The sequence below is a fragment of the Stutzerimonas stutzeri genome (genome assembly GCF_000952685.1).
In the GTDB taxonomy this organism is placed as follows: Bacteria; Pseudomonadota; Gammaproteobacteria; order Pseudomonadales; family Pseudomonadaceae; genus Stutzerimonas; species Stutzerimonas stutzeri_E.
The window spans coordinates 1-111,393 of record NZ_JYHV01000020.1; the positions used below are offsets into that span (position 1 = coordinate 1).

Consider the following 111,393-nt stretch of genomic DNA (forward strand, 5'->3'; position numbering starts at 1 on the left):
TCGATCACCGACCGCAGCAAAGCCGAGGAATGGACCCAGAGCTTCATACTCAACATCCAGTCCGGCTATACCCCGGGCCCGGTCGGCTTTGGCGTTGACGTGCTCGCCGGTCTGGCGGTCAAACTCGATGGCGGTGGCGGTACCTACGGCACCGGCTTGCTGCCGCGTCATAGCGATGGTCGTCCGGCCGATGATTTCGGTCGTCTGGGCGTCGCGGCGAAAGCCAAGTTTTCCAATACCGAGCTGAAAATCGGCGAAATGATGCCGGTACTGCCGATCCTGCGCGCCGACGACGGCCGTTCGCTGCCGCAGACCTTCGAGGGCGGCATGGTCACCTCGCGCGAAATCGATGGCCTGACCCTCAGCGGCGGTCAGTTCCGTCAGAACAGCCCGCGCGACGACGCCAGCATGGAAGACATGAGCTACGGCGGTGGCGTCTCCGACCGCTTCAACTACCTGGGTGGCGAATACGCCTTCAATGAAAAGCGCACCACCGTAGGGTTGTGGACTGCCGAGCTGAAGGACGTCTACGAACAGCAGTACGTTCAGCTGCTGCACACTCAGCCGTTGGGCTCCGACCTGGCCCTGACCGCCAACCTGGGCTACTTCCAGGGGGACGAGGACGGCAGCGCGCTGGCAGGCGAGCTGGACAACAAGACCTACTCCGGTCTGTTCGGTCTGAAAACTGGTGGCAACACCTTCTACGTCGGCCTGCAGAAAGTCAGCGGCGATACCGGCTGGATGCGCGTCAACGGCACCAGCGGCGGCTCGCTGGCCAACGATAGCTTCAACAATTCCTACGACAACGCCGGCGAACGCTCCTGGCAGGTGCGTCACGACTATAACTTCGCCGCCATGGGTGTGCCGGGTCTGACCCTGATGAACCGCTACATCAGCGGCGACAACATCAAGACCGCCGCCGACGACGATGCCAAGGAATGGGGCCGCGAAACCGAACTGGCCTACACCGTCCAGAACGGCCCGGCGAAGAACCTCAACATCAAGTGGCGCAACTCGAGCTTCCGCTCCCAGGCCAACACCCGTGACCTGGACGAGAACCGCCTGATCTTCAACTACCCGATCTCCATCTTGTAAGCGGCATCCACCACGCTGGACGCAACGCTCCTCGCTCCTGTTGCGGAAACTTTCGCCCGTCCTCGTGACGGGCTTTTTTATAGGACCGTTACCGAGTCGCTTATGCAAATCACTTGACTGCAACACACGGCGGCAGCGACCTGAAGGATGAAGCCCCCTTTGGTTGAGTGCAGTCATATCAGCTCGACATCGGCCGTAGTCGGCTCAAGGGCCGTAACGAGCCTGTCCGATTACCGAACGCAGTTTATAAAAGTCCAAGTTAAAGCCGGGTATGGCCATTAACTTGGGCCCGTCGGTGCAGCAAGAATGTCCGTCATCTCGAATCAATAGGCGCAACACGCGCGAACAATAACGAGAGGCCATTCATGAGAACCAATGTTGCCATCATCGGCGCAGGCCCGTCCGGCCTATTACTCGGCCAGCTCTTACATAAGGCAGGCATTTCTAATGTGATCATCGAGCGCCAGAGCGCGACCTATGTGCTGGGTCGCATCCGTGCAGGAGTGCTTGAGCAGGGCTTGGTCGATCTGATGCACGAGGCCGGTGTTGCCGAACGCATGGACCGCGAAGGAATTGTCCACGAAGGTGTCGAGTTGGCCTTCGCTGGACGACGCGAACGGATCGATCTGAAAACTCTTACGGGTGGAGATACGGTCATGGTCTACGGCCAGACCGAAGTGACCCGAGACCTGATGGTCGCCCGTCGCGACAGCGGTGCCCCGGCGTTCTACGAAGCGAGCGACGTGCAGCTACACGATCTGAAATCCGATGCGCCCTATGTCACCTTCACGCACAACGGCGAACAGCTGCGTCTGGACTGCGACTACGTCGCCGGATGCGACGGGTTTCACGGCGTCTCGCGCAAGACCATCCCCAGCCATGCCTTGGAAATCTTCGAGCGGGTCTATCCGTTCGGCTGGCTAGGGCTGCTCAGCGATACGCCTCCGGTGCATGAAGAGCTGATCTACGCCAACCATGAGCGCGGCTTCGCCTTGTGCAGCATGCGCTCCACCACCCGTTCACGCTATTACCTGCAAATAGGTCTGGATGAACATGTGAAGGACTGGTCGGATGAGCGTTTCTGGAAAGAGCTCAAGTGCCGTCTACCTGAAGATATCGCCGCCCAGTTGGTGACCGGCCCCTCGCTGGAAAAGAGTATCGCCCCGCTGCGCAGTTTCGTGACCGAACCCATGCAATACGGCCGGCTGTTCCTCGTCGGCGATGCCGCGCATATTGTTCCACCCACCGGCGCGAAAGGATTGAACCTCGCGGCAAGCGATGTCAGCACGCTGTACCGGATCCTCTGCAAAGTATTCCAAGAAGGTCGACACGACCTCGTCAGCCGCTATTCACCTATCTGCCTGCGGCGCGTATGGAAAGCCGAACGCTTCTCCTGGTGGATGACCTCGTTGCTGCATCGCTTCCCGGATACCGACGGTTTTAGTCAGCGCATCCAGCAGAGCGAGCTGGAGTACTACACCAGTACCGTCGCCGGGCTGACCAGCATCGCGGAAAACTACGTAGGCCTGCCCTATGAACCGATCGAGTGACCCGGCAGGCTGGGCAGTGCCTGCTGGCGGTGCTAGCGTCAACGCTTTGCGCAGAGGCCACGTCATGGAAGCCCGTCCGGCGAGCGTTCCGGTGTTCAAGCTCTACGGTGACCGTCTTGAGTGGACCACACCGGATCTACTGCATTGCGAATCGATCCCAGAGCGCAGTCGCCTGCACGACTGGGAAATCAAGCCCCATCGGCATGGCGATCTGGTGCAATTGCTGTACGTTCGCAGCGGCTGGGCCGTGATCGAGATTGAAGGAGCGCAAATCCGGCTGGAACATCCGGCAATTCAAGTAGTGCCGCCGCTGTGCATTCACGGTTTCCAATTTTCCGACCAAATAGAGGGCTATGTCATCACATTGGCAGCTCCGTTGGCCAGGGTGCTCGAGGAACAGCTCGCCGCACCCCAGCCCATTCTCGCTACGGCCGCCCTCTACCGCATCGGCGATGATCTGCAATATCTCGATGGGCTCTTCGAAGCCATCAATCGCGAATACCTTTGCCCAGCCCCAGCACGGGAACTGCAGCTTCACTCGCTGATCGGCCTTGTCGTAACCTGGTTGCGGCGACAGGCACATGATCGACAGCGGGAGCGCCCATTGCCCGGACTGGACCATCTGCAGGCATTTTCTGCGTTGGTCGAGGCACACTTTCGCGAGCAGCTCTCTATTGAGCAGTATGCGCACCGCATCGGCATCACGCCTGCATACCTGAACAACCTGACACGTCGGTTCGCTGGTTGTACCGCACAGCAGGTAATCCATCAACGTTTGCTGCTCGAAGCAAAACGACAGCTGCTCTACACCGCACTCAGTGCCAAACAGATCGCCGAAGGACTCGGATTCTCTGAGGCGGCCTACTTTTCCCGGTTCTTCAAGCGCCTCATGGGGCTATCCCCCCAGGCGTTCCGTAAGCAGGATCGGTCTGAGCCGTCCCTATCATCGGATACAGGGCTCTGACAGGCCATCAAGCACAGGCCACGCTAGGGCTTCACGCCTCAACAGCAAGATCGACGCTGGCGATAACGAGGAAAGAGGCCGGATTAAAGTTCCGTAAAAACCGTCCAAAACGAAAAAGGCCAGCTCATCTCTGAACTGGCCTAAATCGTGAAGTTTTTTGGTCGGGACGGAGTGATTCGAACACTCGACCCCTTGCACCCCATGCAAGTGCGCTACCAGGCTGCGCTACGCCCCGACGATGCTTTCAGCTCGGCTGGAAGCGGATCGAACTATACATTAAGCAACTGAATATGTGAAAGTTTTTTATGCCAAGTAGTTAGTTCTTGAGCACCTGAAGCACATCTTCAAGCTCGGTGATCATTTGTCGGATCAGTTGCTTGTACTGCGTTGTGTCCTCACGAGCCTCGTCACCGGACATCCGCTGCCGAGCGCCGCCGATCGTGAAGCCTTGCTCATATAGCAATGACCGAATCTGCCGGATCATTAGCACGTCCTGCCGCTGGTAATAGCGCCGATTACCGCGACGCTTCACAGGATTGAGTTGCGGAAACTCCTGCTCCCAATAACGCAGCACATGCGGTTTGACCGCACACAGCTCACTGACCTCACCGATGGTGAAGTAGCGTTTGCCAGGTATCGTTGGCAATTCGTCGTTATGACTTGGTTCCAGCATAGGCTTCGACTCTGGCTTTTAGTTTTTGCCCTGGCCGGAATGTCACGACACGACGCGCCGTGATCGGGATTTCCTCACCGGTTTTCGGGTTGCGCCCAGGGCGCTGTCGCTTATCGCGCAGATCGAAGTTGCCGAAACCGGACAACTTCACCTGCTCGTTATGCTCGAGCGCCTGTCGAATTTCCTCGAAAAACAGTTCGACCAGTTCCTTGGCCTCGCGCTTATTCAAGCCTAGCTCTTCATATAGACGTTCCGCCATTTCAGCTTTCGTCAGAGCCCCCATACGCTATTTCCTTAACGTGGCGTTGAACCTTTCTTCCAGGGAGGAGAGGATTTGCTGCATCGCACCACTCACCTCATCGTCGTTTAGAGTGCGCGAAGGGTGTTGCCAGGTCAAGCCGACTGCCACACTTTTGCTAAGAGGATCAATACCTTTACCCTGATAGACATCAAATAGCTTGAGGTCTGTCAGGTTCTCGCCTGCGGCCCTACGAATGCATAGCAACACATCGTCAGCCGGAACTTCACGTGCCACCAGAATCGCCAGGTCGCGACGCACTTCAGGGAAGCGGGATAGCTCACTGAAACGCGGTAGCCGGCCCTCGCTGATTTCTGCGACCAGCAGCTCGAACAGATAGACGGGCTGATCGATACCCAGCGTGGCGGCCAGTTCAGGATGAAGACTTCCGATATAGCCGACCAGACGCCCTTCCCGCTCGATTCGAGCAGTCTGTCCAGGATGTAAAGCAGGATGCTCGGCGGCGGAAAAGCGATAGGAGACAGAGTCACCGGCATACCCGAGTAAGGCTTCTACGTCGGCTTTCATGTCATAGAAGTCAGCTGCGGCTCTATCGTTGCCCCAACCCTCCGGCAAACGGCTGCCGGTGATGACACCTGCCAACATCGGCTCCTGCTTCAACTCGCCAAGCTGACCGACAAAACGTAGGCCGCTCTCGAACAGACGCACCCGCGTCTGTTGCCGGTTCAGGTTGTATTGCAATGCCTTGATCAACCCTGGCCATAGCGTCGCGCGCATCGCCGCCATGTCCGATGAAATCGGGTTGGCCAATTGCAGCGGCTCGACACCAGGGCTAAACAGCTCGAACATTTTCGGATCGATGAAGCTGTAGGTGATCGCTTCCTGGTAGCCACGGGCAACCAGCAAGCGGCGCAGAGCGGGCAACTCGGCTCGGGATTCAGGGTTGGCTTCGGGGGCCAGACGTGCCTGGGGGTAACGCACCGGTAAGCGGTCGTAACCATACAGACGGCCCAATTCCTCGATCAGATCTACTTCGAGGCTGATATCGAATCGATGGCTGGGCACGCTGACTTCCCAAGACTCATCTCCCAGCTCAGCAACACCCAGACCCAGCGCTGACAATAGCGAGACGACCTGATCGCCCGCCATGCTTAACCCCAGCATCTGTTCTATTCGATCCTTGCGCAACAGAACCGGTGCAACGCGGGGGAGATCGGCTTCGCTAGCGACTTCGATTACGGGCCCGGCGCTGCCGCCGACTATCTCCAGCAGCAGCGCAGTAGCCCGCTCCATGGCCCTACGGGCCAGCTGGGAATCAACCCCTCGCTCGTAGCGATGCGAGGCGTCGGTATGTAGACCATAGGAGCGCGCCTTGCCGGCAAGGGCAATGGTGTCGAAGAAGGCACTCTCCAGGAACAGATCCTGTGTCGCGGCACTCACACCGCTGTGCTCACCCCCCATGACCCCAGCAATCGCGAGGGCACGCTGGTGGTCGGCGATGACCAAGGTATCGCTGCGCAGAGTCACTTCCTGCCCATCAAGCAGGACGAGTTTCTCCTGATCCTCAGCCATCCGAACCCTGATCCCTCCTTGAATCTCGGCTAGGTCGAATGCGTGCAGCGGCTGCCCAAGTTCGAGCATCACGTAGTTGGTGACATCTACCACCGCGTCAATACTGCGGATATCGGAACGACGCAACCGCTCGACCATCCACAGCGGAGTGGGTCGCGACAGGTCCACATTACGAATCACGCGTCCGAGGTAGCGCGGACAAGCTGTGGGCGCCAACACCTCTACGGGACGCACCTCATCGTGGCTCGCAGCCACCGGAACGATATCGACTGGAGCGACCTTCGCGCCGTAGATGGCGCCTACCTCACGCGCAAGCCCCGCGATAGAGAGGCAGTCGCCACGGTTTGGCGTCAAGCCTATCTCGATGCTCGCATCATCCAGGCCGAGATACACTCGAAGATCGCTACCAACGGGGGCATCACCAGCCAGCTCCATCAGTCCACTGTCGTCTGTACCAACCTGCAACTCGGTTTCCGAGCAGAGCATGCCGTTGGATTCGACGCCGCGAAGCTTCGCTTTCTTGATCTTGAAGTCGCCCGGCAGCTGCGCGCCGATCTGCGCAAAAGGAATCTTCAGCCCCTGGCGCACATTGGGCGCACCACAGACTACCTGAAAGGTTTCGCTGCCGTTGCTGACCTGGCAGACGCGCAGCTTGTCCGCATCCGGATGTTGCTCGGTGCTCAGCACCTCGCCCACGATAACGCCACTGAACTCACCGGCCACGGGGGTGACCGCATCCACTTCGAGGCCTACCATCGACAGCCGCGCTACCAGTTCCTCACGGGAAACTTGCGGATTGACCCACGTACGCAACCACTGCTCGCTGAATTTCATCCTGCTCTCCTAAACGTGTTGGCTATCTGCGGTTAGCGAAACTGCTCAAGAAAGCGCAGATCGTTATCGAAGAAGATGCGTAGGTCACTAACGCCATAACGCAGCATGGTCAGCCGTTCGGCGCCCATACCAAAGGCAAAGCCTTGGTAGCGCTCCGGATCGATTCCTGACATCCGCAACACATCGGGATGAACCATTCCGCAGCCCAACACCTCAAGCCAAGATTGAGATTCCTGATCACCTTTACGCACCACACGGCGGATATCTACCTCCGCTGACGGCTCGGTGAATGGAAAGAACGATGGTCGAAAACGCACCTCCAGATCAGCTTCGAAGAACGTACGCAAGAATTGCTCGATAGTGCCCTTCAGGTCGGCGAAACTAATACCCTCATCGATCAACAGCCCTTCCACTTGGTGAAACATCGGTGAATGGGTTTGATCGGAGTCGCAGCGATAAACACGCCCCGGACAGATGATGCGAATCGGCGGCTGACTGGATTCCATAGTGCGCACCTGAACCGGCGAGGTATGAGTACGCAGCAACACATTGGCGTTGAAATAGAACGTATCGTGCATCGCACGAGCCGGGTGATGGCCTGGGATATTAAGTGCTTCAAAGTTGTGATAGTCGTCTTCGACTTCAGGCCCTTCGGCAACTGTGTAACCGATATGAGAAAAAATCTGCTCGATGCGCTCCAGCGTTCGGGTCAGAGGATGCAGTCCACCGGAGGTCTCTCCCCGGCCTGGCAATGTCACATCGATCCGCTCGGCGGCGAGCTTGGCGCTCAGCGCAGCTTGCTCAAGATCCGCTTTCTTGGCATTCAACTCATCCTGAACGCGGCTCTTCGCCGCATTGATGAGCGCACCGGCCTTGGGGCGCTCATCCGCAGACAGTTTGCCCAGCGTCTGCATGACTTGGGTCAGCTCGCCTTTCTTGCCGAGATACTGAACCCGGATTTGCTCCAGGGCGTTGATGTCTTGACTATGTTGCACCGCCTCAAGCGCTTGCGAGACCAGTGCATCCAGGTTTTCCATGTACAACCTCCAGAGGTTCTTGCAGAACCGCACCAGACGATCAGCACTCAGGCTGTACGCGAGGTGCATTTTTGCAAATGCCCCTTCAGATACGAAATAGGGGAAGAGCACAAGGCTCTTCCCCTATCGGTGACGCTACGAATCCGAAGATTCGATTGTCGATGGGCTTAGGCCAGAGAAGCTTTGGCTTTTTCGACAATGGCAGCAAAAGCTGCTTTTTCGTTCACTGCCAACTCGGCCAGAACCTTACGGTCGATCTCGATAGCCGCTTTTTTCAGGCCAGCGATGAAACGGCTGTAGGACAGACCATTTACACGAGCGCCGGCGTTGATACGAGCGATCCAAAGAGCGCGGAACTGACGCTTCCGCTGACGGCGGTCACGGTAGGCATATTGGCCAGCCTTGATCACCGCCTGCTTGGCAACACGGAACACACGCGAACGAGCGCCGTAGTAGCCTTTGGCGAGTTTCAGAATTTTCTTGTGACGGCGACGAGCGACGACGCCACGCTTAACACGAGCCATGAGTTATTCCTCTGAGTCTTGACCGAATTAACGAACGCGCAGCATGCGCTCTACTTTTGCGTTGTCAGACGGGTGCATCAGAGATGTACCACGCAGCTGACGCTTACGCTTGGTAGACATTTTGGTCAGGATGTGGCTCTTGAAAGCGTGTTTGTGCTTGTAGCCATTCGCCGTCTTCTTGAAGCGCTTCGCAGCGCCACTTTTAGTCTTCATCTTTGGCATGTTCGGTACTCCACAGTGTGGGTGATTTCAAATAACCGCAAGGCCTGCCAGTGCCCTGGTGGTTACTTTTTCTTCTTGGGAGCGATGACCATGATCAGCTGGCGTCCTTCCATCTTTGGATGCTGTTCGACCGAACCGTATTCAGCCAGGTCACCTTCGACCCGCTTCAACAGTTCCATCCCCAGCTCCTGATGCGCCATCTCACGACCGCGGAATCTCAACGAAACCTTGGCCCTGTCCCCGTCACTCAGGAAACGTACCAGGTTGCGTAGCTTGACCTGGTAGTCCCCTTCTTCCGTCCCTGGACGAAACTTTACTTCTTTAACCTGGATCTGCTTCTGGTTCTTCTTCGCCGCAGCGACCTGCTTCTTCTTCTCGAACAGGTGCTTGCCGTAATCCATGATCCGGCAAACGGGAGGAACCGCATCGGCGGAAATTTCCACCAGATCCAATTTGGCTTCTTCAGCTATACGAAGCGCTTCATCAATCGAGACGATGCCAACCTGCTCGCCATCAGCACCAATCAAACGGACCTCACGAGCCGAGATATTCTCGTTGATCGGGGCCTTGGGTGCAGCTCGTTTATCCTGTCTCATTTCACGCTTAATAGTCATTACTCCAATTCTTGGCGACCACGCCGGGAAACCGCTTGTGTCAGCAGCTGCGCGAAGTCATCCAGGGGCATGGAGCCCAAATCGACGCCTTCACGGGTGCGCACAGCAACGGCTCGTGTCTCTACTTCCCTGTCTCCGATAACCAGAAGATAGGGAACCTTGAGCAAGGTATGCTCGCGGATTTTAAAGCCGATCTTTTCGTTTCTCAAGTCGGACTTGGCACGGAAGCCGCTTTGGTTAAGCGTTTTCTCCACTTCCAGTGCGAAATCAGCCTGCTTGTCGGTGATATTCATCACCACGGCCTGAGTTGGAGCCAGCCAGGCAGGGAAAGCGCCTTCGTAATGCTCGATGAGAATTCCGATGAATCGCTCGAACGAGCCAAGAATTGCCCGATGGAGCATGACTGGCGTCTTGCGGCTGTTATCTTCCGCGACATAGCTCGCATCCAGGCGCTGAGGCATGTTCGGATCGTACTGCAAGGTGCCGCACTGCCAGGAGCGCCCGAGGCAGTCAAGCAGCGTGAACTCAATCTTTGGACCGTAAAACGCACCCTCGCCCGGCAGGTACTCCCACGGCAAGCCCGCCTCGTTCAGTGCACCGGCAAGTGCCGCTTCGGCACGATCCCAAAATGCGTCGTCACCGACACGTTTTTCCGGGCGGGTAGACAGCTTCAGTTTGATCTCACTGAAACCGAAGTCGGCGTATACCTGCATGGTCAGCTTGATAAAATCTGCCGCCTCGGCACTGACCTGTTCTTCCGTGCAGAAGATGTGCGCATCGTCCTGGGTGAAGCCACGGACCCGCATGATTCCGTGCAATGCACCAGATGGCTCGTTGCGATGGCAGGAGCCGAACTCGGCAAGACGCATCGGCAATTCGCGATAGCTTTTGAGGCCCTGGTTGAACACCTGAACATGACAGGGGCAGTTCATCGGCTTGATCGCGTAGTCGCGACTTTCCGACTCGGTCGTAAACATGTTTTCGGCGTAGTTGCCCCAGTGCCCGGATTTCTCCCACAGACTGCGATCGACGACTTGAGGCGTCTTGATCTCCTGATACCCATTAGCCCGCTGCACGCCGCGCATGTACTGCTCGAGCACCTGATACAGAGTCCAGCCATTCGGGTGCCAGAAGACCATCCCCGGTGCTTCTTCTTGGGTATGGAACAGATCCAGGCGCTTGCCGATCTTGCGGTGGTCGCGCTTCTCGGCCTCTTCAATTCGCTGGATGTAGGCGGCAAGCTGCTTCTTGTCCGCCCACGCGGTACCGTAGATGCGTTGCAGCTGCTCGTTCTTCGCATCGCCACGCCAATATGCACCAGACAACTTGGTCAACTTGAAGGACTTGAGGAATCGGGTATTCGGCACGTGCGGGCCACGGCACATGTCAACATATTCTTCGTGGTAGTACAGCCCCATTGCCTGCTCGTCCGGCATATCCTCGACTAGGCGCAGCTTGTAATCCTCACCGCGCGACCGGAATACCTCGATCACGTCAGCACGCGGCGTGACCTTTTTGATCACGTCGTATTCAGTATCGATCAGTTCTTTCATTCGCTGCTCGATCGCAGCCATATCATCCGGCGTAAACGGCCGCTCGAAGGCGATATCGTAATAAAAGCCCTCTGCGATCACCGGCCCAATCACCATCTTGGCAGACGGATATAGCTGCTTGACCGCATGCCCAACCAGGTGCGCACAGGAGTGACGAATGATCTCCAGCCCCTCTTCATCCTTAGGCGTGATGATCTGCAGGCTCGCGTCGCGCTCGATCAGATCACAAGCATCAACCAATCGACCGTCTACTTTGCCCGCCAGAGTAGCCTTGGCGAGACCTGCGCCAATTGATTGAGCCACCTCAGCGACGGAAACGGGATTATCGAAAGAACGCTGACTGCCGTCAGGAAGAGTAATGATGGGCATGGCGCCTCCTCTCCTAGTGGTGACCCCTACCAAAGGCCACGTGGGTTGGGATGAGCCAGGAAAGCGATCCATCGAATAACCTGCCGCACGGTGGCAGGAGCACTAAAGCTGATCGATCCGGATCGAAGTCACTGGAAATATATGGAGCACGGATGCTTTCAGAAAGCCGCCGCACTGACAAGCAAGGCATAAAAAAAGGGTCGCTAGCGCGACCCTTTTCGGAATTGGTAGGCACAATTGGATTCGAACCAACGACCCCCACCATGTCAAGGTGGTGCTCTAACCAACTGAGCTATGTGCCTCCGATGGACGCGCATTTTAGAGATACGCCTGAGAGAGTCAAGCGCTTTTTTCGCTAAGCCACTGATATACGTAATTTTTGGATTCCAAAAAGTCTCTCGCACCGCTATGGCATAGGAAGTCCTGTAGCGATAGCATCAGCGTCAAATATTCAAAACAGGGCAAACAGAATGTCGCACACTCCCTACCCGTCATCCTATTACGCGGCTTCGGCGAACCCGGCGCCTGTTCGCACCGCCCTGGGATGCGATGTCGAGACTGACGTCTGCGTGATTGGCGCCGGCTACACCGGGCTATCGACCGCCCTGTTCCTGCTTGAGCAAGGTTTCCGTGTCATCGTCCTTGAAGCCGCGAAGGTCGGTTTCGGCGCGTCCGGGCGCAACGGTGGACAGATCGTTAACAGCTACAGCCGCGATATCGACACCGTCGAGCGCAGTGCTGGTCGTGACGAAGCACGATTGATCGGAGCGATGGCATTCGAGGGCGGGCAGATCATCCGAGAGCGAGTCGCGCGCTATAGCATCGACTGCGATTTGAAGAACGGAGGCGTATTCGCCGCGTTCAACACCAAACAGATGCACCATCTCGAGACTCAGAAGGCCCTTTGGGAGCGCTACGGCTACGATCGACTCGAACTGCTCGACCACGGCGGCATTCGAAACGTCGTCGCATGCGAGCGATACATTGGCGGGATGCTGGATCACGGCGGCGGCCATATCCACCCACTCAACCTCGCGCTGGGCGAAGCGGCAGCGGTCGAATCGCTCGGCGGCGTCATCTACGAACAAAGCCCAGCAATCCGTATCGATCGAGGAAACACGCCGCGAGTACACACCCAGCACGGCCAAGTGACCGCGAAATTCGTGGTCGTTGCCGGAAATGCCTATCTGGGCGGACTGGTCCCAGAGCTGGCAGCCAAATCCATGCCCTGCGGTACTCAAGTCATCGCCACGGAGCCCCTCGATCCAGAACTCGCGGCGACGTTGCTCCCGCAGGATTATTGCGTCGAGGACTGCAATTATCTGTTGGACTATTTCCGCCTTTCCGCCGACAAACGTCTGATTTATGGGGGTGGAGTGGTATATGGCGCACGCGATCCGGCCGATATCGACTCGATCATCCGGCCGAAGATGCTCAAGACGTTTCCGCAGTTGCAAGGCATCAAGACGGAGTTCGCCTGGACCGGCAATTTTCTAATGACGCTATCGCGCTTACCCCAGGTCGGTCGGCTCGATGGCAATCTTTACTACTCCCAAGGATGCAGCGGTCATGGCGTCACCTACACCCATGTCGCCGGGAAAGTCATTGCCGAGGCCTTGCGAGGGCAGGCTGAGCGCTTCGATGCTTTTGCCAGTTTGCCGCACTATCCGTTTCCCGGAGGACAAACATTCAGCGCGCCGCTGAGTGCTCTCGGCGCGCTCTATTACAGTCTGCGTGACAGAATCGGCTTCTGAGGTATCACCTAACGGGACATGGCGGAGCCGCATCGCAAGCGCCGGACTCTTCTTGCCCCCTAGGTAACCCCGCCTTGAATCGCTCGTCCTTCGGCGCCAGCTGCACCGCACATGAGCGTGCTGCTGATGCCTGAGTACGACACCCCCGCTCGGCCAACACTTGCGACAGGTTAAACCAACCAGGCGCGAAAGCGTTGTCACGCTGGACGCTGGCCCTCAGGGCGCGCTCCGCCGCAGGCTTGTCGCCTTGTGCGTACCGAGCGTTGGCCAGTACGAACCATGACAAGCCGCTCGACCAACGTTGTGCAGCCGTTTCGTAGGCTTTTAGCGCCGCATCATTGTGACCGGTTTGCTCAAGGTCATTCGCAGCCTTCAGCCAGACCGTTTCCTGAGCGGTACGCGGCAATTGATCGGGCGCAACCGTTACCACTGCCCACCGCTTACCCTTGGCCCAACTGCGCTCGAACTGACGAAAACTTCCGGTCCAGCGCCGAGTGGTCCCGGAGCGCAGCACGAGAGTCTGCGCAGCCAGGTCATACCCCACCACAACTGCAAAATGCCATTGAGGCCAGCGATCGAAAGCAAGGTTCTGCAGCACCAGGACGGGATTTCCTGCCGCCACCTCACTCAGCACCGCTTCTAGGCGTGGCTCCAACGGGTAGACCAGCAGATCGTGGGCCCTCGCAGCCGCGACCATTTCAACCTGTAGGCTACCTTTGCGCTGGGGAAGATAAACGCGTTTGACGAGCTGTTCCGGTTGAGTATCGACGCCACGCTGGGTAAGCATCGTGGCGAGCGCGGCGGGCCCGCACTGATAATCTTCCTGGGGAAAGAATGGGACCTCGTCCAGCTCAACCCGCTCGGGAAGCCCCGCGGACCCAACCGGTACGATTGGAGTCCGCGCGCACGCCCCGAGAAGGATTACGGCAAACAGCAGGACCAGTCGCTGCATCAACGGTTGATACAGTGGACGAAGTTGAAGATGTTAGTCGCGCAAAGCAGATCGGTGATGATAAAGATCACCAGGAACAGAACGATGATCCCGACGACTCCGGCACCGGCTGGCGCCTGATCCAGTTGCTGGTTGAACTGCGCGAGTTCCGCCGGCGTCAAGCTGTTGATTCGCTGCTCAACCTGATCGCGGTCGACACCCATGGAGATCAGCTTTTTCTGGACGTCTTTGTCCTCGAGCATCGTCAGCAGCTGCTGGCGGTCCACTTGCTGTTGCTGCTCGGCAATGATTTCCGGGGTGCCGATCATTGTCGCCTGGGCCAGCGGGATTTGCGCGAACAGCATGAAGTGCATCGCGGCCAGCAGGCTGGCTACACGCTTCATAACGGACGAATTGAACATGGCGGAACTCCTTAATCTTTTTATTCGTCAGCCCCGCGCGATTGTCAGGGGCCACCAAAGTTAAGACGGTGCCGCTGTTCCGCCAGTTCCCTCGTACGCTAAGGTTTCAGCAAAAGGAGGATTTCAACCACCCACCGCCCATTCCCCCCAAACGATCACGATACAAGGGAGAACGAACATGCAGGCCATTCGATCAATCACTCTGATGTTGTACGGCGCCATCCTCCTTGGCTGCCAGTCATCAACATCCGATTCGATGCAAACGCCACAGGACTCAACCGGGCGGTGCAACGCCGGGGCTGTTCAGGCGCTGGTCGGGAAACATGCAAGCCCAGCATTGCTTGAACAGGCACGCCAACAAAGTGGGGCAGCCATAGCCCGCATCCTCCGACCAGGAGACGTCGTCACGCTGGAATACAACGCGCAACGGCTAACACTCACGACTGACGAATCGTTGGAAATTCAGCGGATTGGCTGCGGCTAAGCCGCAGCATCGTCCTTCTAACCCTCCGCATGACCGGGCGCCGCATCGATAGCCTGCAGCGCCTGCTGCAACCAAGGCGCAACGCGCTGGGGTCAGTGCGCGACCACCCTGCGCGTCCGTAGGCTGGTCGCAGAGAATGATTTCGGCGGTACCAACAGCCAGTACAGGTCATAACGCGTAATGATGGCTTGAGCCAGCAACGGTGCAATTAGGCCGATCAGCGTCCCAAGCACGAGATGCACAGGGATGGAATCAACACCCAAGAAGCTGCTGAGGATTACCCTAATACCGCTTCCGGCGAGAATGTGCATCAGGTAAATGGTCATTGAGGAAGCGCCAATGAACAGTAGCCACTCCATCCGAACCTGCCCTAACCACATCGATAGCGCAATCACGAAAAAGATCGAAACAGTCGCCAGCACAAGTACCGGCAAGCCACCAACTTCCCAGTTCAAGCCAAACGTGATGTGGAACAGATACTGACCGATTACGAATAGCGTTCCGAACAGCAAGGTGAGCGGAACGAAGCGGGTCAAAAAATACGCCTTGATCTCGTTAAACCAGACGCCAAGCGCAAAAAATACGGCATTGCCAAAGATGAACCTGCCAACATTGCCCATCGCGAGGTCTTGCTTGAAGACATAGAAGGCGCTGAATGCCAGCAGTATCGGCAGGAAGTAGCGACGATCAGCCTTGGCATAGACAAAGGAGCAGACCACGAAAACCAGAAACAGCGCATAGAGAAACCAGAACTGCGCCCGCGGCGACCAGAGCAACGAGAACACCTGCCCTAAGGTGACCTCTCCATTCGTGTAGTTCGACAACACCACCTCAATCGAGCCTTGCAGTAACGACCAGACGATAAAGGGATAGACGACGGTATCAACCTTGTTGGTGATCAGCCCCGTCTTTCCGCGTTTCATCAGCGAATCGTAAAAGAACAAACCCGACAAAAAGAAAAACAACGGCATGTGAAAGCTGTAAATGATGCTATCGACGAGAAGATAGCGGTCTTCCTCTATTGGCAAGCCAGCATTGAACACCCCGCGTGCAACATGTCCGTAGACCACCAAGATGATTCCAATGGCTTTGGCATAATCGACCCAGGCATTTCTCTCCTGCATCACATTCTCCTTGTTTTGGGGTACCAGGCACATCGCAGCCACAGCTGGCGCGGACGGGAAAGGTAGACAGTGAGAAATGCGATCAGTTTGTTGCCGGTACCCAGCTACCCTATTTATCCGACGTAATGCGCCAGAGCCATTCGTACGTGGCTTCCATCCGGACAGCCTCAGGCAATTGGGTCTTAGCCCAGCAACTCAGCAAAAGAAATAAAGCGTACGGGATCCCCCTCCTTCAGTTGACCATGTTCACGCACCTCGACCAACCCATCCGCCCAGGCTGCGCTGCGCAGAATCGACGAGCTCTGGTTGGCATATAGCACCGCCCTGCCCGATTCGAGGCGCGCCCTAAGGTATTCGCGGCGCTTGCCAGGTTTGTTCCAGCTGAAGCCCGCAGGCACTGGAAAACTTAACGGTTCGACCTCCGTCACCCCCATCCTGCGCAACAAATAAGACCGCGCCAGCAAACCAAAGGTGACCAGCGTGGAGGCCGGATTGCCGGGCAAACCAATGACCGCTACGCCGCGATAACTACCGCAGGTCAACGGCTTGCCTGGCTTGATCGCCAACTTCCAGAGCGTTAGCTCGCCCTCTTCCTGCAGAACTCTTCCTAGAAAGTCGGCTTCGCCGACCGACACGCCACCCGTGGAAAGAATCAGATCTACCTCGTGCAGACCCGCAAGGCATTGATGAACCCGCGCGAGGTCGTCCGGCACGATGCCGGCATCGATGACATCGCACCCCAAACGCTGCAACCAGTGGCGCAATAGCACGCGATTGCTGTTGTAGATCTGTCCTGGCTGCAGCGTTTCGCCCGGCTCGACCAACTCATCTCCGGTAGAAAGCAGCGCGACCTTGAGTTTTCGACTCACGTTCAGCTGCGAGACACCCAGTGAAGCGGCAAGCCCCAACTCAATCGCCCCCAGCCGCACACCCGCTGCCAGGACCTCGTCACCCGACCGCGCCTCGCCACCCTGAGGACGGACGTGTTGCCCCTGCCGCACCGGCACGGCAAAACGCACTCGGCCATCATCGAGCACCTCGACGTTCTCCTGCATCTCCACGCTATCGGCACCTTCCGGCATCGGCGCGCCGGTGAAAATCCGAGCGCAGCTAACTGGTTCCAGAGGTGCGGGTTGAGTGCCGGCAAAAATCTTCTGGCTGACCCGTAGTGGCTGCCCACACAAATCGGCTTCTCGCAGGGCATAGCCATCCATGGCGCTGTTCGGCCATGGCGGCAAGTCCAGCTTCGCGATCAAGGGTTCAGCGAGTATCCGACCAACCGCATCATCGATCGGCACGCTTTCGACGCCATCAATCTGAGTGGCCTCCGCCAGATTGAGCAGTGCTTCAAGCGCCTGCTCTACCGGCATCAGCGCTGGCGGCTCACCCGCTTTCATGCGCGGCTCTCGCAGGGTTCGGCCTGCTTGAGATGCGGCACGAAATTGCACGGACGATGACGCGCATCGAGCTGCTCGGCAAGAATGCCATCCCAGGCGGTCCGGCAGGCATTGGTCGAGCCGGGTAGGCAGCAGACCAGCGTCGAGTTCGACAGTCCGGCCACCGCTCGCGACTGGATGGTGGAACTGCCGATATCGGAAACGGATATTTGGCGAAACAGCTCACCGAAGCCGTCGACCTGCTTGTCCAGCAAGCAGCTCACCGCTTCCGGGGTGCTGTCGCGCCCGGTAAAACCTGTACCTCCGGTAATCAGTACAACTTGTACTTCGTCCTCGGCGATCCAGTTCGCTACTTGCGCACGAATGCGGTACAGATCGTCTTTGAGCAGTACTCGAGAAGCCAGTCGATGTCCGGCAGCCAGGAGCCGGTCGACGAGAAGCTGCCCTGAGGTATCGGTTTCACGCGAACGGGTGTCGCTAACTGTCAGGACAGCAATATTCAACGGAACAAAGGATTGATCAGCAAGATGGCTCATACAGGCTTCCCGGTTGTTGGACTCAATTTTGGGTGTTATATCACAGGCTTTTGGCGGAGCATTTGATGCAACAGCGCAGGCTTGCTGATTGCTCGATTTTGCTGCTGGCTGGTGGCCGCGGACAACGAATGGGCGGGCAGGACAAGGGGTTGGTTGAGTGGCATGGCAAACCGCTCGTGGCGTGGCCGTATCGCATCGCGCGGCCACTGACGGATGACTTGCTCGTCTCCTGCAACCGCAACCAACAGCGTTACGCGGCCTTTTCCGATCGATTGGTTTGTGACGACGAGCCTGATTTTCCTGGGCCACTTGCCGGTATACGAGCAGGCCTCGCGGCGGCTCGCCACCACTGGCTCATGGTATTGCCGTGCGATGCTCCGCTGATAGACGAGGCGCTGCTTATACAGCTGTACAAGAGCGCTCGAGCGGAGCCGGGGAAGGCCGTAATGGCTAGGCGTGACACGCAATGGGAACCGCTGTTCTGCGTCATTCCGAGCGATCTGGCACCTGCCATCGAAATTGCCTGGCATGCGGGAGAACGCAGCAACCGCAAGATACTGTTGGAGCTGGGTGCACGAGCCCTTGACCTCGACGCAGACGATCCTCGGCTAGCCAATCTGAACTCGCCTGAGCTGCTTTCGGAGCGAGCACCTCCACAGGGAACTTAGCGTCGGCGATTGCCGTCACAGACGCAACTACTCAGAGGAGACTTATCATGCGTGCAGCAACCGGACCCGCCTTGGCATTGCTGGTTGGACTGGCCCTTCTTACGGGCTGTTCGAGCCCCAGCGTCATCACACTCAACGATGGTCGAGAAATCCAGACGCTGGACCGTCCGGAATATGACGAGGACGCCGGCTTCTACGAATTCGAAGGCATCGACGGTAAGCCAGGCAGGGTTAACAAGGATCAAGTTCGTACTGTCAAGGAGCTGTAACCACCCCGCTCTTCGGTGTCGAGCACACTGCCCGGCACCGTCAAAAAAGCATTCGCTAAACGCTTGTGAAGCAAAACTTTTTCTGTAAAATGCGCGCCATCTTCGGAGCGTAGCGCAGCTTGGTAGCGCGTCTCGTTCGGGACGAGAAGGTCGCTGGTTCGAATCCAGTCGCTCCGACCAAATCCCGGCATCAGACTGAATAGGTCTGATGCAAAAAAACCGGCCTCTGGCCGGTTTTTTTGTATTTGGGCCGAAACCTCCGCGTCTGGATTCGTTTAATCGGTCAGGCCCGCTGCTCCTTAGCGCACCTCACGAACACACCCTTGCACCCGCTCCGCGATACTCCTTCGACTAGCCTGCCTTGCTTCTATCGCTGCAAAAACCATACAACCTGCTCTGCTTCAAATGGCCAATCCAGCTCGGCGCCCGTATCCACTCGCCGCAACACAGGTATACGTAGGCCGTAATCATCGACCCACTCAGGGCGGTCGGCTATATCCAACAACTCTACCAGCAGCCCGTTTTCCACTAGCGACAGAAGCTCCGCCTCGGCCTGCTCACAGAGGTGGCAACCCAGCGTTCCAAACAACTGGCATTCAGGCAGATACATAAGTACGACTCACTAGAACAGGCCATGCAATTCTAGCAGGCCAGACATGATGCAGCTGGGAACTGCCAGCCTCGTCCTTTCGGATTACTCAGTTAGAAAAAGTGTGACCTTCACCCCACTCAAACGATGGTTTGATTTAGGGAATCGACGAGACGCTGGCAAACCGCTAGGATGCGGCAACCCAAGCGGCCGCAGAGCCACTGGGCCGGATGTGTCGACGCGTATCGGCAGCAGCAGTTGATGCCAGGCTTCAACGGAAGTAGACATAACTGCCGAACGGTTTAACCGACACTTTCATGCTTAAGCCTTAAAGACTAAGGTCTAAGGGCTCAATTACTTATGTAGTGCTTTATTGCATGGCGCCGTAAGAGCGACTTCAGAGCATCATCCAACGAGGAGAAATAAGAAATGCTCAAGACCCCAATCGCCCGGGGCGTGGCCCTAGCCACTCTGGGAGCAACACTGGCCATTCCTACTATGGCTCAAGCTGAGTTCTTGAAGGACAGCAAAGCCAGCCTGGAACTGCGCAACTTCTACTTCAACGGTGATAACCGTCATGACGGCGCCGGCCAGTCCAAAATCGAAGAATGGGCACAAGGCTTTATCTTCAAATACGAATCAGGCTTTACCGAAGGCACTGTTGGATTTGGTGTAGATGCGATTGGCCTGCTGGGCCTGAAGCTCGATTCCAGTCCCGACCGCACCGGTTCCGGCCTTCTGCCTACCAATGACGATGGCTACGCTCCGGACGATTACGGCCGCATCGGCGGCGCCGCGAAAGCTCGAATCTCCCAGACCACGCTAAAAATCGGCGAGATGATTCCGAAGCTGCCAACTATCCTGCCGAGCGACTCGCGCCTGCTGCCACAGACTTTTCGCGGTGGCATGCTGACCTCTCAGGAAATCGATGGCCTAACCGTCAACCTCGGCCGCATGACCGAAACCAGCTTGCGCAGCGAAGCCGGTTTTGCTGACATGACAATGTCCAATGGAGGGGCTGGTGGTGTAGCTTCTGATAAGTTCGATTTCGCCAGCTTGAAGTATCAGTGGAATAAGGAACTGACGACTTCGTACGACTACGGCAACCTGGACAAGAACTACAAGCAACATATCTTCAACCTGGTTCACGTAATGCCGCTGGGCGAGAAGCAATCGTTCAAGAGCGACATTCGCTACGCCCGCTCCACCGACGATGGCAACACCAACGTCGACAACAAGGCATTCGGCGCGATGTTCACCTATAGCCTGGGCGGCCACGCATTCGGTGCGGCCTATCAGGACATGAGCGGTAATACCGGTTATCCCTACCTAAATGGTGGCGACGCGTTCCTGGTGAACTACGTCATGATCGACCCCACCTTCGCCGATCCGGACGAAAAGTCGTGGCAGGTCCGCTATGACTACAACTTTGCCGCCATGGGCGTGCCGGGCCTGACCTTCATGACCCGTTACGTGAAAGGCACCGATGCCGGCGCCAACGGCAACGGCGAAGAGTGGGAGCGTGATACCGATATCGGCTATGTCATGCAAAGTGGCGCGCTGAAGAATCTTGGTGTCAAGCTGCGTAACGGCACCTACCGCGGCGACGGTCGTGAGATCGATCAGACCCGCTTTATCGTCAGCTACACCATCCCGCTGATGTAATAGCGGCTACCGCATGCAAGTGCAGTAGATAGAAAACCCGCTTCGGCGGGTTTTCTTTTTTGCGCATATATCAACCACGAACCATCACTGCGAGCGGGTTCAACGCCTGAACACAAACTGACGGTAAAACGAGTCAAACGGAGCGGGAACCTTGCGCTATCAGCGTGCTCGAAACTTGAGGCACTGGGACCTTTTGTTCCAGCGAGACTGAAGAGGAGCTGCAGATGTCTACCGAATCCACTTTCGGCACCAGTGACGAAACGCCAATCCCCGATGCATCCATGGGAACCTCCGCACCGTTGTTCGACAAGTCCGCACACCGCCGCAACCTCCAAGCCGCTCAGAACGCACTCATTGAAGAATTCCACACCTTGATCGGAGACACCGAGCGCCTGTTGAAGCACACGCAAGAGACCGCAGGTGCACAGACCGAAGAGTTGCGCGGCAAGATCAACGCCAACCTCAGCCGCGCCCGTCAAATGCTCAAGGAACAGGAAGGTACGTTGCGTGAGCAGAGTCAGGCAGCTATCCAGTGCACCGAGGAGTATGTCCATACCCATCCATGGCAATCGATCGGTATCGCGGCAGGGGTCGGTTTTCTCTTTGGCTTGATTACCCGCCGCTGATGTGGGGTATGGATTCAATGGAAACCAAGCACGCCGATGAAGCACCAGCGCCCTCCCTCAAGAAAATGGGCGGCGCGCTTGTTGATCTGTTGCAAGGGCATTTAGAGCTGGTCGGGATAGAAATCCAGGAAGAAAGAGTCCGAGTGTTCAAGCTTTTTCTTCTCGCCAGTATCGCCCTCATCCTCGGTTTGCTGATCTTGGTAGGGCTATCGGCCGCGATCGTCATCGCGTTCTGGGACAGCAACCCTATCGCAGCGATCCTGGTGCTCTGCGTGCTGTACGCAGTGTGCCTGGCAGCATGTATTAGCCGCGCAACTCGCCTCGCCAAAGAGAGCGCTTCGCCCTTCCAGGCAACGGTCGAGGAGCTGGCCCGCAATCGGGAGCGTCTATTGCCATGAGCTTTCCCCTTAGTAGTTCCAGCGACCTCGCCATGCGCAAGGATCTGGTTCGGTTGCGCATGGAAATGAACCGCCAACAACTCCTTTATCACTCGCAACCACTCGCCCATCCTTTTCAGCGAATCAAGCAGATGGTCGCGAACCGCGGCGCCGCGTCCGAACATACTGTACAGAGGGGCCCCGTGGTGGTAGCGACGACCATGGCGCTCGCTCTGTTTGGTCGTCGCCTTGGAAAGGTAGGCAAACTGGCTCGATTGGGCCTTCTGCTATATCCGATTATCCGTAAGATGCGGCATTAGCCGGCGCAAAATTCCGAGAAGGCCTGATGTTGGCAGGCAGTGCAGCTTGACTGCCCCGCCATGCGATGCGCGTATGGTTTAGCAGTCGGCAAGTGCTGTAGGCTGGCGCCATGTGATGAATGCACTCGACGGACACGCTGCGGCGCTAGCTGCCGGTCGTGTTATTGCGCCTGGCACATCGGCCCCACTGCGACATCAAGGAGGTTGCTCTTTGGATTGGCATACCCTGCTTAATCGTGAACGGCTCGGTAAATCCGTTCACAGCAACGAAGAGCTTGGTCGAAGCCCGTTTCACAAGGATCATGACAGGATTATCTTCTCTGGAGCGTTCCGTCGACTTGGGCGCAAGACCCAAGTGCACCCCGTCTCCAGCAACGACCACATACATACCCGCCTCACTCATTCGCTGGAAGTGAGCTGCGTCGGACGCTCTCTCGGCATGCGTGTGGGAGAAGTGTTGCGTGACGACATGCCGGAATGGTGCAGTCCGGCTGATCTAGGGATGATCATCCAGTCAGCCTGCCTCGCTCACGATATAGGCAATCCCCCGTTCGGCCACTCGGGGGAAGATGCGATTCGCCATTGGTTTCAACAGGCGGCCGGACGTGGCTGGCTGGATAGCATGAGCGATGCTGAACGAGCCGATTTCTTGAACTTCGAGGGCAACGCGCAAGGCTTCAGAGTGCTTACACAGCTCGAGTACCACCAGTTCGACGGTGGCACCCGGCTGACCTATGCAACGCTTGGCACCTACCTCAAGTATCCGTGGACATCGCGTCATGCCGAGGCGCTCGGCTACAAGAAGCACAAGTTTGGCTGCTACCAGAGCGAGCTGCCTCTGCTCGAGCAAATCGCCTCGAAGCTCGGCCTGCCGAAGCTGGATGAGCAGCGCTGGGCGCGTCATCCGCTGGTCTATCTGATGGAGGCGGCAGACGATATCTGTTACGGCCTCATCGATCTGGAAGATGGCCTCGAAATGGACCTGCTCGATTACGCCGAGGTCGAGGCCCTGCTGTTGAATCTGGTGGGCGACGACCTGCCAGAGACCTACCGGCAACTCGGTCCCAAGGATTCGCGCAGGCGCAAGCTGGCCATTCTCAGAGGAAAGGCCATCGAACATCTGACCAACGCCGCGGCACGTGCCTTCGTCGAGCAGCAGCAGGCGCTGCTGACTGGAAAACTCGCCGGAGATCTGGTCGAGCATATGCACGGCCCAGCCAAACAGTGCGTAGTGCAAGCCAAAGCCATGGCGCGGGAAAAGATCTTTCAAGACAAGCGCAAGACGCTTCACGAGATTGGCGCCTATACCACGCTCGAAATTCTCCTTAACGCCTTCTGTGGTGCCGCCTTGGAGCAGCATGGCGGACGTACACCGTCCTTCAAGAATCGTCGCATACTGGACCTGCTTGGTAGCAATGCGCCGAATCCTGACTGGCCGTTGTATCAGTCTTTCATACGGATGATCGACTTCATTGCCGGCATGACTGACAGCTATGCGACCGAGATGGCCGGCGAAATGACCGGACGCTCGAGCCCGACGTGAGTCAGATGAAAAAACCACTGTGGAGAATCGTCGGCTGGCAGCCTGGCCGCCCCGCCTGGGGCGCAGCAACCGTAGCCGGCCTCGGCTGTGCACTGCCGCTTCTGCTCGGGTTGTTCAGCGGTCATCCCGGCTTCCTATGGGCCACTGTCGGGGCTTTCCAGGCGGCCAAAGCGAACCCGCTGCACCGCCTCGGCATGTTACGAATGCTGCTATTGATCGGCCTCGGTGCCGGTAGCGCCGCGCTCGGATTCTGGTCGGCGACGCACCCTCTGGTCAGTCTTGGTCTGTTTGCCTTCTACGGCCTGTTATTGGCATGGCTGCAGCGCTATGGCAGTGAGGCCGGCAAGCTCGGGATCGGCCTGGCGATCTGCCTGTGCCTTGGCCAGGGGCAGCACGGAATCGGCGATTTCAACAATCCCCAGGCAATCGCCGTACTGTTCGCTTTGGGAGGTCTTTGGGTCACCCTGCTGGCATTCGGGCTACGCGGCATGCATGGCTTGCGCATGTGGCCGTACATGCCTCGGCTATTCAGCTTGATGAAAGTGCTACGGCGCCGTGCGCGGCGTACTCCGATTCACCAATGGCGGCTCCATGCCCTGACTTACATACTCGCAGCGGCCACCGGTGGCCTGATCGTGACCCTTGCCGAGCTTCCACGAGGTTATTGGTTGACGCTGGCAGTCTTCACAAGCTTGCAAATGGATTTGCAGCACAGCCTCGTTCGCGCTCTGCAAGCCGGCATCGGAATTTTCTGCGCGGCAGCGGTACTGATCTATATGGGCCACAGCCTGGCCGATCCGCCGATGATGGTGATGATCATGCTGCCACTGGTGATGCTGAGTCGGGCTTTCCAGGCACATCACTACGGGCTATTCGTCCTGCAGACGACACTGAGCTTCTTGCTGTTGGCAGAAACCCTGGCGCAAGACTGGGAATTGCCGCAGATACGCCTGACCAACGCGGCCATTGGGGTGGGTGTAGCGCTGGGCGTAACTACGCTGATGTACGTGCTACGCCGGTTGATTGCCCGGATTGCATTGCGCAACTCCCGGCAAACAACCGCGACCGATCAGGACAGGAACGACTCGATCACGCCTTAGCGTTGATCTCGTTTTCAGGATACCAGACATCCATCAACGGGCTTACGTTGAATTCGGCTAGTTCGTTGCGGCCCTTCAGCCACGCCTCGACTTGACCGCGCTGCTCTTCGTTAACCGAGCCACGACTGGCCAAGCATACAAAACCATAATCCTCACCACCGATATAGCCTAGACCGTTGGCTTCGATAGCTTCGTTCAGGAAAGCTTCGAGAAAGCCGTCGACTGCCGACGCGTCAAGACCGTCACGGTAGGTCAGATTGACTTCGAAACCCAGTTCCTGGAATTCATCGACACAGAGTTTCTTGCGCAAGCGGCGCGAGCGATTGGTAGCCATTGAATCGGTCCTTTTTCTAACGTGATGACGGCGCGCACTCTAACAGCAACGCCGCGCTTGTGCGATTACAGGCAGCAGTCTGTCACCCTATTCGTTCAAATCAATGGCAACTGCGGATTCTTTTTGCAGGGACCGCAGGTCGCCAGCTACGCTTGTCGGATGAGAAGCACGTCACTTCTTGGACGTGGGCATAATGAGCCCGCCTTTTTTCCCTGAACGCAGTAGGGAACTTCAATGTCGCTGATTTCCAGTCTCTCTGTTCCAGCTGCTCGGCACAGAGTCATCAACAAATTGCTCGGCCGTATCGCGGCCGCCACGCTGACGCTACCGTTGGCGTTTACAACCTTCGCCGAGACCGTCAATCAGACCCTGCCACCCCGAGTGGCACAGGCGCTTAAGGCGAACAAGATAGAAAGCAGCGCGCTGTCCGTCGTGATGTTGCCGCTCAACAGTAATGCGTCGCCGACCTTTGTGAATGCCGATGTGTCGGTCAACCCCGCCTCGACCATGAAGTTGGTCACGACCTACGCTGCGCTGGAACTGCTGGGCCCCAACCATCAGTGGAAGACGGAATTCTATGCTGACGGGCCTATTGAGAGCGGCACGCTCAACGGAAACCTTTACCTCAAGGGTGGCGGTGATCCCAAGCTCAACATGGAGAAGCTCTGGCTGTTGCTGCGCGATCTGCGCGCCAATGGCGTCCAGACCGTTACTGGCGATCTGATCCTCGACCGCAGCCACTTCGTGCAACCGACGTTGCCGATTTTCGATGACGACGGCAACGACAAGAACAAGCCCTTCCTGGTGGGGCCGGATTCTTTGCTGGTCAATCTCAAGGCGCTTCGCTTCATCGCCCGCAACGATGACGGCAGGGTAAACGTCATGGTGGAGCCGCCGATCGCCACGGTTCGCGTCGACAATCGCATACAGGCACTGCCCAAAGCCAAATGTCCCGGCTGGCCTGACATTCGCTACAACCCGATCGAGGAGGCTGACGGCGTGACGGTCGTGGTCACCGGCAAACTTCCAGCCGGATGCAGCGGCCAGACTTACCTGTCTCTGCTCGATCATCAGCGCTACGCCGCAGGTGCCGTCCGGGCAATTTGGAATGAATTGGGTGGCAGCATCCTGGGTAACGACCGAGTCGCCCAGGTACCCAAGAATGCTCGCATGATCGCTCGCGCCTATTCACCGGATCTGGCGGAAATCATTCGCGACATCAACAAATACAGCAACAACACCATGGCGCGGCAACTATTCCTGAGTCTGGGCGCCGAGTTCCGTAACGAAACGGATACCGATGACTCGAAAGCCGCGCAGCGCGTGATCCGCCAGTGGCTGGCGAAAAAGGGATTGATATCACCGCATCTGGTCATCGAGAACGGCTCCGGCCTGTCGCGTGCCGAGCGCGTCAGTGCACGGGAACTGGCCAGCCTGTTGCAGGCGGCCTGGCAGAGCCCGTACGCGGCGGAATTTATTTCCTCGATGCCGCTCGCGGCCATAGACGGCACCATGCGCAAGCGTCTGCACAACACCGGCGTGGCTGGCAAGGCACATATCAAGACCGGAACGCTGAATACGGTGCGGGCGATCGCCGGCTATAGCCGCGACAACGATGGCAATACCTGGGCTGTTGTGGCCATCCTCAATCACCCGCGTCCATGGGGTGCCTCCTCGATACTGGATCAGGTGCTGGTCAGTCTCTACAACCGCCCGAGCAACGAAAGCACCGCGCAACGCTAATCCATGCGTGCCGGCGGTCGAAGGCCGCCGGCCGTCGGTTCATGCATCAACGCCACTCCATCGCAGAGCGTCGGCCACCCAATACGTACTCGCATCGCTGTGCAGCCAAACGCTTACGAATCGCCGGTCAACGCGCCTGGAGTTTCCAGGCCCGATGTATCTTGCTGTTGCGCCGAAAATCCTCGTCTAACGTCGCGCCGGTGATTTCCTCCACGGCGTAACGCTCGGCGACGCCCGCATCGAGCGCGAACTTGCGGAAATTGTTGGAAAAATAAAGCGTACCGCCGGCAGCCAACCGCGCCATGGCGAGGTCGAGCAATGCAACATGATCACGTTGGACATCGAAGACGCCTTCCATGCGTTTGGAGTTGGAGAAGGTGGGCGGGTCGATAAAGATCAGATCGTACTCGCCACGATCCTCCTCGAGCCAAGTCATCACATCGGCCTGCTCCAGACGTTGCCGATCGGACAAGCCGTTCAAAGCCAGGTTGCGCCGCGCCCAGTCCAGGTAGGTCTTCGACAGATCGACGCTGGTAGTGCTGCGAGCGCCGCCCTTGGCCGCATGCACAGTTGCCGTTGCCGTGTAGCAATATAGGTTCAGAAAGCGCTTGCCAGCCGCTTCGCGAGCGAGGCGCAGGCGAAGCGGACGATGATCGAGGAATAGCCCTGTATCGAGATAGTCGGTCAGGTTCACCAGCAACTTGACGTCGCCCTCTCTCACTTCGAGGAACTCGCCCTGGCTGGCCTGCCGCTCGTACTGGCGTGTCCCGCTCTGCCGCTCTCGGCGTTTGACCACCACCCGATCGCGGGAAATACCCAACGCTTGAGGAATCGCTCCCAGCGCATCGTACAACCGCGCCTGGGCTTTCTCCGGGTCGATCGAGCGTGGGGGGGCGTACTCCTGCACATGCACCCAATCACCATACAGATCGATGGCCAACGCATATTCAGGCATGTCGGCGTCGTATAGCCGGTAGCATTGAATACCTTCCTTTCGTGCCCATTTGCCGAGCAGCTTCAGGTTTTTCTGCAGCCGGTTGGCGAACATCTGACCACCTTCACTGAGGCGCGCCAGTTCCGTGACGGACTGCTCCTCGATCTTGTTCTCAACCGAAGCCTTGCGCTGCCCGGTCACGAACTGATCCAGCTCGACCTTGATCAGCAACAGCTTGCAAGGCAGCGCGCCATTCCAGAAGGCGTATTGCTTGTGACTGCGGATACCCATGCGCTTGCCAAGGTCCGGCGCCGACGTCAGAACGGCAGCCTCCCAGCCGAGGCAGGCCTGTCGCAAGCGTTCACCGAGATTCTGATAGAGGTAGACCAGGCTCGCCTCGTCTCCCAGCCGCTCACCATAGGGCGGGTTGCAGATCACCAAGCCCTTCTGGTTCTGGTCGGGACGAGGTTCGAACGTTGCCACATCTCCTTGGTAGACCCGAATCCAGCCGGCCAGACCGGCGCGCTCGATATTGTTCTTGGCAGGCTGTATCAGACGCGGGTCCGCCTCGTAGCCCCGTATCCACAGCGGCTTTTGCGCCAGCCCCGCTTCAGCGCGAGCCTGCGCTTCGGCATGCAGGCGGTTCCAGATGGCCGGGACATGCCCCAGCCAGGCGCTGAACCCCCAACGCTCACGGCGCAAGTTGGGCGCGACATCAGCAGCCATCAGGGCGCCTTCGATAAGAAAGGTGCCGACGCCGCACATCGGGTCCGTCAGCGCGCCGCCCGCTGCGGCGATACGGGGCCAGCCCGCGCGGATCAATACAGCGGCCGCCAGGTTCTCCTTCAGTGGTGCAGCGCCCTGCTGCAGACGGTAGCCGCGCTGGTGCAGGCTGTGCCCGGAAAGATCCAATGAAAGAACCGCCTGCCCGCGGTCGAGACGCAGATGAACGCGAAGGTCCGGATTCAGCTTGTCGACGCTCGGGCGCTCGCCGGACGCCGTTCGCAGGCGATCTACGATCGCGTCCTTGACCTTCAGCGCACCGAAGTGAGTATTGTCGATTCCCGATCCGTGACCGCTGAATTCAACAGCCAGGCTGCCAGTCGCTTCCAGATGCTCCGCCCAGCCGATCCGGTGGACGCCTTCATAAAGCGTTTCGGCATTCACTGTTGCGAAACGGTCGATCACCAGCAGAACCCGGTTGGCCAGGCGCGACCAGAGGCACAACCGATACGCAACCTCCATGCCGGCGAAGCCGCGAATGGCAGCGGTCTGTTCGCGTGCCTCCTCAAGTCCTAGGCCAATGGCCTCTTCGAGCAACAAGCCTTCCAGCCCCTTGGGGCAGGTGAGGATAAGTTCGTGGCGATCAGTCATGACATGTCCAGAATTGTGCGACCCGGTCGGATAGCCATACCGGATCTCTCTTCGATAGTTGCGCGGTTCCGACTGCATTCGTCGCGAAGCAGCGGCAACAGTGCGGAGGCAGACATCGCGAGACGCGCGTCTCGCGTGCCTTATGGGCACCACTACGGTTTGGTTACTTGCTTATTACAAAACGATCATTCCCGCATCGGAACCATTTGGGTTAGAACTCGACTCAACCCGGCATCGCAACGATGTTCGGCAGAGGCTCGCCACGCCGGCAGCGGGCTTCGTTGGCAGTCTATCTGCCGACCTCTAGGAGGTCATACAGGAACACCAGTCAACCACTGAGGGCAATACCCAATGAGAAGACTCAAGCGTGATCCGATGGAACGAGCATTTCTACGCGGTTATCAGCATGGCATACACGGCAAATCTCGCGATCTCTGTCCTTTTTCTCATCCCGAAGTACGCCAAGCCTGGATTAACGGCTGGCGAGAGGGCCGCGGCGACAACTGGGACGGTCTGACCGGTGCGGCCGGTCTTCATCGATTGAACGAACTTCACGCAGTCGGCTGACACGATCACACCGACTTCAACTGGCACGCCCCACCCGGGCGGCGGGCTTGAAGCCCGGGGCTCCCTCAGGGAGCCCCACCGAGCAAATAGATCAGCGATTCACTTCCTTCCGAGATTGCAGCGCTGCGATGGCATCCACCGTCTCGCGTATCAGTGCTGGCCCCTTGTAGATAAAGCCCGTATACAGCTGCACCAAACTCGCGCCGGCCTCGATCTTCTCCGCCGCATGCCGCCCTTCGGTGATGCCACCGACAGCGATGATCGGCAAACGGCCCGCCAGCGTTTCAGCCAGAACTCTAACCGTGTGGGTACTTTTTTCGCGCACCGGCGCCCCTGACAGTCCGCCAGTTTCGTCAGCATGGGCAAGCCCGGCGACACCGTCACGACCGAGTGTCGTATTGGTCGCGATGATGGCGTCCATCCCGGCTTGAAATACAGCTTCGGCGACCAATGCGGTTTCCTCATCGGTCATGTCCGGCGCGATCTTGATGGCCAGCGGTACACGCTTGCCGTGCAGCACCTCGAGATCCTCACGGCGCTGCCCAAGCGCGTCGAGCAGCTGCTTGAGGGAGTCACCGAACTGCAGGCTGCGCAGCCCTGGTGTATTCGGCGAGCTGACGTTCACGGTGACGTAGCTTGCCTGGTGGTAGACCTTGTCCAGGCACAACAAATAATCATCCTGGGCGCGATCGACGGGCGTATCGAAGTTCTTACCGATATTGATGCCCAGAATGCCTTTGAAACGAGCCGCATCGACTCTTTCCAACAGCGCGTCGACCCCATGATTGTTGAAGCCCATGCGGTTGATGATGGCTTCGGCTTCGGGCAGGCGAAAGATGCGCGGCTTCGGATTGCCCGGCTGCGGCCTCGGCGTCACGGTGCCCACTTCGACAAAGCCGAACCCCAACTGGGACATGCCATGGATCGCCTCGCCATTCTTGTCCAGTCCGGCCGCCAGCCCCACAGGGTTGGGAAAGTCCAATCCCATCACTCGCACCGGCAAGCCGGCCGGCGCCTTGTTGAGCATGGCATTAAGCCCCAGACGGCCGCCCGCGCCGATAAGATCGAGCGAGAGCTCATGGGAAGTCTCGGGAGTGAATTTGAATAGCAGCTGGCGGGCCAGGTTATACATACGCAGCCTAGATCCTGGAAAGTGTGGCGCGGGAGTATAGCAGGCGGGGGGCATTTTCAGCGGGTTGAACGTAAAGCCCAACCATGTGGAACCACTCTCTGAGAGGTTGCCTAATCAAGGCGGCGCAAGCGAATCAGCTTGCCTTCCGGAGCAAATTCCATCTCGAATGAACCAAATATCCCAACAGATGTCAGAAAGGGTCGCAGGTGATATGCCGGCAAGCTGACGCTCGTCCCTTCCCGGCTCTTGATTAGGATACGATTAGCGCGCCCCTGATAGACAGCCAGCAGTTTTTCTGCAGGCAGCGCAATATCCAGCACGAGGCTTGGCATGGAGGCTCCTCAATGATCAGCACAGCGATTCTGCCACATTGGCACTTAACCAGTGGCAAACCAAGGCTATCCGAACCTCTCAATCCAGAACAAAAGCTCGGCAAACACGGTGCACGACTTCGTCGGCTCTGCCACACTCCCGCCGTTGTCCTACGTGTTCATCTGCAATGATGAACTTGCCCGAGCCGATGCCGCCCGTGACCTCCCGAATCGTCAAATTTGCTCAGCGCCTCGGACTGACCGGCAAGTCGCCGCGCCAGATCCTTGAGCGCGCCAGCCAAATCCAGTTGCCCTTCGCTCCGCTCTCCGAGCCGACGCCGAGCATCTTTTGGCACGACGGACCCTGCCTACAGCGATTCGTCGATCTTCCCAGAAGCGCGCTTTCCGGACCGATCCAGGAAGACAAGGCAAAAGCTCGCGCGGCCTTGACGCGGCTCGTGCGCCGAGAGCAGAGCGCCCATCCAGCACTCGACCTTCGGCAGATTGACGGCCTCGGCGGGCAGAGCATCGATGGCACTATCTATCCGACGTTCGAAGCCTTTGCCGCCACCCAGGCGTGCCGCCAGTTGCGCGTGATCAGTTACCGGGACTTCGTGCGGACCATTACCGCCGCCCTGCCCGACTTCCAGACCCAGGCTCCGATCGAGCTTCGTCAGGCGAGCTGGCTCGGCGAGCGAATTTACTGGTCGGGAGAACATCATGCCGAAGCCTTCGCCTGTGCCATTGCCTATGCGCGGCTACGAGGGCTTGAGGTGAACCTGCCCTGCGAGCTGACCGACTACCGGCTCGATGCAGCGGGACTGCAGGCGCTGGACAGCGAATACCACGCTGTGACCATGCCGGCGCAAGCCTGGGACGATCGCGAGTTTATGGGCCTGCTGCTTGATGCGAAAATCCCTTACGCGCGCTTGACGCTGCTACGCAACGCCAACAACTCCGAGCTGCTTCTGCTCGACAAGCAACAACCCGCCGCCAATGCCCTCGGCGAGGGGCTCAAGCTTGCCGGCGCGCCCGACTTGGTTCGCTATCTGCGCGGCTTGCCCCAGATCACCCGATTCCGCCTCGGCAACCGGACGGCGCAAGCGGACTGATCGTGACTGGCGACCCAACGCCAGGCCGCACACTGGCGCGTTGCGCGCCTCTGACACCCACAGCTGAACGCAAAACGCCGGTGCAATGCACCGGCGTTTTACTTGTCAACCGATCACCGCCCTAAACATCAGGCGGCTGATTGGTCATTAACGTCGTGCGCTGTCCAGCGCCAGATCCTGCAGCTCACGCCCAGCGACGGCGTACATGGCATAGTCGACGCTGCTTGCACCGCGCAGCTCGACCAACATCCGCCGCCAACGCTCGACCTGATATTCCCGCTGTTCCAGCCAGAGCTGAACCCGGGCATCCAGATCGTCAGGCGCGTCGCTCATCTGCAGCACCGACACGGTGATGGCGCGCTGCTGGCTGTCGAGATCATCGCGGAAACCTTCCCGTGCCAGCGCCTGCCAGTTGTTTTCGACCGGCAACCCGGTGATCTGCTGCAGATACCAAGGCAGCTCCAGCGCGCCGCCAACGGCAAAATAAGCCGCCGCCACGTCAGCCGGGGGCTGACCGGTTTCATCAGCGGCTTCCAGAATGGGCAGCAGCGTGTACAGATGGTTGGTACCGGCCACCATTCGCGCCAACAGTTCGGGGACGCCTGCTTCCGTATACCGCTCGTAACGGGCCTGCCAGAGCTCACGCGTTCCACCTTGCAACAATGAATCGAGCTTCAGCCCGAGCGCCGCCACACGTGGGCCGAAATGCCCGACGTCACGCGCCGCATCCAACTCGTTGCGACGGTTGCGCAGGAACCAGCGGGTCGCGCGGCGGCCCAGCCGCATGAGTTCCTCCATGAGGTTGAGCTGGAGTTCGGCCGGGACCTTGTAATCCAGCGCCTCGATCTGACGGAACCAGTGCGGCAGATGGAAAACGTCACGAACGATCACATAAGCGCCGGCAACGTTCGCAGCGCTCACGCCGGTCGCTTCTCGGAGCCGTTGAACGAAAGTGATGCCCATGTTGTTGATCAGGTCGTTGGCGATCTGAGTGCTGACGATTTCGCGCTTGAGGCGGTGCTGTAGCATCGCCGGGCGATACTGCTCAGCCAGCAGCTGCGGGAACGCACTTTCCATTTCTCGCGCCAGATAGGCGTCATCCGGTACGCGAGATTGCAGCAGCGCGTCCTTCAGATCGATCTTGCTATACGAGATGAGCACCGACAGCTCCGCGCGCGTCAGGCCCTTGCCTTGGTTTGCGCGCTCGGCGAGCGCGTCATCGTTGGGCAGGAACTCAAGCGCACGGTCCAGCAGCCCGTCGGCTTCGAGGGCGCTGATCAGCCGTTTGTATTCCCCCCCGCCCTCGCGAGCGCGGTGTTCCGCCTGTGAGAGCGCCTGGGTTTGCTTGTAGTTGTCATGCAGCACCAGCTCGGCTACCGCGTCGGTCATCTCGAACAGCAGCTGATTGCGCTGCTTTCCAGTCATATCGCCGGCGCTGACGATCTCGTTGAGCAGGATCTTGATGTTGACTTCATGGTCCGAACAGTTGACCCCACCGGCGTTGTCGATGAAGTCGGTATTCGCCGCGCCGCCGTGCAGGCAGTATTCGACGCGACCCAGCTGGGTGATCCCAAGGTTTCCGCCCTCGCCGATCACTTTCGCACGCAGCTCGTTGCCGTTGACGCGCAACACGTCGTTGGCCTTGTCGCCGACATCCGCATGGCTCTCCAAGCTGCTCTTGACGTAGGTGCCGATGCCGCCGTTCCAGAGCAGATCCACCGGCGCCTTGAGCAACGCGTGGATCAACTCGGCCGGGGTCAGCTGGTCAGCTTCGATCTCGAACCGTGCCTTCATCTGCGGCGTGATCGCAATGCGCTTGGCCGAACGCGGGAAAACGCCGCCGCCCACCGAGATCAGCGAAGCATCGTAATCTGTCCAGGAGGAACGCGGCAGATCGAATAGACGCTTGCGCTCGATGAAACTGCGCGCTGCATCCGGATCAGGATCGATGAAGATGTGCAGGTGGTTGAACGCGGCGACCAGTTGAAGCGTCTCGGACATCAACAGACCGTTGCCGAATACGTCGCCGGCCATGTCGCCGATACCGATCACGCTGACCGGGTCACGTTGAACGTCGATCCCGCGCTCACGGAAATGTCGCTGGACCGAGACCCAGGCGCCCTTGGCGGTGATACCCATCTTCTTGTGGTCGTAACCTGCCGAGCCGCCAGAGGCAAAGGCATCGCCCAGCCAGAAGTCGTACTCTGCGGCAATGCCGTTGGCGATATCGGAAAAGGTCGCGGTGCCCTTGTCGGCTGCCACCACGAGATAAGGGTCGTCTTCGTCGTAACGCAGCACATTGGCCGGCGGCACGACATTGCCGTCCTTGAGGTTGTCGGTGATATCCAGCAACCCGCTGATAAAGATGCGGTAGCAGGCGATGCCTTCGGCCAGCACTTCATCGCGCGAGCCGCTTGTCGGCAGCCGGCGCGGTACGAAACCACCTTTGGCCCCGCCCGGCACAATGATGGCGTTCTTCACCTGCTGCGCCTTGACCAGCCCCAGCACTTCGGTGCGGTAATCTTCTTCGCGATCCGACCAGCGCAGCCCGCCGCGCGCCACCTTGCCGCCACGCAGATGCACGCCTTCAACACGCGGCGAGTACACGAAGATTTCGAATTTCGGCGCAGGCCGCGGCATCTCCGGGATTGAGCGCGGATCGAGCTTGAAGCTGAAGTAGCTTTTCGGTTTGCCGCTGGCATCAGTCTGGTAGAAGTTGGTCCGCAGGGTCGCTTTGATCAGCGCCAGATAGCGGCGCAGGATGCGGTCCTCGTTGAGCACAGCGACGTCATCCAGAGCGGTGATGATTGCCTGCTCGAGCCGTGCCTGCTTGTCCGCCAGATCCTCTTCGCCGAGCTTGCGGGCAAGGTAGAAGCGCGTCTTGAACAAGCGCACCAGTTCACGGGCGATATCGGTGTGATTGACGAGCGCGCTGGCGATATAGCCCAGATCGAAGCCCATGCGAATCTGCTTGAGATAGCGCCCATAGGCCCGCAACAAAGCCACTTCGCGCCAGGTAAGGCCCGCAGTGAGCACCAGCCGGTTGAACGCATCGTTTTCCGCCTGGCCGTTATGGATATGAATGAACGCATCCTGCAGCGGTTCATTGATTTCCATCAGGTCGATTTCCAGACCTTCGGCATAGGTGAAGGCGAAATCGTGAATCCAGTATTCGCGCCCGTCCTTGCGCCGCAGATGGAATGGAAACTCACCCAGCACCCGCAGGCCGAGGTTCTCCAGAATGGGCAGCATGTCCGACAAAGGCAGCGGCGTGTTCAGGTGATAGAGCTTGCAGTGCAGGCGGTTTTCCACCGCCGTGATCGGCTGGTAAAAGCTCATCACCAGCGGCCGCTCTTCGTTCAGGCTGAGCACGTGCTGCATGTCGACGGCAGCCGAATGCGGAGCGAAGCGCTCACGGTAGCCGGCCGGGAAACCCTTGGGGAAATCGGCGAGGATGCCGGTTCCCTGCGCTTCGCCGAAACGCTCGACTACCACGCTGGAGTAATCGTCCTGCCAGGTGCGGCAGGCTTGCACTACTTCCCGCTCCAACTGCACCGGATCGAACTGGACCTGCTTGTTCGGATCCAGGCGTAGCAGGAACTGCACGCGGATCAATACCGATTCGGAGAAATAGGTGGAGAATTCGCAATCGCTGGCTTCCAGCCGATCGACCAGAACCTGCTGGATGCGCAATCGCGTTTCGGTCGAATAGCTGTCACGCGGCACGTACGCCAGGCAATAGCAGAAACGGCCATAGGGATCGATGCGCAGGAACAAACGCAGTTTGTTGCGCTCCTGGATCTGCACGATGGCGATCGCCGTGTCGAAGAGCTGCTCGATGGTCATCTGGAACAGTTCGTCGCGCGGCAGCACTTCGAGGACCTGAATCAGTTCCTTGGCCAGGTGTGCTGAATCGTCGAAATGGGAATGCTCGACGACCTCTGCGACCTTGCTACGGATATAGGGGATTCGGCGCACACTCTGGGTGTAGACCGAAGAGGTAAAGAGACCAAGGAAGCGGCACTCCTTGACCACACGGCCTTGCTCGTCGAACTCCCGAATGGAGACGAAATCCGGGTAGGCTGGCCGGTGAACCCGGCTGGGTGTGGCCGCCTTGGCGAATGACAGCAGTAACGGCTGACGCAAATAGGCCAAAGCCGGCGGCATGATCAGCTGATCATGTTCCTCCAGGCCTGTACGCAAAGTGCGTGACAATCCCAGCAGCGAAGACTCGTCATAGACGATGCGACCGCCTTCGCCCTGGTCTACTACGACGAACTCCTCATAGCCGAGGAACGTGAAGTGATCGTCAGCGAGCCAGCGCATGAAATCCATGATCTCGACCAGTTGCTCGTCACCGCCCTGTTGCTGTGACGCGCTCAGCCGGGCGTAGTGTTCCTCGGCCTTGGCCTTCATCGACGGGAAATCATTCACGGTGATCCGGACGTCGGCGAGCACGCCATGCAGCGACTGCTCCAATTCGCGCAAGGCAGCGGCGTTGGCGCAGCGATCGATCTCGACGAATATCAGCGACTCGGCTTCGCTGCCTTCGCCGGAACTGCCTTTGGGCAACAATTCAACCAAGCTGCCATCGGCATCCCGGCGGACCTGCAGCACGCTGTTCTGCAGGGTGTGGATCGCGTAGCCGCGGCGGGTCAGCTCCATCCGCACCGAGTCAACCAGGAACGGCATATCCGGATGCAGCACCTCGACCACGCTATGGGTCGATTGCCATCCATGTTTCTCATAGTCAGGGTTGAACACGTGAACTTCCGGGCTGCCCGGATCGAAACGCTCCAGCAGACGCCAACTGGCCAGCGTCGAACCGACCAGATCGGTCATGCGCCGCTCGGTGAGCTCGGGCAGCGCAACGATCCCGAAGAATTGCTCGGCGAAAAGTCCCACTTGTGGCAGAAGTTTCTCGTCGACATGCTGCGCCAACGCCACTTGCAGTTGTTGCTGAAAGTCGGCTTTGCTGGCAGCTGTAAAGAACGCCATTTTTTCGCTCCATTCTGGCTTTGAATTCGACTAAGGCAGTCGCGGCACCTGACTGGCAACGCAACGTGTAAGTTCAACGTTAGTTCAGAAGACACGGATTGCATTCACGCGTGCCTCCCTTGTCTGGCGTCGCCAGCGGCTGTGCCGTCACATTTAATTTGTCAATGTGACGATAGAGGCATACCCCCTCCCTGAGTTGCGGTCGGCCAACCCTGGTGTGACGAAGTTGCCGAGCCGCGCATAGCCTGTCGCTCGGCAAATGAATTAAAGTCGTGACCGTCGAGCGCCCGCCCAGACACGCCCCAGCAGAAGAGCCCCGCGATGGACCACCGTGAAGCAATAGTCGCGCTGCGACAGTTTCTTTCAACTCAGATTCTTGGCCAGGAACGGCTCATCGAGCGGCTGCTGATCGCATTGCTGGCCGACGGCCATTTACTCGTCGAAGGCGCCCCGGGCCTGGCCAAAACCCGCGCGATCAAAGAACTGGCAGGCGGCCTCGAAGCCGAGTTCCATCGCATCCAGTTCACCCCCGATCTGCTTCCAGCCGATATCACCGGAACGGAGATCTACCGTCCGGAAACCGGCAGCTTCGTTTTTCAGCAGGGCCCCATCTTTCACAACCTGGTGCTGGCCGACGAAATCAACCGCGCCCCGGCGAAAGTGCAGTCGGCGCTGCTCGAAGCCATGGCCGAGCGCCAGGTCAGTGTCGGCCGCAGCACCTACGACCTGTCGCCGCTGTTTCTGGTGATGGCCACGCAGAACCCCATCGAACAGGAAGGCACCTACCCCCTGCCCGAAGCGCAGCTCGATCGCTTCCTGCTACATGTGAAGCTCGGCTTCCCCGATGCCTCAGTGGAGCGACGTATTTTGCAGCAGGCCCGTGGCGAGGCCATTCACGGCGAGACACCGCCCGACCACCGTGTCTCGCAGCAGGCGATCTTCGCCGCGCGCAAGGAAATCCTCGGCCTGTACATGGCCGATGCGGTGGAGGAATACCTGGTGCAACTGGTGATGGCGACCCGCACCCCCGCCAAGTTCGACGCCGAGCTGGCCGGCTGGATCGCCTACGGTGCCAGCCCCCGTGGCTCGATTTCGCTGGATCGCTGTGCCCGCGCCCACGCTTGGCTCGCGGGCCGCGACTTCGTCAGCCCGGAAGACATTCAGGCCATGCTATTCGACGTGCTGCGCCATCGCCTGATTCTCTCGTTCGAAGCAGAAGCCGCCGGCATCGACCAGGATCGGGTGCTGCAGCGCATCCTCGACGTCGTGGCGGTGGCCTGATGCACCCCTTGCCGTCGGTCGCCCGCCACGCTCCGCCTTCGCCCGGCGAGGGAGTTCACGTGAGCCTGGCCGAGCTGATCGATATTCGTCATCGGGTTCGCGAAGTCCCGTTGTTCTCCAGTCCGCACCGTCGCAGTCCACTGGTCGGGTTGCATCATTCGAAGCTCCGCGGACGCGGGGTGGACTTCGATCAGGTGCGTATCTATCAGGCGGGCGATGATGTCCGCACCATCGACTGGCGGGTAACGGCGCGCACTCAGGAACCGCACACCAAACTGTTCCACGAGGAGCGCGAGCGGCCCATTTATATCCTTGTGGAACAGAGCTCGCGATTGTTCTTCGGTAGCGGCCTGGCCTTCAAATCCGTGCTCGCCGCGCAGGCGGCGAGTCTGGTCGGCTGGGCCGCACTGAGCCATAACGACCGTGTCGGTGGGCTGGTGTTCGGCCACGGCGAACACCATGAGATCAAACCTCGACGCAGCAAACAGAGTCTGCTTCAACTACTCGATCGTCTGGCCCGCGCCAACACCGGGTTGAGTACCGACCAGAGCAGCGATGCGGATGCCTTCGGGCTGGCATTGAGACGCGCTCGCGAAGTGCTGCGTCCCGGCAGCCTGGCGGTGATCATCTGTGACGAGCGCGCCCTGAGCGATGCCGCTGAACAGCAGCTGAGCCTGCTCGCCCGCCACGTCGACCTGTTACTGGTCCCGGTATTCGATCCGCTCGACCATGCCTTACCTGCCGCCGGCCTGTTGCGCTTTGCCCAGTTCGGCGCGCGGTTGGAACTGGACAGCCACGATGCGGCCATCCGCCAGGCCTACCGACTCCAGGGCGAAGCCCGCACCGCCCGCTGGCGGCGCCTGGCCGATCGTCTGCGGCTGCCACTGATGCCGCTGGATACCCAGCGTGATCTGGTCGACCAGCTACGCGAGCACCTCAGCGTGCAACATCCCGGAGCGCATCGATGAGTTCCCTTGATCAGCTCGAGCCGCTGATCGCACCCGCCCCGATCAGTGGGTGGCCTCCGGCGCCCGGCTGGTGGTTCGTCGCCGCGCTGATGCTCAGCGTACTTCTGCTACTGCGTTTGCGCCCATGGCAACGGCGACAACGAGCGAAAGTCGAAGCCGAAGTGACCGTCGACCCCCAGCGGCAGATCGCATTGGACGAGCTCGCTCAGTTGAACAAGCCCTACGGGGGCCAGCCGGCCAATCAGTGGCTGCAGCAGCTCAACGGGCTGCTCAAACGCCTCTGTCGCACCCGCTATCCGGACGATCACCCGCATACGCTCAGCGGCCGTGCCTGGCTGGCGTTTCTCGACAGTCGTTGCCCGGCAGCCGGCCTGACGCGCTGGATGGTGCTGGTCGAAGGGGTTTACCGCGCCGAATGCCAACTGGACGACAAGGCCATCCAGGGTTTGGAGCAGGCCGTGCAGATCTGGATTCGCAAGCATGTTTGAGCTGGCGTGGCCGTGGATTTTTCTCCTGCTGCCGCTACCCTGGGTGTTGCGCTGGCTGCTGCCGGCCGCCGACAGCGGCGATGCCGCGCTGAAGGTCAGTTTCATCGGAGAACTGGAACCGCTGGCCGGCCGTCGCGCCGGCGTCGCGCTTCCCGCGTGGCGTCAACAACTTCCCTATCTGGTGGTCTGGTTGCTGCTGTTATTGGCCGCCGCCCGGCCGCAATGGCTCGGCGAACCCCTGCCGCTGCCCACCAGTGGTCGTGATCTGCTGCTGGCTGTAGACGTCTCCGGCTCGATGGACTACCCGGACATGCAATGGGAGGGCGACGAGGTCAGTCGGCTGGAACTGGTCAAGCATCTGCTCGGCAATTTCATCATCGAGCGGCGTGGCGACCGCGTCGGACTGATTCTCTTCGGCAGCAAAGCCTACCTGCAGGCACCGCTGACCTTCGACCGACAGACCGTGCGCACCTGGCTCGACGAGGCCGCGATCGGTATCGCCGGCGGCAACACCGCCATCGGCGATGCCATCGGCCTGGCGATCAAGCGTCTGCGCGAGCGTCCGGCGCAAAGCCGAGTGCTGGTGTTGATCACGGACGGTGCCAACAACGGCGGAGAGCTCGACCCGCTGCTGGCCGCTCGCCTCGCTGCAGAAGAAGGCGTCAGGATACATACCATCGGCATTGGCTCTGATGCGGAGGCTGGCGGCGTACTTCAGCGCTTCGGCTTCGTGGGTGCCGAGCTGGACGAACCAACCCTGCGGGCAATTGCCGAGCGAACTGGCGGCGATTACTTCCGAGCACGCTCGAGCAGCGAGCTGAAGGCCATTGGCGACACGCTCGATCAGCTCGAACCGGCCGCACAACAGCCGGCCCAGGCACGCGTCGCCGATGCGCTCTACGTCTGGCCACTGTCAGCGGCATTGTTGATCAGCCTGCTGCTGGTGGCGAACAGCCTCTGGAGGCCGGCATTGCAACGCCTCATCTGGCGCGGGGAGCAGCTGTGATCGACGCGCTGCCCCACGTGCTCAGGCCCTTCTGGCTGTTGATCCTGCCGCTACTCGCCTGGCTGCTGTGGCGACTCTGGCATCGTCAACGGCAGATTGGCCGCTGGCAGCGCCTGTTGCCCGAAGCCTTTCATGCTGCGTTGCTGACACGTGGCAAATTGCGCAACAGCAGGCGTCCCTGGCTGCTGCTCGGTACGGCCTGGCTGCTTGCCTGCGTGGCGCTGCTGGGGCCGAGTTGGCAGCATGCCGAACAGCCCAACCTGTCACGTGTCGATCCGCTGGTGATACTGCTGGAAACCACGCCGGCCATGCTCGCGGCCGATGTCCGCCCCAATCGCCTGGAGCAGGCCAAGCGCAAGATTCTCGATCTGCTGCACACGCGTGACGATGCCCAAACCGCGGTAGTTGCATTCGCCGGAAGCGCCCATACCCTGGTGCCGCTGTCCAACGATATCGCCACGACGCAGAACCTACTGGATGCCCTCCAGCCTGACCTGATGCCGGAGCCCGGCCACCGCGCGGAGCTGGCCGTGGCGCATGGCATCGAACTCCTTGCACGAGGGGCGAATGGGCGCGGTCGGTTGCTGTTGATCGGCAGCAGCCTGAACGAACAGGAGCGCACCGCGATTCGTAGCGTGCTCGAGGACAGCGATCAGCAACTGCTTATTCTGGGCGTCGGTACCGCGCAAGGCGCCCCCATCGCCAACGAAGATGGCAGCTTCCTCAAGGACGAAACGGGCGCCATTCTGATCCCACGGTTGGATGACGGCGCGATGCGCCGCTTCGCGAACAGCATCGAAGGCCGCTATCAGCAGGCACGTATCGATGACAGCGACTTAGCAGGCCTCGGTTTGCTGGAGCGCAGCGGCGCGCTAGTGACTCAGGATGACTCGACCCGTCTCGATACCTGGCTCGATCAAGGCTACTGGCTGCTGTTGCCGCTGCTGTTGCTGGCCGCGTGTGGAGGGCGCCGCGGTTGGCTTTTCTGCCTGCCGCTGTTGATCGTCATACCGCAACCCGCCAGCGCACTGAGCATGCAGGACCTATGGCTACGGCCGGATCAGCAAGGCATGCGACTGCTGGAAGCCCAACGTCCAGCCGAGGCAGCGGAGCGCTTCGAAGACCCTCAATGGCAAGGCTACGCCCGCTACCAGGCGGGTGACTTTGCCGGTGCCGCCAAGCAGTTCGCCAAAGGCGATACCGCAGCGGACCATTACAACCGTGGTAATGCACTGGCGCGCAATGAGGAACTGGAAGCGGCCATAGAAGCCTATGATCAGGCATTGGAGCTCGACCCGGAGCTGGAACCGGCCCGTCGCAACAAGGCCACCGTTGAAGCCGCCCTGCGTCAACGTCAGGAGCAAGAGCAGACCTCGAATGATCAGCCCGCGCAGGATGAACCGCCAGAGGCTCGCCAAACCGAGCAGAAGTCATCGAGCAACAGCGCCACTGCTGCTCAGCCTGACGCGCCCGACGCATCCGGCCAGGACGATTCCAGCAAGGGCAACGATGCAGCAGACGGCGCGCCAACCGAATCCCCTGTACCAGACGAACAGGACGAAGCAGACGAAGCGCTTGCTCAGCCCCGGGAAGCGCCTTTCGATCCCGAGCAGGACCAAGCGATGAACCAGTGGCTGCGCAAGATTCCCGACAACCCCGGCGAGCTGCTGCGCCGCAAATTTCTTTACGAACAACGCAAGCGCCAGGAAATGAATCGATGAAGCGGCTGACGGCACTGGTGTTTTTGCTCCTGCTCGGTTTCCAGGCGAATGCCGCTGCGTTGATCGCCCGGGTCGACCGCACGCAATTGAGCCTGGACGAAATGGTCGAGCTGACACTCGAAACCGCGGACGCCACCGTATTCGGCAAACCCGACCTGCAGCCACTCGAGGGTCTCTTCAAGGTGCTCGGTACCCGTCAGGACAACCAGCTATCCGGGGCCAACGGCGAGGCGCGCGCAATCACCCGTTGGCTGATCACCTTGCAGCCCCGGCAAACCGGCTACGTGATCATTCCACCGCTGCAGCTGGGCGACTGGCGCAGCGAGCCGATCACCCTCAACGTCACCGAACCCAGCCCCGGGGGTGGCGACACGCTCGCCCCGATATTCATCGACTCCAGCCTCGATCACGACAGTGTCTATGTACAAGCGCAGGTGGTGCTGACCCTACGCATCTACCATTCCGTATCGCTCTATGACGACAGCACGCTCTCGCCCTTGAAGATGAGCGACGCGTTGGTCGAGCGGCTCGGCGAGCCGCGGACCTACGAAAAAGACATCAACGGCATTCGTCATGGCGTGATCGAAATCCGCTATGCGCTGTTTCCGCAGAAAAGCGGCACGCTGAGTATTCCTGCTCAGCTGTTCAGCGCAACTACGGTCGCCGGCAACGGCGACTACTATGGCTCTCGCTTCGGCAAATCCACTCAAGTGAAATCGCCGGAGATCCCACTGCAGGTCAAACCCAAGCCGGCCGAATACCCCGCCGATGCCCCCTGGCTCCCGGCGACCAATCTGACCCTGGTCGAAGCCTGGAGCCCGCAGCCGCAGGATGCACAACTCGGCGAGGCGCTGACACGCAGCCTGCTGGTGAAAGCAGAGGGTCTGTCCAGTGCGCAGCTGCCCCCGGTCGAATCGCCAACGGTTCCAGGACTGCGCCGCTATCCCGACCAACCGAGCCTGAACGATGCGGTCAGCGAAGATGGCGTCAACGGCAGCCGCGAACAGCGTGAGGCGCTGGTGGCGACGCGAGCCGGTGATCTTGTTCTGCCGCCCGTGGAGCTGGTCTGGTGGAACACGGTCGAAGACCGACTGGAGCGCAGCGCACTCCCCGAACGAGCGCTGCAGATTGCAGACAACCCCGAGCTTCAGCAGCCCTCGCAAGAAAACGCCGATACACCGCAACCGCAAGCCCAGGCGCACCGGCTGTGGCCATGGCAGCTGAGCAGCGCCGTGCTGGCCCTGACCACCCTGCTCGGTTTCGGCCTATGGCTGCGAGCCCGCAGTCAGCCGGCGGTGATTCGCACCGTTCAGAGCGGCCCCACGCCCCGCAGCCTGCTCGACGACCTCAAACGCGCATGCCTGGCCAACGATACCCAGGCGACTCGTCACGCGCTCGACGCCTGGGCGCGTCAGCAACCTGAAACCTTGGCCGACATGGCCGCACGCTTCGTCCCTTTATCAGACGCACTCGATGGCCTGAATGGTGCGCTCTACAGCGAGACCGGCCAGCGCTGGCAGGGTGAAGCGCTGTGGCAGGCCATCCAGAGCCTGCCGACTGCGCAGCCCGAAACCAGCGAGCAGGAAACCGGCGCCTTGCCACCGCTATATCCACGCTAACCCTCATCGCTGCGCCAGGCAGCCTGAGCACATCGGGCCGGTCGCTGAAGCACAAGCAGGCACCCGGAAGCACCGGTGGGCTTGCATCGATGCTCACTCCTTTGGCATGTGGCTTGCTTTGTCTCGCATATGATTTCCCTGCGCGCCGATCGCTGCTCCACGGCGATACGCGATACGCGATACGCGCGCCCAGCATTGCCAAAGGTCCTGCCAGCATGCCCCATCCCAACACACCCTCGCGACCTGATCCGCTGGCCTGGGTCGCAGGCAGCGATGCACCGGAAAAACGCGTCGTCAACCTAGGCTTCATGGCTCTGACCGATGCCGCCTCACTGATCGTCGCTGCCACCCAGGGCTTCGCGCAGCCTTACGGCCTGACGCTCAATCTGCAGCGCCAGGCGTCCTGGTCCAACGTGCGTGACAAGCTGATCGAGGGTGAACTGGATGCTGCCCACGGTCTGTACGGGCTGATCTATGCAGTCCATCTGGGCATTGGCGGTAGCGCACCGGTGGACATGGCGGTACTCATGGGCCTGGCCCAGAACGGCCAGAGCATTAGCCTGTCGAGCACGCTCAAGGCGGCGGGCGTGACCGATCCGGAGGCACTCAGTACGTGCGTGCGCCAGAGCGGTGCAAAACTCACCTTGGCCCAGACCTTTCCCACCGGTACCCATGCCCTCTGGCTCTATTATTGGCTGGCAGCCAATGGCATCCACCCATTGAAAGATGTGCGCACCCTCGTGGTGCCGCCCTCGCAAATGGTTGCGCACCTGCGTGCACGACGCATCGACGGCTTCTGCGCCGGGGAGCCGTGGGGCGCTCAAGCGATTCAGGAGGACATGGGGTTTACGCTGGCGACAAGCCAATCGATCTGGCCCGACCACCCGGAAAAGGTTCTGGGCTGCACCCGTGCCTTTGTCGAGGAGAATCCCAACACCGCCCGCGCGCTGGTCATGGCCGTCCTCGAGGCGAGCCGCTTCATCGACGAGAGCCAGGAGAATCGGCGCAGCACCGCGCACCTGATCGCCGGCAGCGAGTACGTCGATGCACCGGTAGCGGCCATCGAGCCGCGTTTTCTCGGCCAATATGAGGACGGCCTTGGCCACGCCTGGTTGGACAAACATCCACTTCGCTTCTTCGGTAACGGTGAAGTGAACATGCCCTACCATTCCGACGGTCTGTGGTTCATGACCCAGCTACGGCGCTGGGGCCTGCTGCGCGAAGACCCCGACTACCTTGCCGTAGCGCAGAGCGTGCAGCAGACCAGTCTCTATCGCGATGCGGCGACAGCGCTGAATATCCCCCTGCCCGATACCCTCATGCGCAGCGCCGTTTTGATGGACGGCAGCCGCTGGGATGGCAGCGACCCGGCCGCCTACGCCCGCAGTTTCGCCCTGCATGCTTTGGCGGATTCCGCCGTGCCTCCAGTACTCTGCTAAGGGAGACAGCCATGCTTCGCGTCCTCCTGATCGACGACACCCCACGCAAGGTCGGCCGCCTGCGAACCGCCCTTATAGAAGCCGGCTTCGAGGTTATCGAGGAATCCGGCCTGACCATCGACCTTCCCGAGCGGGTCGAGGCCATACGCCCCGATGTGGTACTGATCGACACCGATTCCCCCGGCCGCGACGTGATGGAGCAGGTGGTGATGGTCACCCGCGACCAGCCCCGCCCCATCGTCATGTTCACCGACGACAGCAACCCAGACGCCATGCGCCAGGCGATCCGCGCCGGCGTCAGCGCCTACATCGTCGAAGGCATCCAGGCCCAGCGCCTGAAACCCATCCTCGATGTCGCCATGGCCCGCTTCGAGAGCGACCAGGCGATCCGCGCACAGTTGCATGCACGCGATCAGCAACTGGTCGAACGCAAGCGCATTGAACTGGCCAAGGGCATGCTGATGAAGATGCGCAGCTGCAACGAGGAAGAGGCCTACACCCTCATGCGGCGCCAGGCCATGAGCCGCCAGCAGAAGCTTATCCAGGTGGCCGAACAGATCATCGCGATGAACGATCTGCTGGGCAGCAATTCAGGCTAGCAGCACCGGCTCCTGACACGACAACGAGCCCCGCCAACTTGGCGGGTTTTGTTTTTTTTGCAGAGTCGCAGACAAGTCCTCAGGGCGATTTGGCGCGCGTTCCGCCCTGAACCAAAACGGCGCTTCATCGGCTCGTCACTGCACGGCAATCGGGCCAGCCACGACCTCGCAGCCGGCTGAACGCTCTGACGACACCGTATCGAGCGTACCGCATCTTATACAAGCTACTGATTTTTATAGAAATAAAAATAATAAAAGGAAAATCAAGCGCTCTGGCAAGCCGCTTGCTACTTCCCCATTACCACGTCTTCGGGTCGCCAACGGCGGTGATCGGGACGAATTGACAAAGGCGTCAACGGTGCTCGCTCTGCTCATGCAGAGGCGGCGTCCGTTACGCCTTTTTTCGTTTCGCGATTGAGGGATAAATCATGCGCAAGACCCGCCGTACACTGCTGAAGACCCTTGTGGCCAGCGTGGGCTGCTCCGCCCTGCTGCAGTTGGTGCCGATGACCGCCTGGGCGGCCGAACCGGAAAAGGAAGAACTCAAGCTCGGCTTTATCAAGCTCACCGACATGGCACCCCTGGCGATCGCCTACGAGAAGGGCTTTTTCGAGGACGAAGGCCTCTACGTCACGCTTGAGGCCCAGGCGAACTGGAAGGTCTTGCTGGACCGCGTCATCGACGGCGAACTGGACGGCGCGCACATGCTCTCCGGCCAGCCAATCGGCGCCACCATCGGCTTCGGCACCAAGGCGGAGATCATCACGGCCTTCACCATGGACCTCAATGGCAACGCCATCACCTTGTCCAACGCGATCTGGGAGCAGATGAAGCCCAACGTGACCATGGTCGACGGCAAACCGCAGCATCCGATCAAGGCCGACGCGCTCAAGCCGGTGATCGAGCAGCTCAATGCCAGCGGGAAATCGTTCAACCTGGGCATGGTGTTCCCGGTTTCGACGCACAACTACGAGCTGCGCTACTGGCTCGCCGCCGGCGGTATCCATCCTGGCTACTACGCACCGAACAAGGGCGACATCAGCGGGCAGATCGACGCCCAGGCGTTGCTCTCGGTAACCCCGCCACCGCAGATGCCCTCGACCATGGAAGCCGGCACTATCCATGGATACAGCGTCGGCGAGCCTTGGAATCAGCAAGCGGTGTTCAAGGGCATCGGCGTGCCGGTGGTGGCCGACTACGCGATCCGCAAGAACATGTCGGAAAAGGTCTTCGGCGTCTCCAAGGCCTGGGCCGAAGCAAACCCCGAAACCCACAAGCGTCTGGTCAAGGCGCTGATCCGCGCCGGCAAATGGCTCGATGAAGACAACAACGCCAATCGTCAGGAAGCGGTGGAAATTCTCTCTCGCCCCGAATATGTCGGCGCCGATGCCAAAGTCATCGCCAACTCCATGACCGGCACCTTCGAGTTCGAAAAAGGCGACAAGCGCGACGTGCCGGACTTCAACGTGTTCTTCCGCTACCACGCGACCTACCCCTACTACTCCGACGCCATCTGGTACCTGACGCAGATGCGCCGCTGGGGACAGATCGCCGAGGCCAAGCCGGACAGCTGGTATCTGGACATGGCCAAGCGCGTCTACCACCCGCAAATCTATCGCGAGGCCGCGGCGGAGCTGATCGCCGACGGCCTGCTCAACGCGAGCGACATACCGCCGCCCGACGAGGACGGTATCCGCGAGCCGCTGGCCGACACCATCGACGGCATCACCTACGACGGGCACACGCCCAACGCTTACCTCGAACAGTTCGCGATCGGCCTGAAAGGCGATACCACGCTCTGATTCCGCCCATGGGAGCCGTTGCGGCTCCCGATACCCGGAGAGGACATGTCAATGAGCAATCCCGCCGTCGCAAAAAGCATTAAGGAAACGCTTGAGGCAGGTCGTCAGGCCCGGCTCAAACGCTGGCTGCCGCAGGTGATCATGCCGCTGGTAGGCATCTTCGCCTTCCTGCTGTTCTGGCAGTTGGTGGCATCGAACATCCAGACCAGTCTCGGTCAATTTCCCGGCCCGAGCCAGGTGGCCGAGCAGTTCAACGGGCTGGTCGATGCCCATATCGAGTCGCAGGAAAAAGCCGAAGCCTTCTACCAGCGCCAGGAAGAACGCAACGCCGCGAAACTGGCGAAGAACCCCGACGCCGACGTGAAGATCCGCCCATACACCGGCAAGCCGACCTTTTTTGGACAGATCATCACCAGCCTCTACACGGTGATGACCGGCTTTGTCATCGCCTCGCTGATCGCGGTCCCGCTGGGCATCGTCTGCGGTTTGAGCAAGACGGTGTACAGCGCGGTTAATCCGCTGATCCAGATCTTCAAACCGGTGTCGCCGCTGGCCTGGCTGCCGCTGGTGACCATGGTGGTCAGCGCCGTGTACATCAGCGAAGACCCGCTGATGGCGAAATCCTTCGTTACCTCAGCGCTTACAGTCGCGCTGTGTTGCCTGTGGCCGACGGTGATCAACACCACGGTCGGCGTGGCCAACCTCGACAAGGACCTGCAGAACGTCAGCCGGGTGCTGCGCTTGTCACCGCTGAGTCATGTACGCCGCATCGTCCTGCCCGCCGCCATTCCGATGATCTTCACCGGCCTGCGCCTGTCGCTGGCGACCGGCTGGATGGTGCTGATTGCCGCGGAAATGCTGGCGCAGAACCCCGGTCTCGGGAAATTCATCTGGGACGAGTTCCAGAACGGCAGTTCCAATTCGCTCGGCCGAATCATGGTCGCGGTGATCGTCATCGGCCTGATCGGCTTCGCCCTGGATCGCATCATGCTGATGCTCCAGCGCCGCGTGAGCTGGGACAAGAACGCAGACCTGCGCTGAGGAATCACCATGAACAATACCCATCTCGAACTCACCGCCGTCGGCATCAGCTTCCCCACCGACAAGGGCCTCTATCGCGCCCTGCAGAACGTCAACCTGCGCATCGCCAAGGGCGAATTCGTCTCGCTGATCGGCCACTCCGGCTGCGGCAAGTCGACGGTGCTGAACATCGTCGCCGGGTTGTATCAGTCCACCACCGGCGGCGTCATTCTCGACGGCCGTGAGGTCAACGAGCCCGGCCCGGAGCGCGCCGTGGTGTTCCAGAACCACAGCCTGCTGCCCTGGCTCTCCTGCTACGAGAACGTCGAGCTGGCGGTGCGGGAAGTCTTCAAGGGTCGCAAAAGCCGGCGCGAGATGCGCGACTGGATCGAGCACAACCTCGAGCTGGTGCACATGACCCACGCCCGCGATAAACGCCCGAGCGAGATCTCCGGCGGTATGAAACAGCGCATCGGCATCGCCCGCGCGCTGGCCATGCAGCCCAAGGTGCTGCTGATGGACGAACCCTTCGGCGCCCTCGATGCGCTGACCCGCGCGCATCTGCAGGACTCACTGATGGAGATCCACGCCGACCTCGGCAACACGGTGATCATGATCACCCACGACGTCGACGAAGCGGTGCTGCTCTCCGACCGCATCGTGATGATGACCAACGGGCCCTCCGCAACCATCGGCGAGACCCTGCGCGTCGACCTCAAGCATCCGCGCGACCGCATGAGCCTGGCCCACGACGCTCAGTACCACGCCTACCGGGCGCAGGTTCTGGAGTTCCTTTACCAGCGCCAGCAGCGGCCGGCGGCCTGACAACTCACCAGGAAGGTAATCGAGAAAGGATCACGATCATGGACAGAGCTTTGAACAGCACGCGCCCGGCGCACGCCGTGCCACACGCGACAAAGGCCGCCCTGCAGTCATACATGGATTGGCTACTGCTCGCCGCCTGGGCCATGGCCTGCATTGCGGGGCTGTGGCAGCAGCAGCTGCTGTCGCTGGCCCTCGCCTGCATCGCCGCAGGTCTGCAACTGACCCAACAGCGCAAACGCCGCGCACATCAGCGCCACAGTGAGCATTTGCTGGCAATGCTCGGCCAGCAGCAGGGGCTCAACGAGCCCCGTGAGGATCTGGTCGCCACCGTTGGCGCTCAATCGCTGCGCAGCGAACGTTTACGAAGTGAAGTGCAGTTCGCCAGCGATGCCCTGGAGCGCATGGCCGGAATCGCCGAGCACAGCAGTATCGGCCAAGGCGAGCGAGTGCTGGCGATGACCGAGGCCAGCAAGGCGCTGAGCCGCAACCTTGAGCAGGTCCGCACACTGGGCCAGCAAGCCATGCAAGCCTTTGCCGACACCCACCGGCAAAGCCAGGCCGGCCGCGACAACGCGATGTCGGTCAGCGTCCGCATGACCGAGGTGCGCCAGAGCATGCAGCGCACCTCGGATGCGGTCGGCCAGCTGTTGCAGGACACGGCCGCCGTCGGCAAAGCCGCACTGAGCATCCAGAACGTCGCGAAGCAGACCCAGCTGCTCGCCCTGAATGCGTCCATCGAAGCGGCGCGAGCCGGCGAGCACGGTCGCGGTTTCGCCGTGGTGGCCGACGAAGTTCGCCAACTGGCGCTGACCAGCGACTGCGCGGCCCAAGACATCACCCGCGTGGTGGCCACGACCGGCAACGCGGTTCGTCGCGTCGAGGCCGAGGTCGTCCAGCACCAACAATTACTCGAGCAAAGCAGCGAGCAAAGCAGTGCATTAGCCACCGAACTCGATCAGTTGGCGCGGCGCAGCCAGCTGAGCCTGGCCGAACTCGATCATCTGCAAACGGCCCTCGAAGAGCAGCGACACGGCAACCGCCTGTTGCGCGACCAGCTCGATCACGTCGAAGCCGGCGTCGAGCGCCAGCGTACCCAGGCCCAAGAGCTGCACAGCCTGACCCTCTACCTCACTCGTCTCAGCCGTACGGAAGCCTGACCATGGAAGTATCTATCGCCCTGACACTGGCCGCCTGCCTGGTGCTGCTCGGCAACCATCTCAGCCGCGTTGCAGCCGAGCGTCATCGCAAGCGCCTCAGCGCAACCGATGTCCAGGCGCTGCAGCATTCGCTGGAGATTCTTCAGTTCGTGCAGAAACACCGTGGCCTGGGCGGCCAATCTGATGCCGCAGCAGCCGCGCAGCGGTTGGAGGTTGCGAGCCATATCGACCGGCTCTGGCAGGAGTGGAAAGGCGAGGAAAACCGGCCCGCGATGCGCGGCCTGTGGCAACAGATCCGCCAGAACCCGGCGGAGTTCGAACCGCACTGCATCCTGATCGAGCAATTGCTCGAAAGCATTCATGTGCTTGAACTGCGCCTTGCCTTTCAAGGCAATCCTCAGGTGTCCGGTCTGTGCGAGGCCTGTCGCGCACTGGAAGACCTCGGACGCTTACGCGGCCTGGCAGTGCGTGCAGCCAACTTCGAAAAGTGCCCGTTGGATATGCAGATCCAGATGCGCTATCTCTGCCTGCGCCTCACCGACCCGATCAGCGGCGACAGCCTGCGCAACCTCATCGAGCACCTGGAGTGCAACCTGATTGACGCACCGCGGGTCAGCCTGGCGCCAGCCGAATGTTACGCGTTGATCACCCCGATCATCGATGAACGCCTGCAAGGCATTCGTCATAGCATCGCCTGACGCGCCCCACTTCGAAGCACGGCGCACCAACGGCGCGCGCTTGCACCCGGGCAACATTCCACTGAAGGTCCCGCAGACGGCTGAAACCGACAGCTTCGGCTGTTGGCACAGCTTCTGCTTACTTCGAGACAGGTAGCCAAAGGCGGTTACTCACAGACATGACAAAGGCGTCGCGTTGCCCCGTCGAGACTGACGGCGGTTTCGCGGCGCTTTTTTTTGCCCCAAGGACCGGGGCGCGAGCGGCAACGACTCAGCGGCTCGCAACAGTTTCACGCGGTCCCACACCGAATCCGGGTGGGGCCCATCGCATTCTCCGTCGCCCGTTTCAGCGCGTCGGTTGCCCTTGTCTAGTGAGGTGTTCGATGAATACGAGTTTCTGGAAATCCGGCCATACGCCGACGCTGCTCTGCGCCTTTCTCTACTTCGATTTGAGTTTCATGGTCTGGTACGTACTCGGTCCGCTGGGCGTGCAGATCGCGGCAGATCTCGGCCTGACCACCCAACAGCGTGCCTTCATGGTAGCTACGCCGATCCTCTCCGGTGCCGTTCTACGTCTCGTGCTAGGCATGCTGGCCGACCGCACCTCGCCGAAGGCGGCCGGGCTGTTCGGGCAGATCGTGGTGATCGTCGCGTTGTTCGTTGCCTGGCTCAATGGCATCCACAGCTATGAGCAGGCTTTGCTGCTGGGGCTCTTCCTCGGCATGGCCGGCGCCTCCTTCGCCGTCGCGCTGCCGCTGGCCTCGCAGTGGTATCCGCCGCAGCACCAGGGCAAGGCCATGGGCATCGCCGGTGCAGGCAACTCAGGTACCGTTTTCGCGGCACTGTTCGCACCGGTGCTGGCGACGATGGTTGGCTGGAGCAACGTATTCGGCCTGGCGCTGATTCCGCTGGTGCTGGTGCTGATCATCTTCGCCACTCAGGCCAAGAACGCACCGAACCGTCCTGCGCCGAAATCCTTCGCCGACTATATGAAAGCGCTCGGGGACCGCGACAGCTGGTGGTTCATGTTTTTCTACAGCGTGACATTCGGCGGCTTCCTTGGCCTGGCCAGCACCCTGCCCGGCTACTTCCACGACCAATACGCCTTCGATCCGGTCAAGGCCGGCTATTACACCGCCGCCTGCGTGTTCGCCGGCAGCATGCTGCGCCCGCTGGGTGGTGCACTGGCCGATCGCATCGGCGGCATCCGCTCGCTGCTGCTGATGTATACGGTTGCGGCTGTCTGCCTGTTCGTCGTGGGCTTCAACTTGCCGAGCTCGACAGCTGCACTGGCGCTATTCGTGGTCGCGATGCTCAGCCTCGGCGCGGGTAATGGTGCGGTGTTTCAGCTGGTGCCGCAGCGCTTCAACAAGGAAATCGGCGTGATGACCGGGCTGGTCGGCATGGCGGGCGGCATCGGAGGCTTCCTGCTCACGGCAGGACTGGGCGCCGTCAAGCAGGCCACGGGTGACTATCAGATGGGCCTCTGGTTGTTCGCCAGCCTGGGTGCGCTGGCCTGGTTTGGCCTCTATGGCGTCAAGCGTCGCTGGAGAACCACCTGGGGCTCTGCCGCGATGACGGTCGCACGGGTCTGATTTCAGACTGGCGATCAGTAGGCGGGCCTCACAGGGCCTGCCGATGTCGTTCATCCACCTACCCGCGCGCCATCCGGAGTGATGCCTTCATGCCCTTGCAGTTTTCGTTCGGCGAAGCCACTGCCACCGGACCACGCCAAGAGAACCAGGACGCACTGCGCATCGTCACACCCACACCGGGTCTGGCCGCAAGCAAAGGCGCACTGTTCGCCATTGCCGATGGCGTCAGCCAGTGTGCCGATGGCGGCCTGGCGGCACGGGCCACCTTGCAGGCGCTGGCGACGGACTACTACGCCACGCCGGAAACCTGGACCGTCGCTCAATCGCTCGATCGGTTGTTGGTCGCCCACAATCGCTGGCTGCAGGCCAACGGTGGCGGGCAGCCGCTGCTAACGACATTGACCGCACTGGTGCTGCGCGGCCGTCGTTTCACCCTCGCTCATGTGGGCGACTGCCGCGCCTACCGCTGGCTCGACGGTAAGCTGCAACGGTTGAGCGAAGACCATGTCTGGGAACAGCCGAACATGCAGCACGTGCTCAAGCGTGCCATGGGGCTGGATCAGCATCTGGTAGTGGACTACCTCGACGGCGAACTGCGTCTCGGCGAAACCTTCATGCTGCTCACCGACGGCATCTGGGCCAGCATCGCCGAGAGCGATCTACGGAACATCCTCGGTGCCGAGCCTGATCTATCCAACGCAGCCAAGGCACTGGTCAACCTCTCTCACCAGAGCGGCAGCCAGGACAATGCCAGCGCATTGCTGCTACGGGTCGACGAGCTGCCTGAAGCAGCGCTGGCCGACTCACTCGCGCAACTGGCGGACTGGCCCCTGCCGCCAAAGCTGAGACCGGGGCAGCTGTTCGAAGGCTGGACCGTCGAGGCGCTGTTGGCCGAGTCGCGGCAATCGCTGGTCTATCGGGTCAGCGATCAACAGGGTCACCCCTGGATTCTCAAGACGCTGCCACCCAGCCGCGATGACGAACCGGACGCCGGCCCTGCGCTGCTGCAGGAAGAGTGGTTTCTGCGCCGCGTCGCCGGACGACACTTTCCCGAAACACACGGCCTGCCGCAACGCCAGCACCTGTACTACGTGCAGCGCGAATACAGCGGCCAGACCCTCGCTCAGCAGTTCGGCCAACAGGGCCCAATGGCGCTACCCGACTGGTTGCAACTGGCGCCACGCCTGATCCGTGCGCTGGGGATGCTGCATCGGCGCAATATCCTGCATCGCGACATCAAGCCGGAAAACCTTCATTTGAGTGAAGACGGCGAGCTGCGTCTGCTGGATTTCGGCCTGGCCTATTGTCCGGGTCTGTCGCAGGACCTGCCGCATAGCCTGCCGGGTACGCCGAGCTATATCGCTCCGGAGGCCTTCGCCGGCGTCGCGCCGAGCCGAGAACAAGATCTTTACGCCGCCGGGGTAACCCTCTACCACCTGCTCACCGGCCACTATCCCTACGGCGAGGTGGAAGCCTTCCAACGCCCGCGCTTTGGCATCCCGGTCCCGGCCAGTCGCTATCGCCCCGACCTGCCCCAGTGGCTGGATGACATGCTCAAGCGCGCCGTTGCAATGGAGCCCGCGCAGCGATTCGAAACGGCCGAAGAATGGCTGCTGACCTTGGAACAGGGCGAACGCCTGACCGGTAGCGCGCCTGCACTGCCGTTGCTCGAACGAGAGCCCTTGAAGGTCTGGCGCGGCCTCGCCCTGCTCTCGCTGCTGGTCAACCTGATCTTGCTGGTCTGGCTGGGCAAAGGCGGTTAGCAGGCAGACTGATTGGCAAGCCCGATCAGCGTCGAACGATCAAGCCTTGGCGCGCAACACGTGTCAGCTCGTGCACGCATTCATCGAGGCGCTCGCGGCTGGGTGCCTGAATCACGGCCAGATCGAAACTGTCCGCGGCGAAATGCGCCAGCGACTCATCGGCACCGGTGAACTGCACGAGAAACGCACGCGGCTTGCCCCAGCGCTTGGGCCAGCCGTCCAGGTAACGCAGCAGCGAGGGTTGGTGGCTACCGCCAAGGAGGATTTTCGGATTGCTGCGAACCAGCCCACTGGTGATCGGGGCCAGGCGTAGAGGAGCGCGTTGCAGTGCATTCATCGGGGATTTCCCGCCTCGAGGATTCCGCTGGGCAGCGGTGGGAGGCGACACCGAACCAGCGCTTTAGCGGTATTTCGAAGCCTTCGGCTCCAGGCGCCCCGCAAGTAGCTGACTAAATCGGCGCATGGGCGAAACAATAAAAAGCGACACGGCTGCTGTCAACGGCCAATTGCTCTTCCCCGATGGGTTCAGCTGCACCAGGGCTGCGCGGTGCGCATCATATGGGTGCAGGAATCATCCGGATCGGGCCCTGACACCCCGTCCAAACGCCTGAAAACCAAGGACGTACGGGCTTGGCACAGGCCCTGCATTGTCAGGTTCAACACCAAGCCGGGCCTTCAACGTAGAGGGCCGGGCTCCGAATACGGAAGACAAGGACAAAGGCGTCCTCACTGGGTAACCAGTGGGACGCCTTTTTCGTTGTTGGATTTTCAACGGCATGGCCTGGCAGCAATCAGCCGCCGGCCCGGCGCGGAGAACGGCATGAAAAAACTCAAACTGGTGATGATCGGCAACGGCATGGCCGGGGTTCGCACCCTGGAAGAACTGCTCAAGCTCGCCCCCGACCTTTACGACATCACCGTGTTCGGTGCCGAGCCCCACCCCAACTACAACCGCATCCTGCTCTCACCGGTGTTGGCCGGTGAGCAGACCTTCGAGGAGATCGTGCTCAACGACCTCGATTGGTACGCCGAACACAACATCCGCCTGATGCTCAACCGCAAGGTGGTACAGATCGATCGCGCCAAGCGCCGCGTCATCGCCGAGGACGGCAGCGGGGCCGACTACGACCGTCTGCTCATCGCGACTGGCTCCAACCCCTTCATCCTGCCGATCCCTGGCAATGACCTGGAAGGCGTGATCGGCTACCGCGACATCGCCGACACCCAGGCGATGATGGACGCCGCCAAGACCCACAAGCATGCCGTGGTCATCGGCGGCGGGCTGTTGGGCCTGGAAGCGGCCAACGGTCTGAAGCTGCGTGGCATGGACGTGACCGTTGTGCACATCGGCGAATGGCCGATGGAGCGTCAGCTCGACAAGACCGCCGGAACGCTGCTGCAGCAGGCGCTCGAAAGCCGAGGCCTGAGCTTCAAGATGCCGAAACAGACCGCCGAGCTGATCGGCGACGGGCAGGGCCGAGTCCGCGCCGTGCGCTTCGCCGATGGCGAGGTAATCGATGCCGGTCTGGTGGTGATGGCCGCCGGTATCCGTCCCAACAGCGAGCTGGCTGAGAAGGCCGGCATCCCGTGCAACCGCGGGATTCTGGTCAATGACACCCTGCAAACTTACGATCCGCGGGTGTATGCGGTCGGCGAATGCGCCAATCACCGCGGCACCGCCTACGGCCTGGTGGCGCCCTTGTTCGAACAGGCCAAGGTCTGCGCCAACCATCTGGCGATGCTCGGCTTTTCGCGCTATCTCGGCTCGGTGACCTCGACCAAGCTCAAGGTCACCGGAATCGACCTGTTTTCCGCTGGCGACTTCAACGGCGGCGAAGGTACCGAAACCATCACCCTCTCCGACCCCATCGGCGGCGTGTACAAAAAACTGGTGATCAAGGACGACATCCTCGTCGGCGCCTGCCTCTACGGCGACACCGCCGATGGCGGCTGGTACTTCCGACAGGTCCGTGAAAACCACAACGTGGCGCAGATCCGCGACCACTTGATGTTTGGCGAGGGCGCCATCGGTGACACCGGCCACCAGGGTCAGAACAAGGCCATGGCGATGCCCGACAGCATGGAGGTCTGCGGCTGCAACGGCGTGTGCAAAGGCACCATCGTCAAGGCGATCCAGGAACATGGTTTGTTTTCCGTCGATGACGTGAAGAAGCACACCAAGGCCGCTAGCTCCTGCGGCTCCTGTGCCGGGCTGGTCGAGCAGATCCTGATGAACACCGTCGGTGGTGCGGCGGACGTCAAACCGAAAAGCGAGAAGGCCATCTGTGGCTGTAGCGACCTCAACCATGGCCAGGTGCGCAAGGCCATCCGCGACCATCACCTGCTGACCGTTCCGGACGCCATGGCGTTCATGGACTGGCACACACCCAATGGCTGCGCGACCTGCCGCCCTGCGCTGAACTACTACCTGATCTCCACCTGGCCCGGCGAGGCCAAGGACGACCCGCAGTCGCGTTTCATCAACGAGCGCGCCCACGCCAACATCCAGAAGGACGGCACCTACTCCGTGGTTCCGAGGATGTTCGGCGGCGTGACCAATGCCGCCGAGCTGCGCCGCATCGCCGACGTCGCCGACAAATATCAGGTGCCGATGGTAAAGGTCACCGGCGGCCAGCGCATCGACCTGCTGGGGATCAAGAAGGATGATCTGCCGAACGTCTGGAAGGACCTGGACATGCCCGACGGCCATGCCTATGGGAAATCCATCCGTACCGTGAAGACCTGCGTCGGGCAGGAGTTCTGCCGCTTCGGCACACAGAACTCGACGCAACTGGGCATTGAACTGGAAAAAGCCTTGTTCGGCATGTACTCGCCGCACAAGGTCAAGCTCGCCGTCTCCGCCTGCCCGCGCAACTGCGCCGAATCCGGCATCAAGGACGTCGGCATCATCGGCGTGGATTCCGGCTGGGAGCTGTACATCGGTGGCAACGGTGGCATCAAGACCGAGGCCGGGGAGTTCTTCGTCAAGGTCAAGACGACCGAGGAAGTCGCCGAATACAGCTTCGCTTTCCTCCAGCTGTACCGTGAAGAAGCCTTCTACCTCGAGCGCACCGTGCACTACATGCAGCGCGTAGGGCTGGACTACATCAAGAAGATCGTTCTGGAAGACGAAGCCCGGCGCAAGGCCCTGAGTCAGCGCCTGATGTACTCGCTGAGCTTCGAGGGTGACGGCTGGAAGAAGGCCATCGCCGAGCAGTCGCTGAAAAAGGAATACGAAACGATCCAGCTCAAATCGATCGCGCCTGCCTGAAACCCATGCTCGACCGAAACCGCCTGCCATTCGAGGAAATCACCATGACCTGGTTCGACATCTGTTCCCTGGACGAGATCAACCCGCTCGGCGCACGCATCGTCGCCGGCCCCAAAGGTGACATCGCGGTGTTCCGCACCGCCGATGACCAGGTATTCGCTCTGGACGACCGCTGCCCGCACAAGGGAGGTCCGCTGTCGCAGGGCATCGTCTTCGGCAAGCAGGTCGCCTGCCCGCTACACAACTGGCAGATCAACCTGGACAGCGGCGAAGCCGTGGCGCCCGACGTGGGTTGCGCACACCGCCATGAAGTCCGCGTCGAGAACGGCCGCGTGCTGCTTTCGCTGAATAGCGCAACTGAGTGCGCCTGACTGCAGCGCTAGCGAGCCCATCCATGAACGAATTGCCAGGAGTCGACGCCATGCGCCAGACAACCGCCTCGACCTGCTGCTACTGCGGCGTGGGCTGCGGGGTACTGATCGAGCACGACGGCGAGCGCATCCTCGATGTCGCCGGCGACCCGAGCCACCCGGCCAACTTCGGCAAGCTGTGCAGCAAAGGCTCGACCCTGCACCTGACCGGCGATCTTGACGCCCGCGCGTTGTATCCCGAGCTGCGCCTGGGCAAGGGGCTGGCACGTGCCCGCACCGGCTGGGACACCGCCCTGGACCACGCCGCCACCGTATTCGCCGAGACCATCGCCGAACACGGCCCCGACAGCGTCGCCTTCTACATCTCCGGCCAGCTGCTGACCGAGGACTACTACGCGTTCAACAAGCTCGCCCGCGCGCTGGTCGGCACCCATAACATCGACTCCAACTCCCGCCTGTGCATGTCTTCGGCGGTGGTCGGCTACAAACGCAGCCTCGGCGCCGACGCCCCGCCCTGCAGCTACGAGGACATCGAGCAGAGCGACTGCGTGCTGATCGTTGGTAGCAACATGGCCTACGCCCACCCGGTATTGTTCCGCCGCCTGGAAGAGGCCAAGGCGAAGCGGCCGGACATGAAGGTCATCGTCGTCGACCCTCGCCGCACCGACACCTGCGAGCTGGCCGATTTGCACCTCGGCATTCTGCCGGGGACGGATGTCGCCTTGTTCCACGGCATTCTGCATCTGCTGCTGTGGGAAGGTTGGATCGACCGGGACTTCATTGATGCGCACACCGACGGCTTCGATGATTTGAAGAACCTGGCACGCGACTACAACCCGTCGATGGTCGCCGATCTGTGCGGCATCAGCGTGAACGAACTGCAAAGCTGCGCGCGGTTGATCGGCAATGCGCCGAGCTTCCTGTCGCTCTGGTGCATGGGCGTGAACCAGTCGAGTTCAGGCAGTACCAAGAACAGCGCCCTGATCAATCTGCATCTGGCCACCGGACAGATCGGCCGCACCGGCGCCGGGCCCTTCTCGCTCACCGGCCAGCCCAACGCCATGGGCGGCCGCGAAACCGGCAGCTTGTCCAATCTGCTGCCCGGCCACCGCGAAGCCGGCAACCCGGCGCATCGTGCCGAAGTGGCGGCTTACTGGGGTGTCGACAGGCTGCCCGAAACCACCGGACTGTCCGCCATCGAATTGTTCGACGCCGTCCACACCGGGCGGATCAAGGCGCTGTGGATCGCCTGCACCAACCCAGCTCAGTCCATGCCGGACCAGCAGAAGATCCACGAAGCACTGGCCGCTTGCCCCTTCGTCGTGGTTCAGGAAGCCTTCTTCACCACCGAGACCTGTCGCTACGCGGACTTGCTTCTGCCCGCCGCCAGCTGGGGCGAGAAGGAAGGCACGGTGACCAACTCCGAGCGCCGCGTCAGCCACGTGCGCGCCGCCATCCCGGCACCTGGCGAGGCGCGCGCCGACTGGTCGATCACCTGCGATTTCGCCCGTCGGCTGGAAGGCCTCCTGCGTCCCGGTCAGGACAGCCTGTTCGCGTTCGATACAGCCGCTGCGCTGTTCGAGGAATACAAGCTGCTCACCCAGGGTCGAGATCTGGATCTGTCCGGGCTCAGCCATGCGCTGATCGACCAGCTCGGCCCGCAACAGTGGCCCTTCCCTGCCGGCAGCACGCAAGGTACGCCGCGGCTCTACGGCGACGGTGTGTTTCCGACCGCAAATGGCCGGGCACGCTTTCTCGCCGAGCATTACCAGGCCCCGCAGGAAAAGCGCGAAGCGCGCTTTCCGCTGATCCTCAACACGGGCCGTCTGCGCGACCACTGGCACGGCATGAGCCGCACCGGCACCGCCGCGCGGTTATTCGGTCATGTGGAAGAAGCGGTCCTTGGCATGAACGCCGACGACATGCGCCGCCGTCGTCTGCTCGACGGTCAGCTGGTCCGTGTCCGTGGCCGTCGCGGTCAACTGGTGCTGCCAGTGCGGAAAGACGACAACCTGCGGGTCGGGCAGGCGTTCCTGCCCATGCACTGGGGCGATCGCTTTCTCAAGGGATTGGGCGTGAATGTCCTTACCCTGCCCGCCTTCGACCCGCTGTCGAAACAACCCGAACTCAAGCACGCCGGAGTCGAAGTGGAGACGGTCGAGCTGCCCTGGCAATTCTTCGCCCTGGTGGAAGGCACGGTGCAGCGGCGCTTCGAAGCCCTGCGTCCGTTGTTCGACGGTTTTGCGTACGCCAGCTTCAGCCTGGCCGGCCGTGAGCGTCCGGCGTTGGTGGTCCGAGCAGCCTGCATCGAGGCGCCCAGCGCCGAGCTGCTGGCGCGATTCGATCAGCTGCTGGGGCTCGACAACGGGCCTGTGGTGGCCTACGACGATCCGCGGCGCGCGGTCGGCAAGCGGGTCAGGATCGAGGAGGGCCGCATCGTAGCCCTGAGTCTTTCCGGTGAGACGGCCGCGCGCCACTGGCTGAAAAACCTCTGGCAGGACGGCAAGGCCGATGCCGCCCTGCGCCGCTGGATGCTAGCGCCGTTGAGCACTCCCCCAGGTGGGAGCGAGTTCAAGGCTGGCAAAACGCTGTGCAACTGCATGAACGTCAGTCAGGAGGCGATCTGTGCCGGCATCGACCGGGGGCTCGATCTCAATGGTTTGAAGAAGGAACTGGGCTGCGGCACCAGCTGCGGCTCCTGCGTACCGGAAATCAAGCGACTGCTGGTGAAACAGCCAGCGGTGGCTTGAACGGTAAGAGAGCAGAACCGGTGATGCACAACGCATTACCGACACGACCACAGCAGCACGAGAGGTGGAAGCATGAGCGCAAAAGTCTGGCTGGTGGGCGCAGGTCCTGGTGACCCGGAACTCCTGACACTCAAGGCCGTGCGCGCCATGGGCGAGGCGCAGGTGGTGCTGATCGACGATCTGGTCAATCCTGCCGTGCTCGAACATTGCCCGAGCGCACGGGTGATTCCAGTGGGCAAGCGCGGCGGCTGCCGCTCGACGCCTCAGGCCTTCATTCACCGGCTGATGCTGCGCTACGCCCGTCAGGGGAAATGCGTGGTACGCCTGAAAGGCGGCGATCCGTGCATCTTCGGCCGCGGCGGCGAAGAGGCCGAATGGCTGGCCCAGCGCGGCATAGAAGTCGAAATGGTCAATGGCATCACCGCCGGGCTGGCGGGCGCCACCCAGTGCGGGATATCCCTGACGCAGCGCGGTATTGCCCGCGGCGTGACGCTGATCACCGCGCACACGCTCGACGGCAGCAGCCCCGAATGGCATGCACTGGCGAAGACCGGCACGACGCTGGTCGTCTACATGGGCGTGAGCAGCTTGCAGCAGGTACAGACCGGTCTGATCGAGGGCGGGCTGCCGGCGAGTACACCGGTGGCCATGATTGAAAACGCCTCCCTGCCACAGCAGCGCGAATGCCGCTCGGACCTGGGTGCGATGTGCACCGACGCGACCCGCTTCATGCTCAAGAGCCCGGCAATCCTGGTCATCGGCGACGTGGCGGCGCAGGCCGTAACCCAGATACTGAGCCAGACAGCCTAAGCCCTGCCACCTTCACGAAAAGCGAGAGGGCCGCTCGCCACGCGCCCGCATCAATGATCGCTCCCCCCGCTTTTGCGGGCGAGCATCCATCAGTGCCCCTTTCTCCCAGCCAAAAAAAACCGCGACCCTAGGGCCGCGGTTCTTATTTGCCGCTTGAGTATCACGCCTTGTGCCGCAGCTTCTCCGGCTTGATCAGGAAGCGTGCCAGTGCCGGCAGCAGCCAGATCGCGCCGACCATGTTCCAGAGGAACATGAAGGTCAGCATCAGGCCCATGTCGGCCTGGAACTTGATTGCCGAGAAGACCCAGGTGAACACGCCGATCGCCAGGCAGATGCCGGTGAAAATCACCGCCTTGCCGGTGGATTTCAGGGTTTGGTAGTAGGCTTCCTGCAGCGTCATGCCCTGACGCAGGTAGGACTCCAGACGGCTGTAGATGTAGATGCCATAGTCGACACCGATACCCACGCCCAAGGCGATCACCGGCAGCGTCGCTACCTTCACGCCGATTCCCATGAACGCCATCAAGGCGTTGCCGAGGATGGAGGTCAGCACCAACGGCAGGATCACGCAGAGTGTCGCCGCCACGGAGCGGAAGGTCAGCAGGCACATGAAACTTACCGCGGCATACACCGCAATCAGCATGGTGGTTTCAGATGCGGCAATGACCTCGTTGGTGGCCGCCTCGATACCAGCGTTACCGGCGGCAAGAACGAACTCCAGCCCTTCGCGGTTGTTTTCCTCGGCGAATTCCCGTGCTGCGGAGACCACGTGTTCCAGCGTTTCGGCCTTGTGATCGTTGAGGAACACCAGGACCGGAGCCAACGAGCAGTCGCTGTTGTACATGCCTTCGGCGCGGGCGATGGAGCTGTTGAGGACGAACTGGTTACGCGACAGCGTTTCCCACTTCAGGCTGCCCTCGTTCATGCCCTTGATGCTCTGCCGCGCCACGGTGACCATCGAAACCGCCGATTGCACGCCTTCGGTGTTTTCCATTTTCCACATGAGCTCGTCCATGGCGGCGAGCGTGTCGTAATGGGCACAGCCTTCAGGGGCGGTCTTGACCATCACCACCAGCACGTCGGAGCTGGTGGAGTAGTTGCGGATCACGAAATCGTTATCGAGATTGTAGCGAGAGTCCGGATGCAGCTCCGGGGCGCCCTGATCGAGATCGCCGATCTTCAGGTTCTGGCCGTACCAAAGGCCGCCACCGACCGCCAGCAAGGCGATGACGATGGAAATCGGCGCAACCACCGGATTGGCGAAGTTCGACAGCAAGCGCCAGAACGGATGGTTTCGAGCCGCTTCTTCGCGGGCCTGCTTGACCGCGCGCCGGCTGATGCCCATGTAGGAGATCGCTACCGGCAGCAGGATCAGGTTGGTCAGGATGATCACCGCCACGCCCAGCGACGCGCCGATGGCCAGCTCTCGGATCACCCCGATATCGATCAGCAGCAGCGTAACGAAGCCGACCGCGTCGGATGCCAGCGCCACCATGCCGGGGATGAACAGTTGGCGGAACGCCATGCGCGCGGCGGACAGCGGATCATCGGTTTCGCCGGACGCCATGGCGATACCGTTGATCTTCTGCACCCCGTGGGAAATACCGATCGCAAAGACCAGGAACGGCACCAGCATCGAGTACGGATCGAGGCCGAAACCGAGCGTGTGAAGCAGGCCGAGCTGCCAGATCACCGCGATCAGGGTGGTGACCACCACCGCAATGGTGCTTTTGAAGCAGCGGGTAAACCACAGCAGCAGAGCCAGGGTGATGCCGATGGCGACGAAGAAGAACAGGGCAACACCGACCAGACCATCGATCAGATCGCCGACCTTTTTGGCGAAACCGATGATGTGGATCTCGACGTTCGGGTTTTGCGCCTCGTACTTGTCGCGAATTTTCTCTTCCAGCTCATGGGAGAACTTCTGGTAGTCGAGCTTGATCAGCTTGCTGCGGTCATCCGGGTCCGAATAGGACTCCATCAGCGGCACATCAATGATGCTGGATTTGAAGTCGTTCGCCACCAGGCGGCCGATCTGGCCGGATTTGAGGATGTTGCTGCGCAGATCGCCAAGACTCTGTGGCGACCCGTCATAGGTCTGTGGGATCACCTCACCGCCGGCGAAGCCCTGCTCTGTCACCTCGGTCCAGCGGACGCTCGGACTCCACAGCGACTTCATGTTGGAGCGGTCGACACCTTGAATGTAGAACACCTCGTCATGGATCTGACGCAGCGTTTCCATGTATTCCTTGGAGAAGATGTCGCCATCCTTCGCCGCGACGGAAATCCGCACCGTGTTGCCCAGGTTGGCCAGGTCATCGCGATGCTGGAGCATGTTCTGAATGTAGGGATGCCCCAGCGGGATCATCTTTTCGAAACTGGTCGAAGGACGAACCTGGGCAGCCTGGTAGAACAGGAACACGCTGACCAACAGGCAGATAAGGATCACTGCCGGTCGATTGTTGAAGATCAGGCGCTCGAGGAAAGAGGCCGGTTTCTGTTGATGCTTGGTCATGGTGGCTCCGGCTTATTGTTGTTTTACGGGCAGGTTCGCGCCGCTCGGCGAAACGACCCTGACGCCGCTCTGCCCGACGAGGACCAGGTTGCCATCCGGGTTGGCGACGACGCCTGACAGCGAGCGCCGATCCGGTCGACTGAATAGCTTGAAACTCTGCCCTTTGTCCTCGCTGCTGAGCACGGTGCCGCCGTGGCCTACCACCACGATGCGCCCATCGGGTAGCAGATTGCCGTCCGCGAGCCCCGACTCGATCGGCTCGCCGCCGTCGAGCAACTCGATCGGCTGCCAGCTGTCACCGAAATCGGTGGAGCGGAACAGGTGCCCGCGCAGGCCGAATGCCACGACCACGCCAGGCTCGCCGCCAGCGACCACGCCGAAGAAGGAACCTTGATAAGGCGATTCGACACGCTCCCAGGTTTCGCCCGCATCAGTGGAACGGAACATGCCGCCCATTTCGCCGACGATGAATAGACCGGAGCCAGGAATTTCTGCGATGGCGTTGAGGTGCGTGCCGTCCTCGTTATCGAGGCGGTCGGCGACGTCTTCCCAGTTCTGGCCACCGTCGGTGGTTTCCAGCAGCACGCCGTATGCGCCGGTCGCGAAGCCGTGTTGCGGGCTTTCGAACCAGACGTCGAGCAGCGGCACCTCGCCTTCGCGGTTTTCGTACTGCCGCGTCCAGGTCTCGCCGCCGTCACTGGTCGCCAGAATCAACGCGTCATGGCCGACCGCCCAGCCATGTTTGTCATCGGCGAAATACACAGCAGTGAGCAGTTGACGGGTGGGCACCTTGACCTGCGACCAAGTGGCGCCTCCGTCATCGGAATAAAGGATGTGCCCCCGGTCCCCTGCAGCCACCAAACGCGAGCCGGCATAGGCAATATCAAGAAGAAGTGAGGATGCGGCTTTTTGCGATTCGATCGCATAGCGAGTGCCGGGCTCCGTGGCGCTTTGTGCATGAGCCGGTGCAGCGATCAGTACCAGAGTGGAGAGCACAACACTGTAGAGCGAGAGTGTTCTCACCAGCGACGAGCTGAACATCGGCTTGCGAAGTGCTTCTGTCGCACGGCCGAACTGGGTGCGCCACATGACGGGCTCACTCATACATACCCCCTTTATTCTTATTAGGTAAGGCCTGATTTGATATCAGGCTGGGCCATGCTATAGGGCTTTCGAAAGCGCCGGCAATTGTCTGGACGTTATGTTTTGTTAAGCCGGGCTGATTGATGTTGTCCGATAGGCATGCCTTATGGCACGGGGCTTCGCCGCGCGACGCGTTCCGCTTCGAAGAAGGGTTTCAGGACTTCGAAAACGACAATCCCGCGACGATGCGCGGGATTGTCGTTTCGGGTCATCTCATTTCGTTGGCCCGGCTCACGCGGTCAGTGCGTCAAGCAAGGCTCTTGCTGACCACCTCGTAAACATCGCTGGACAATTCGCCCGAGGCTAGAATGCGCTCCAGTTCGGCCTTCATCAGGCCTTGGCGACTGGCATCGTACTTGCGCCAGCGGGTCAGCGGCGCAAGAAGGCGCGAGGCGATTTGCGGATTGAGGGTGTTCAGCACGATGACCTGATCGGCGAGGAAGTGATAGCCGGCACCGTCCTCCCGATGGAAGTTGACCAGGTTCTGGTTGGCGAAAGCCCCGATCAGCGCACGAACCTTGTTCGGGTTCTTCAGCGTGAACGCCGGATGTTGCATCAGCTGCTGGACGCGCTCCAGGCCGCCCGGCTGGGTGTTGCCGGCCTGCACGCTGAACCACTGATCCATCACCAGAGGGTTATCCTTGAAGTGCTCGGCGAAGGCTTCCAGCGCCTTGTCGCGCTCGGCAGCGAAGTCGGAATTGACTAACACCGCCAATGCGGTCAGACGCTCGGTCATGTTGTCCGCCTGGTCGAACTGTTCGACACAGGCGGCGACCACCTCGGGCTTGCGGCTGAGCATAAGGTAGGACAGCGCGATGTTCTGCAGCGCGCGACGGGCGAAGTGGCCAGCCTCGGCCACGTAAGGCGTCTGCCGAGAGACCTCACGATTGGCTTGATAACGCTTCCAGAGCAGATCGAACAACGCGGTGGCGATGCGCTCTCGGGCGAACTCACGCGCCGCATGGATGGCATCGACATCGGCCACTTCGCTGATCTCGGTGAGGTAGGCTTCACTGGGCAGCGAGAGCATTTCGGCAACCATGGCGGGATCGAGTGACTCGTCCTGCAGCAGGCTGCGCAGCGCCTCGACCAGACGCTGATCCAGGTGCAGCGCTTCGCCGCGCTGGTGCTGACCGATCATCTCCTGCAGTACCTGCACGGACAGCTGCTGCCCCGCCTCCCAGCGGTTGAACCCGTCGGAATCGTGCTGCATGAGGAACATCAGCTGATCACGGCTGTAGGGAAACTCCAGCTTCACCGGTGCCGAGAAACCACGGAGCAACGAGGGCAGCGGCTGCTCGGGAACGTCGACGAATGTGAAACTCTGCTCGGGCTGGTCGACCGCGAGCACGCGGGTGGTCCCGACCGCCGCACTTTCGCCCTGCAGGCGTAGCGCAATTTCCGCGCCTTGGCTATCGAGCAGGCCCAGCGAAACCGGAATCACGAACGCCAGCTTCTCGCTCTGCCCCGGTGTTGGCGGACAGCTCTGACGGAAGGTCAGCGTATAGCTCTTGTTGGCGTCATCGTATTGCTCGCTGACCGCCAGACGCGGTGTGCCTGCCTGGCTGTACCAGCGTTTGAACTGCGTCAGATCGGCGCCGTTGGCATCTTCCATGGCTTTGACGAAATCATCGACGGTAACGGCCTGGCCGTCATGCCGCTCGAAGTAGAGGTCGCTGCCCTTGCGAAAGCCCTCCTCGCCCAGCAGTGTCTGAATCATGCGCACCACTTCGGCGCCCTTCTCATAGACGGTCAGGGTATAGAAGTTGGAGATCTCGATGAAGGACTCCGGGCGCACCGAGTGGGCCATCGGGCCGGCATCCTCGGCGAACTGGTGCGTACGCAAGTAGGAGACGTCTTCGACGCGCTTGACGGTCGGCGAATTCATGTCGGCGCTGAATTGCGAATCACGGAAAACCGTGAAGCCTTCCTTCAGCGACAGCTGAAACCAGTCGCGACAGGTGACGCGGTTGCCCGACCAGTTGTGGAAATATTCATGGGCGACGATCGCTTCTACCCGCTGGTGAGCGGCGTCGGTAGCGGTTTCGGCACGCGCCAGCACGGCGCTGGAGTTGAAGATGTTGAGGCCCTTGTTCTCCATCGCACCCATGTTGAAGTCGTTGACCGCAACGATCATGAAGATGTCCAGGTCGTACTCGCGACCGTAGGCCTCTTCGTCCCACCTCATCGACTTCTTCAGGCTGTCCATGGCGTGCTGGCACTTGTCGATGTTCTCAGGCTCGACATAGATGCGCAGCGCCACGTCGCGCCCGCTCATGGTGGTGAAGCTGTCCTCGACGCACCAAAGATCGCCGGCCACCAGGGCGAACAGGTAGGCAGGCTTTTTGAACGGATCTTCCCAGGTCACCCAATGACGACCATCATCCTCTTCTCCACTGGCGAGCGGGTTACCGTTGGACAGCAGGATTGGATAGGCCTGTTTCTCGGCGCTGACCGTGGTGGTGAACTTGCTCATCACGTCCGGACGGTCGAGGTAATAGGTGATCTTGCGGAACCCCTCGGCCTCGCACTGGGTGCAGAACATGCTGCCGGATTTGTAGAGGCCTTCCAGCGCGGTATTGCTCTCGGGGTGGATTACCACGCTGCTGTCGAGGGTGAAGCTGGCCGCGTCAGGTTGCAGCGTCAGGCATTCCCCAGCCACCTCGTAATCGCCAAGGCCAAGTGGCCGGTCATTGATCGACAGTGAGAGCAGCTCCAGATCCTGGCCGTGCAGCTCGAGCCGCGGCAGTTCAGCGCCCGCATCCGGGTTGCGGCGCATTACCAGTTGCGCATGGACCAGGGTACGGTCCTCGTAGAGCTCGAAGGTCAAATGGGTTTCATCGATCAGGTACTCAGGCGCCTGGTAATCCTTGAGATGAATGACTTTCGGTTGTTCGGTGCGCATTGGGTTGGCCTCTTCGAGGCAGCTTCAAGCTGCGAGCTTGAAGCTGCGAGTGAATGGTTCGTTTGGTGAATCGATGAAGCTGAATTCACCTACAAGCTTGGGTTTACGGCGTGCAGCTTGCGGCCACCTGGTAAGCGGTGAACTTGCGAATGTTGATCACGCCTGTGTCGAGGATCAGGTATTGACCCTTGATACCGCGCAGGGTGCCTTCTACGACAGGGGTCTTTTCCAAGTCTAGACTGACAATCTTGGTGGGATAGGCCTCGACGGGGTAGCGGATTTCCAGCACCTCGGCATCCGCCATTGGCTGGATCGCTTGCAGTCCATAACGCTGCTGCAGATCTCGCAGGCCATCGGCACAGGCATCGAAGATCTGCTCGCGAATCTCCATCAGGTCGATGGGCTCGGCATCGCCCTTGAGCAGCGCGCGCCAGTTGGTGCGATCGGCCACCTGGCTGCGCAATAGGTCTTCGACCATGCCGGACTGCTGTCGGGTCGCGACGCGCATGATCGGCAGCGCCTGGCTCGCGCCCTGGTCAAGCCAGCGCGTCGGCAATTGCGTGGCGCGGGTGATGCCCACCTTGATGCCCGACGAGTTGGCGAGGTACACCACATGGTCGGTCATGCAGAAATCCATGCCCCACTGCGGATCGCGGCAGGTGCCGAAGTCGTGGTGGCATTTTTCCGGGCTCATGATGCAGATGTCGCACTGCGGCAGCTTCTTGAAGCAGGGATAGCAATACCCCTGGCTGAAGCTCTTGTTGGTCTTGCGTCCACAATGGCTGCAATGAATGGCGCCGAGATATTCCAGCCGCAGGGTCTTGCCGATCAGCGGGTTGACCGGCACCCGGTGTTCATCGAGACGGAACGAGTACTGCGCCGGCGCGCCGAGCTGAACCGACATCTTGCTCAGGGCGCCGCGTCCGAGTTCAAGCATCAGTGTCGCGTTCCAGAAGCCGGGGCGAACAGACTGGTGTCGATCGGCGCCTTGTTCTTGCTCTTGGAGGCGCACTCCTGGCCACCCATGTAGCCGGTGCGCTGCTCTTCGGGGAGGTTCTTCATTTCCCAGGCGATCATCGCGCCGAGACAGGTTTCCTTCTGCTCGGGCGTCAGCTTGCGGCCGTCGCTCCACTTGCCCAGCTCGACGGCGGTTTTGAGGTTTTCGTAGATTTCGGGGGTAATGTTTTCGATGGCTTCGATAAAGGACGACATGGCCGGCTCCCGGAGAACAAGCGGACATTCTACCGAGCGCCGCCGCTTTAGGGAAAACCCGATCAGCCTTTCAGTTGCGCCGGCCCGCCGCCCTGCGACGCGATAGCAGCCCACCGAGGAAACCGGTCAGGCAGCCGGCGGCCAGCCCACCGACATGGGCCGCGTTGGCGATCGCCAGCGCGCCAAAACTGAGCACATCGACCACGCCGCTCAGACACACCACCAGCCAGATCAACATCAGCACCACCACACCGGGTGGCAGTCGGTAGGCCTCGCCCGGCGACAGTTTCTGAAACAACCAGCAATGCCCCAGCAATCCATAGAGCACACCGGAGAGCCCGCCGAAAATGCCGGGACCGCCAAACGTATATTGCGACAGGTTGGAGACAACACCGAACAGTAGGGTCAACCCCAACAGCATCAATGCACCCTGTCGATATTCGATACGCCGCCCGAGCTCCCAGTACCACATGGAATTCATCGCCAGATGTAGAAAGCCAAAGTGCACGAAGATCGGCGTGATCAGCCGCCACCATTGACCTTCGGCCAGGGTCTGTTCGAGGGTGGCGAAATAGGCGTATTCGCCGTCGATGCGAAAATCGCTGAAGCTGAACCAGCGGATGGTCTCGAAATTCTCGCCCAGCATGGTGGTGGCCGCCGCAAACAACGTCAGCAGTAACATCATCGCTGTCAGCGGGCTACGCCGTAGGCTGGCGAAGAACCCACCTCCCCGCCGCGGCGGCTGCTCGGCGACGACCGTTCCATCCCCTTGCGGATAGCGCTGATAGAGCTCACGGACCTGCTCAGCCGTTTCTGCCGGCACCCTCAGCACCTGTTCGCCCGCCTCTTCCGAGACCCGGCAGGGCACCTGCAGACGCCGCAGCAATGCAATGAAGCCACTCAGATCTTCCGACAACGGCAGACGCAACGCCTCTACGACGATCATTCAGCGCTCCACATTCACCCAGACGAACTTCGCTGGGTCGAGTCGGGTTTCATCGTCTAGTCGGTAGGCTACCAGCTTGCCGTATTTCACCGCGCTGTAATCCAGGCAAGCCAGGTTATGCCGTATGGGAGCGGGTTCGCCGCTACGCCAGTAATGCCCAACGAACAACAGCGGCTCGTCGGGACCGTACAGGAACAGGCGGCTCTTCTGGCTTTCGCTGAGCGGCAGGCGCGCCGCCTTCTCCGGCAGGCCGTCGGGCTGAAACACGATATCGCCGTAAGTCTTTGGGTTCTCTTCCCAGAATTTGGTGCGGAAGAAACTGCGGGTAAAACCCTCGGCGCTGGTCAGCGTCAGACCTTCCGGCAGTGGCATATCGGTGCCACGCAGCAGACGATCCAGCGCCTTGGCGGCAAACCCATCAGCAAAGGCAGCGTCACGCAGAAACTCGGGATCGACCCGTCCTTGCTGCAGGCGCTGGCGCAACTGGCCGATCACCGTGTTATCCCAGCAGGCGTGAACCACACGGAAGCGCTCACACTGAAGAAATAGCGGCAGCTCCATGAGCCATTCGCGAAACGCCCGCCATTCCTCCGGATAATCCTCGAACTGCTGAAAGGTCTGCTGCAGCAGCATCTCATAGCGGGGCGAATGTTCGCGGACGAAGGTCTTGCCGCTCTCCGGCGGGGCCGGTGTGTACCACCCCAGCGCATTGAACTCGTGATTGCCCATGATGCAGTGGGCCTGCCCCGCCTCGACCATGTCGTGCACCAGGTGCAGCGCCTCACGGATGCGCGGGCCGCGGTCGATGATGTCACCAAGGAAGATCACTTGCCGCCGCGGGTGCTGCCAGATGCCCCCGTGCCGGCTGTAACCGAGCTGCTCGAGCAGACGCTCCAGAGTATGGGCGCAACCGTGCACGTCCCCGATGAGGTCGTAGCTGCGCTCCGGATCGACAATCACTATTCCCCTCCACCAAGGCGACTGCCCCAGCCAAGCTTGGTACGGCACACCTCGTAATAGTTGTGGTCAAGCGGGTGAATCAGGTGCAGCTTCTGCGGCTTCTTGCGCACGGTGACGGTATCGCCTGGCGCACAGGTGAAATGGTTCTGGCCGTCACACGATACTTGCGGATAGATCTGCATGTTCGGTGAGACCACGATTTTCAGCTCGCTGTTGCCATCCACCACAATCGGGCGGCTGGACAAGGTGTGCGGATACATCGGCACGATGACGATGGCATCCAGACGCGGATGCATGATCGGCCCGCCGGCGGACAGCGAATAAGCCGTAGAGCCGGTCGGCGTGGCGACGATCAGCCCGTCGGCTTTTTGGCTACAGACGAACTGGCCGTCGATGTACAGTTCGAATTCGATCATCCGCGTCGACTTGCCGGGATGCAGCACCACATCATTGAGCGCGTCACCCTCGCCGATGGACTCTTCGAAGCGCCGCACTTGGGCCTCGAGCAGGAAGCGGTTCTCCAGGGTGTACTGCCCACTAAGCACTTCGGCGACCTTTTCTTCCAGATCGTCGGGACGAATATCGGTGAGGAAACCCAGGCTGCCACGGTTGATTCCCAGCACCGGAACACGGTGCCTGGCCATCGCCCGTGCAGCACCGAGCAGGCTGCCATCACCTCCGACCACGATGACCAGGTCACAGGACTCGCCCAGCCTCTGCCGCGACGAGGTCTGCATGCCATGGCCCGGCAGCACCTCGGCGATATTCTCCTCGAGAATGACATGCAGATGGCGCTCTACGAGGAACCGCTTCAGCCGGCGAATGGTATCCAGCACCTGGGAACTGCCCAGGCGGCCAATGATGCCGATATTGCGGAACTGATCCATTGAAGCTCCCTGATAGGCGTGGCTGGTAACGGGCGGGCGTGCATCGGGGCGCAGGCCGGCCGAAGCGTAACAGGCACTAGATTGGTGTCGCGCGGGCGCGATTGAGTTCAACGCCGCGCGCTGCCCGGAATCCCGTTGCGACGCGGCGCAGGGATTATGGGCGAAAGCTCGAAGTGGCAGCAAACCATCCCGGCTATGCTTGTTGCATGAGCCCGTCTTATCTTGCTGAATTGATGCCCCGATTGCTGCACCCTCAGGTGCGGGATCTCGCGTGGGTGCTGATGTCGCCTCCCCTGCTGAGCGATACGCCGGCCCCGCAGCGACACCCGTTCGCAGCCAGTCGCTGGGCCTCTCACCCCGGCGAGCTTGCCGACTGGCTGCTGTCGCACGACGGCCAGCCGACTGTGCTCGAGGCGTGGCTGGCACAACACAGCATCCGCCGGTTGGGCCTGTATTACGAGCGCCTCTGGCAGTTCGCGCTGGGTCAGGCGCCGGACGTCGAGCTGCTGGTGGCCAATCTGCCGATCCGCCAGGGAGGTCATACGCTGGGCGAACTGGATCTGATTCTGCACGACGCCGAAGGCGTCCATCATGTCGAGTTGGCGGTGAAATTCTACCTGGGCCTGGAAGCAGGTGACCGCCGTCGGCACGATCACTGGCTAGGGCCCGGCAGCCATGACCGACTGGACATCAAACTTCAAAGACTCTGCGAGCATCAGCTGCAACTCTCGTCGAGCGCAGCTGCGAAGGCGCTTCTCGCCGAGTTGACCTGCAGCGAAATCGACAGTGCCCTCTGGCTTGGCGGTTATCTGTTTCAGCCGTGGTCGTCCGGGTGCGAGCCACCGGCCGGGGCCCATCCGCTGCATCTCGATGGACATTGGCTACGGCAGAGCGATTGGGTGAACGCGACAGTGGCCGATGGCGCGACACGCTGGCAGCCGCTGCGCCGTCAGGCCTGGTTGGCACCGGCACAGCTGGACGGCAGCCAGTCTTGGTCAGCCGAGGAAATCGAGCGCTGGATAGCCGAAGTCAACGGCAAGCAGGCGAGGCTCATGGCACGCCTTGAGCAGGAGACGGACGGCCGCTGGGTCGAGCGCGAGCGCCTGTTCGTGGTACCCGATAGCTGGCCAGGATGATTGACGCGGCGTTGCCGCCAAACTGTCATCCGTCTATCGCATACTGCCAGGCTAGCCGACGTGTCCACGCCAACAGCAGAAGCTTCCATGTCCCTTACCTCAGACCACCGACAGCGTTCGACCGCCTGGGCGATATTTTTGGTGTTCCTGCGCCTGGGGCTGACCTCGTTTGGCGGTCCGGTCGCCCATCTCGGCTACTTCCGCGAAGAATTCGTCAACCGCCGCCACTGGCTGGATGAGGCGCGGTATGCCGATCTGGTCGCGCTCTGCCAGTTTCTCCCCGGCCCCGCCAGCAGCCAGGTCGGTATCGCCATCGGCCTGTTACGTGGCGGTTACCGCGGCTCGCTCGCCGCCTGGGCCGGCTTTACCCTGCCCTCGGCGATTGCGCTGACATTGTTCGCCCTCGGCATCGCTAACTGGGGCGATGCCGTTCCGGAAGGGTTCCTGCATGGCCTGAAAATCGTCGCGGTAGCGGTCGTGGCTCAGGCAGTCTGGGGCATGGCGCGGAACCTGTGTACCGATGGCGCGCGCAGGATCGTCGCGCTGCTGGCGGCCTGTGCGGTATTGGTCCTACCCAACGCTTGGGCACAACTCGGCGTCATCGCGCTGGCAGGCGTGTTTGGATTGTTGGTGTTTCGCCCGGCGATGAAAGCCCCGCCGACTCCATTGCATATCTCTGCGGGTCGCTCAGCAGCCAGCCTGTTTCTACTGGCATTCTTCGCCCTGCTAATCGTGCTGCCCGTTCTGGCACTCGCCTCGACCAACCAATGGCTGGCATTGCTCGATACCTTCTATCGCACCGGCGCGCTGGTCTTCGGCGGTGGTCATGTGGTGCTTCCACTGCTACAGGCCGAGGTCGTTCCCAACGGCTGGGTCAGCAACGATACCTTTCTCGCGGGCTACGGAGCCGCCCAGGCAGTACCGGGGCCGCTGTTCACCTTTTCCGCCTTTCTCGGTGGATCGATGAACGAGGGAGGCACCCGTCTGGTGAGCGCAGGTTTATGCCTCGTCGCGGTATTCATTCCTTCGTTTCTGCTGGTATTCGGTGTGATCCCTTTTTGGGATCGGCTACGCGCCAATCGCCAAGTACAGGCGGCGTTGGTTGGGGTAAACGCGGCGGTGGTCGGCCTGCTGCTGGCGGCACTGTACAACCCGGTCTGGACCAACGCGATATTCGGCCCTGGCGACTTTACCCTGGCGCTGATCGCCCTGGTCGCCCTGATGGCCTGGAAGCTGCCCCCCTGGCTGGTGGTGCTGGCCGGTGGCATTGCCGGCTGGGTGGTTGCCGCGCTGTTCTAATGGGCGGCAAGCGCAACCTGACTCCGATCATCAGCCGCTACGCTCGGTACGCCCGCCGGAACGCGCTAGATAGCCACTGCCCTGCTCGCACAGCAAGGCCGCATACTCCTCCGCCGACAGGGCATCGAGCCCGTCGCGCAACGGATAGGCGGTGAAGCCCAGCTGGGTCAGCAGAAAGACCGCGCTGGCGCTACGCTTGCCGCTGTCGCAGTAACACAGATAGACCCGATCTTGCTTCAGCAGGCGCGCTTTCAGGCGTAACAGATGCAGCGGCATGTTCAGCGCCTGCAGCGCATGGCCACGCTGGTATTCGTCCAGCAGTCGGACATCCAGCCATTGCGCGCCTTGAGCGACCAGTTCGTTGGCCTGCGCCAGCCCTAGCTCGGCTACCACTGGCGCCTTCAGCAGGGCAATGAAATCCTGCCGCGCCAGACGCAGCACACAGGACTCTTCGAGCAAGGTCACAGTGGCGTTGCGCGGGCTCTCGGTCAGCAAGGCTTCTTCGCCGACACAGGCACCGACGCCCAACTCAGCCACTACCTGCTCGTCGCTATCAAAGCCGATCATCACTTCCGCACGGCCGCTTTTTAGGAAGTAACAGCAATCTCCGGCATCGCCTTCATGCAGTAACACATGGCCGGCAGGCAACTCGATTGCCTCGAGCTTGCCCAACATGCTCCGCACGTTTTCCGCCGGCACCTTGGCGAACAACGGATTTTCCAGCAGTTCCTCGAGCCATTCGGTCAGCTCACCAGTGGTCGCCAGCTGGAGAAGCAGATCGGAATGGCTCTGATGCCAGGCTAATGAACGATCCAACAGTGCGCTATCGACTACCAGCACACTGGAGTCTTCCAGCGCCTGTACCTGAATCAGCCGGCTACCGGCACTGAACACATGGCAGCTTTCTGGAGAGCCAGCGAACATTCGCCAAGCCACGCCGTCCGCGCCTTGCATGGACAGCGAACCGGTCAGCAGGAAATAGCTCGACCCGAGCTCGGTCTCGCCATCGAACAGCCACTGGTTGGCGAGCAGCGGGCGAGGGATCAACTGGTCACGCAGCGATTGCAACTGACGAGGCGAGAGCGCATTGAGCGGAGTCAGACTGCGTATCTGATCGGGGAGTAACGGCTTGTTCATCCATGGATTCCAAGTACAGAAGTTCAGCGCAGCAGCTCGTCCAGCTGTGCCTGGGCAGCCCGTCGACCCTGCAGGCCACCGGTGTGCACGAAGATGAGCCGCGTGCCGGTCGCAAAATAACCGCGCTCCACATAAAGGCGCAATGCCATCATCGCTTTAGCTGTATAAACCGGCTCCAGAGGTAGTTCGGCCGCCCGCTCGGTTTCGACCATGAAGCGAGCCAGAGTCTCGTCGAATTGGCCGAAACCACCGCGACTCGCATCGATCAGCTGATAATTTGCGGAGACGACACCGGCCTCACCCAGCAGTCGGCCGACCTCTTGCGTGACGCCGTGAGACGGTGGCCCCGCCAGCGCCCCATATACCCATCGGTTACCCTGCTCCGCCTCACCCATCACCAACCCGGCCAGCGTCGTTCCGGTGCCAGCAGCCAACCACCAGCCGTCGTAGTCGTCCCAGCTAAGCGCGGCAAGCTGCTCCCGTACGCGGAGCACCAAGGGCGCGCAACCCAGGGCACCCGCCAATCCACCGCCACCTTCAGGTATGCAGTGATAGTCCGGGTAACGCTGGCGCCAGACGTCAAAGAAGTCCGGCTGATGCCGCGCCCTGTAGCCCGCGTAACCCAGCCAGTGCAGCTGCATGCCGAAGCCCTGCAGATCCTCCACTGTCGCGGTTCGCTGGGGATGCCCGCGCAACAGGCCAACGCTGGCAAGCCCGAAGCGCTTGGCCGCGGCGGCCAGCGCGTGAAGATGGTTGGAATGCGGACCGCCGAGGCTGATCAGTCCTGGCGCATCGGCCGCCTGGGCTGCGTGCAGGTGATGGACGAGTTTGAACCACTTGTTTCCAGACAACTCGGGATCGATCACGTCCAGGCGCAACACGGCGAGCTGTATGTTCGCTCGCTGCAGCCAGGGTAAGTCGACGGTGTGCAACGGCGCAGGCACAGCCTCTGGGGAAAACGCTGAAAGTGCAGGCACGTGCATCAGCTACCCGTGCGTAGCCGGTCCTGCGATCGATGCCTGGCACAGCAGTTGGAATGTCCAATGACGAAACGCCCCGGCGACTCCACTTTGTCCAACGGCATATTGCAGCGTTCTCCGCTGGACAGCGTGGCAATGCAGGTGGGCTGCTGATAATGCTGAACCCACTGACCGTACTGTTCTTCGGAGACCGCGCATTTAGCCGCAGCATAGGCGAGCGGGTTTTGCTGATAACCGGCCATATCAGAAAGTGGAATAGTCAGGTGACCGGCACCGGGATGGTAGGCCATGAACGCCACGCCAAGCGCTGAAAGACGTTCCAGGGAGCGCTCACCGCTCTGCTCGATGAGCGCATCACGTTGCTTCTGGAGCTGCTCGATTTCTTCCTGTAACTGGCTATCCAGTTCGTTGCGGTAGGCCAGTTCGACGTCGCGTATGGATACTTGCTCCTTGTACTCAGCCACGGCTGCTGCGACTTGCCGCTGTAGTTCGTCATCGAACTGCGCACGCGCAGCCTGCGCTTCGGCGCGGCTATTGTGTTCCAACGCACGGAGCTGTCGGCTCATCTCTTCGCGGGTTTTCTGAAAGCCTTCAGCCTGTTCGTTGAGCTGTGCCCGCAGGTCTGCGGCAAGCTGCTCTTTGTGCACCAGCTCCTGACGCAACTGGGCAAGCTCGTCCTGCAGCTTGGCATGCTGCTGTGCGGCCAGTTCGCGCAACCTGGTGATATCGGCCTCGCGCTGCTGCTCAAGATTGGCGATGCGCAGACGCTGCTGCTTGATCAGTTGCGCGGCCTTCAGCCGTTGTTCCTGTTCCAGTTTCTCTGCCCGTCGGGTGGCGGTTTGCTTGGCCGAATCAGCCGCGTACCAGGTGTCTTCGGCGACCATCTGCAGTCGCTCGGCCGGTACCGTCTGAGGCTGTTCTTCCTCGACCAAAAGACCAAGCTGGTTGCGCCTGACCCGATCGCGCAGCATGACGAGGTGATTCTTGCTCTGGGTCAGTTCCGGATCCCAGAGATGCATCTGGTACCAGGAGACCGGGCACTGACTGCGGCAGGCCAGGCGAATGGGGCCCGCGCCCAGATCGGGCCCGCGCCCGGTACGTTCGGCCAGATTGCGCAGCGGAATGTTCCAGCCACTGTCAGCCGAACCGTCTTCGTTGAAATCGAGATAGAAGAACACCGCCGCGCGAACCTGCAAGCGGGTGTTGATCAGTACATAGGCGACGCGCATCTGCTGATCGGCGAATTCGGGCATGCTCACGACCCCATCGAGCATCGCCTCGAATTCCGGATAGAGCATTTCCTTGCAGACGCCGTCATCGTTGAAGAACAGCACGGCTTCGACCGTCTGCGGTTTGATCTGCATGCTCGCACCCTCAACGGCTTGATCGGCCAGCGAAATTCCGAGACAGCAACCGCACCGACGCCGCCATCCCATGGTTGGCGCAAGTTTAGGGGAAAAACCGCAGCGGGCGATGTGACTGGGTTGGCAGCGAGTCGGCATGCTTATTCGCAGCGAGGTGCAACCAGCAAACTATGGCGGCATCGGAGGTGGACGATCACCGCGTCACCGCGTCAGCGCGGCAAGCTGAGGCGCCAGGCGCCTGCCCATCTCCTCGCCGAGCGCCTGCAGGCCGCTCATTGGACGCACCATGACTTCAAAATCGGTGATCAGTCCAGATTCATCGAAACGGATCATGTCGATGCCCTTGAGCTGTCGATCACCGACGCGTGCGCTGAATTCCAGCACGACGTTCAAGCCATCGGGACTGACCAACTGGCGATGGTATTCAAAGTCTTCGAATACCGTTACCACGGTATTGAGGATCAGATTGACCGCCACTGCGCTCTCGTAGGGTTTGAAAGCCATCGGCGAACGGAACACCGCCCGCGGATGCAGCAGCTCCGGTAGTTGCTGGAGATCCTGGGCGTCGATCATCCGATGCCAGCGCTGCACAGTCGCAGCAACGGCGGGCTGCATCGCGAGGGAAGCATTCATGCGGAGCTCCTTTATTGCGCAAGAAAAAAGCCCCGCTCGTAGCGGGGCCTGGATACTCAGAGTTCAGCCGCGAGACGCGAGCCCTGGTTGATGGCCCGCTTGGCATCGAGTTCGGCGGCCACGTCCGCGCCACCGATCAGGTGCACCTTGGCACCCCCTGCCTCGAGCTCAGCCTGCAACTCACGCAGTGGGTCCTGTCCTGCACAAACGATCACGGTATCCACTGGCAACGCCTGAGGCTCGCCGTCGGCGACACGAATATGCAGGCCCTGATCGTCCACTTTGAGATACTCCACAGCGCTGATCATCTGCACCTGCTTGTTCTTCAGGCCAGTGCGATGAATCCAGCCGGTGGTCTTGCCCAGACCATTGCCGACCTTGGACTTCTTGCGCTGCAGAAGATAGACCTGACGAGCCGGTGCGTGCGGTGCCGGCTGGATTCCGGCGACGCCGCCACGCGCCTCGAGCCCGAGGTCTATGCCCCATTCCTTCCAGAACGCTTCACGGTCCAAGCTGGTCGACTGACCTTGATGGGTGATGAATTCAGAAACGTCGAAGCCGATGCCGCCGGCGCCGATCACCGCGACGCGCTGCCCAACGGGTTTGCGTTGCAGAATCGCGTCGAGGTAACTCATCACCATCCGATGCTCGATGCCTGGGATCTGCGGTGTGCGCGGTGCGATACCGGTGGCGAGGATGATCTCGTCATAGCCGCCGTTCAGCAGGTCCGCCGCACTGACGCGGGTATCCAGGCGGACATCGACACCGGTGCTCTCGAGCTTGCTGTTGAAGTAACGCAAGGTTTCGTAGAACTCTTCCTTGCCTGGTACACGTTTGGCAACGTTGAACTGGCCGCCGATCTCGCTGGCCGAGTCGAACAAGGTCACCTGATGGCCACGCTCGGCGGCGACGGTCGCGGCCGACAACCCCGCCGGGCCGGCGCCAACGACCGCGATTTTCTTCACTGACGCGGTAGGAATGTAGTTCAGCTCGGTTTCGTAGCAGGCGCGCGGATTGACCAGGCAGGTGGTCAATTTGCCACTGAACGTATGGTCGAGGCAGGCCTGGTTGCAACCGATGCAGGTATTGATGGTATCGCTGCGATCGGCCGCCGCTTTGTTGACGAAATCCGGATCGGCCAGAAAGGGTCGTGCCATCGACACCATGTCTGCATCGCCTTCAGCCAGCACCTGTTCGGCGACTTCCGGTGTGTTGATGCGGTTGGTAGTCACCAGAGGGATACCGACTTCGCCACGTAGCTTGGCGGTCACCTTGGTGAACGCCGCACGCGGCACCTTTGTAGCGATGGTCGGGATACGCGCCTCGTGCCAGCCGATGCCTGTGTTGATCAGTGTCGCGCCGGCCTGCTCGATGGCCTTGGCCAACTGCACCACCTCCTCCCAGATACTGCCGCCTTCCATCAGGTCGAGCATCGACAGGCGATAGATGATGATGAACTCCGGCCCCACGGCCTCTCTCACACGCCGCACGATCTCCACAGGTAGACGCATGCGATTTTCATAGCAGCCGCCCCAACGGTCGGTGCGGTGGTTGGTATGCGCGACGAGGAACTGGTTGATGAAGTAGCCTTCCGACCCCATGATTTCGACGCCGTCATAGCCGGCCTGCTTCGCCAGGCTGGCGCAATTGACGAAGTCGCGAATCTGCTTTTCGATGCCCTCTTCATCCAACTCACGCGGCGTGAAGGGGTTGATCGGGGCCTGAATGGCGCTCGGTGCGACCAGCTGTGGACTGTAGGCATAACGCCCGGCATGAAGAATCTGCATGCAGATCTTGCCACCTGCCTCATGCACGGCCTGGGTAACGATCTTGTGCTCTTCGGCCTCCTCGCCCGTCGACAGTTTGGCGGCACCGGCCCGCACCGAACCCTCTTCGTTGGGCCCCACCCCGCCGGTAACGATCAGGCCGACGCCGCCACGGGCGCGTTCGGCAAAGAATGCAGCCATACGCTCGAATCCGTTGGGCATCTCCTCAAGACCGGTGTGCATCGAGCCCATAAGCGTGCGATTACGCAAGGTGGTGAAGCCCAGATCCAGCGGAGCCAGCAGGTGCGGAAAAGCGGTCATGTTCGTTCCTCGATCAGGCGGCACGGTCACAGCGGCCCAGGGTCAACGGTAGGAATGCCACGCCTCGTGGGGTCGCGGTCACTGTGTCGTGAAGATAAACAGGCGCTGCGCCTCGCTCAATGATCGAAACTGACAACTGCCTGACCCTATTGCGCAAAAACACTTGGCAATCATCGGGCATGTCTCTAGTCTCCTCCCACACGTTTAACCAACCTCAGTCATGCGCACCTACAGCAAACTATTCGGCCTGACGGTACTCGTCCTCGTCGCGCTCAGCTTCTACCTGGACTGGACGCGCGACCGGCGCAGTGGCCCGCTGCTGTCCGATCTGCGCACCCTGCCGATCAACAGCCACGGGCAGCCAGGCCCTGCTGGCAATCTGCTCGGCGTGGAAACCCGCCTGACGCCGGCTGACTACCAGAGCAGAGAACGGCTGCAACTGAAATTCACCACTTATCTCAACCAGGCACGCGATGCCGGCCTACTGGACTCGCGCACTATCGTCGTGCTGCCGGAACATGTCGGCACCGGGCTGTTTGCCCTGGGAGAAAAACCTGAAGTGCAGCAGGCGCGCACGTTGCGCGACGCCATGCACTGGATGGCGCTGAGCAATCCATGGACGTACCTTCGAGCGCTGCTCGATAACGAGGGTGAAGACCACCGCACCGAGGCCGTTCTGAAAATCAAGGGCCGGCAGATGGCCGATGACTATCAGCGCATATTCGGCGGCCTTGCCCGTGATTACGGAGTGACGCTGGTCGCAGGTTCCATCGTGCTCCCCGAGCCGCGCCTTGAGGAAGGACGCCTGCAGATCGGCGATGGCCCGCTTCGCCAGGTCAGTCTGAGTTTTGCCGCCGACGGCGAACCCATCGGACCGCTGCAGTACAAGATGGGGCTCAGCCGCTACGAACGCCGCTATAGTCAGGCCCCGGATGCACCGTCGTCCGCGCTGCTGACACCCGCCGGACGTCTAGCGGTGCTGATCGGCTGCGATGGATACACTCGATCACCGCCAGCCGATGCCGATCTACTCGCTCTGCCTGGCGCGCGCGATGATCCGCCGGTTACCTGCGCAGCCAGCAACCCGCCACAGACCACCCTGCCGCGCATGGAGGTACGTACCCTCGGTTTGCCGTGGAACTTGGTCGGCTCTCCGCGGCGCCCTGTCCGCCAACGCTACAACGAGCCGGTGCAACTGACCAACCTGTGGCTACCGGACCGACCATGAATCGGCAGCGAGTGCGCCTGGGTGATCTCTCGGTTGGCTTCGTGCATAGCCTGAGCAGCGCCCTGCTGGCAAAGCAGATCGATCCGCAACCGCTGCTCGATGCTTACGGGCTGGATCCCGCGCGCCTCTCGGAACCGCGTGCCCGGCTTTCGATCCCGCGTTACATGCGCCTCGGCCATGCCGCCATACAATTGACTGGCGACCCGAGCCTGGGCCTGGAGATGGGACGATTGCGCAAGGCCGGGCATCTTGGTCTGGTCGGGGTGACATCAACCCAGGCGCCGACCGTTCGAGAAGCCGCCCGCGCGCTGATCCGCTATGAACCGCTGTATGCATCCAACTACCGCGGCGCCTCCGGGTTCCATGAGGATGCCAAAGGAGCCTGGCTGCGGTTCTATTCGATCAGCCCCTACAACAGCTACAACCGGTTCGTCGTGGATACGGTATTGGCGAGCTGGATCACTCAGCTGAGCACGGTGGCCGCTTCCCCGCTGGTACCCGTGGCGGTACACATCGAGTTCGAGCGCCCCATCTACGCAACTTTCTACGAGACGTTCTTCACGAAACCGGTGGAGTTCGCGGCCGAACACAATCAGCTGCGATTGGACAGAGCCACGCTGGCTTTGCGCAACCCGGAACATTGCCCTGGCACCTGGCGCCAGCTGTTGGAGCTCTGCGAGGCGGAGCTGGAGCAGCGCACCCGTACCCGCAGCCTGCGCGAGCGGGTCACCCAACTCCTAGGGCCGATGCTCAAGGGCCAAGAACCCGATCTGCAGCAGATCGCCAGCCGCTTGCAGCTGCCACCCTGGACCCTGCGTCGCAAGCTCGAGGAAGAAGGCACCAGCTATCGGGCCATTCTCAACGACACACGACGCGACCTGGCAATGGCCTACATACGGGATACCGAATCCGCTTTCGGCGAGATAGCCTGGCTACTGGGATTTTCCTCGGCGGAAGCCTTTCAACGCGCGTTCAAACGCTGGAGCGGACAAACACCGGGGGAATATCGGCGCGCGCAGCGGCGCGCTGATTGATCCGCTGACGTTTCGTCGTGCTGCAGCGAAACGCCAGTGGCCGTCTTAAAGCTCGAAGGCGTCGTCGGCCGGCTCAGGACCGTCCTGCTCTGCGGCGTGCCATTCGAGTATCTCGTCCTGATAGTCATCCATAGGAGCGCTCCTCTTGCTGGGGTCTGCCAAACCGTCGAAATCCCATTGCGTTGGCAAGACGCCTCGCCTGCGTTTTTCAACAGCTGCTACCGGTGCTAACAAAGTCCATGCCAGCAAGCTACCGCGGAGACATGACGAAAACATGAACCGCCCCACGCTGGCACTTACGACTGAATAGCCCAACCTCTCCACAGCCACAACGCGCCCAATCGCCGCACATGGCTACAACCGCCGTTGCAGAGCCTCTTGGTGCACTCATGGGGTCGCCAGGCCAGCGGCTGTCATGAACTGACGCAGCAGCCAGGCGACCACCCCGAGCGCCAGCACACTGGCAGACCAAATCAGCACGAGCCAGGTCATGCGCTGCCATAACGGCTTCGGTCCTGGCGCACTGCTTTCGGGCTTCTTCTGCATCGTGGGCTCCATAACGAGACGACTAGTGATAGCCATCCTCTGCGCTGACCTTGCCGCGGAACACGTAATAGCTCCATGCGGTGTACATCAGGATCAAAGGGATGATCAGCAGCGCCCCCACCAGAGTGAAACCCTGGCTCTGCGGTGGCGAGGCGGCCTCCCAGATGCTGACCGATGGCGGGATGATGTTCGGCCAGAGGCTGATGCCAAGGCCGCTGTAGCCAAGGAATATAAGCGCCAGGGTGAACAGGAACGGCGCGTAGTGGGCGTAGCGCGCGATAGATCGCAGCAGTCCGAACGTGCACAGCAACACGAGGATGGGCACCGGCATGAAGAGGAACAGGTTCGGCATGCTGAACCAGCGCTCGGCGATGTCCGGATGTGTTAAAGGCGTCCATATACTCACGATGCCGGTCACCGCCAATACCGCCCAGACCAGTGGCGTGCCGATGTCGTGCATCCGTCGCTGCAGTTCACCCTCGGTTTTCATGATCAGCCACGTGCAGCCCAACAAGGCATAGGCAGCAATCAGCGCCACGCCGCAGAACACCGAGAACGGCGTCAACCAATCCAGAGGTCCCCCTGCATAGGCGCGATCGGCGACCGGAAACCCATGAATGAATGCGCCCAGCGCGACGCCCTGGAAGAAGGTCGCCGCCAATGAACCACCGACGAACGCCTTGTCCCAGATATGTTGGCGCGCGACGCTCGCCTTGAAGCGGAATTCGAAGGCCACGCCGCGGAAGATCAGGCCCATCAGCATGAAGATGATCGGCAGGTACAACGCGGAAAGCACCACCGAATAGGCCAGCGGAAACGCGGCGAACAGCCCGGCGCCACCCAGCACCAACCAGGTTTCGTTGCCATCCCAGATCGGCGCCACGGTATTCATCGCCACGTCGCGCTCGGAACTGTCGGCGAGGAACGGGAAAAGGATCCCGATACCCAGGTCGAAGCCGTCCATCACCACGTACATCATGATGCCGAAGATGATGATGACGGCCCAGATCAGCGAAAGATCGACACCCATATTCAATTCCTCTCGCCCAGTTGATCGCCGTGTTCGTGTGGAATCGCCTCGTCGGCAGCCGAGAGCGGTCGCATCGGCGTCCGCTTCTCGCCGGGCCCACCAGCGCCCTTCTCGTTGCCCTCGTTGGTAACGGGGCCCTTTGCAATCAGCCGCAACACATAGACGAAACCGATTCCGAACACCGCGAAGTAGATCAGAACGAACATCGCCAGCGTCAGGCCGAGCTGCTCGGTGCCGTGATTGGAAACGGCGTCTGCAGTCCGCATCAGCCCATAAATCACCCAAGGCTGGCGGCCGATTTCCGTGGTGAACCAGCCGGCCAGAATCGCGAGGATTCCGGAGGGACCCATGCACAACGCAAGTCGTAGAAAGGCACGTGACTGGTACAGCCGACCGCTTCGTCGCAGCAGGAGGCTCCACAAGCCGGTGAAGATCATCAGAAAGCCCAGCGCGACCATCACGCGAAACGTCCAGAACACGATGGTCGAGTTGGGTCTGTCCTCTGGCGGAAAATCCTTCAGCGCCGGAATCGGCTCGGTCAAGCTGTGCTTGAGGATCAGGCTGCCCAGATAGGGAATCTCCACCTTGTAACGCGTCTCTTCACGCTCCATGTCAGGCCAGCCGAACAGCAACAGAGGCGTTGGCTCGCCTGAGGAGTTATCCCAATGTCCTTCCATGGCGGCGATTTTTGCCGGTTGGTATTCCAGCGTGTTGAGGCCGTGGAAGTCACCGACCAATGCCTGGATCGGCGCCACCAGCAACGCCATCCACATCGCCATGGACAGCATCTTGCGGACCGCAGGGTTGTCTCGCCCACGCAACAGATGCCAGGCCGCGGAGGCGCCCACCATGAACGCCGTGGCGAGGAACGCGGCAATCGCCATGTGCGTCAGCCGGTAGGGAAAGGAGGGGTTGAACACGATGGCGAACCAGTCCACCGGCACCACGATGCCATCGATGATCTCGTGGCCCTGAGGGGTGTGCATCCAGCTGTTCGAGGCAAGAATCCAGAATGTAGAAATCAGTGTGCCGACGGCCACCATCAGCGTGGAGAAGAAGTGCAGACCGGGGCCGACGCGATTCCAGCCGAACAACATGACGCCGAGAAACCCCGCCTCCAGGAAGAACGCGGTGAGCACCTCGTACGCCAGCAACGGCCCGGTGACGCTGCCGGCAAACTCCGAGAAGGCGCTCCAGTTGGTGCCGAACTGATAGGCCATGACGATACCGGAAACCACCCCCATGCCAAAATTAACGGCAAAAATCTTCAGCCAGAAATGATAGAGGTCGCGGTACACCTGGCGCCTGGTCTTCAACCACAGCCCTTCCAGCACGGCCAGAAAGCTCGCCAGTCCGATGGTGATCGCCGGAAAGATGATGTGGAAGGAAATGGTGAAAGCGAATTGAATCCGCGCAAGCTCGAGAGCTTCCAGACCGAACATTAAAAACCCCTCGTCAGTTAGCCGCTTGCCCCTGGCCTGTTAATGTCATCACGCATTAATGACAGCAGGAAAACACAAGGGTGCGCTCGGGTCGCTGTGACAGGTCGCCGCGTATAGCGGAGCGAACTGGATCAGCGCCACTTCAAGGGGCTCGGGAGGCCTTCGCAATAGCGAGATTGGAACGTCCCCGATAGCCAGCGGATCGAAGATCGGCGCTGCGCCGTTATCAAGTAAGAAGGGACGAAAAATCTGCCCGCGCCAGACGAGTGCAGGAAGCGGCGATATAGAACGAAAAAAGCGGCCATAAGGCCGCTTTTAGCGAGACTTCCAGTCGCTCAATGGACTTGGAAGCAAATGTGGCGCAGCGGACGGGACTCGAACCCGCGACCCCCGGCGTGACAGGCCGGTATTCTAACCGACTGAACTACCGCTGCGCGTCGGCCGGACTTTCGTCCGAATCGTAAGAGTCAACCGTGATACCAACCGGCTGATCGCCTTGCGAGGCGCGCAATTTACGCACCCACTTCAATCAAGTCAACAGCGTGCCAGGTAATTTTCTTAAAAAATACCGACTACGGGAGGTCATGAAGAGGAATCGCCGTCCATAGGGCACCTTTTGCCTGAAAAACAGTCAGTTGCACTGGCATACTCAGGTGCTTCTTGTCATGGTCCCGGTCTAGACTGCCAGGACGCCTGGCCGTTCGTAGATATCACAACTGCCTACGTGATCCAGCCACCATGCCGTCATCACTTAGCTTCACGGAGTGCCTAGTTTGGCTTCCCCCGCAGCACTGCAGAAATTTCGCCAACATGCGCCTCTAATCGTCAGCGCAGCTATCGTCGTGCTCTTCGGCTTCTACCTTGCCGGCCAGATAAGGACATGGCTTCAGCTTACCCAGGCGCCGGCAGCAGCCACCACGGACAGCAACCAGCCCGCTGGAGTCGTACCGGACCTGCAACGCATGGAAAGCCTGTTCGGCACACCAGCGACAACAGCAGGCCAACGCTATAGCCCCGATGCATCGAGTTCTGATCTAACCTTGCTGGGCAGTTTCGTTCATGCTGATCCGGCTCGCTCCACCGCAATCATCCAGTTAAGCGGCCAGCCGCCGCAGCTGTATCGGGTCGAACAAGAACTGGAATCGGGGGTGCGCCTGCACAGCGTTCATCCAGACAGAGTCGAAATACTGCGCGGCGGGCGCGTTGAAAGTCTGTATTTTCCCAGCGTTCGCTCCGCGACAGCCGTACCCGATAATCTGCCGGACTACAGTGAACCGGCAGAAATGAATCAACCAGACCCGCAAGCGGAGATGCTTCAGCAGCAGATGGAAGCGCTCCGCCAACAGATGGAAGGGGCAAACAGCCCGCCAGATACCATGCCCTCCGACGAACAGCCCACGGAAGACAACTGACCGATGCTGCCTTTTTCCTCCCGCCCGCTCATTGCCTTGCTCGCCGCCGGTCTGCTCGCCGCCCCTCTGCCTGTGCTAGCGGCCGACCCCGGAATCGAGCCGAGCGAAACCCAACAGGACGGCTGGACGATCAATCTCAAGGATGCCGATATCCGGGCCTTCGTCGATCAGATCAGCCAACTGACCGGACAGACCTTTATCGTCGATCCGCGCGTAAAGGGCCAAGTCAGCGTGGTGTCGTCGACAACGCTCTCGCTGTCGGAGGTCTATCAGCTATTCCTCTCGGTCATGGCGACACATGGCTACAGCGTGCTCACGCAGGGCGAAGTCGCACGAATCGTGCCGAATGCCGAAGCGAAATCCGAGGCCGGAGGGGGCCCGACCGGTGGTGATTTACTGGAGACCCGCGTGATTCAGGTCCAGCACACATCCGCTACCGAACTGATTCCGCTGATTCGCCCATTGGTGCCCCAATATGGCCATCTCGCCGCCGTCAGCTCTGCCAATGCGCTGATCATCAGCGATCGCAGCGCCAACATCGCACGTATAGAGGACCTGGTCCGCCAGCTCGACCGCGCTCAAACCGACGACCACAGCGTGGTGAACCTGCAGTACGGCTGGGCCGTGGATATCGCCGAAGTGCTGCGCAACACGCTGGCCCGGGGTGAAGCCCGCGATACCGCAGGTGCCCAGATCATCGCTGACTCGCGCACCAATCGGCTGATTTTTACCGGGCCGGAGCAGGCGCGACAGAAGCTCGCCAATCTGGCGAAGACGCTCGATACGCCAAGCACCCGCTCGGCCAACACACGAGTTATCCGCCTGCGCCACAACGATGCGAAAGCCCTGGCCGAGACCCTCGGAGACATCTCCGAGGGTCTCGCAGCCCCTGCCGACGGCGAAGCTCAAAGCAGCCGGCAGCAGAACATCCTCATCCGTGCCGACGAAAGCCTCAATGCTCTCGTCATGCTCGCCGAGCCCGAGCTGATCGGCACCCTCGAGTCGATCGTGCGCCAACTGGACATTCCACGCGCCCAAGTCATGGTCGAAGCCGCCATCGTCGAAGTCTCCGGCGATATCACCGACGCGCTTGGCGTGCAGTGGGCCGTGGATGCGCGCGGCGGCACCGGTGGCATCGGCGGAGTCAATTTCGGCAATACCGGCATTTCCGTCGGCAGCGTGCTAACTGCGATGAGAGAGGATGAGATCCCTGACAGACTTCCCGACGGCGCCATCATTGGACTAGGCACGCGTAGCTTCGGCGCCTTGATCACTGCACTTTCCGCTAACAGCAAGAGCAACCTGCTATCGACCCCAAGCCTGCTGACACTGGATAACCAGGAAGCGGAAATCCTCGTCGGGCAGAACGTTCCTTTTCAGACTGGCAGCTACACGACCGATTCGTCCGGGGCCAACAACCCATTCACGACCATCGAGCGAGAGGATATCGGCGTAACGCTCAAAGTCGTGCCGCATATCAATGACGGCGCAACCCTGCGCCTGGAGATCGAGCAGGAAATCTCATCGATTGCTCCATCGGCAAGCCTGTCAGCGCAGGCCGTCGACCTGGTGACCAACAAGCGTTCGATCAAGAGCACTATTCTTGCCGAAGACGGCCAGGTGATTGTCCTCGGCGGGCTGATTCAGGACGATGTGACCCAGACCAACTCCAAAGTCCCGTTGCTTGGCGACATTCCACTGATCGGTGGACTGTTTCGCTCCACCCAGGAAACCCACGTCAAGCGCAACCTGATGGTTTTCCTGCGACCGACAGTCATTCGTGATCGCGCAGGACTGGCAGCACTTTCCGGTAAAAAGTACAGCGACATCCGGGTCATCGAAACTGACTCGGACAGCCCAAGCATTCTTCCGGCCACGCCGGAGCGACTGTTTGACGGTCAGGGCCAGCCGGCACCAGCCATCGACCTTCGATCCAACGAGCCGGAACAACGTCGCGAAGTGCCTAAAGCCCCCGCAACGCAACGAGCGCCACAAACCTTCACGCCACAGGCACAACCTCAGGAGCGGTCATCGTCGACACGTTCGGGCTGGGCCGTACAGGTCGCCAGTTTTCAGAACCGCGATAGCGCCGCGACACTGGAGCAAAAGCTGGCGACCGAAGGCTTCGATACCTATACAAGAACGACAGGCCGCACCCATCGCGTCTTCGTCGGTCCAGTCGATCAGCGTCAGGAAGCCAGTCAGCTTCGCGACCAGCTATCCGAGGAACAGCGTCTGGATGGTTTCGTGGTCAACTTCGAAACCACTGACAATTGATGGGACGGCTGATGCTGATCGCCGGCGCCTTTAACTAGCCTGTCCTTAAAAGCGAAACCCCGCAATTAGCGGGGTTCGTCAATCCGAGACGGTTTTTCAGAGCGCCTGTTCTCTACATCAGAGCGCGGCCAACCCTCGGGCGAGATCAGCCTTAAGATCTGCCACGTCTTCCAGGCCCACCGCTACGCGAACCAGGCTATCGCGGATACCAGCGGTGGCGCGATCTTCAGGGGAAAGACGGCCATGGGTGGTTGTCCCCGGGTGGGTGATGGTGGTCTTACTGTCGCCCAGATTGGCGGTGATAGAGACCAGGCGGGTCGCATCGATGAAACGCCATGCACTATCCTTACCCCCCGCCACCTCGAAACTCAACACCGCTCCGAAGCCTTTCTGCTGACGCTTGGCCAGCTCGTGTTGCGGGTGGCTGGGCAGACCGGCGTAATACACCTTTTCAATGCCCGGCTGTTGTTCGAGCCACTCGGCCAACACCTGTGCATTGGCGCAGTGGGCCTGCATGCGCAGCCGCAAGGTCTCCAATCCCTTAAGGAAGACCCACGCATTGAAAGGGCTCAGCGTCGGGCCAGCTGTGCGCAGAAAACCCACCACTTCTTTCATCTGCTCGGATCGCCCGGCAACCACGCCCCCCAGGCAGCGTCCCTGCCCGTCGATGTACTTGGTTGCGGAATGAATGACGATATCAGCACCGAGCGCCAATGGCTGCTGCAGCACCGGTGTGCAGAAGCAGTTGTCCACGGCCAGCATGGCGCCCTTGGCGTGGCAGAGCTCAGCCAACGCCTCGATATCGACCAGTTCAGCCAAGGGGTTCGACGGCGATTCAACGAAGACCAGCTTGGTATTGGGCTTGAATGCAGGTTCCCAAACACCCACGTCCGTGAGCGGAACGTAGTCGACCTGAAGACCGAAGCGCTTAAGATACTTTTCGAACAGCGAGACCGTTGCACCAAACACGCTCCGCGAAACCAGCACGTGGTCGCCAGCCGAGCATAGGCTCATAACCGTCGCCAGAATCGCGGCCATACCGGAGGCGGTCGCTACGGCCTGCTCGGCGCCTTCCATGGCGGCGATGCGCTCTTCGAATGCTCGCACAGTAGGGTTGGTGTAGCGCGAATAGACATTCCCCGGCACCTCACCGGCAAAACGTGCAGCGGCGTCTGCAGCACTGCGGAACACGTAGCTGGAGGTGAAGAACAACGGCTCGCCGTGCTCACCCTCGGGCGAACGATGCTGGCCCGCACGAACGGCCAATGTATCCATGCCTGCGTCGGACAAGTCACTGTCCAGACGGCCAGCGTCCCAGTCAGTTGTCATAGTCTTTTCACCCTGAGCCGAGGCGGCCGAGCCGCCGGGTTGTCGATCAGTTGTTATACAGGTCGATGATTGCACTGCCTGCAACGCCCTTGTTCTTGCTCAGGTCGTTGCGGGCCTGCTCGATCTTGTGCAAATAGACATCGTCGATATCACCGGTCACATATTTGCCGTCGAACACAGCGCAATCGAAATTCTCTATCTTCACCTTGCCGCCGCCGACCGCTTCGATCAGGTCAGGCAGATCCTGATAGATTAGCCAGTCGGCGCCGATCAGCTCTGCGACCTCTTCGGTGCTGCGATTATGCGCGATGAGTTCATGCGCGCTGGGCATGTCGATGCCATAGACGTTCGGATAGCGAACAGCAGGCGCGGCGGAACAGAAATAGACGTTCTTCGCCCCCGCTTCGCGGGCCATCTGAATGATTTGCTTGCAAGTGGTACCGCGAACGATGGAGTCGTCCACCAGCATGACGTTCTTGCCACGGAATTCGAGGTCGATGGCGTTGAGCTTCTGGCGTACCGACTTCTTGCGCGCGGCCTGGCCCGGCATGATGAAGGTTCGACCGATGTAGCGGTTCTTGACGAAGCCTTCGCGGAACTTTACACCCAGGCGATTGGCCAGTTCCAACGCTGCCGTGCGGCTGGTATCGGGAATCGGAATCACCACATCGATATCGTGATCCGGGCGCTCACGGAGAATCTTGTCGGCGAGCTTCTCACCCATCCGCAGACGCGCCTTGTACACCGAAACGCCGTCCATCAGGGAGTCCGAACGCGCCAGATAGACGTGCTCGAAAATGCACGGCGCATAATGAGGATTCGGTGCGCACTGGCGAGTGTGCAACTTTCCGTCTGCAGTGATGTAGACGGCCTCGCCCGGAGCCAGATCGCGGATCAGCGAGAAGCCCAGCACGTCCAGTGCGACGCTTTCGGAAGCGATCATGTATTCGACGCCTTGATCCGTATGACGCTGGCCGAACACGATCGGGCGAATGGCATGCGGATCACGAAAACCGACGATGCCATAGCCGGTCACCATCGCCACGACCGCATAGCCACCCACGCAGCGCTCGTGCACCTTGGCCACTGCGGCGAATACGTCTTCCTCGGTGGGTTGCAGCTTGCCACGCACGGCCAGCTCGTGCGCGAACACGTTGAGCAACACCTCCGAGTCGGAGTTAGTGTTCACGTGGCGCAGGTCGGACTCGTAGATCTCTTTGGTCAACTGGTCGACGTTGGTCAAATTGCCGTTGTGCGCCAGGGTGATGCCGTAGGGCGAGTTCACATAGAACGGCTGCGCCTCCGCCGAGCTGGAGCTGCCGGCAGTCGGATAACGTACATGGCCGATGCCCATGTTACCGACCAGGCGCTGCATATGGCGCTGCTGAAAGACGTCGCGAACCAACCCGTTGTCCTTGCGCAGGAACAGCTTGCCGCCGTCGCTGGTCACGATTCCGGCTGCATCCTGCCCACGGTGTTGCAGTACGGTAAGCGCGTCATACAACGCCTGATTGACGTTTGACTTACCGACGATGCCGACAATGCCACACATGCAAGGAACCTCTCAGTTATTACAGGCTGATCCGGACATGGCGCAGGCTTGAAAGCCTCCAGCACGCCCGTTGTAAAGAATGCTCATCTCAACCGGAAGCGTCGAGCGAGCCGGCTACCCATTGGCTTCCAAACCCGAGAATCAGGTTTTTTGACCAATCGGCAACCAACAGAAAATGCGGCAGCAATGTCGATTCGCGCCACCAGGGGTCCTGCTGTACAGGCGCAAGGCTGAGAAGCCCCACCAGCACTACGATCAGCAGTCCACCTCGGGCCGCACCAAACACCATTCCGAGAAAGCGATCCGTGCCGGACAGTCCGGTCACCCGAACCAGCTCACCGATGAGGAAATTGATCAGCGCCCCTACCAGCAAGGTCACAACGAACAGAATCACGCAGGCCGCGATGACTTGAAAGGATGGGGTACTGATGAACTCTGCAAGATGGTGCGACAGCGCACCACCGAACATCCAGGCGACAACACCTGCAATGATCCAGGTGAGCAGGGAAAGCGCTTCCTTAACGAAACCGCGCTTCAAGCTGATCAGACTGGAGATGACCACAACGGCGATAAACGCCCAATCGACCCAGGTGAGCGTCACGGGGTTTCCTGCAAAGAAGAAAGGCGGCGTATTTTAGCAGAGCGCCCGCCACGGAGTAAGCACCGCGAATTCGCTCTTGCCGGCAGCGGGCTAGCCACCGGCAGGTAAGCCTGTCGACGGCCGATGCAGAGCGACTTCAGCCCTGTTCAGGCTTGAAACGCACAACGAACCCGTTCAGTTTCTGCTGCCGCTGCAGCTGGTCACGCAAACGATTGGCTTCCGCCCGTTCCACCAAAGGCCCGACGAAAACACGATTCATTCCATCCGCGGTGCGTATATAGGCGTTATAGCCCTGAGACCGCAGCGTTTTCTGCAGCTTGTCGGCGTTCTCGCGGCTGGAAAGACTGGCCAGTTGCACCGACCAGCTGACCGGAAGGTTCGCCGCATCCAGTCGTTTCTCTTCGGGCGCGGCCGGCACGGAGGCCGGCGCTTTGACGGTTGCTGGTTCAGTCGCTACCGGAGGCACCGGCGGCGGCTCGACAGGGGCTGGACTAATGGGGGCCGCCGGCGCATCAGCCTCGGTTGTCGGCTGTGCCTCGTCGATAATTTCATACTCTTCAGGGAAGGGCTCTATCTGCGGCTCCGGGACCTCGACAGGTCGCGTCTCGATCGCAGGCGCAGCGGGCGCCTCAGGCATTTGCGGCGCATCTACGGCAACCTGCCGGCCAGCATCATCACGATTGAATAGCATCGGGACGAATATCACGGCTAGCGCAACAAGCACCAGCGCACCGACGATACGCTGAAGTAAACCTCTATCCACCAAGAGCATGTCCTCCACCCGTTGCGTATCGCTCAAGCCATGTCAGCGCTTCAGCCACGCAATAAAAAGATCCGAACAGCAATATCTCATCCCCCTCCGCGGCCTGATCACACTGCTGCTCGAGTGCTTGGGATATTCCGGGGTAGATAGTGACGGTCGCGCCCCGTTCCTTCAATGACGAACTCAGCTCCGCTGCGGAGCGCGAGCGAGACGTCGCCAATGGCGCAACCGCCCAGCTGTCCACGACCGGGCGCAGTTCGTCGATCACACCTGACAAATCCTTGTCAGCTAGTAAGCCGAACACTGCAAGTCGGCGACCGGATTTCGGCTGCTGCCGGAGTTGCGTAGCCAGATAGGCAGCCGCGTGAGGGTTGTGCCCCACGTCGAGCAATATCACTAACTCTCGCCCCTTCCAGCGAATCGTCCGCTGGTCCAGACGCCCGGTAATACGCGTATCCCGTAATGCTTGGATGAGCGGCGCAGGACGCCAGGACGGCTCGAGCAATGCAAACGCCTGCAATGCAACTGCTGCGTTTTCCAGCGGCAACCTGAGCAATGGCAGATTTCGCAGCTCCAGGGCGTTACCTGCCCCATCCTTGCCATACCAGTGCCAACAGGTGGCTTCTCTCACCAGATCGAAATCGAGCCCACGTACCAGCAACGGCACGGCAGACTGATTCGCGTACTCCAGCATCGACTCTGGCGGCGAGGAATCACCGCATACGGCGGGTTTAGCAGAGCGAAATATGCCAGCCTTTTCGAAAGCCACGCTCTCACGCGTAGAGCCTAGCCACTCGGCATGATCCAGGCCGACGTTAGTAACCACCGCCACATCGGCATCGACCAGGTTCACCGCATCGAGGCGGCCACCAAGTCCGACCTCCAGTACTACGGCATCCAGTGCCTCACGCTCGAACAGCCAGAAGGCGGCGAGCGTACCCATCTCGAAATAGGTCAGGGAAACGGAGCCACGGGCCTGTTCAACCGCCTCGAAGGCATCACAAAGCGCTTCGTCGCTGGCGTCCACGCCGCCAAGGCGAACGCGCTCGTTGTAGCGCAACAGATGCGGTGAGCTGTAAACACCCACTGTCTTGCCCTGCCCCGCCAACATCTGGGCGATAAAGGCGCAGGTCGAGCCTTTACCATTTGTACCCGTGACCGTAACGACCTGAGGAGCCGGGCGTGTCAGCCCAAGCCTTGTCGCCACCGCACGGCAGCGATCGAGCCCCATATCAATGGCGGTAGGGTGCAGCTGCTCGAGATACTCGAGCCAGTCCTGCAGGCTCCGCCGGGTCATGCGCTAGCCGTCACCAGAGCCGGCTCCGCTGGCGTAGGCAGCTGTTGCAGCTGAGCAAGCAAACGCGACAGACGAGCACGCAACTCGGCGCGCGGGATGATCAGATCGATGGCGCCGTGATCCAGCAGGAACTCGCTGCGCTGGAAACCTTCTGGGAGCTTTTCGCGCACCGTCTGCTCGATCACGCGCGGCCCCGCGAAGCCGATCAATGCCTTGGGCTCGGCAACGATCACATCGCCCAGCATGGCCAGACTCGCCGATACGCCGCCATAAACCGGATCGGTAAGGACGGAAATGAACGGCAGCCCCTCTTCGCGCATCCGTGCCAGCACCGCAGAAGTCTTGGCCATCTGCATAAGCGAGATCAGTGCCTCCTGCATCCGGGCCCCGCCGGACGCGGCAAAACAGACCAGAGGGCAACGCTGTTCAAGCGCGGCATTGGCGGCGCGAACGAAGCGCTCTCCGACAATAGCGCCCATGGAGCCTCCCATGAAGGAGAACTCAAATGCACAGGCCACGACCGGCATACGCATCAAGGTCCCGCGCATGGCAATCAGTGCATCCTTTTCGCCCGTCTGCTTCTGGGCAGCGGAGAGACGGTCCTTGTACTTTTTGCTATCGCGAAACTTCAATCGATCAACAGGCTCGAGGTCGGCCGCGATCTCTTCGCGTCCTTCGTTGTCAAGAAAGATGTCCAGACGCGTACGCGCGTCGATACGCATGTGATGCTGACACTTCGGGCAGACATCCAGTGTTTTCTCCAACTCCGGACGATATAGAACCGCCTCGCATGACGGGCATTTGTGCCACAGGCCTTCGGGCACTGAGCTTTTCTGCGTTTCCGAGCGCATGATCGAAGGGATCAGCTTGTCTACCAGCCAGTTGCTCATGCTTTTATTCTCCACAGCTTGTCAGTCCCGCGCGTAACAACTGCACGCACCGGAAATTTATCGTTGCGACCGTCTCCATTGGAGCTCACCACGTCGCGTAGGCGATAGCCCAGAGGGGGCGCTGTCGCTGAAACTTGAGCCGCCACCCTTAACAGGCGGGTATCAATGGCGGGCCCGCCAATCCAGCGAATGGTAACTGGACGGCAATGCCCATCGGTTCGTCACATCGCCGTCCTTACCAGACGAATGAACTCACGCACCTTTTCGACATCCTTGATGCCCTTGCTTGACTCCACTCCACCACTGACATCGACGGCGAACGGGCGCACTCCGGCCACAGCCTGTTGAACGTTCTGAGGGGATAGTCCGCCAGCGAGTATCAGCGGCTTGGGCAGATCTGCTGGAATCAGCGACCAGTCGAACACTTCGCCCGTTCCACCTGGAACACCTGCCACGAAAGTATCGAGCAAAATGGCGCTAGCCCCGGCATAACGAACGGCCTGCGCGCGAATGTCTTCGCCCGGCTGGACTCTGAGCGCCTTGTACCATGGGCGGTGAAAGCCTTCGCAATCAGCCGGTGTTTCGTCACCATGAAATTGCAGCATATCCAGCGGCACGGCATCGAGTATTTCATTGAGCTCGCAACGCGATGCATTGACGAACAAGCCTACGGTTGTGACAAAAGGTGGCAAAGCGGCAATGATCGCACGCGCCTGCTCGATGCCAACCGCGCGCGGGCTCTTGGCATAGAACACCAGGCCGATAGCGTCCGCTCCCGCTTCGGCAGCGACAAGCGCGTCCTCGATACGGGTAATTCCACATATCTTGCTACGAACGATAGGCAACGGCAGGTACCTGCGAAGAAAGACGCTGGATGGTAACAAAAGCGCCACAGGCTGCAACCTGCATTGCTGTGCCAGTCGGCGTCAGGACGACAGCTCCTGCCCCTTCTGCGCCTGCCGGTTTCCTGACCTTAGGTTCGTTGATTTCGGACATCCGGCAAGCCAGACAGAAAATGCGGCCCGAGATAGCGCTCAGGCAATTGGAACTGCTCCGGATAATCCACCTGAACCAGATACAGGCCATAAGGATGAGCCGTCACTCCACCGGTCCGCCTAACCCGCGACTCCAGCACCTTCCTGGCCCACTCCACCGGCCGTTCCCCCGCGCCGATAGTCATCAGCACACCAGCGAAGTTGCGCACCATATGGTGCAGAAAAGCATTGGCGCGGACATCGATCACGATGAGCCGCCCATACTCAAGCAACTCCAGATGATGAATCGTTTTGATCGGCGATTTCGCCTGGCACTGGCGCGCCCGAAAAGCGCTGAAATCGTGGGTCCCGACAAACGCCTTGGCCGCTTCGCGCATCAGCGCGACATCCAGCGGGCGATGATTCCAGGTCACCTCTTCGGCAAGATGCGCGGGACGGATCTGATCGTTGTAAATCACATAGCGATAGCGACGGGCCATGGCACTGAAACGCGCATCGAAGGTTTTCGGCATCTCCTTGGCCCAGGTGACACTGATATCGCCCGGCAGGTTCATGTTCGCACCCATGATCCAAGCATGCATGGAGCGGTTCACTGGCGTGTCGAAATGCACCACCTGGCCGCAGGCATGTACGAGCGCGTCGGTACGCCCCGCACAACTCAGCACGACCGGATGACCACCAGCAACTTTACTCAGTGCACTTTCCAGCGAGAGCTGAACAGACGGCACACCATCGCGCTGTCGTTGGAATCCGCGGTAGCGTGAACCTTTGTATTCAACCCCGAGGGCGATTCTGAAAACGTCAGCGGCAGCCGATGGGGCTGCCGCTTCAGATACTGCATCAGTCATGGTCAGGCTAGTTTGGCGAGCATATCTCGCGCCTCTTGCTGCTGGGCATCGCTACCCTCGCTCATAACCTCATCGAGAATGTCGCGAGCACCTTCCGCATCACCCATATCGATGTAGGCGCGAGCAAGGTCAAGCTTCGTAGTGGTTTCATCAGTATCTGAGAAGAAATCGAAATCATCGTCCAAAGCGTCCGATGCTGCCTCGACGGGCGCGATCGTACCCGCTGGCTGCTCGGGAAGATCGACCGGCTCAACGTGTCGCGAGAGGTCGTCTAGCTCGGCCTCGACCTCATCCAATTCTGAGTTAAAGCGCGCAGAGGTTGTTTCTTCGGCAGCCTCGTCAGCCAGCGATAGGTCGAACTCCTCAGGCATATCAGCCGGCTGTGCGGAGTCAGAAAGTTCGAAATCAAAATCATCGGCCGGCTCGAGCGGCTCGGACTTGGACGCTTCCTCTTCGAGGCCGGTCATCAATTCGTCATTGCGATCGGTAGTGGCGGGCTGATCATCGAGATCGAGCGAGAAGCCGGCCAGCTCGTCCTCAAGAGAAACCTCATCCGACTTGGACGATTCGTTCAGATCGAAAGAGAAGTCGTCTGCGCCCTGCTCTTGGGTCGCGTCGAGGTTGAGTTCGTCGAAATTGAGCTCGTCCAGTTCCTCTGTGGCCTGATTAGCCGGCGCGGTCGTACCGGCCAGGTCGTCGTCCAACTCAAGATCGTCCAGGCTCAAATCAAAACTGTTGTCCGCGCTTTGATCTGTGGCTGGCGCAGGCTGTTCAAGCTCAAGATCGTCCAGGCTGAAACTGTCGAAGTCGTTGGTACTCGCCGAGGCTGCCGCAATACCTGCTCCCGCGGCAGCAGCCATTGCCGGGTATCTGGCCTTGGTCTGCTCTATAGCGGCGGTAGAGCCGCCAATATCCCGAAGTTCCGCCTCTTGCCGAGCGAAGCCCTCGCGATCGCCGAGTTCGGCATAGACTTCCATAAGTTTGAGGCGCAGGTCACTGCGCTGCGGCTCATCGTTCAATGCATTTTGCAGCAGGTCCGCGGCCTGATTGAAACGACCATAGGCGATATAAATATCGGCTTCGGCAAGCGGATCGTTGCTAGCCGCTGCAAGCGAGTCCGCCGAATGCGCGTCGGCACCCTCAGTGCTGCGATCGGCCGGTTCGACATCCGGCGAATCGAGGTCATGCTGCGCTACGTAAAACGCGTCCGGCGCGTCATCGGCCAGCAGACTTTCCTGCAGCTCGGCTTCTTTCATGGCGTTGCGGCGCGACAAAGCCATCAAACCGACCAGCAACAGCAGCAGCGCACTGCCCCCCAAGACACCGAGCAGTACGGGATTTCCCAACAGTTCATCGACGTAGCTGTCGCTTTCGGGCGCCTGAGCATCTGCAACCGGCGCGACAGGAGCCGCAGGCGGCTGAGCGGCCGGCTCCTGGGGTGCTATTGCTTCGTTCTGAGGTACCTGCGACGCCGAAGCGTCAGCAGTAGTCTCGGACTCGGTTTCTGTCTCTGGCGCGACTTCAGTCGCTTCCGGTGCAGCAGGTGTGTTTGACTCAATCTCGTCGATCGGAGGATTTACAGACGCCTCGGTGCCCGCTGCCGGCTCCCCTCCAGTCGCCAACTGAGCCTGTAGTTTGGCAAGCTGGTCATCCTTGAGTTGCATCAGGCGCTGCAGTTTGTCCAGCTGACCCTGTAGGTCGTTGAGACGGTCCTTGAGATCCAGGTTCTCTCGACGACTGGAATCGAGGCTTTCCTCGGCAACGGAAAGTTTGTCGCGCAATGCTGCCGCGTCCCCCCCCGTTCCGGCATCGCTGCCAGTGGTGGACTTCCCTGCTTCCGGCGCAACCAGTCGCAAGCTATCGCCCTGCTCGCTGCGAGAAGGTGCGGCCCCGGCCGACCCGCGCTTCGTGGCGTCGAGCTGACGCGCCCCCGCGACAGTCGAGCCAGCAGCCTGACGCCAGCTGGCATTCTGTTGCGCAACCTGCTGAATAGCCTCAGCTTGCGAACGGCTACCAATCTGCTCGGCGTTCGGCAAGCGCAGCACTTGGCCATTCTTCATCCGATTGATATTGCCGCCAATGAACGCGTTCGGGTTCAGGTCCTGAATGGCCAGCATGGTCTGATGTACGGTGCCGCCCTGCCGCGCGCGCTCTGCAATTTCCCAAAGCGTGTCGTTGGGCGTGACCTTGTATTCGTTACTTGGCTGCGCGGACGGGCTAGCGGATACCGGAGCAGCCGGGCTTGCCGGCCGCGGAGTCGAGACGGGACGGGACGACGGGGTCGCAATCGGTAGCTGAGGTGCAACGGCGGCAGCGATCTCCGGAGAGTACAGCGGCGGATCCAGCAGCAAGGTGTATTCACGCAGGAGACGGCCACTGGGCCAGAGCACTTCGATAAGAAAGTTCAGGTAGGGTTCGCGAACCGGCTTGGTCGACGACACCCGAATGATGCTTTTACCGTCAGGGCGCAATACAGGGGTAAAGGTAAGGTCCGTCAGAAAATACTGCCGGTCTACACCCGCCCTATTGAAATCTTCAGCGGATGCCAGAACCGGAACCACCTCACCCGGCGCCAAAGTTTTCGCGTCCAGCAGTTCGATTTCAGCCACCAGCGGTTGATTCAGCGCGGACTTCAGCGTGACCTCTCCCAGCCCCAGCGCATAAGCCATTTCGGAAGTCAGCGCGGTAGCAGCCGCGATTGCCAGTACCAGATTGCGAACCCGAACCATTATGTAAATCCTTGTTTTTTAACTTTTCTCGGATGTTCGAGAGGGTCTTATAGTCACTGCCCGCGCCCGCCAGGTGGCGGTTCCCCCCGTCAGCGATAAGCCTAAACAGCGTCGTTAGCTAGAATAGTTCTTCGAATTTCCAGTAAGTATCTTTTACAGATAGTGTTTTATCAACAACTCACCAGACCGTGCGGCATTGCCTGCCGCGCCTTTTCGCACGTTATCAGACACAATCCACAAATTAGCCCGCGCACTTCAGCAAGACATGTCGCCGCCAAGTCATCCCGGCCGCTAGAGGCTCGCCATAGCCATTCAGCCCAACCGAGCACCCCGACGCTCTACCGTCCGAGGATAGCCATGACTGGATCGGCCACAGCGGAAACGCCCGCAATCGAAAGGGCATCACTGTAGCCGATACCGCCCCTCGCGCAGAACCATTAAGGCTTAACCCGACGAACCGTCGCGCGGAGTTCCTCCCCAAAAAACACCGCAGCACCTTTAGCTTCCGACACAAAAAAAGCGCCGCGGCAGTGCCGAGGCGCTTCTAGTGTTTCTTTTCTTTCGGCTTATCGCTCCAAAAGAATACGCAGCATGCGGCGCAACGGCTCGGCAGCACCCCAGAGCAGCTGATCGCCAACGGTGAACGCGCCCAGGTAATGCGAGCCCATATTCAGCTTGCGAAGGCGGCCAACGGGAACACTCAAGGTACCGGTCACTGAGGTCGGACTCAGCTCCTGCATACTGGCGTCACGGTGGTTCGGGACGAGCTTAACCCAGGGATTATGCTGACTGATCAGCCCCTCGATATCCGAGATGGGCACGTCTTTATTCAGCTTGATGGTCAACGCCTGGCTGTGGCAGCGCATCGCGCCCACGCGTACACAGATACCGTCCACTGGAATCGGGCTTTTGAAACGACCGAGAATCTTGTTGGTTTCCGCCTGAGCCTTCCATTCTTCCCGGCTCTGCCCGTTCGGCAGTTCTTTGTCGATGTAGGGAATCAAACTACCAGCAAGCGGAACGCCGAAGTTATCCACGGGGAAAGCTTCGGAGCGTTGACACTCGGCGACCTTGCGATCGATTTCCAGGATTGCGCTGGCCGGGTCTGCAAGCTCGTTGGCAACCGAGGCATTAATGCTGCCCATCTGCTTGATCAGCTCACGCATGTTCTGCGCGCCGGCACCGGAGGCAGCCTGGTAGGTCATGGCGCTCATCCAGTCGACCAGCCCATGCTCGAACAAGCCGCCAAGCCCCATCAGCATCAGGCTGACGGTGCAATTGCCGCCAATGTAGTTGAGGGTGCCGGCGTCAAGCTGATGGTCGATGACCTTGCGATTGACCGGATCGAGCACGATGACCGCGTCGTCTTGCATGCGCAACGTCGAAGCCGCATCGATCCAGTAGCCTTTCCAGCCCGCTTCGCGCAGCTTGGGGAATATTTCGCTGGTGTAGTCGCCACCCTGGCAGGTGAGGATCACATCGAGGGATTTCAGCTCATCGATGCTGTAGGCGTCCTTCAGCGGCGCGGTGTCCTTGCCGATCGACGGGCCCTGACCGCCTACGTTGGAGGTGGTGAAGAACACTGGCTCGATAAGGTCGAAATCCCGCTCTTCCAGCATTCGCTGCATGAGCACGGAACCGACCATACCGCGCCAACCGATCAGACCTACACGTTTCATCGCAACTACCTATATATATGTATGGCCCGCCTGGCAGGCCGTCGATAACAAAATACGCTTTCGGGTTCGAAAGCGAGGGCGCGCCGTGCCGTGGCACCGCAACGCCTCGCCATCACTCGGCGTCTTCCGCCTAGCCGCCGCCCGCAAGCTCTGTCAACGGCCGGTGCAATGGGACCCGAGAGATTACAACTTCGCGAGCGCCGCGACTACTGCGTCACCCATTGCCTGAGTATTGGCCTTCTTGCAGCCGTCGGACCAGATATCGCCTGTACGCAGCCCCTCGTCGAGAACATTGCTGACGGCCTGCTCGATGGCGTCCGCGGCCGCGACTTGGTTGAAGCTGTAACGCAGCATCATCGAAACCGAAAGAATGGTTGCCAACGGGTTGGCGATGCCCTGGCCTGCGATATCCGGGGCCGAGCCATGGCAGGGCTCGTACATGCCCTTGTTGTTCGAATCCAGTGAAGCAGACGGCAGCATGCCGATCGAGCCGGTCAGCATGGAAGCTTCGTCCGACAGGATGTCGCCGAACATGTTGTCGGTCACGATCACGTCGAACTGCTTCGGTGCGCGCACCAGCTGCATCGCTGCGTTGTCGACGTACATATGGCTGAGTTCGACATCCGGGTAGTCCTTCGCAACCTCTTCCACCACGGCGCGCCACAGCTGGCTGGACGCCAGGACGTTGGCCTTGTCCACCGAGCAGAGCTTCTTGCCACGCACGCGGGCCATGTCGAAACCGACCCTGGCGATCCGGCGAATCTCGCTCTCGCTGTAAGGCAGGGTATCGAAGGCCATGCGCTCGCCGTTTTCCAGCACCTTGCTCTCGCGCGGCTGACCGAAATAGATACCGCCGGTCAGTTCACGGACGATAAGGATATCCAGCCCGGCAACGATCTCCGGCTTCAGGCTGGAAGCCTCGGCCAGCTGCGGGTACAGCAGCGCAGGACGCAGGTTGCCGAACAAACCCAGTTGCGAACGGATTTTCAGCAGCCCGCGCTCAGGACGGATGGCGGGATCGATGGTGTCCCACTTTGGCCCGCCCACCGCGCCGAGCAGGATGGCGTCGGCAGCACGGGCACGCTCCAAGGTCTCGTCGGCCAGGGGCACGCCGTATTTATCGACCGCGGCCCCGCCCAGCTCGTCGTAGCTGAGCTGGAAGTCGAGCTGGAACTTGTCGTTGGCCAGCTCCAGCACCTTGACCGCCTCGGCCATGATTTCCGGTCCGATACCGTCGCCGGGAAGAATCAGAATCTGTTTGCTCATCATGTTTTCTCGAGTTATTCAGTGGGGCGGTCGCCATCGCGACCACCTGGAATCTGTGAGGAGACCGGCTGACCGTACATCGCTTTGATGCGTCTATCCTGCTCGTCGGCAGAAAAAGACTCCCAAATCAGGTCGTTGACGTCCGTCTCGCTGGAGAAGCCTTGCACTCCATCGTCCTCGAAGCCGACATGGCGCAGCTGGCCGCCATGCCCAGTCTGCTGGTTGATGGAGAAGTTCAGCTGATCGGTCCGCCACATTGCGTACCGGCCGGGAACCACCACATCAGCCGACTGACCTAGCCGGCGGCTATAGTCAGCAATTGAATCATCAAGGTCATCCACCGCCAGGGCGATATGAAAACGCTTCATCGTCACCTTCTCACTTGATCGCGCCGAACAGCCAGGGCTGGCTTTGCTGATGCCGGATCTCGAAGGCCTTGATGGCATCTGCGTCCTGCAACGTGAGGCCGATATCATCCAGACCGTTGAGCAGGCAGTGCTTGCGAAACGCGTCGACCTCGAAGCTGTACTGCACGCCATCCGGGCGCGTTACCGTCTGCGCCGCCAGATCCACGGTGAGCTGATAGCCCTCGGTGGCCTCGGCCTGCTCGAACAGCGCATCGACCTCTTCTTCCTTCAGCACGATCGGCAGCAGGCCGTTCTTGAAACTGTTGTTGTAGAAAATGTCGGCAAAGCTCGGCGCGATAATCGCGCGGAAGCCGTACTCTTCGAGCGCCCAGGGTGCATGCTCACGGGACGAACCACAGCCGAAGTTTTCACGCGCGAGCAGAACGCTGGCGTTTTGGTAACGAGGAAAATTCAATACGAATTCCTGGTTTACCGGACGACTCGAGCAATCCTGATTGGGCTGACCCACGTCCAGATAGCGCCACTCGTCGAACAGGTTCTGACCGAAACCGGTACGCTTGATCGACTTGAGAAACTGCTTCGGAATGATCTGATCGGTATCGACGTTGGCGCGATCGAGTGGCGCGACGAGACCGGTGTGCTGGGTGAATGCTTTCATGTCGGTCTCCTCAGGCCTGGATCAAATCACGAACATCGACGAAACGACCGGTCACCGCGGCGGCGGCAGCCATCGCCGGGCTCACCAGATGAGTCCGTCCGCCAGCGCCCTGCCGCCCTTCGAAATTGCGGTTGGAAGTGGACGCGCAATGCTCGCCGCTGCCCAGCTTGTCGGGGTTCATCGCCAAACACATGGAACAGCCGGGCTCACGCCACTCGAAGCCAGCTTCGAGAAAGATCTTGTCGAGCCCTTCCGCCTCGGCCTGTTGCTTGACCAGCCCGGAACCTGGCACGACCATCGCTTGCTTCACCGTAGCCGCCACCTTGCGGCCCTTGGCCACTTCGGCAGCGGCGCGCAGGTCTTCGATACGCGAGTTGGTGCAGGAGCCGATGAAGACGCGGTCGAGTTGAATATCGGTGATCGGCTGGTTGGCACGCAGGCCCATGTACTTCAGCGCTCGGGTGATGGAATCGCGCTTGACCGGATCAGCTTCGGCCGCCGGATCAGGCACATGCTGGTCGACTGCCAGAACCATCTCGGGCGACGTTCCCCAACTGACCTGCGGTTTGATTTCTTCGGCATTCAGCTCGACGACCGTGTCGAATACCGCGTCGTCGTCGGACACCAAACTCTTCCAGAGCTCGACGGCATTGTCCCAATCAGCGCCCTTAGGCGCGAATGGGCGACCTTCGACGTAAGCGATCGTCTTCTCGTCCGCCGCCACCATACCTACGCGTGCGCCGGCCTCGATGGACATGTTGCAGATGGTCATGCGCCCTTCCATCGACAGTTCGCGAATGGCGCTACCGGCGAACTCCAATGCATGGCCGTTGCCTCCGGCGGTGCCGATCTTGCCGATCACCGCCAGGACGATGTCCTTGGCGGTCACGCCGAAAGGCAACTTACCTTCGACGCGCACCTGCATGTTCTTCATCTTTTTGGCGACCAGGCACTGGGTCGCGAGTACATGCTCGACCTCGGAAGTACCGATCCCATGCGCCAGCGCGGCGAATGCACCGTGGGTGGAGGTATGCGAGTCGCCACAGACGACCGTCATGCCCGGCAACGTCGCGCCCTGCTCCGGCCCGATGACATGGACGATGCCTTGGCGAACATCGTTCATCTTGAATTCGAGAATGCCGAAGTCGTCGCAGTTTTCGTCCAGCGTTTGTACCTGGATACGCGAGACTTCGTCGGCGATGGCTTCCAGGCCGCCCTGACGTTCGCCCTTGGTGGTCGGCACGTTGTGATCGGGAGTCGCGATATTGGCGTCGATGCGCCATGGCTTGCGCCCTGCCAGGCGAAGCCCTTCGAATGCCTGCGGTGAGGTCACTTCGTGCAGGATATGACGGTCGATGTAGATCAGGGACGAGCCATCGTCACGGCGCTTGACCTCGTGCATTTCCCAGAGCTTGTCGTAGAGCGTTTTGCCGGCCATCGGACTTTCCTCATCAGTGCGTTGGGCTAAAGCCCTTTTGCTTATGGGGTTGATGCTAGGGGGTTGCGTCGAATTACTCAAATTCATATTTTTCATCTAACGCATTCCATATAGGAATAGCGGTACGCTGTTCCTAGTCCAGTAATAACGCGCCTTACCCGACCTTCCGGGAGACAACCAATGGACCTTGCCAACCTCAACGCCTTTCTCGCCATCGCCGAAACGGGGAGTTTTTCTCTGGCCGCCGAGCGCCTGCATCTGACCCAACCGGCCGTGAGCAAACGACTGGCTGCGCTGGAATCACAGTTGAACGTACGGCTGTTCGATCGTCTCGGACGCGAGATCGGTCTCACTGAAGCAGGCAGAGCCCTGCTTCCACGGGCCTATCAGATTCTCAACGTGCTGGACGATACCCGCCGCGCGCTGACCAACCTCAACGGCGACGTCAGCGGGCGACTGAGTCTGGCGACCAGCCACCACATCGGTCTGCACCGTTTGCCGCCCTTGCTGAGGGCCTTCACTCGCGCCCACCCACGCGTGAATCTGGATATCCGTTTTCTCGATTCGGAAATCGCCTATGAGGAAGTCCTGCACGGGCGCGCCGAACTCGCGGTGATCACCCTGGCACCCAAAACGGCGGCTCCGGTTCGCGCCCACAAGGTCTGGGATGATCCACTCGACTTCGTGGTGGCCCCCGAGCATCCCCTGGCACAAAAACGCGAGATCACGCTGGCGGACATTGCCGGTTATCCGGCGGTATTTCCGGGCGGCAATACCTTTACCCACCATATTGCGCAACGGTTGTTCGAGCGCGAAGGCCTCATCCCGAATATCGCGATGAGCACCAATTACATGGAGACGATCAAAATGATGGTGTCCATCGGCATCGCCTGGAGTGTGCTGCCGCGCACAATGCTCGATGATCAGGTGGTGCGTTTGCCACTGGCGGGCGTTCAGCTGTCACGGCAACTCGGCTACATCACCCACACCGAGCGCACCCTGTCGAACGCGGCGAAAGCCTTCATGGCGCTGTTGGATGCCGACTAACCGCACTTGCACTCTGCCATCAGCTACGGATAAGTTCGCGGCACAAGAACAAGATCGTCAGAGCGCCCATGAGAATCGCCTGTCATCGCCCGATCCGCGATTCCCTGATCCTTCCGATCGAGGCCTTTTATGCTTCCTCCTGAGCCGCTTCAGAACGCTACCGCACATGAAGCGGAAAACCCCTGGCAGGATGCCTCTCGCCTGCTATCGGTGCTCGACGGTGCGGGAGTCGGCGTATGGTCCTGGGACTTGTCATGCGGCATCGTGCATTGGTCAATCGGTACGGGCCTGCTTTTCGGGCTCACCGAACCGCTCGTCGAAATTAGCCTCGATTATTACCTAACGCTCATCGCTGCGGAGGACCGCCCTCATGTCGACGCCATTGTCCGCTCGGTACTGAAGGGCGGCGAGTCACGCTTCAGCTTTCGTCATCGGGTGCGTTGGCCGGACGCCAGCGTGCGCTGGCTGGAAATCGATGGGCAGCGGCAAGACAGCGGCACGCCACCTTCGATGATAGTCGGCATCATCCGCGACATCACCGATCAGCATCTTCAGGCCCAGGCCCTCGAAGACAGCCAGGAGCGGCTCGAGTTGACACTCGAATCGGCAGAGCTGGGCAACTGGGAATGGCACATTCCCAGCGATCGCCTCTATGCGTCCACCCGGGCCTCCGAGCTGCACGGCATCGTCGACGGTCCCTTCAATGGGGCATTCCGCGAGTTTTTCCGCTCCGTCGCGGCCAAAAACCGTCAGACCATGCGCGAGGCATACAGCGATCTGCTCGCAGGCCGACGCCAAATCTACCAGACGACCTATCAGGCGGAGCACACCGATGGCACCGCCCGCCATCTGGAGAGCACGGCAAAGCTGTATCGTGACGAGCACGGCGCGCCGCTGCGGATGGTCGGCATCATCATCGACGCCACCGAACGCGTCCTGCGTGAACAGCACCTTGCCGCATCCGAAGCGAAATTTTCTGCATTGTTCCAAGGCAGCCCCGACCCCATTGCGCTCTCGCGCATCCGCGACGGTGTCTTCGTCGACGTCAATCCGAGCTTCACCGCCGTATTCGGCTGGGAGGGCGGCGACATCATCGGCCGCTCGGCCCCGGAAGTAGGCATCTGGCGCGACGAGGCACAGCGACAGGCGCTCTACCAACAGCTGACTCGCGACCAGCATCTGGAAAATGCCGAGGCGCAATTTCGCACCAAGGACGGCCATGTCGTCACCTGCGTGGTCTCCAGCCGCTTCATCCGAATCGATCGACGGCTGTGCATCGTCACGACCTTCCGCGACATCACCAAGCGCCAGCAGGCCGAGGCGGCGCTGAAGGTCAGCGAGGCCAAATTCGCCATGGCGTTTCATTCGAGCCCAGACGCCATCATTATCAGCGAGCGCAGCACGGGACGTTTCATCGAAGTCAACGAAGGCTTCCATCGCCTTTCCGGCTACCGTCCAGAGGAAGCGATCGGCCGCACGTCCACCGAACTGGGCGTCTGGCCCGGTACGCAGCGCCAAGCGCTGCTCGAACGTCTCAATCGCGACGGCCGCGTGGCCAATTGGGAAATGATCGGACAAGATCGTTACGGCAACCCCAAACACATCGAGGTCTCGATTGAACCGATCGAACTCAACGACACCGCCTGTCTATTGCTATCGGCACGGGACATCAGCCAGCTGAAGGCTGCCCACGCGCAGATTCATCACTTGGCGTATCACGACCCGCTGACCAATCTGCCCAACCGCGCCATGCTGATGGATCGCCTGACGCAGCAGACTTCCCTGCACAAACGACACAATCTGCGCGGCGCCTTGCTGTTTCTTGATCTTGACCACTTCAAACACATCAATGATTCACTCGGGCATCCGGTGGGCGATGCCGTATTGAAGATGATCACGGCTCGCCTCGAAGCCAGCACCCGTCAGGAAGACACGGTCGCCCGCCTCGGTGGCGACGAATTCGTCGTGTTATTGACCGGGCTGAGCGGTCGCCGCTCGGAGGTGACTCGTCATGTTCGCCAGGTGGCCGAAAAACTGCGCACGCTGCTCGCCGAGCCCATGATTTTCGAGGGTAATCGGCTGCAGGTCACGCCGAGCATTGGCATCGCCCTGATGCCTGATCACGGCGAGACGCCGGCCGATCTGCTGAAGCGCGCCGACATCGCGCTCTACCGAGCCAAGGACGCCGGACGCAATGCCATTCAGCTGTTCCGCACGACGATGCAGGAAGCCGCCGTTGCCCGCATGAAACTGGAGAGCGAGTTACGGCTGGCGCTGCAGCGTCACGAATTCGAGCTACAGCTGCAACCCCAGGTGAACGCGCGTTCCGGTGCGGTGATCGGCGCGGAAGTCCTGCTACGTTGGCATCAGCCAGCGCACACCCCACGCTCCCCCGCCCAGTTCATCGACGTGTTGGAAGAAAGCGGCTTGATTGTCGAGGTCGGCAACTGGGTCATAAAGGAAGCCTGTCGAATCGGTGCATCGCTACTGGCCAGCGGTCTCGTACATGCCGATCATTTCAGCCTTTGCGTCAATATCAGCCCCCGCCAGTTCCGGCAGAGCGAATTCGTCGAGCGCATCCTCGAGGCGCTGAAGACCAGCGGGCTTCCGCACAAGATGATCAAGCTGGAAATCACCGAAGGCATCGTGATCCACAATCTGGACGACACCATCGCCAAGATGCGTCGCCTTTGCCGGCATGGCGTAAGTTTCGCCATGGACGACTTCGGTACCGGCTACTCCTCGCTTACCTATCTGAAGCGCCTGCCGGTGAACCTACTGAAGATCGACCAGTCCTTCGTTCGAGACGCGCTGGATGATCCCAACGACGCTGAGATCATCCGTGCCATCGTCGCGATGGCCAGGAGCCTGGAATTGGAAGTGATTGCCGAAGGCGTCGAACAGCAGGCACAGCTCGACCTGCTGCAATTGCAAGGCTGTTATCTTTATCAGGGTTATCTGTTCAGTCGCCCATTGCCGTTGGCCGAGTTCAGTGAGCTTCTGATATCGCACCCGACGACCT

General features: G+C 60.5%; 93 protein-coding genes, 4 tRNA genes and 1 pseudogene. 44 read left to right on the top strand and 54 right to left on the bottom strand.

Annotation, left to right across the window (positions count from 1 at the left end; genetic code table 11):
- From UF78_RS11840 to UF78_RS11850, 3 genes are all read left to right on the top strand, one after another.
- The coding region (locus tag UF78_RS11840; RefSeq protein WP_045162429.1) for an OprD family porin at nucleotides 1–1,095 on the top strand (1,095 nt) is incomplete at its 5' end.
- Nucleotides 1,096–1,460: 365 nt separating this feature from the next.
- Nucleotides 1,461–2,645, top strand: a complete 1,185-nt coding sequence (gene pobA / locus UF78_RS11845; protein ID WP_045162430.1) for a 4-hydroxybenzoate 3-monooxygenase — start codon at nucleotides 1,461–1,463, stop codon at nucleotides 2,643–2,645.
- A gap of 64 nt (nucleotides 2,646–2,709) precedes the next feature.
- Nucleotides 2,710–3,609, top strand: coding sequence for a helix-turn-helix domain-containing protein (locus UF78_RS11850; protein ID WP_045162431.1), 900 nt, complete (start codon nucleotides 2,710–2,712; stop codon nucleotides 3,607–3,609).
- A 158-nt stretch (nucleotides 3,610–3,767) separates the two neighbouring features.
- Here the strand turns inward: UF78_RS11850 and UF78_RS11855 are convergent.
- The 10 genes from UF78_RS11855 to UF78_RS11900 all read right to left on the bottom strand — a co-directional run bounded on the left by UF78_RS11855 (nucleotide 3,768) and on the right by UF78_RS11900 (nucleotide 11,568).
- A tRNA-Pro gene (locus tag UF78_RS11855) sits at nucleotides 3,768–3,844 on the bottom strand.
- Nucleotides 3,845–3,925: 81 nt separating this feature from the next.
- Nucleotides 3,926–4,282 (bottom strand): MerR family transcriptional regulator, encoded by a 357-nt coding sequence (locus UF78_RS11860; RefSeq protein ID WP_025242142.1) that lies wholly within the window; start codon nucleotides 4,280–4,282, stop codon nucleotides 3,926–3,928.
- The gene (gene ihfA, locus UF78_RS11865) at nucleotides 4,263–4,565 is read right to left on the bottom strand and encodes an integration host factor subunit alpha (RefSeq protein WP_003282572.1); all 303 of its coding nucleotides are present in this window, start codon (nucleotides 4,563–4,565) and stop codon (nucleotides 4,263–4,265) included. Before ihfA ends, UF78_RS11860 begins: the two co-directional genes overlap by 20 nt.
- A gap of 3 nt (nucleotides 4,566–4,568) precedes the next feature.
- Nucleotides 4,569–6,947 carry a phenylalanine--tRNA ligase subunit beta gene (gene pheT / locus UF78_RS11870; protein WP_045162432.1) on the bottom strand — a complete coding sequence of 793 codons (2,379 nt, stop codon included), beginning with the start codon at nucleotides 6,945–6,947 and terminating at the stop codon, nucleotides 4,569–4,571.
- 32 nt (nucleotides 6,948–6,979) lie between these two features.
- Nucleotides 6,980–7,984 carry a phenylalanine--tRNA ligase subunit alpha gene (pheS, locus tag UF78_RS11875; protein WP_045162433.1) on the bottom strand — a complete coding sequence of 335 codons (1,005 nt, stop codon included), beginning with the start codon at nucleotides 7,982–7,984 and terminating at the stop codon, nucleotides 6,980–6,982.
- 167 nt (nucleotides 7,985–8,151) lie between these two features.
- Nucleotides 8,152–8,508: a 50S ribosomal protein L20 gene (rplT, locus tag UF78_RS11880; protein WP_019339387.1), complete on the bottom strand. Its 357-nt coding sequence runs from the start codon at nucleotides 8,506–8,508 to the stop codon at nucleotides 8,152–8,154.
- A 27-nt stretch (nucleotides 8,509–8,535) separates the two neighbouring features.
- Nucleotides 8,536–8,730: a 50S ribosomal protein L35 gene (rpmI, locus tag UF78_RS11885; RefSeq protein WP_019339386.1), complete on the bottom strand. Its 195-nt coding sequence runs from the start codon at nucleotides 8,728–8,730 to the stop codon at nucleotides 8,536–8,538.
- A gap of 62 nt (nucleotides 8,731–8,792) precedes the next feature.
- Nucleotides 8,793–9,344 carry a translation initiation factor IF-3 gene (infC, locus tag UF78_RS11890; RefSeq protein ID WP_019339385.1) on the bottom strand — a complete coding sequence of 184 codons (552 nt, stop codon included), beginning with the start codon at nucleotides 9,342–9,344 and terminating at the stop codon, nucleotides 8,793–8,795.
- Complete coding sequence (gene thrS, locus UF78_RS11895) at nucleotides 9,344–11,266, bottom strand: threonine--tRNA ligase (RefSeq protein ID WP_045162434.1); 1,923 nt, start codon at nucleotides 11,264–11,266, stop codon at nucleotides 9,344–9,346. Before thrS ends, infC begins: the two co-directional genes overlap by 1 nt.
- A 225-nt stretch (nucleotides 11,267–11,491) precedes the next feature.
- Nucleotides 11,492–11,568, bottom strand: a tRNA-Val gene (locus tag UF78_RS11900).
- Nucleotides 11,569–11,736: 168 nt separating this feature from the next.
- Here UF78_RS11900 and UF78_RS11905 point away from each other — a divergent pair.
- Complete coding sequence (locus tag UF78_RS11905) at nucleotides 11,737–13,020, top strand: NAD(P)/FAD-dependent oxidoreductase (RefSeq protein WP_045162435.1); 1,284 nt, start codon at nucleotides 11,737–11,739, stop codon at nucleotides 13,018–13,020.
- Between the two features lie 4 nt (nucleotides 13,021–13,024).
- On the opposite strand, the gene UF78_RS11910 is transcribed toward UF78_RS11905, so the two are convergent.
- Nucleotides 13,025–13,975: a PA2778 family cysteine peptidase gene (locus tag UF78_RS11910; RefSeq protein WP_155397637.1), complete on the bottom strand. Its 951-nt coding sequence runs from the start codon at nucleotides 13,973–13,975 to the stop codon at nucleotides 13,025–13,027.
- Nucleotides 13,972–14,373, bottom strand: coding sequence for a PA2779 family protein (locus tag UF78_RS11915; RefSeq protein ID WP_045162437.1), 402 nt, complete (start codon nucleotides 14,371–14,373; stop codon nucleotides 13,972–13,974). The genes UF78_RS11910 and UF78_RS11915 overlap by 4 nt, the downstream gene beginning before the upstream one ends.
- A 178-nt stretch (nucleotides 14,374–14,551) precedes the next feature.
- On the opposite strand from UF78_RS11915, the gene UF78_RS11920 reads away from it, so the two are divergent.
- A complete protein-coding gene (locus UF78_RS11920) occupies nucleotides 14,552–14,857 on the top strand; it encodes an I78 family peptidase inhibitor (protein ID WP_045162438.1) in 306 nt (101 codons plus the stop codon).
- Nucleotides 14,858–14,949: 92 nt separating this feature from the next.
- On the opposite strand, the gene UF78_RS11925 is transcribed toward UF78_RS11920, so the two are convergent.
- From UF78_RS11925 to moaB, 3 genes are all read right to left on the bottom strand, one after another.
- Nucleotides 14,950–15,981, bottom strand: a complete 1,032-nt coding sequence (locus tag UF78_RS11925) for an acyltransferase family protein (protein ID WP_045162439.1) — start codon at nucleotides 15,979–15,981, stop codon at nucleotides 14,950–14,952.
- A gap of 182 nt (nucleotides 15,982–16,163) precedes the next feature.
- Nucleotides 16,164–17,378: a gephyrin-like molybdotransferase Glp gene (glp, locus tag UF78_RS11930; RefSeq protein ID WP_045162440.1), complete on the bottom strand. Its 1,215-nt coding sequence runs from the start codon at nucleotides 17,376–17,378 to the stop codon at nucleotides 16,164–16,166.
- Entirely contained in the window at nucleotides 17,375–17,914 is a 540-nt protein-coding gene (gene moaB, locus UF78_RS11935; protein ID WP_045162441.1) for a molybdenum cofactor biosynthesis protein B, read from the bottom strand. Before moaB ends, glp begins: the two co-directional genes overlap by 4 nt.
- A gap of 65 nt (nucleotides 17,915–17,979) precedes the next feature.
- Here moaB and mobA point away from each other — a divergent pair, with 65 nt between their 5' ends.
- The 3 genes from mobA (at nucleotide 17,980) to UF78_RS11950 (ending at nucleotide 19,031) form a co-directional block, all read left to right on the top strand.
- A complete protein-coding gene (mobA, locus tag UF78_RS11940; RefSeq protein ID WP_045162442.1) occupies nucleotides 17,980–18,582 on the top strand; it encodes a molybdenum cofactor guanylyltransferase MobA in 603 nt (200 codons plus the stop codon).
- A 47-nt stretch (nucleotides 18,583–18,629) separates the two neighbouring features.
- Nucleotides 18,630–18,851, top strand: coding sequence for a YgdI/YgdR family lipoprotein (locus UF78_RS11945; RefSeq protein WP_045162443.1), 222 nt, complete (start codon nucleotides 18,630–18,632; stop codon nucleotides 18,849–18,851).
- A 103-nt stretch (nucleotides 18,852–18,954) separates the two neighbouring features.
- Nucleotides 18,955–19,031 (top strand) — tRNA-Pro (locus tag UF78_RS11950).
- A 187-nt stretch (nucleotides 19,032–19,218) separates the two neighbouring features.
- Here UF78_RS11950 and UF78_RS11955 read toward each other — a convergent pair.
- Complete coding sequence (locus UF78_RS11955) at nucleotides 19,219–19,461, bottom strand: glutaredoxin family protein (RefSeq protein ID WP_045162444.1); 243 nt, start codon at nucleotides 19,459–19,461, stop codon at nucleotides 19,219–19,221.
- A 408-nt stretch (nucleotides 19,462–19,869) separates the two neighbouring features.
- Here UF78_RS11955 and UF78_RS11960 point away from each other — a divergent pair, with 408 nt between their 5' ends.
- The 6 genes from UF78_RS11960 to UF78_RS11985 all read left to right on the top strand — a co-directional run bounded on the left by UF78_RS11960 (nucleotide 19,870) and on the right by UF78_RS11985 (nucleotide 25,071).
- Entirely contained in the window at nucleotides 19,870–21,105 is a 1,236-nt protein-coding gene (locus tag UF78_RS11960) for an OprD family porin (protein WP_045162445.1), read from the top strand.
- 224 nt (nucleotides 21,106–21,329) lie between these two features.
- A complete protein-coding gene (locus UF78_RS11965) occupies nucleotides 21,330–21,731 on the top strand; it encodes a DUF883 family protein (RefSeq protein WP_045162446.1) in 402 nt (133 codons plus the stop codon).
- Between the two features lie 17 nt (nucleotides 21,732–21,748).
- The gene (locus UF78_RS11970) at nucleotides 21,749–22,129 is read left to right on the top strand and encodes a phage holin family protein (RefSeq protein WP_045162565.1); all 381 of its coding nucleotides are present in this window, start codon (nucleotides 21,749–21,751) and stop codon (nucleotides 22,127–22,129) included.
- Entirely contained in the window at nucleotides 22,126–22,428 is a 303-nt protein-coding gene (locus tag UF78_RS11975; protein ID WP_045162447.1) for a hypothetical protein, read from the top strand. Before UF78_RS11970 ends, UF78_RS11975 begins: the two co-directional genes overlap by 4 nt.
- Before the next feature lie 211 nt (nucleotides 22,429–22,639).
- Nucleotides 22,640–23,971 carry a deoxyguanosinetriphosphate triphosphohydrolase gene (locus UF78_RS11980; protein ID WP_045162448.1) on the top strand — a complete coding sequence of 444 codons (1,332 nt, stop codon included), beginning with the start codon at nucleotides 22,640–22,642 and terminating at the stop codon, nucleotides 23,969–23,971.
- A 5-nt stretch (nucleotides 23,972–23,976) separates the two neighbouring features.
- Nucleotides 23,977–25,071: an FUSC family protein gene (locus UF78_RS11985; RefSeq protein WP_045162566.1), complete on the top strand. Its 1,095-nt coding sequence runs from the start codon at nucleotides 23,977–23,979 to the stop codon at nucleotides 25,069–25,071.
- On the opposite strand, the gene UF78_RS11990 is transcribed toward UF78_RS11985, so the two are convergent.
- Entirely contained in the window at nucleotides 25,061–25,405 is a 345-nt protein-coding gene (locus UF78_RS11990; protein ID WP_045162449.1) for a YggL family protein, read from the bottom strand. The genes UF78_RS11985 and UF78_RS11990 overlap by 11 nt on opposite strands.
- Nucleotides 25,406–25,639: 234 nt before the next feature.
- Between UF78_RS11990 and dacB the strand changes: the two genes are divergently transcribed.
- On the top strand, nucleotides 25,640–27,148 hold the full coding sequence (gene dacB / locus UF78_RS11995; RefSeq protein WP_275589466.1) for a D-alanyl-D-alanine carboxypeptidase/D-alanyl-D-alanine endopeptidase: 1,509 nt from the start codon (nucleotides 25,640–25,642) through the stop codon (nucleotides 27,146–27,148).
- Between the two features lie 127 nt (nucleotides 27,149–27,275).
- Here the strand turns inward: dacB and rlmKL are convergent, their stop codons facing one another.
- Complete coding sequence (rlmKL, locus tag UF78_RS12000) at nucleotides 27,276–29,456, bottom strand: bifunctional 23S rRNA (guanine(2069)-N(7))-methyltransferase RlmK/23S rRNA (guanine(2445)-N(2))-methyltransferase RlmL (protein ID WP_045162450.1); 2,181 nt, start codon at nucleotides 29,454–29,456, stop codon at nucleotides 27,276–27,278.
- A 351-nt stretch (nucleotides 29,457–29,807) separates the two neighbouring features.
- Here rlmKL and rmf point away from each other — a divergent pair, with 351 nt between their 5' ends.
- On the top strand, nucleotides 29,808–30,023 hold the full coding sequence (gene rmf / locus UF78_RS22625; RefSeq protein ID WP_021207445.1) for a ribosome modulation factor: 216 nt from the start codon (nucleotides 29,808–29,810) through the stop codon (nucleotides 30,021–30,023).
- A gap of 91 nt (nucleotides 30,024–30,114) precedes the next feature.
- On the opposite strand, the gene UF78_RS12010 is transcribed toward rmf, so the two are convergent.
- Together UF78_RS12010 and UF78_RS12015 are read right to left on the bottom strand one after the other, a co-directional pair.
- Entirely contained in the window at nucleotides 30,115–31,155 is a 1,041-nt protein-coding gene (locus tag UF78_RS12010) for a quinone-dependent dihydroorotate dehydrogenase (RefSeq protein WP_045162452.1), read from the bottom strand.
- 110 nt (nucleotides 31,156–31,265) lie between these two features.
- Complete coding sequence (locus UF78_RS12015; RefSeq protein WP_045162453.1) at nucleotides 31,266–31,487, bottom strand: DUF2835 domain-containing protein; 222 nt, start codon at nucleotides 31,485–31,487, stop codon at nucleotides 31,266–31,268.
- Nucleotides 31,488–31,654: 167 nt separating this feature from the next.
- On the opposite strand from UF78_RS12015, the gene UF78_RS12020 reads away from it, so the two are divergent.
- Nucleotides 31,655–32,578 carry a DUF6685 family protein gene (locus tag UF78_RS12020; RefSeq protein ID WP_045162454.1) on the top strand — a complete coding sequence of 308 codons (924 nt, stop codon included), beginning with the start codon at nucleotides 31,655–31,657 and terminating at the stop codon, nucleotides 32,576–32,578.
- Between the two features lie 147 nt (nucleotides 32,579–32,725).
- Here UF78_RS12020 and UF78_RS12025 read toward each other — a convergent pair whose 3' ends face one another.
- The gene (locus tag UF78_RS12025) at nucleotides 32,726–37,576 is read right to left on the bottom strand and encodes an NAD-glutamate dehydrogenase (protein ID WP_045162455.1); all 4,851 of its coding nucleotides are present in this window, start codon (nucleotides 37,574–37,576) and stop codon (nucleotides 32,726–32,728) included.
- A gap of 321 nt (nucleotides 37,577–37,897) precedes the next feature.
- On the opposite strand from UF78_RS12025, the gene UF78_RS12030 reads away from it, so the two are divergent.
- The 15 genes from UF78_RS12030 (at nucleotide 37,898) to UF78_RS12100 (ending at nucleotide 55,536) form a co-directional block, all read left to right on the top strand.
- The gene (locus UF78_RS12030; RefSeq protein WP_025242170.1) at nucleotides 37,898–38,857 is read left to right on the top strand and encodes an AAA family ATPase; all 960 of its coding nucleotides are present in this window, start codon (nucleotides 37,898–37,900) and stop codon (nucleotides 38,855–38,857) included.
- Entirely contained in the window at nucleotides 38,857–39,825 is a 969-nt protein-coding gene (locus UF78_RS12035; RefSeq protein ID WP_045162456.1) for a DUF58 domain-containing protein, read from the top strand. The genes UF78_RS12030 and UF78_RS12035 overlap by 1 nt, the downstream gene beginning before the upstream one ends.
- Complete coding sequence (locus UF78_RS12040) at nucleotides 39,822–40,313, top strand: DUF4381 domain-containing protein (protein WP_045162457.1); 492 nt, start codon at nucleotides 39,822–39,824, stop codon at nucleotides 40,311–40,313. Before UF78_RS12035 ends, UF78_RS12040 begins: the two co-directional genes overlap by 4 nt.
- Nucleotides 40,306–41,319 (top strand): vWA domain-containing protein, encoded by a 1,014-nt coding sequence (locus tag UF78_RS12045; RefSeq protein ID WP_045162458.1) that lies wholly within the window; start codon nucleotides 40,306–40,308, stop codon nucleotides 41,317–41,319. Before UF78_RS12040 ends, UF78_RS12045 begins: the two co-directional genes overlap by 8 nt.
- On the top strand, nucleotides 41,316–43,040 hold the full coding sequence (locus tag UF78_RS12050; RefSeq protein WP_045162459.1) for a VWA domain-containing protein: 1,725 nt from the start codon (nucleotides 41,316–41,318) through the stop codon (nucleotides 43,038–43,040). Before UF78_RS12045 ends, UF78_RS12050 begins: the two co-directional genes overlap by 4 nt.
- The gene (locus UF78_RS12055; RefSeq protein ID WP_045162460.1) at nucleotides 43,037–44,659 is read left to right on the top strand and encodes a BatD family protein; all 1,623 of its coding nucleotides are present in this window, start codon (nucleotides 43,037–43,039) and stop codon (nucleotides 44,657–44,659) included. Before UF78_RS12050 ends, UF78_RS12055 begins: the two co-directional genes overlap by 4 nt.
- 215 nt (nucleotides 44,660–44,874) lie before the next feature.
- Nucleotides 44,875–46,098 (top strand): CmpA/NrtA family ABC transporter substrate-binding protein, encoded by a 1,224-nt coding sequence (locus tag UF78_RS12060; protein WP_045162568.1) that lies wholly within the window; start codon nucleotides 44,875–44,877, stop codon nucleotides 46,096–46,098.
- 11 nt (nucleotides 46,099–46,109) lie between these two features.
- The gene (locus UF78_RS12065; RefSeq protein WP_045162461.1) at nucleotides 46,110–46,697 is read left to right on the top strand and encodes an ANTAR domain-containing response regulator; all 588 of its coding nucleotides are present in this window, start codon (nucleotides 46,110–46,112) and stop codon (nucleotides 46,695–46,697) included.
- A gap of 428 nt (nucleotides 46,698–47,125) precedes the next feature.
- Nucleotides 47,126–48,499 carry a CmpA/NrtA family ABC transporter substrate-binding protein gene (locus tag UF78_RS12070; protein ID WP_045162462.1) on the top strand — a complete coding sequence of 458 codons (1,374 nt, stop codon included), beginning with the start codon at nucleotides 47,126–47,128 and terminating at the stop codon, nucleotides 48,497–48,499.
- Between the two features lie 51 nt (nucleotides 48,500–48,550).
- Nucleotides 48,551–49,540, top strand: coding sequence for an ABC transporter permease (locus UF78_RS12075; RefSeq protein ID WP_155397638.1), 990 nt, complete (start codon nucleotides 48,551–48,553; stop codon nucleotides 49,538–49,540).
- 9 nt (nucleotides 49,541–49,549) lie between these two features.
- Nucleotides 49,550–50,344: an ABC transporter ATP-binding protein gene (locus tag UF78_RS12080; protein ID WP_045162464.1), complete on the top strand. Its 795-nt coding sequence runs from the start codon at nucleotides 49,550–49,552 to the stop codon at nucleotides 50,342–50,344.
- A gap of 38 nt (nucleotides 50,345–50,382) precedes the next feature.
- Nucleotides 50,383–51,501 (top strand): methyl-accepting chemotaxis protein, encoded by a 1,119-nt coding sequence (locus UF78_RS12085; protein WP_052679323.1) that lies wholly within the window; start codon nucleotides 50,383–50,385, stop codon nucleotides 51,499–51,501.
- 2 nt (nucleotides 51,502–51,503) lie between these two features.
- Nucleotides 51,504–52,199: a hypothetical protein gene (locus UF78_RS12090; protein ID WP_045162465.1), complete on the top strand. Its 696-nt coding sequence runs from the start codon at nucleotides 51,504–51,506 to the stop codon at nucleotides 52,197–52,199.
- A 362-nt stretch (nucleotides 52,200–52,561) separates the two neighbouring features.
- Nucleotides 52,562–53,773 (top strand): MFS transporter, encoded by a 1,212-nt coding sequence (locus UF78_RS12095; RefSeq protein ID WP_045162466.1) that lies wholly within the window; start codon nucleotides 52,562–52,564, stop codon nucleotides 53,771–53,773.
- Between the two features lie 89 nt (nucleotides 53,774–53,862).
- Complete coding sequence (locus UF78_RS12100; protein WP_045162467.1) at nucleotides 53,863–55,536, top strand: bifunctional protein-serine/threonine kinase/phosphatase; 1,674 nt, start codon at nucleotides 53,863–53,865, stop codon at nucleotides 55,534–55,536.
- A gap of 25 nt (nucleotides 55,537–55,561) precedes the next feature.
- On the opposite strand, the gene UF78_RS12105 is transcribed toward UF78_RS12100, so the two are convergent.
- Nucleotides 55,562–55,873: a hypothetical protein gene (locus UF78_RS12105; protein WP_045162468.1), complete on the bottom strand. Its 312-nt coding sequence runs from the start codon at nucleotides 55,871–55,873 to the stop codon at nucleotides 55,562–55,564.
- 483 nt (nucleotides 55,874–56,356) lie between these two features.
- On the opposite strand from UF78_RS12105, the gene nirB reads away from it, so the two are divergent.
- From nirB to cobA, 4 genes are all read left to right on the top strand, one after another.
- Nucleotides 56,357–58,807, top strand: a complete 2,451-nt coding sequence (gene nirB / locus UF78_RS12110; RefSeq protein WP_045162469.1) for a nitrite reductase large subunit NirB — start codon at nucleotides 56,357–56,359, stop codon at nucleotides 58,805–58,807.
- Between the two features lie 44 nt (nucleotides 58,808–58,851).
- Nucleotides 58,852–59,178, top strand: coding sequence for a nitrite reductase small subunit NirD (gene nirD, locus UF78_RS12115; protein ID WP_045162570.1), 327 nt, complete (start codon nucleotides 58,852–58,854; stop codon nucleotides 59,176–59,178).
- Between the two features lie 50 nt (nucleotides 59,179–59,228).
- Complete coding sequence (locus UF78_RS12120; protein ID WP_045162470.1) at nucleotides 59,229–61,928, top strand: nitrate reductase; 2,700 nt, start codon at nucleotides 59,229–59,231, stop codon at nucleotides 61,926–61,928.
- Between the two features lie 72 nt (nucleotides 61,929–62,000).
- Complete coding sequence (cobA, locus tag UF78_RS12125) at nucleotides 62,001–62,738, top strand: uroporphyrinogen-III C-methyltransferase (protein ID WP_045162471.1); 738 nt, start codon at nucleotides 62,001–62,003, stop codon at nucleotides 62,736–62,738.
- 160 nt (nucleotides 62,739–62,898) lie between these two features.
- Here cobA and UF78_RS12130 read toward each other — a convergent pair whose 3' ends face one another.
- The 8 genes from UF78_RS12130 to UF78_RS12165 form a co-directional block, all read right to left on the bottom strand.
- Complete coding sequence (locus UF78_RS12130) at nucleotides 62,899–65,253, bottom strand: efflux RND transporter permease subunit (protein ID WP_045162472.1); 2,355 nt, start codon at nucleotides 65,251–65,253, stop codon at nucleotides 62,899–62,901.
- Between the two features lie 12 nt (nucleotides 65,254–65,265).
- Complete coding sequence (locus UF78_RS12135) at nucleotides 65,266–66,357, bottom strand: WD40/YVTN/BNR-like repeat-containing protein (protein WP_045162473.1); 1,092 nt, start codon at nucleotides 66,355–66,357, stop codon at nucleotides 65,266–65,268.
- A 286-nt stretch (nucleotides 66,358–66,643) separates the two neighbouring features.
- A complete protein-coding gene (gene pepN / locus UF78_RS12140) occupies nucleotides 66,644–69,301 on the bottom strand; it encodes an aminopeptidase N (protein ID WP_045162474.1) in 2,658 nt (885 codons plus the stop codon).
- A 103-nt stretch (nucleotides 69,302–69,404) separates the two neighbouring features.
- Nucleotides 69,405–70,238, bottom strand: a complete 834-nt coding sequence (locus UF78_RS12145) for a DUF2797 domain-containing protein (protein ID WP_045162475.1) — start codon at nucleotides 70,236–70,238, stop codon at nucleotides 69,405–69,407.
- Nucleotides 70,238–70,513: a YeaC family protein gene (locus UF78_RS12150; RefSeq protein WP_045162476.1), complete on the bottom strand. Its 276-nt coding sequence runs from the start codon at nucleotides 70,511–70,513 to the stop codon at nucleotides 70,238–70,240. The genes UF78_RS12145 and UF78_RS12150 overlap by 1 nt, the downstream gene beginning before the upstream one ends.
- A 70-nt stretch (nucleotides 70,514–70,583) precedes the next feature.
- Nucleotides 70,584–71,459: a rhomboid family intramembrane serine protease gene (locus UF78_RS12155; RefSeq protein WP_045162477.1), complete on the bottom strand. Its 876-nt coding sequence runs from the start codon at nucleotides 71,457–71,459 to the stop codon at nucleotides 70,584–70,586.
- Complete coding sequence (locus tag UF78_RS12160) at nucleotides 71,460–72,419, bottom strand: metallophosphoesterase (RefSeq protein WP_045162478.1); 960 nt, start codon at nucleotides 72,417–72,419, stop codon at nucleotides 71,460–71,462.
- A complete protein-coding gene (locus UF78_RS12165) occupies nucleotides 72,419–73,306 on the bottom strand; it encodes an NAD(+) kinase (RefSeq protein WP_025242211.1) in 888 nt (295 codons plus the stop codon). The genes UF78_RS12160 and UF78_RS12165 overlap by 1 nt, the downstream gene beginning before the upstream one ends.
- A gap of 206 nt (nucleotides 73,307–73,512) precedes the next feature.
- Here UF78_RS12165 and UF78_RS12170 point away from each other — a divergent pair, with 206 nt between their 5' ends.
- Nucleotides 73,513–74,442, top strand: coding sequence for a DUF1853 family protein (locus tag UF78_RS12170; protein WP_045162479.1), 930 nt, complete (start codon nucleotides 73,513–73,515; stop codon nucleotides 74,440–74,442).
- Nucleotides 74,443–74,529: 87 nt separating this feature from the next.
- Complete coding sequence (gene chrA / locus UF78_RS12175; protein ID WP_045162480.1) at nucleotides 74,530–75,741, top strand: chromate efflux transporter; 1,212 nt, start codon at nucleotides 74,530–74,532, stop codon at nucleotides 75,739–75,741.
- A gap of 30 nt (nucleotides 75,742–75,771) precedes the next feature.
- Here the strand turns inward: chrA and UF78_RS12180 are convergent, their stop codons facing one another.
- From UF78_RS12180 to UF78_RS12200, 5 genes are all read right to left on the bottom strand, one after another.
- On the bottom strand, nucleotides 75,772–76,878 hold the full coding sequence (locus UF78_RS12180; protein WP_045162481.1) for a cyclic nucleotide-binding domain-containing protein: 1,107 nt from the start codon (nucleotides 76,876–76,878) through the stop codon (nucleotides 75,772–75,774).
- A gap of 23 nt (nucleotides 76,879–76,901) precedes the next feature.
- Nucleotides 76,902–77,855, bottom strand: coding sequence for a 1-aminocyclopropane-1-carboxylate deaminase/D-cysteine desulfhydrase (locus UF78_RS12185; protein WP_230623636.1), 954 nt, complete (start codon nucleotides 77,853–77,855; stop codon nucleotides 76,902–76,904).
- Between the two features lie 5 nt (nucleotides 77,856–77,860).
- The gene (locus UF78_RS12190) at nucleotides 77,861–79,222 is read right to left on the bottom strand and encodes a chromosome partitioning protein ParA (RefSeq protein WP_045162483.1); all 1,362 of its coding nucleotides are present in this window, start codon (nucleotides 79,220–79,222) and stop codon (nucleotides 77,861–77,863) included.
- Between the two features lie 201 nt (nucleotides 79,223–79,423).
- The gene (locus UF78_RS12195; RefSeq protein ID WP_045162484.1) at nucleotides 79,424–79,855 is read right to left on the bottom strand and encodes a nuclear transport factor 2 family protein; all 432 of its coding nucleotides are present in this window, start codon (nucleotides 79,853–79,855) and stop codon (nucleotides 79,424–79,426) included.
- 56 nt (nucleotides 79,856–79,911) lie between these two features.
- Nucleotides 79,912–81,942: an NADPH-dependent 2,4-dienoyl-CoA reductase gene (locus tag UF78_RS12200; protein WP_045162485.1), complete on the bottom strand. Its 2,031-nt coding sequence runs from the start codon at nucleotides 81,940–81,942 to the stop codon at nucleotides 79,912–79,914.
- A 220-nt stretch (nucleotides 81,943–82,162) separates the two neighbouring features.
- On the opposite strand from UF78_RS12200, the gene UF78_RS12205 reads away from it, so the two are divergent.
- Both UF78_RS12205 and UF78_RS12210 read left to right on the top strand, forming a co-directional pair.
- The gene (locus UF78_RS12205; RefSeq protein WP_045162486.1) at nucleotides 82,163–83,170 is read left to right on the top strand and encodes a carbon-nitrogen hydrolase; all 1,008 of its coding nucleotides are present in this window, start codon (nucleotides 82,163–82,165) and stop codon (nucleotides 83,168–83,170) included.
- Entirely contained in the window at nucleotides 83,167–84,204 is a 1,038-nt protein-coding gene (locus tag UF78_RS12210; protein ID WP_045162487.1) for an AraC family transcriptional regulator, read from the top strand. The genes UF78_RS12205 and UF78_RS12210 overlap by 4 nt, the downstream gene beginning before the upstream one ends.
- A gap of 387 nt (nucleotides 84,205–84,591) precedes the next feature.
- Here UF78_RS12210 and UF78_RS12215 read toward each other — a convergent pair whose 3' ends face one another.
- The 4 genes from UF78_RS12215 to UF78_RS12230 all read right to left on the bottom strand — a co-directional run bounded on the left by UF78_RS12215 (nucleotide 84,592) and on the right by UF78_RS12230 (nucleotide 87,656).
- Nucleotides 84,592–84,750 (bottom strand): DUF2474 domain-containing protein, encoded by a 159-nt coding sequence (locus UF78_RS12215; protein WP_155397639.1) that lies wholly within the window; start codon nucleotides 84,748–84,750, stop codon nucleotides 84,592–84,594.
- A 22-nt stretch (nucleotides 84,751–84,772) separates the two neighbouring features.
- The gene (gene cydB, locus UF78_RS12220; RefSeq protein ID WP_045162489.1) at nucleotides 84,773–85,780 is read right to left on the bottom strand and encodes a cytochrome d ubiquinol oxidase subunit II; all 1,008 of its coding nucleotides are present in this window, start codon (nucleotides 85,778–85,780) and stop codon (nucleotides 84,773–84,775) included.
- 2 nt (nucleotides 85,781–85,782) lie between these two features.
- Nucleotides 85,783–87,222: a cytochrome ubiquinol oxidase subunit I gene (locus UF78_RS12225; protein ID WP_045162490.1), complete on the bottom strand. Its 1,440-nt coding sequence runs from the start codon at nucleotides 87,220–87,222 to the stop codon at nucleotides 85,783–85,785.
- Between the two features lie 357 nt (nucleotides 87,223–87,579).
- A tRNA-Asp gene (locus UF78_RS12230) sits at nucleotides 87,580–87,656 on the bottom strand.
- A gap of 408 nt (nucleotides 87,657–88,064) precedes the next feature.
- On the opposite strand from UF78_RS12230, the gene UF78_RS12235 reads away from it, so the two are divergent.
- Both UF78_RS12235 and gspD read left to right on the top strand, forming a co-directional pair.
- Complete coding sequence (locus UF78_RS12235; protein ID WP_230623637.1) at nucleotides 88,065–88,634, top strand: type II secretion system protein N; 570 nt, start codon at nucleotides 88,065–88,067, stop codon at nucleotides 88,632–88,634.
- A 3-nt stretch (nucleotides 88,635–88,637) separates the two neighbouring features.
- Complete coding sequence (gene gspD, locus UF78_RS12240) at nucleotides 88,638–90,911, top strand: type II secretion system secretin GspD (RefSeq protein ID WP_045162492.1); 2,274 nt, start codon at nucleotides 88,638–88,640, stop codon at nucleotides 90,909–90,911.
- 117 nt (nucleotides 90,912–91,028) lie between these two features.
- Here the strand turns inward: gspD and UF78_RS12245 are convergent, their stop codons facing one another.
- From UF78_RS12245 to leuC, 15 genes and pseudogenes are all read right to left on the bottom strand, one after another.
- Nucleotides 91,029–92,240, bottom strand: coding sequence for an O-succinylhomoserine sulfhydrylase (locus tag UF78_RS12245; protein ID WP_045162493.1), 1,212 nt, complete (start codon nucleotides 92,238–92,240; stop codon nucleotides 91,029–91,031).
- Between the two features lie 46 nt (nucleotides 92,241–92,286).
- Nucleotides 92,287–93,792 (bottom strand): amidophosphoribosyltransferase, encoded by a 1,506-nt coding sequence (gene purF, locus UF78_RS12250; RefSeq protein ID WP_045162494.1) that lies wholly within the window; start codon nucleotides 93,790–93,792, stop codon nucleotides 92,287–92,289.
- Between the two features lie 88 nt (nucleotides 93,793–93,880).
- Entirely contained in the window at nucleotides 93,881–94,393 is a 513-nt protein-coding gene (locus UF78_RS12255) for a CvpA family protein (RefSeq protein ID WP_025242227.1), read from the bottom strand.
- 136 nt (nucleotides 94,394–94,529) lie between these two features.
- Nucleotides 94,530–95,165, bottom strand: a complete 636-nt coding sequence (locus tag UF78_RS12260; RefSeq protein ID WP_196298662.1) for an SPOR domain-containing protein — start codon at nucleotides 95,163–95,165, stop codon at nucleotides 94,530–94,532.
- The gene (folC, locus tag UF78_RS12265) at nucleotides 95,149–96,453 is read right to left on the bottom strand and encodes a bifunctional tetrahydrofolate synthase/dihydrofolate synthase (protein WP_045162496.1); all 1,305 of its coding nucleotides are present in this window, start codon (nucleotides 96,451–96,453) and stop codon (nucleotides 95,149–95,151) included. The genes UF78_RS12260 and folC overlap by 17 nt, the downstream gene beginning before the upstream one ends.
- Nucleotides 96,450–97,343, bottom strand: a complete 894-nt coding sequence (gene accD, locus UF78_RS12270; protein ID WP_045162497.1) for an acetyl-CoA carboxylase, carboxyltransferase subunit beta — start codon at nucleotides 97,341–97,343, stop codon at nucleotides 96,450–96,452. Before accD ends, folC begins: the two co-directional genes overlap by 4 nt.
- Before the next feature lie 221 nt (nucleotides 97,344–97,564).
- Complete coding sequence (locus UF78_RS12275) at nucleotides 97,565–98,188, bottom strand: phosphoribosylanthranilate isomerase (protein ID WP_045162498.1); 624 nt, start codon at nucleotides 98,186–98,188, stop codon at nucleotides 97,565–97,567.
- 128 nt (nucleotides 98,189–98,316) lie between these two features.
- Complete coding sequence (gene truA / locus UF78_RS12280; protein ID WP_045162499.1) at nucleotides 98,317–99,186, bottom strand: tRNA pseudouridine(38-40) synthase TruA; 870 nt, start codon at nucleotides 99,184–99,186, stop codon at nucleotides 98,317–98,319.
- Between the two features lie 2 nt (nucleotides 99,187–99,188).
- Nucleotides 99,189–101,915 (bottom strand): FimV/HubP family polar landmark protein, encoded by a 2,727-nt coding sequence (locus tag UF78_RS12285; RefSeq protein ID WP_045162500.1) that lies wholly within the window; start codon nucleotides 101,913–101,915, stop codon nucleotides 99,189–99,191.
- 153 nt (nucleotides 101,916–102,068) lie between these two features.
- Nucleotides 102,069–102,164: pseudogene (locus tag UF78_RS22885) on the bottom strand (aspartate-semialdehyde dehydrogenase); the annotation flags it as partial.
- A gap of 317 nt (nucleotides 102,165–102,481) precedes the next feature.
- Complete coding sequence (asd, locus tag UF78_RS12290) at nucleotides 102,482–103,594, bottom strand: aspartate-semialdehyde dehydrogenase (protein WP_045162501.1); 1,113 nt, start codon at nucleotides 103,592–103,594, stop codon at nucleotides 102,482–102,484.
- A 183-nt stretch (nucleotides 103,595–103,777) separates the two neighbouring features.
- A complete protein-coding gene (leuB, locus tag UF78_RS12295; RefSeq protein ID WP_045162571.1) occupies nucleotides 103,778–104,860 on the bottom strand; it encodes a 3-isopropylmalate dehydrogenase in 1,083 nt (360 codons plus the stop codon).
- A gap of 14 nt (nucleotides 104,861–104,874) precedes the next feature.
- Nucleotides 104,875–105,228: a hypothetical protein gene (locus UF78_RS12300; RefSeq protein ID WP_045162502.1), complete on the bottom strand. Its 354-nt coding sequence runs from the start codon at nucleotides 105,226–105,228 to the stop codon at nucleotides 104,875–104,877.
- Nucleotides 105,229–105,238: 10 nt separating this feature from the next.
- The gene (gene leuD / locus UF78_RS12305; RefSeq protein ID WP_045162503.1) at nucleotides 105,239–105,886 is read right to left on the bottom strand and encodes a 3-isopropylmalate dehydratase small subunit; all 648 of its coding nucleotides are present in this window, start codon (nucleotides 105,884–105,886) and stop codon (nucleotides 105,239–105,241) included.
- Nucleotides 105,887–105,896: 10 nt separating this feature from the next.
- Nucleotides 105,897–107,324: a 3-isopropylmalate dehydratase large subunit gene (leuC, locus tag UF78_RS12310; protein WP_045162504.1), complete on the bottom strand. Its 1,428-nt coding sequence runs from the start codon at nucleotides 107,322–107,324 to the stop codon at nucleotides 105,897–105,899.
- Between the two features lie 180 nt (nucleotides 107,325–107,504).
- Here leuC and UF78_RS12315 point away from each other — a divergent pair, with 180 nt between their 5' ends.
- Entirely contained in the window at nucleotides 107,505–108,371 is an 867-nt protein-coding gene (locus tag UF78_RS12315; RefSeq protein WP_045162505.1) for a LysR family transcriptional regulator, read from the top strand.
- A 129-nt stretch (nucleotides 108,372–108,500) separates the two neighbouring features.
- A partial coding sequence (locus UF78_RS12320; protein ID WP_080890613.1) for an EAL domain-containing protein occupies nucleotides 108,501–111,393 on the top strand: 2,893 nt, incomplete at its 3' end.

Excerpts from the sequence above, each read along its gene's own strand:
- UF78_RS12035 (WP_045162456.1), top strand. The coding sequence starts at position 38,857 with ATGCACCCCTTGCCGTCGGTCGCCCGCCACGCTCCGCCTTCGCCCGGC.
- ihfA (WP_003282572.1), bottom strand. The coding sequence starts at position 4,565 with ATGGGGGCTCTGACGAAAGCTGAAATGGCGGAACGTCTATATGAAGAG.
- leuB (WP_045162571.1), bottom strand. The coding sequence starts at position 104,860 with ATGAGCAAACAGATTCTGATTCTTCCCGGCGACGGTATCGGACCGGAA.
- UF78_RS12010 (WP_045162452.1), bottom strand. The coding sequence starts at position 31,155 with ATGTATAACCTGGCCCGCCAGCTGCTATTCAAATTCACTCCCGAGACT.
- UF78_RS12155 (WP_045162477.1), bottom strand. The coding sequence starts at position 71,459 with ATGATCGTCGTAGAGGCGTTGCGTCTGCCGTTGTCGGAAGATCTGAGT.
- pheS (WP_045162433.1), bottom strand. The coding sequence starts at position 7,984 with ATGGAAAACCTGGATGCACTGGTCTCGCAAGCGCTTGAGGCGGTGCAA.
- dacB (WP_275589466.1), top strand. The coding sequence starts at position 25,640 with ATGTCGCTGATTTCCAGTCTCTCTGTTCCAGCTGCTCGGCACAGAGTC.
- UF78_RS12300 (WP_045162502.1), bottom strand. The coding sequence starts at position 105,228 with ATGAAGCGTTTTCATATCGCCCTGGCGGTGGATGACCTTGATGATTCA.
- UF78_RS11860 (WP_025242142.1), bottom strand. The coding sequence starts at position 4,282 with ATGCTGGAACCAAGTCATAACGACGAATTGCCAACGATACCTGGCAAA.
- UF78_RS11945 (WP_045162443.1), top strand. The coding sequence starts at position 18,630 with ATGCGTGCAGCAACCGGACCCGCCTTGGCATTGCTGGTTGGACTGGCC.
- UF78_RS12025 (WP_045162455.1), bottom strand. The coding sequence starts at position 37,576 with ATGGCGTTCTTTACAGCTGCCAGCAAAGCCGACTTTCAGCAACAACTG.
- UF78_RS12100 (WP_045162467.1), top strand. The coding sequence starts at position 53,863 with ATGCCCTTGCAGTTTTCGTTCGGCGAAGCCACTGCCACCGGACCACGC.
- UF78_RS12285 (WP_045162500.1), bottom strand. The coding sequence starts at position 101,915 with ATGGTTCGGGTTCGCAATCTGGTACTGGCAATCGCGGCTGCTACCGCG.
- UF78_RS11960 (WP_045162445.1), top strand. The coding sequence starts at position 19,870 with ATGCTCAAGACCCCAATCGCCCGGGGCGTGGCCCTAGCCACTCTGGGA.
- chrA (WP_045162480.1), top strand. The coding sequence starts at position 74,530 with ATGTCCCTTACCTCAGACCACCGACAGCGTTCGACCGCCTGGGCGATA.
- UF78_RS12195 (WP_045162484.1), bottom strand. The coding sequence starts at position 79,855 with ATGAATGCTTCCCTCGCGATGCAGCCCGCCGTTGCTGCGACTGTGCAG.
- UF78_RS11965 (WP_045162446.1), top strand. The coding sequence starts at position 21,330 with ATGTCTACCGAATCCACTTTCGGCACCAGTGACGAAACGCCAATCCCC.
- UF78_RS12225 (WP_045162490.1), bottom strand. The coding sequence starts at position 87,222 with ATGTTCGGTCTGGAAGCTCTCGAGCTTGCGCGGATTCAATTCGCTTTC.
- nirD (WP_045162570.1), top strand. The coding sequence starts at position 58,852 with ATGACCTGGTTCGACATCTGTTCCCTGGACGAGATCAACCCGCTCGGC.
- mobA (WP_045162442.1), top strand. The coding sequence starts at position 17,980 with ATGCAACAGCGCAGGCTTGCTGATTGCTCGATTTTGCTGCTGGCTGGT.
- UF78_RS12015 (WP_045162453.1), bottom strand. The coding sequence starts at position 31,487 with ATGCCAAGCCTCGTGCTGGATATTGCGCTGCCTGCAGAAAAACTGCTG.
- UF78_RS11955 (WP_045162444.1), bottom strand. The coding sequence starts at position 19,461 with ATGTATCTGCCTGAATGCCAGTTGTTTGGAACGCTGGGTTGCCACCTC.
- purF (WP_045162494.1), bottom strand. The coding sequence starts at position 93,792 with ATGTGTGGCATTGTCGGCATCGTCGGTAAGTCAAACGTCAATCAGGCG.
- UF78_RS12180 (WP_045162481.1), bottom strand. The coding sequence starts at position 76,878 with ATGAACAAGCCGTTACTCCCCGATCAGATACGCAGTCTGACTCCGCTC.
- folC (WP_045162496.1), bottom strand. The coding sequence starts at position 96,453 with ATGACCCGGCGGAGCCTGCAGGACTGGCTCGAGTATCTCGAGCAGCTG.
- cobA (WP_045162471.1), top strand. The coding sequence starts at position 62,001 with ATGAGCGCAAAAGTCTGGCTGGTGGGCGCAGGTCCTGGTGACCCGGAA.
- UF78_RS12065 (WP_045162461.1), top strand. The coding sequence starts at position 46,110 with ATGCTTCGCGTCCTCCTGATCGACGACACCCCACGCAAGGTCGGCCGC.
- UF78_RS12020 (WP_045162454.1), top strand. The coding sequence starts at position 31,655 with ATGATGAACTTGCCCGAGCCGATGCCGCCCGTGACCTCCCGAATCGTC.
- UF78_RS11850 (WP_045162431.1), top strand. The coding sequence starts at position 2,710 with ATGGAAGCCCGTCCGGCGAGCGTTCCGGTGTTCAAGCTCTACGGTGAC.
- UF78_RS12315 (WP_045162505.1), top strand. The coding sequence starts at position 107,505 with ATGGACCTTGCCAACCTCAACGCCTTTCTCGCCATCGCCGAAACGGGG.
- UF78_RS11975 (WP_045162447.1), top strand. The coding sequence starts at position 22,126 with ATGAGCTTTCCCCTTAGTAGTTCCAGCGACCTCGCCATGCGCAAGGAT.
- UF78_RS12260 (WP_196298662.1), bottom strand. The coding sequence starts at position 95,165 with ATGCTCTTGGTGGATAGAGGTTTACTTCAGCGTATCGTCGGTGCGCTG.
- UF78_RS12135 (WP_045162473.1), bottom strand. The coding sequence starts at position 66,357 with ATGAGTGAGCCCGTCATGTGGCGCACCCAGTTCGGCCGTGCGACAGAA.
- UF78_RS12130 (WP_045162472.1), bottom strand. The coding sequence starts at position 65,253 with ATGACCAAGCATCAACAGAAACCGGCCTCTTTCCTCGAGCGCCTGATC.
- UF78_RS12090 (WP_045162465.1), top strand. The coding sequence starts at position 51,504 with ATGGAAGTATCTATCGCCCTGACACTGGCCGCCTGCCTGGTGCTGCTC.
- gspD (WP_045162492.1), top strand. The coding sequence starts at position 88,638 with ATGCTGCCTTTTTCCTCCCGCCCGCTCATTGCCTTGCTCGCCGCCGGT.
- UF78_RS12245 (WP_045162493.1), bottom strand. The coding sequence starts at position 92,240 with ATGACAACTGACTGGGACGCTGGCCGTCTGGACAGTGACTTGTCCGAC.
- cydB (WP_045162489.1), bottom strand. The coding sequence starts at position 85,780 with ATGGGTGTCGATCTTTCGCTGATCTGGGCCGTCATCATCATCTTCGGC.
- rmf (WP_021207445.1), top strand. The coding sequence starts at position 29,808 with ATGAGAAGACTCAAGCGTGATCCGATGGAACGAGCATTTCTACGCGGT.
- UF78_RS12145 (WP_045162475.1), bottom strand. The coding sequence starts at position 70,238 with ATGCTTGAACTCGGACGCGGCGCCCTGAGCAAGATGTCGGTTCAGCTC.
- truA (WP_045162499.1), bottom strand. The coding sequence starts at position 99,186 with ATGACTGATGCAGTATCTGAAGCGGCAGCCCCATCGGCTGCCGCTGAC.
- glp (WP_045162440.1), bottom strand. The coding sequence starts at position 17,378 with ATGAAAGCGGGTGAGCCGCCAGCGCTGATGCCGGTAGAGCAGGCGCTT.
- UF78_RS12105 (WP_045162468.1), bottom strand. The coding sequence starts at position 55,873 with ATGAATGCACTGCAACGCGCTCCTCTACGCCTGGCCCCGATCACCAGT.
- UF78_RS12165 (WP_025242211.1), bottom strand. The coding sequence starts at position 73,306 with ATGGATCAGTTCCGCAATATCGGCATCATTGGCCGCCTGGGCAGTTCC.
- UF78_RS12045 (WP_045162458.1), top strand. The coding sequence starts at position 40,306 with ATGTTTGAGCTGGCGTGGCCGTGGATTTTTCTCCTGCTGCCGCTACCC.
- pepN (WP_045162474.1), bottom strand. The coding sequence starts at position 69,301 with ATGCGCACCGAACAACCGAAAGTCATTCATCTCAAGGATTACCAGGCG.
- UF78_RS12200 (WP_045162485.1), bottom strand. The coding sequence starts at position 81,942 with ATGACCGCTTTTCCGCACCTGCTGGCTCCGCTGGATCTGGGCTTCACC.
- UF78_RS12040 (WP_045162457.1), top strand. The coding sequence starts at position 39,822 with ATGAGTTCCCTTGATCAGCTCGAGCCGCTGATCGCACCCGCCCCGATC.
- UF78_RS12210 (WP_045162487.1), top strand. The coding sequence starts at position 83,167 with ATGAATCGGCAGCGAGTGCGCCTGGGTGATCTCTCGGTTGGCTTCGTG.
- UF78_RS12190 (WP_045162483.1), bottom strand. The coding sequence starts at position 79,222 with ATGCAGATCAAACCGCAGACGGTCGAAGCCGTGCTGTTCTTCAACGAT.
- UF78_RS11920 (WP_045162438.1), top strand. The coding sequence starts at position 14,552 with ATGCAGGCCATTCGATCAATCACTCTGATGTTGTACGGCGCCATCCTC.
- pheT (WP_045162432.1), bottom strand. The coding sequence starts at position 6,947 with ATGAAATTCAGCGAGCAGTGGTTGCGTACGTGGGTCAATCCGCAAGTT.
- nirB (WP_045162469.1), top strand. The coding sequence starts at position 56,357 with ATGAAAAAACTCAAACTGGTGATGATCGGCAACGGCATGGCCGGGGTT.
- UF78_RS12170 (WP_045162479.1), top strand. The coding sequence starts at position 73,513 with ATGAGCCCGTCTTATCTTGCTGAATTGATGCCCCGATTGCTGCACCCT.
- moaB (WP_045162441.1), bottom strand. The coding sequence starts at position 17,914 with ATGAGCCATCTTGCTGATCAATCCTTTGTTCCGTTGAATATTGCTGTC.
- UF78_RS11925 (WP_045162439.1), bottom strand. The coding sequence starts at position 15,981 with ATGCAGGAGAGAAATGCCTGGGTCGATTATGCCAAAGCCATTGGAATC.
- UF78_RS12215 (WP_155397639.1), bottom strand. The coding sequence starts at position 84,750 with ATGCAGAAGAAGCCCGAAAGCAGTGCGCCAGGACCGAAGCCGTTATGG.
- UF78_RS11985 (WP_045162566.1), top strand. The coding sequence starts at position 23,977 with ATGAAAAAACCACTGTGGAGAATCGTCGGCTGGCAGCCTGGCCGCCCC.
- UF78_RS12150 (WP_045162476.1), bottom strand. The coding sequence starts at position 70,513 with ATGTCGTCCTTTATCGAAGCCATCGAAAACATTACCCCCGAAATCTAC.
- UF78_RS11970 (WP_045162565.1), top strand. The coding sequence starts at position 21,749 with ATGGAAACCAAGCACGCCGATGAAGCACCAGCGCCCTCCCTCAAGAAA.
- leuC (WP_045162504.1), bottom strand. The coding sequence starts at position 107,324 with ATGGCCGGCAAAACGCTCTACGACAAGCTCTGGGAAATGCACGAGGTC.
- UF78_RS12030 (WP_025242170.1), top strand. The coding sequence starts at position 37,898 with ATGGACCACCGTGAAGCAATAGTCGCGCTGCGACAGTTTCTTTCAACT.
- rlmKL (WP_045162450.1), bottom strand. The coding sequence starts at position 29,456 with ATGACTGATCGCCACGAACTTATCCTCACCTGCCCCAAGGGGCTGGAA.
- leuD (WP_045162503.1), bottom strand. The coding sequence starts at position 105,886 with ATGAAAGCATTCACCCAGCACACCGGTCTCGTCGCGCCACTCGATCGC.
- UF78_RS12080 (WP_045162464.1), top strand. The coding sequence starts at position 49,550 with ATGAACAATACCCATCTCGAACTCACCGCCGTCGGCATCAGCTTCCCC.
- UF78_RS12060 (WP_045162568.1), top strand. The coding sequence starts at position 44,875 with ATGCCCCATCCCAACACACCCTCGCGACCTGATCCGCTGGCCTGGGTC.
- accD (WP_045162497.1), bottom strand. The coding sequence starts at position 97,343 with ATGAGCAACTGGCTGGTAGACAAGCTGATCCCTTCGATCATGCGCTCG.
- rplT (WP_019339387.1), bottom strand. The coding sequence starts at position 8,508 with ATGGCTCGTGTTAAGCGTGGCGTCGTCGCTCGTCGCCGTCACAAGAAA.
- UF78_RS12205 (WP_045162486.1), top strand. The coding sequence starts at position 82,163 with ATGCGCACCTACAGCAAACTATTCGGCCTGACGGTACTCGTCCTCGTC.
- pobA (WP_045162430.1), top strand. The coding sequence starts at position 1,461 with ATGAGAACCAATGTTGCCATCATCGGCGCAGGCCCGTCCGGCCTATTA.
- UF78_RS12055 (WP_045162460.1), top strand. The coding sequence starts at position 43,037 with ATGAAGCGGCTGACGGCACTGGTGTTTTTGCTCCTGCTCGGTTTCCAG.
- asd (WP_045162501.1), bottom strand. The coding sequence starts at position 103,594 with ATGAAACGTGTAGGTCTGATCGGTTGGCGCGGTATGGTCGGTTCCGTG.
- UF78_RS12085 (WP_052679323.1), top strand. The coding sequence starts at position 50,383 with ATGGACAGAGCTTTGAACAGCACGCGCCCGGCGCACGCCGTGCCACAC.
- infC (WP_019339385.1), bottom strand. The coding sequence starts at position 9,344 with ATGACTATTAAGCGTGAAATGAGACAGGATAAACGAGCTGCACCCAAG.
- UF78_RS11905 (WP_045162435.1), top strand. The coding sequence starts at position 11,737 with ATGTCGCACACTCCCTACCCGTCATCCTATTACGCGGCTTCGGCGAAC.
- rpmI (WP_019339386.1), bottom strand. The coding sequence starts at position 8,730 with ATGCCAAAGATGAAGACTAAAAGTGGCGCTGCGAAGCGCTTCAAGAAG.
- UF78_RS12070 (WP_045162462.1), top strand. The coding sequence starts at position 47,126 with ATGCGCAAGACCCGCCGTACACTGCTGAAGACCCTTGTGGCCAGCGTG.
- UF78_RS12075 (WP_155397638.1), top strand. The coding sequence starts at position 48,551 with ATGAGCAATCCCGCCGTCGCAAAAAGCATTAAGGAAACGCTTGAGGCA.
- UF78_RS11990 (WP_045162449.1), bottom strand. The coding sequence starts at position 25,405 with ATGGCTACCAATCGCTCGCGCCGCTTGCGCAAGAAACTCTGTGTCGAT.
- UF78_RS11915 (WP_045162437.1), bottom strand. The coding sequence starts at position 14,373 with ATGTTCAATTCGTCCGTTATGAAGCGTGTAGCCAGCCTGCTGGCCGCG.
- thrS (WP_045162434.1), bottom strand. The coding sequence starts at position 11,266 with ATGCCCATCATTACTCTTCCTGACGGCAGTCAGCGTTCTTTCGATAAT.
- UF78_RS12095 (WP_045162466.1), top strand. The coding sequence starts at position 52,562 with ATGAATACGAGTTTCTGGAAATCCGGCCATACGCCGACGCTGCTCTGC.
- UF78_RS12120 (WP_045162470.1), top strand. The coding sequence starts at position 59,229 with ATGCGCCAGACAACCGCCTCGACCTGCTGCTACTGCGGCGTGGGCTGC.